Annotated in this window: 118 protein-coding genes, 1 tRNA gene and 5 pseudogenes (1 of these 124 cut by a window edge); 59 read left to right on the forward strand and 65 right to left on the reverse strand. The window is 61.4% G+C overall.

Annotation, left to right across the window (positions count from 1 at the left end; all coding sequences use genetic code 11):
- Positions 1-72: 72 nt before the first annotated feature.
- Entirely contained in the window at positions 73-1443 is a 1371-nt protein-coding gene (locus ACOERD_RS02115) for a class II 3-deoxy-7-phosphoheptulonate synthase (RefSeq protein ID WP_419737896.1), read from the reverse strand.
- A gap of 168 nt (positions 1444-1611) precedes the next feature.
- Here ACOERD_RS02115 and ACOERD_RS02120 point away from each other — a divergent pair, with 168 nt between their 5' ends.
- Positions 1612-2616, forward strand: a complete 1005-nt coding sequence (locus tag ACOERD_RS02120) for a GlxA family transcriptional regulator (RefSeq protein ID WP_419737897.1) — start codon at positions 1612-1614, stop codon at positions 2614-2616.
- A 6-nt stretch (positions 2617-2622) separates the two neighbouring features.
- Here ACOERD_RS02120 and ACOERD_RS02125 read toward each other — a convergent pair whose 3' ends face one another.
- Complete coding sequence (locus tag ACOERD_RS02125) at positions 2623-3099, reverse strand: GNAT family N-acetyltransferase (protein WP_419737898.1); 477 nt, start codon at positions 3097-3099, stop codon at positions 2623-2625.
- A 131-nt stretch (positions 3100-3230) separates the two neighbouring features.
- A complete protein-coding gene (locus ACOERD_RS02130; RefSeq protein ID WP_419737899.1) occupies positions 3231-4331 on the reverse strand; it encodes a PQQ-dependent sugar dehydrogenase in 1101 nt (366 codons plus the stop codon).
- 151 nt (positions 4332-4482) lie between these two features.
- Between ACOERD_RS02130 and ACOERD_RS02135 the strand changes: the two genes are divergently transcribed.
- From ACOERD_RS02135 to ACOERD_RS02185, 11 genes are all read left to right on the forward strand, one after another.
- Entirely contained in the window at positions 4483-5664 is a 1182-nt protein-coding gene (locus tag ACOERD_RS02135; protein WP_419737900.1) for an ABC transporter substrate-binding protein, read from the forward strand.
- Positions 5665-5791: 127 nt separating this feature from the next.
- Positions 5792-6580 carry an ABC transporter ATP-binding protein gene (locus ACOERD_RS02140; RefSeq protein ID WP_419737901.1) on the forward strand — a complete coding sequence of 263 codons (789 nt, stop codon included), beginning with the start codon at positions 5792-5794 and terminating at the stop codon, positions 6578-6580.
- Positions 6577-7407, forward strand: a complete 831-nt coding sequence (locus ACOERD_RS02145) for an ABC transporter ATP-binding protein (protein WP_419737902.1) — start codon at positions 6577-6579, stop codon at positions 7405-7407. Before ACOERD_RS02140 ends, ACOERD_RS02145 begins: the two co-directional genes overlap by 4 nt.
- 115 nt (positions 7408-7522) lie before the next feature.
- The gene (locus ACOERD_RS02150) at positions 7523-7843 is read left to right on the forward strand and encodes a hypothetical protein (RefSeq protein WP_419737903.1); all 321 of its coding nucleotides are present in this window, start codon (positions 7523-7525) and stop codon (positions 7841-7843) included.
- Entirely contained in the window at positions 7843-8853 is a 1011-nt protein-coding gene (locus ACOERD_RS02155) for a branched-chain amino acid ABC transporter permease (protein ID WP_170458185.1), read from the forward strand. The genes ACOERD_RS02150 and ACOERD_RS02155 overlap by 1 nt, the downstream gene beginning before the upstream one ends.
- Complete coding sequence (locus ACOERD_RS02160; RefSeq protein WP_170458184.1) at positions 8850-10163, forward strand: branched-chain amino acid ABC transporter permease; 1314 nt, start codon at positions 8850-8852, stop codon at positions 10161-10163. The genes ACOERD_RS02155 and ACOERD_RS02160 overlap by 4 nt, the downstream gene beginning before the upstream one ends.
- A 316-nt stretch (positions 10164-10479) precedes the next feature.
- Positions 10480-11412, forward strand: a complete 933-nt coding sequence (istA, locus tag ACOERD_RS02165) for an IS21 family transposase (RefSeq protein ID WP_419737904.1) — start codon at positions 10480-10482, stop codon at positions 11410-11412.
- A gap of 132 nt (positions 11413-11544) precedes the next feature.
- Entirely contained in the window at positions 11545-13287 is a 1743-nt protein-coding gene (locus ACOERD_RS02170) for an IS1634 family transposase (protein WP_419737624.1), read from the forward strand.
- Positions 13288-13510: 223 nt separating this feature from the next.
- Complete coding sequence (gene istA, locus ACOERD_RS02175; protein WP_419737605.1) at positions 13511-15019, forward strand: IS21 family transposase; 1509 nt, start codon at positions 13511-13513, stop codon at positions 15017-15019.
- Positions 15006-15737 carry an IS21-like element helper ATPase IstB gene (gene istB, locus ACOERD_RS02180; RefSeq protein ID WP_419737606.1) on the forward strand — a complete coding sequence of 244 codons (732 nt, stop codon included), beginning with the start codon at positions 15006-15008 and terminating at the stop codon, positions 15735-15737. Before istA (ACOERD_RS02175) ends, istB begins: the two co-directional genes overlap by 14 nt.
- Before the next feature lie 189 nt (positions 15738-15926).
- On the forward strand, positions 15927-16181 hold the full coding sequence (locus ACOERD_RS02185) for a hypothetical protein (protein WP_419737905.1): 255 nt from the start codon (positions 15927-15929) through the stop codon (positions 16179-16181).
- Positions 16182-16213: 32 nt separating this feature from the next.
- Here the strand turns inward: ACOERD_RS02185 and ACOERD_RS02190 are convergent.
- From ACOERD_RS02190 to ACOERD_RS02280, 19 genes and pseudogenes are all read right to left on the reverse strand, one after another.
- Positions 16214-17401, reverse strand: a pseudogene (locus ACOERD_RS02190) (helicase HerA-like domain-containing protein); the annotation flags it as partial.
- Positions 17402-17754: 353 nt separating this feature from the next.
- Complete coding sequence (locus ACOERD_RS02195) at positions 17755-18225, reverse strand: hypothetical protein (protein ID WP_419737906.1); 471 nt, start codon at positions 18223-18225, stop codon at positions 17755-17757.
- Complete coding sequence (locus tag ACOERD_RS02200) at positions 18210-19436, reverse strand: phage minor head protein (protein WP_419737907.1); 1227 nt, start codon at positions 19434-19436, stop codon at positions 18210-18212. The genes ACOERD_RS02195 and ACOERD_RS02200 overlap by 16 nt, the downstream gene beginning before the upstream one ends.
- 172 nt (positions 19437-19608) lie before the next feature.
- A complete protein-coding gene (locus ACOERD_RS02205) occupies positions 19609-21180 on the reverse strand; it encodes a phage portal protein family protein (RefSeq protein ID WP_419737908.1) in 1572 nt (523 codons plus the stop codon).
- Between the two features lie 3 nt (positions 21181-21183).
- Entirely contained in the window at positions 21184-22611 is a 1428-nt protein-coding gene (locus tag ACOERD_RS02210; protein WP_419737788.1) for a hypothetical protein, read from the reverse strand.
- Entirely contained in the window at positions 22608-23177 is a 570-nt protein-coding gene (locus tag ACOERD_RS02215) for a phage protein Gp27 family protein (protein WP_419737724.1), read from the reverse strand. The genes ACOERD_RS02210 and ACOERD_RS02215 overlap by 4 nt, the downstream gene beginning before the upstream one ends.
- A 1-nt stretch (position 23178) precedes the next feature.
- The gene (locus tag ACOERD_RS02220) at positions 23179-23478 is read right to left on the reverse strand and encodes a hypothetical protein (RefSeq protein ID WP_419737723.1); all 300 of its coding nucleotides are present in this window, start codon (positions 23476-23478) and stop codon (positions 23179-23181) included.
- Entirely contained in the window at positions 23475-23903 is a 429-nt protein-coding gene (locus tag ACOERD_RS02225) for a hypothetical protein (RefSeq protein ID WP_419737789.1), read from the reverse strand. The genes ACOERD_RS02220 and ACOERD_RS02225 overlap by 4 nt, the downstream gene beginning before the upstream one ends.
- Before the next feature lie 49 nt (positions 23904-23952).
- A complete protein-coding gene (locus tag ACOERD_RS02230; protein WP_419737909.1) occupies positions 23953-24207 on the reverse strand; it encodes a hypothetical protein in 255 nt (84 codons plus the stop codon).
- Positions 24197-24478, reverse strand: coding sequence for a hypothetical protein (locus ACOERD_RS02235; RefSeq protein WP_419737791.1), 282 nt, complete (start codon positions 24476-24478; stop codon positions 24197-24199). The genes ACOERD_RS02230 and ACOERD_RS02235 overlap by 11 nt, the downstream gene beginning before the upstream one ends.
- A 94-nt stretch (positions 24479-24572) precedes the next feature.
- Positions 24573-24944 (reverse strand): hypothetical protein, encoded by a 372-nt coding sequence (locus ACOERD_RS02240; protein ID WP_419737910.1) that lies wholly within the window; start codon positions 24942-24944, stop codon positions 24573-24575.
- A complete protein-coding gene (locus ACOERD_RS02245) occupies positions 24941-25258 on the reverse strand; it encodes a hypothetical protein (protein ID WP_419737793.1) in 318 nt (105 codons plus the stop codon). Before ACOERD_RS02245 ends, ACOERD_RS02240 begins: the two co-directional genes overlap by 4 nt.
- Positions 25258-25596 (reverse strand): hypothetical protein, encoded by a 339-nt coding sequence (locus ACOERD_RS02250; protein WP_419737794.1) that lies wholly within the window; start codon positions 25594-25596, stop codon positions 25258-25260. Before ACOERD_RS02250 ends, ACOERD_RS02245 begins: the two co-directional genes overlap by 1 nt.
- Positions 25593-26276, reverse strand: a complete 684-nt coding sequence (locus ACOERD_RS02255; protein ID WP_419737911.1) for a hypothetical protein — start codon at positions 26274-26276, stop codon at positions 25593-25595. Before ACOERD_RS02255 ends, ACOERD_RS02250 begins: the two co-directional genes overlap by 4 nt.
- Positions 26273-26494, reverse strand: a complete 222-nt coding sequence (locus ACOERD_RS02260; RefSeq protein ID WP_419737796.1) for a hypothetical protein — start codon at positions 26492-26494, stop codon at positions 26273-26275. Before ACOERD_RS02260 ends, ACOERD_RS02255 begins: the two co-directional genes overlap by 4 nt.
- Before the next feature lie 24 nt (positions 26495-26518).
- A complete protein-coding gene (locus ACOERD_RS02265) occupies positions 26519-27265 on the reverse strand; it encodes a DUF3164 family protein (RefSeq protein WP_419737797.1) in 747 nt (248 codons plus the stop codon).
- 73 nt (positions 27266-27338) lie between these two features.
- Entirely contained in the window at positions 27339-27506 is a 168-nt protein-coding gene (locus tag ACOERD_RS02270) for a hypothetical protein (RefSeq protein WP_419737912.1), read from the reverse strand.
- Positions 27503-28519: an AAA family ATPase gene (locus ACOERD_RS02275; RefSeq protein WP_419737913.1), complete on the reverse strand. Its 1017-nt coding sequence runs from the start codon at positions 28517-28519 to the stop codon at positions 27503-27505. The genes ACOERD_RS02270 and ACOERD_RS02275 overlap by 4 nt, the downstream gene beginning before the upstream one ends.
- 26 nt (positions 28520-28545) lie before the next feature.
- Positions 28546-28827 carry a hypothetical protein gene (locus ACOERD_RS02280; RefSeq protein WP_419737914.1) on the reverse strand — a complete coding sequence of 94 codons (282 nt, stop codon included), beginning with the start codon at positions 28825-28827 and terminating at the stop codon, positions 28546-28548.
- Here ACOERD_RS02280 and ACOERD_RS02285 point away from each other — a divergent pair.
- Complete coding sequence (locus tag ACOERD_RS02285; protein ID WP_419737624.1) at positions 28820-30562, forward strand: IS1634 family transposase; 1743 nt, start codon at positions 28820-28822, stop codon at positions 30560-30562. The genes ACOERD_RS02280 and ACOERD_RS02285 overlap by 8 nt on opposite strands.
- Before the next feature lie 85 nt (positions 30563-30647).
- On the opposite strand, the gene ACOERD_RS02290 is transcribed toward ACOERD_RS02285, so the two are convergent.
- The 4 genes from ACOERD_RS02290 to ACOERD_RS02305 all read right to left on the reverse strand — a co-directional run bounded on the left by ACOERD_RS02290 (position 30648) and on the right by ACOERD_RS02305 (position 34417).
- Positions 30648-32342: a Mu transposase C-terminal domain-containing protein gene (locus ACOERD_RS02290; protein ID WP_419737915.1), complete on the reverse strand. Its 1695-nt coding sequence runs from the start codon at positions 32340-32342 to the stop codon at positions 30648-30650.
- A gap of 212 nt (positions 32343-32554) precedes the next feature.
- Entirely contained in the window at positions 32555-33364 is an 810-nt protein-coding gene (locus tag ACOERD_RS02295) for a hypothetical protein (RefSeq protein WP_419737916.1), read from the reverse strand.
- Positions 33357-33683, reverse strand: a complete 327-nt coding sequence (locus tag ACOERD_RS02300; RefSeq protein WP_419737917.1) for a hypothetical protein — start codon at positions 33681-33683, stop codon at positions 33357-33359. Before ACOERD_RS02300 ends, ACOERD_RS02295 begins: the two co-directional genes overlap by 8 nt.
- Entirely contained in the window at positions 33680-34417 is a 738-nt protein-coding gene (locus ACOERD_RS02305; protein WP_419737918.1) for a helix-turn-helix domain-containing protein, read from the reverse strand. Before ACOERD_RS02305 ends, ACOERD_RS02300 begins: the two co-directional genes overlap by 4 nt.
- A 273-nt stretch (positions 34418-34690) precedes the next feature.
- On the opposite strand from ACOERD_RS02305, the gene ACOERD_RS02310 reads away from it, so the two are divergent.
- Together ACOERD_RS02310 and ACOERD_RS02315 are read left to right on the forward strand one after the other, a co-directional pair.
- Positions 34691-34960 carry a hypothetical protein gene (locus ACOERD_RS02310; RefSeq protein WP_419737805.1) on the forward strand — a complete coding sequence of 90 codons (270 nt, stop codon included), beginning with the start codon at positions 34691-34693 and terminating at the stop codon, positions 34958-34960.
- Between the two features lie 243 nt (positions 34961-35203).
- A complete protein-coding gene (locus ACOERD_RS02315; RefSeq protein ID WP_419737806.1) occupies positions 35204-35443 on the forward strand; it encodes a hypothetical protein in 240 nt (79 codons plus the stop codon).
- 280 nt (positions 35444-35723) lie between these two features.
- Here ACOERD_RS02315 and ACOERD_RS02320 read toward each other — a convergent pair whose 3' ends face one another.
- Positions 35724-36905: an ISNCY family transposase gene (locus tag ACOERD_RS02320; protein WP_419737631.1), complete on the reverse strand. Its 1182-nt coding sequence runs from the start codon at positions 36903-36905 to the stop codon at positions 35724-35726.
- A 149-nt stretch (positions 36906-37054) separates the two neighbouring features.
- A complete protein-coding gene (locus ACOERD_RS02325; protein WP_419737919.1) occupies positions 37055-37273 on the reverse strand; it encodes a hypothetical protein in 219 nt (72 codons plus the stop codon).
- Positions 37274-37723: 450 nt separating this feature from the next.
- On the opposite strand from ACOERD_RS02325, the gene ACOERD_RS02330 reads away from it, so the two are divergent.
- On the forward strand, positions 37724-39025 hold the full coding sequence (locus ACOERD_RS02330) for a S24 family peptidase (RefSeq protein WP_419737920.1): 1302 nt from the start codon (positions 37724-37726) through the stop codon (positions 39023-39025).
- A gap of 40 nt (positions 39026-39065) precedes the next feature.
- Positions 39066-39461 carry a hypothetical protein gene (locus ACOERD_RS02335; protein ID WP_419737810.1) on the forward strand — a complete coding sequence of 132 codons (396 nt, stop codon included), beginning with the start codon at positions 39066-39068 and terminating at the stop codon, positions 39459-39461.
- Between the two features lie 32 nt (positions 39462-39493).
- Here ACOERD_RS02335 and ACOERD_RS02340 read toward each other — a convergent pair whose 3' ends face one another.
- On the reverse strand, positions 39494-40249 hold the full coding sequence (locus ACOERD_RS02340) for a DNA adenine methylase (RefSeq protein WP_419737921.1): 756 nt from the start codon (positions 40247-40249) through the stop codon (positions 39494-39496).
- Between ACOERD_RS02340 and ACOERD_RS02345 the strand changes: the two genes are divergently transcribed.
- From ACOERD_RS02345 to ACOERD_RS02355, 3 genes are all read left to right on the forward strand, one after another.
- The gene (locus ACOERD_RS02345) at positions 40242-41432 is read left to right on the forward strand and encodes an IS1634 family transposase (protein WP_419737922.1); all 1191 of its coding nucleotides are present in this window, start codon (positions 40242-40244) and stop codon (positions 41430-41432) included. The two genes, ACOERD_RS02340 and ACOERD_RS02345, sit on opposite strands and share 8 nt — an antisense overlap.
- A gap of 132 nt (positions 41433-41564) precedes the next feature.
- Entirely contained in the window at positions 41565-43307 is a 1743-nt protein-coding gene (locus ACOERD_RS02350) for an IS1634 family transposase (RefSeq protein ID WP_419737923.1), read from the forward strand.
- A gap of 97 nt (positions 43308-43404) precedes the next feature.
- Positions 43405-43989 (forward strand): IS1634 family transposase, encoded by a 585-nt coding sequence (locus tag ACOERD_RS02355; RefSeq protein WP_419737924.1) that lies wholly within the window; start codon positions 43405-43407, stop codon positions 43987-43989.
- 113 nt (positions 43990-44102) lie between these two features.
- On the opposite strand, the pseudogene ACOERD_RS02360 reads toward ACOERD_RS02355, so the two are convergent.
- Positions 44103-44390 (reverse strand): annotated as a pseudogene (locus ACOERD_RS02360) (DNA adenine methylase); the annotation flags it as partial.
- Between ACOERD_RS02360 and ACOERD_RS02365 the strand changes: the two are divergent.
- Together ACOERD_RS02365 and ACOERD_RS02370 are read left to right on the forward strand one after the other, a co-directional pair.
- On the forward strand, positions 44344-44466 hold the full coding sequence (locus ACOERD_RS02365) for a hypothetical protein (RefSeq protein ID WP_419737925.1): 123 nt from the start codon (positions 44344-44346) through the stop codon (positions 44464-44466). The pseudogene ACOERD_RS02360 and the gene ACOERD_RS02365 overlap by 47 nt on opposite strands.
- 90 nt (positions 44467-44556) lie before the next feature.
- On the forward strand, positions 44557-45657 hold the full coding sequence (locus tag ACOERD_RS02370; protein WP_419737926.1) for an ISAs1 family transposase: 1101 nt from the start codon (positions 44557-44559) through the stop codon (positions 45655-45657).
- A 367-nt stretch (positions 45658-46024) separates the two neighbouring features.
- On the opposite strand, the gene ACOERD_RS02375 is transcribed toward ACOERD_RS02370, so the two are convergent.
- From ACOERD_RS02375 to ACOERD_RS02390, 4 genes are all read right to left on the reverse strand, one after another.
- Positions 46025-46711, reverse strand: a complete 687-nt coding sequence (locus tag ACOERD_RS02375) for a hypothetical protein (RefSeq protein WP_419737927.1) — start codon at positions 46709-46711, stop codon at positions 46025-46027.
- Between the two features lie 224 nt (positions 46712-46935).
- Complete coding sequence (locus tag ACOERD_RS02380) at positions 46936-47625, reverse strand: 3TM-type holin (protein WP_419737928.1); 690 nt, start codon at positions 47623-47625, stop codon at positions 46936-46938.
- Between the two features lie 22 nt (positions 47626-47647).
- The gene (locus tag ACOERD_RS02385) at positions 47648-48679 is read right to left on the reverse strand and encodes an IS110 family transposase (protein ID WP_419737929.1); all 1032 of its coding nucleotides are present in this window, start codon (positions 48677-48679) and stop codon (positions 47648-47650) included.
- A 246-nt stretch (positions 48680-48925) separates the two neighbouring features.
- A complete protein-coding gene (locus tag ACOERD_RS02390; RefSeq protein ID WP_419737930.1) occupies positions 48926-49570 on the reverse strand; it encodes a holin-associated N-acetylmuramidase in 645 nt (214 codons plus the stop codon).
- Between the two features lie 191 nt (positions 49571-49761).
- Between ACOERD_RS02390 and ACOERD_RS02395 the strand changes: the two genes are divergently transcribed.
- From ACOERD_RS02395 to ACOERD_RS02440, 10 genes are all read left to right on the forward strand, one after another.
- Positions 49762-51180, forward strand: a complete 1419-nt coding sequence (locus ACOERD_RS02395) for a hypothetical protein (protein ID WP_419737931.1) — start codon at positions 49762-49764, stop codon at positions 51178-51180.
- Positions 51177-51746: a hypothetical protein gene (locus ACOERD_RS02400; protein ID WP_419737932.1), complete on the forward strand. Its 570-nt coding sequence runs from the start codon at positions 51177-51179 to the stop codon at positions 51744-51746. The genes ACOERD_RS02395 and ACOERD_RS02400 overlap by 4 nt, the downstream gene beginning before the upstream one ends.
- A gap of 46 nt (positions 51747-51792) precedes the next feature.
- Positions 51793-52848, forward strand: coding sequence for a hypothetical protein (locus ACOERD_RS02405; protein WP_419737933.1), 1056 nt, complete (start codon positions 51793-51795; stop codon positions 52846-52848).
- Between the two features lie 12 nt (positions 52849-52860).
- Positions 52861-53385: a hypothetical protein gene (locus ACOERD_RS02410; protein ID WP_419737934.1), complete on the forward strand. Its 525-nt coding sequence runs from the start codon at positions 52861-52863 to the stop codon at positions 53383-53385.
- Positions 53382-53822, forward strand: a complete 441-nt coding sequence (locus ACOERD_RS02415) for a phage protein Gp36 family protein (protein WP_419737935.1) — start codon at positions 53382-53384, stop codon at positions 53820-53822. Before ACOERD_RS02410 ends, ACOERD_RS02415 begins: the two co-directional genes overlap by 4 nt.
- Positions 53819-54388: a phage virion morphogenesis protein gene (locus ACOERD_RS02420; protein ID WP_419737936.1), complete on the forward strand. Its 570-nt coding sequence runs from the start codon at positions 53819-53821 to the stop codon at positions 54386-54388. Before ACOERD_RS02415 ends, ACOERD_RS02420 begins: the two co-directional genes overlap by 4 nt.
- Positions 54385-54816, forward strand: a complete 432-nt coding sequence (locus ACOERD_RS02425) for a phage tail terminator protein (protein WP_419737937.1) — start codon at positions 54385-54387, stop codon at positions 54814-54816. Before ACOERD_RS02420 ends, ACOERD_RS02425 begins: the two co-directional genes overlap by 4 nt.
- A gap of 24 nt (positions 54817-54840) precedes the next feature.
- On the forward strand, positions 54841-55623 hold the full coding sequence (locus ACOERD_RS02430; protein WP_419737938.1) for a hypothetical protein: 783 nt from the start codon (positions 54841-54843) through the stop codon (positions 55621-55623).
- A 4-nt stretch (positions 55624-55627) separates the two neighbouring features.
- Positions 55628-56155, forward strand: a complete 528-nt coding sequence (locus ACOERD_RS02435; protein WP_419737939.1) for a DUF6631 family protein — start codon at positions 55628-55630, stop codon at positions 56153-56155.
- Positions 56156-56302: 147 nt separating this feature from the next.
- On the forward strand, positions 56303-57382 hold the full coding sequence (locus tag ACOERD_RS02440; RefSeq protein WP_419737940.1) for a hypothetical protein: 1080 nt from the start codon (positions 56303-56305) through the stop codon (positions 57380-57382).
- On the opposite strand, the gene ACOERD_RS02445 is transcribed toward ACOERD_RS02440, so the two are convergent.
- Positions 57377-57937, reverse strand: coding sequence for a recombinase family protein (locus ACOERD_RS02445; RefSeq protein ID WP_419737856.1), 561 nt, complete (start codon positions 57935-57937; stop codon positions 57377-57379). The genes ACOERD_RS02440 and ACOERD_RS02445 overlap by 6 nt on opposite strands.
- Positions 57938-58065: 128 nt before the next feature.
- On the opposite strand from ACOERD_RS02445, the gene ACOERD_RS02450 reads away from it, so the two are divergent.
- The 6 genes from ACOERD_RS02450 to ACOERD_RS02475 all read left to right on the forward strand — a co-directional run bounded on the left by ACOERD_RS02450 (position 58066) and on the right by ACOERD_RS02475 (position 67556).
- Complete coding sequence (locus ACOERD_RS02450) at positions 58066-61086, forward strand: Tn3 family transposase (RefSeq protein ID WP_419737941.1); 3021 nt, start codon at positions 58066-58068, stop codon at positions 61084-61086.
- 841 nt (positions 61087-61927) lie between these two features.
- Positions 61928-62740, forward strand: a complete 813-nt coding sequence (locus tag ACOERD_RS02455) for a phage tail tape measure C-terminal domain-containing protein (RefSeq protein ID WP_419737942.1) — start codon at positions 61928-61930, stop codon at positions 62738-62740.
- The gene (locus ACOERD_RS02460) at positions 62740-63144 is read left to right on the forward strand and encodes a hypothetical protein (protein WP_419737943.1); all 405 of its coding nucleotides are present in this window, start codon (positions 62740-62742) and stop codon (positions 63142-63144) included. The genes ACOERD_RS02455 and ACOERD_RS02460 overlap by 1 nt, the downstream gene beginning before the upstream one ends.
- A complete protein-coding gene (locus tag ACOERD_RS02465) occupies positions 63141-63644 on the forward strand; it encodes a DUF1833 family protein (RefSeq protein WP_419737944.1) in 504 nt (167 codons plus the stop codon). Before ACOERD_RS02460 ends, ACOERD_RS02465 begins: the two co-directional genes overlap by 4 nt.
- 13 nt (positions 63645-63657) lie before the next feature.
- Positions 63658-64122, forward strand: coding sequence for a hypothetical protein (locus tag ACOERD_RS02470; RefSeq protein ID WP_419737945.1), 465 nt, complete (start codon positions 63658-63660; stop codon positions 64120-64122).
- Entirely contained in the window at positions 64119-67556 is a 3438-nt protein-coding gene (locus ACOERD_RS02475) for a host specificity factor TipJ family phage tail protein (RefSeq protein WP_419737946.1), read from the forward strand. The genes ACOERD_RS02470 and ACOERD_RS02475 overlap by 4 nt, the downstream gene beginning before the upstream one ends.
- Before the next feature lie 6 nt (positions 67557-67562).
- On the opposite strand, the gene ACOERD_RS02480 is transcribed toward ACOERD_RS02475, so the two are convergent.
- The gene (locus tag ACOERD_RS02480) at positions 67563-68594 is read right to left on the reverse strand and encodes an IS110 family transposase (RefSeq protein WP_419737613.1); all 1032 of its coding nucleotides are present in this window, start codon (positions 68592-68594) and stop codon (positions 67563-67565) included.
- 338 nt (positions 68595-68932) lie between these two features.
- Here ACOERD_RS02480 and ACOERD_RS02485 point away from each other — a divergent pair, with 338 nt between their 5' ends.
- The gene (locus tag ACOERD_RS02485; protein WP_419737947.1) at positions 68933-70672 is read left to right on the forward strand and encodes a hypothetical protein; all 1740 of its coding nucleotides are present in this window, start codon (positions 68933-68935) and stop codon (positions 70670-70672) included.
- 107 nt (positions 70673-70779) lie between these two features.
- On the opposite strand, the gene ACOERD_RS02490 is transcribed toward ACOERD_RS02485, so the two are convergent.
- Complete coding sequence (locus ACOERD_RS02490; protein WP_419737624.1) at positions 70780-72522, reverse strand: IS1634 family transposase; 1743 nt, start codon at positions 72520-72522, stop codon at positions 70780-70782.
- 186 nt (positions 72523-72708) lie between these two features.
- On the opposite strand from ACOERD_RS02490, the gene ACOERD_RS02495 reads away from it, so the two are divergent.
- The 5 genes from ACOERD_RS02495 to ACOERD_RS02515 all read left to right on the forward strand — a co-directional run bounded on the left by ACOERD_RS02495 (position 72709) and on the right by ACOERD_RS02515 (position 75568).
- Positions 72709-73143 carry a hypothetical protein gene (locus ACOERD_RS02495; protein WP_419737948.1) on the forward strand — a complete coding sequence of 145 codons (435 nt, stop codon included), beginning with the start codon at positions 72709-72711 and terminating at the stop codon, positions 73141-73143.
- Positions 73144-73171: 28 nt separating this feature from the next.
- The gene (locus ACOERD_RS02500) at positions 73172-73882 is read left to right on the forward strand and encodes a DUF4376 domain-containing protein (RefSeq protein ID WP_419737949.1); all 711 of its coding nucleotides are present in this window, start codon (positions 73172-73174) and stop codon (positions 73880-73882) included.
- 45 nt (positions 73883-73927) lie between these two features.
- Positions 73928-74104, forward strand: coding sequence for a hypothetical protein (locus ACOERD_RS02505; RefSeq protein WP_419737950.1), 177 nt, complete (start codon positions 73928-73930; stop codon positions 74102-74104).
- A complete protein-coding gene (locus ACOERD_RS02510; protein ID WP_419737951.1) occupies positions 74094-74690 on the forward strand; it encodes a hypothetical protein in 597 nt (198 codons plus the stop codon). The genes ACOERD_RS02505 and ACOERD_RS02510 overlap by 11 nt, the downstream gene beginning before the upstream one ends.
- A 137-nt stretch (positions 74691-74827) precedes the next feature.
- Positions 74828-75568 carry a dCTP deaminase gene (locus tag ACOERD_RS02515; RefSeq protein WP_419737952.1) on the forward strand — a complete coding sequence of 247 codons (741 nt, stop codon included), beginning with the start codon at positions 74828-74830 and terminating at the stop codon, positions 75566-75568.
- 20 nt (positions 75569-75588) lie between these two features.
- Here ACOERD_RS02515 and ACOERD_RS02520 read toward each other — a convergent pair whose 3' ends face one another.
- From ACOERD_RS02520 to ACOERD_RS02545, 6 genes and pseudogenes are all read right to left on the reverse strand, one after another.
- Positions 75589-75909: a hypothetical protein gene (locus ACOERD_RS02520; protein ID WP_419737953.1), complete on the reverse strand. Its 321-nt coding sequence runs from the start codon at positions 75907-75909 to the stop codon at positions 75589-75591.
- A 123-nt stretch (positions 75910-76032) separates the two neighbouring features.
- On the reverse strand, positions 76033-77775 hold the full coding sequence (locus ACOERD_RS02525) for an IS1634 family transposase (protein ID WP_419737624.1): 1743 nt from the start codon (positions 77773-77775) through the stop codon (positions 76033-76035).
- 137 nt (positions 77776-77912) lie between these two features.
- Positions 77913-78419: pseudogene (locus ACOERD_RS02530) on the reverse strand (acyl-CoA thioesterase); the annotation flags it as partial.
- Positions 78420-78470: 51 nt separating this feature from the next.
- The gene (locus tag ACOERD_RS02535) at positions 78471-79682 is read right to left on the reverse strand and encodes a serine hydrolase domain-containing protein (protein WP_419738336.1); all 1212 of its coding nucleotides are present in this window, start codon (positions 79680-79682) and stop codon (positions 78471-78473) included.
- A gap of 30 nt (positions 79683-79712) precedes the next feature.
- Positions 79713-80738: a phosphotransferase gene (locus ACOERD_RS02540; RefSeq protein ID WP_419737954.1), complete on the reverse strand. Its 1026-nt coding sequence runs from the start codon at positions 80736-80738 to the stop codon at positions 79713-79715.
- A 2-nt stretch (positions 80739-80740) separates the two neighbouring features.
- Complete coding sequence (locus ACOERD_RS02545; RefSeq protein WP_419738337.1) at positions 80741-81559, reverse strand: SDR family NAD(P)-dependent oxidoreductase; 819 nt, start codon at positions 81557-81559, stop codon at positions 80741-80743.
- A gap of 105 nt (positions 81560-81664) precedes the next feature.
- Between ACOERD_RS02545 and ACOERD_RS02550 the strand changes: the two genes are divergently transcribed.
- From ACOERD_RS02550 to ACOERD_RS02570, 5 genes are all read left to right on the forward strand, one after another.
- Entirely contained in the window at positions 81665-82666 is a 1002-nt protein-coding gene (locus ACOERD_RS02550; RefSeq protein WP_419737955.1) for an NADPH:quinone oxidoreductase family protein, read from the forward strand.
- A 158-nt stretch (positions 82667-82824) separates the two neighbouring features.
- Entirely contained in the window at positions 82825-83556 is a 732-nt protein-coding gene (locus tag ACOERD_RS02555) for an ISAs1 family transposase (protein ID WP_419737869.1), read from the forward strand.
- Positions 83471-83953: an ISAs1 family transposase gene (locus ACOERD_RS02560; protein ID WP_419737870.1), complete on the forward strand. Its 483-nt coding sequence runs from the start codon at positions 83471-83473 to the stop codon at positions 83951-83953. The genes ACOERD_RS02555 and ACOERD_RS02560 overlap by 86 nt, the downstream gene beginning before the upstream one ends.
- A 66-nt stretch (positions 83954-84019) precedes the next feature.
- Complete coding sequence (gene aroQ / locus ACOERD_RS02565) at positions 84020-84469, forward strand: type II 3-dehydroquinate dehydratase (RefSeq protein WP_170466932.1); 450 nt, start codon at positions 84020-84022, stop codon at positions 84467-84469.
- Positions 84466-85221: a LuxR family transcriptional regulator gene (locus ACOERD_RS02570; RefSeq protein ID WP_419737956.1), complete on the forward strand. Its 756-nt coding sequence runs from the start codon at positions 84466-84468 to the stop codon at positions 85219-85221. The genes aroQ and ACOERD_RS02570 overlap by 4 nt, the downstream gene beginning before the upstream one ends.
- Positions 85222-85583: 362 nt before the next feature.
- Here ACOERD_RS02570 and tsf read toward each other — a convergent pair whose 3' ends face one another.
- From tsf to ACOERD_RS02595, 5 genes are all read right to left on the reverse strand, one after another.
- Positions 85584-86459: a translation elongation factor Ts gene (tsf, locus tag ACOERD_RS02575; protein ID WP_170373730.1), complete on the reverse strand. Its 876-nt coding sequence runs from the start codon at positions 86457-86459 to the stop codon at positions 85584-85586.
- 77 nt (positions 86460-86536) lie between these two features.
- Complete coding sequence (gene rpsB / locus ACOERD_RS02580) at positions 86537-87319, reverse strand: 30S ribosomal protein S2 (protein WP_170466928.1); 783 nt, start codon at positions 87317-87319, stop codon at positions 86537-86539.
- A 165-nt stretch (positions 87320-87484) separates the two neighbouring features.
- Positions 87485-88339: a lysophospholipid acyltransferase family protein gene (locus ACOERD_RS02585; RefSeq protein ID WP_419737957.1), complete on the reverse strand. Its 855-nt coding sequence runs from the start codon at positions 88337-88339 to the stop codon at positions 87485-87487.
- A complete protein-coding gene (locus ACOERD_RS02590; RefSeq protein WP_170548683.1) occupies positions 88326-89081 on the reverse strand; it encodes a GNAT family N-acyltransferase in 756 nt (251 codons plus the stop codon). The genes ACOERD_RS02585 and ACOERD_RS02590 overlap by 14 nt, the downstream gene beginning before the upstream one ends.
- Before the next feature lie 100 nt (positions 89082-89181).
- Positions 89182-89364 carry a DUF3553 domain-containing protein gene (locus ACOERD_RS02595; RefSeq protein ID WP_170373734.1) on the reverse strand — a complete coding sequence of 61 codons (183 nt, stop codon included), beginning with the start codon at positions 89362-89364 and terminating at the stop codon, positions 89182-89184.
- A gap of 40 nt (positions 89365-89404) precedes the next feature.
- Between ACOERD_RS02595 and ACOERD_RS02600 the strand changes: the two genes are divergently transcribed.
- Entirely contained in the window at positions 89405-90001 is a 597-nt protein-coding gene (locus tag ACOERD_RS02600; protein WP_419737958.1) for a histidine phosphotransferase family protein, read from the forward strand.
- Here ACOERD_RS02600 and ACOERD_RS02605 read toward each other — a convergent pair.
- The 10 genes and pseudogenes from ACOERD_RS02605 to ACOERD_RS02650 all read right to left on the reverse strand — a co-directional run bounded on the left by ACOERD_RS02605 (position 89998) and on the right by ACOERD_RS02650 (position 96598).
- The gene (locus tag ACOERD_RS02605) at positions 89998-91260 is read right to left on the reverse strand and encodes a glutamate-5-semialdehyde dehydrogenase (protein WP_419737959.1); all 1263 of its coding nucleotides are present in this window, start codon (positions 91258-91260) and stop codon (positions 89998-90000) included. The genes ACOERD_RS02600 and ACOERD_RS02605 overlap by 4 nt on opposite strands.
- A gap of 21 nt (positions 91261-91281) precedes the next feature.
- A complete protein-coding gene (gene proB, locus ACOERD_RS02610) occupies positions 91282-92388 on the reverse strand; it encodes a glutamate 5-kinase (RefSeq protein ID WP_170466919.1) in 1107 nt (368 codons plus the stop codon).
- A complete protein-coding gene (gene obgE, locus ACOERD_RS02615; protein ID WP_419737960.1) occupies positions 92376-93410 on the reverse strand; it encodes a GTPase ObgE in 1035 nt (344 codons plus the stop codon). Before obgE ends, proB begins: the two co-directional genes overlap by 13 nt.
- A 38-nt stretch (positions 93411-93448) precedes the next feature.
- A complete protein-coding gene (locus ACOERD_RS02620; RefSeq protein ID WP_419737961.1) occupies positions 93449-93985 on the reverse strand; it encodes a GNAT family N-acetyltransferase in 537 nt (178 codons plus the stop codon).
- Positions 93982-94590, reverse strand: a complete 609-nt coding sequence (locus ACOERD_RS02625; protein WP_170641631.1) for a LysE family translocator — start codon at positions 94588-94590, stop codon at positions 93982-93984. The genes ACOERD_RS02620 and ACOERD_RS02625 overlap by 4 nt, the downstream gene beginning before the upstream one ends.
- Before the next feature lie 96 nt (positions 94591-94686).
- Complete coding sequence (gene rpmA / locus ACOERD_RS02630) at positions 94687-94956, reverse strand: 50S ribosomal protein L27 (protein ID WP_039535512.1); 270 nt, start codon at positions 94954-94956, stop codon at positions 94687-94689.
- 11 nt (positions 94957-94967) lie between these two features.
- Complete coding sequence (locus tag ACOERD_RS02635) at positions 94968-95579, reverse strand: 50S ribosomal protein L21 (protein WP_170373741.1); 612 nt, start codon at positions 95577-95579, stop codon at positions 94968-94970.
- Positions 95580-95788: 209 nt separating this feature from the next.
- Positions 95789-95911 carry a hypothetical protein gene (locus ACOERD_RS02640; RefSeq protein ID WP_419737962.1) on the reverse strand — a complete coding sequence of 41 codons (123 nt, stop codon included), beginning with the start codon at positions 95909-95911 and terminating at the stop codon, positions 95789-95791.
- A 182-nt stretch (positions 95912-96093) separates the two neighbouring features.
- A pseudogene (locus ACOERD_RS02645) lies at positions 96094-96441 on the reverse strand (ATP-binding protein); the annotation flags it as partial.
- 7 nt (positions 96442-96448) lie between these two features.
- Positions 96449-96598 carry a hypothetical protein gene (locus ACOERD_RS02650; protein WP_419737963.1) on the reverse strand — a complete coding sequence of 50 codons (150 nt, stop codon included), beginning with the start codon at positions 96596-96598 and terminating at the stop codon, positions 96449-96451.
- Between ACOERD_RS02650 and ACOERD_RS02655 the strand changes: the two genes are divergently transcribed.
- On the forward strand, positions 96591-98333 hold the full coding sequence (locus tag ACOERD_RS02655; RefSeq protein ID WP_419737624.1) for an IS1634 family transposase: 1743 nt from the start codon (positions 96591-96593) through the stop codon (positions 98331-98333). The genes ACOERD_RS02650 and ACOERD_RS02655 overlap by 8 nt on opposite strands.
- Before the next feature lie 6 nt (positions 98334-98339).
- Here the strand turns inward: ACOERD_RS02655 and ACOERD_RS02660 are convergent, their stop codons facing one another.
- Together ACOERD_RS02660 and istA (ACOERD_RS02665) are read right to left on the reverse strand one after the other, a co-directional pair.
- A complete protein-coding gene (locus tag ACOERD_RS02660; protein ID WP_419737964.1) occupies positions 98340-98999 on the reverse strand; it encodes an ATP-binding protein in 660 nt (219 codons plus the stop codon).
- The gene (istA, locus tag ACOERD_RS02665) at positions 98986-100494 is read right to left on the reverse strand and encodes an IS21 family transposase (RefSeq protein ID WP_419737605.1); all 1509 of its coding nucleotides are present in this window, start codon (positions 100492-100494) and stop codon (positions 98986-98988) included. Before istA (ACOERD_RS02665) ends, ACOERD_RS02660 begins: the two co-directional genes overlap by 14 nt.
- A 232-nt stretch (positions 100495-100726) precedes the next feature.
- Here istA (ACOERD_RS02665) and ACOERD_RS02670 point away from each other — a divergent pair.
- From ACOERD_RS02670 to ACOERD_RS02680, 3 genes are all read left to right on the forward strand, one after another.
- Positions 100727-100816: transfer RNA gene (locus ACOERD_RS02670), tRNA-Ser, on the forward strand.
- A 582-nt stretch (positions 100817-101398) separates the two neighbouring features.
- Entirely contained in the window at positions 101399-101953 is a 555-nt protein-coding gene (locus tag ACOERD_RS02675) for a hypothetical protein (RefSeq protein WP_419737965.1), read from the forward strand.
- Positions 101954-102128: 175 nt separating this feature from the next.
- Entirely contained in the window at positions 102129-102986 is an 858-nt protein-coding gene (locus tag ACOERD_RS02680; protein WP_419737966.1) for an alcohol dehydrogenase catalytic domain-containing protein, read from the forward strand.
- Here the strand turns inward: ACOERD_RS02680 and ACOERD_RS02685 are convergent.
- Entirely contained in the window at positions 102887-103126 is a 240-nt protein-coding gene (locus ACOERD_RS02685) for a hypothetical protein (protein WP_419737967.1), read from the reverse strand. The two genes, ACOERD_RS02680 and ACOERD_RS02685, sit on opposite strands and share 100 nt — an antisense overlap.
- On the opposite strand from ACOERD_RS02685, the gene ACOERD_RS02690 reads away from it, so the two are divergent.
- Positions 103119-104861, forward strand: a complete 1743-nt coding sequence (locus tag ACOERD_RS02690) for an IS1634 family transposase (RefSeq protein ID WP_419737624.1) — start codon at positions 103119-103121, stop codon at positions 104859-104861. The genes ACOERD_RS02685 and ACOERD_RS02690 overlap by 8 nt on opposite strands.
- A 132-nt stretch (positions 104862-104993) precedes the next feature.
- Positions 104994-105206, forward strand: coding sequence for a hypothetical protein (locus ACOERD_RS02695; protein WP_419737968.1), 213 nt, complete (start codon positions 104994-104996; stop codon positions 105204-105206).
- A gap of 57 nt (positions 105207-105263) precedes the next feature.
- Here ACOERD_RS02695 and rpsI read toward each other — a convergent pair whose 3' ends face one another.
- From rpsI to ACOERD_RS02710, 3 genes are all read right to left on the reverse strand, one after another.
- Positions 105264-105749 carry a 30S ribosomal protein S9 gene (gene rpsI, locus ACOERD_RS02700; protein WP_039535473.1) on the reverse strand — a complete coding sequence of 162 codons (486 nt, stop codon included), beginning with the start codon at positions 105747-105749 and terminating at the stop codon, positions 105264-105266.
- Positions 105750-105755: 6 nt separating this feature from the next.
- Positions 105756-106214: a 50S ribosomal protein L13 gene (rplM, locus tag ACOERD_RS02705; protein ID WP_170373746.1), complete on the reverse strand. Its 459-nt coding sequence runs from the start codon at positions 106212-106214 to the stop codon at positions 105756-105758.
- A 162-nt stretch (positions 106215-106376) separates the two neighbouring features.
- Positions 106377-107780, reverse strand: coding sequence for a PLP-dependent aminotransferase family protein (locus ACOERD_RS02710; RefSeq protein WP_419737969.1), 1404 nt, complete (start codon positions 107778-107780; stop codon positions 106377-106379).
- A 99-nt stretch (positions 107781-107879) separates the two neighbouring features.
- Between ACOERD_RS02710 and ACOERD_RS02715 the strand changes: the two genes are divergently transcribed.
- Positions 107880-108107 carry a DUF1127 domain-containing protein gene (locus ACOERD_RS02715; protein WP_170659576.1) on the forward strand — a complete coding sequence of 76 codons (228 nt, stop codon included), beginning with the start codon at positions 107880-107882 and terminating at the stop codon, positions 108105-108107.
- Between the two features lie 63 nt (positions 108108-108170).
- Here ACOERD_RS02715 and ACOERD_RS02720 read toward each other — a convergent pair whose 3' ends face one another.
- Entirely contained in the window at positions 108171-108614 is a 444-nt protein-coding gene (locus ACOERD_RS02720) for a PaaI family thioesterase (protein WP_170665109.1), read from the reverse strand.
- Positions 108615-108663: 49 nt separating this feature from the next.
- On the opposite strand from ACOERD_RS02720, the pseudogene ACOERD_RS02725 reads away from it, so the two are divergent.
- A pseudogene (locus ACOERD_RS02725) lies at positions 108664-109458 on the forward strand (enoyl-CoA hydratase); the annotation flags it as partial.
- A gap of 257 nt (positions 109459-109715) precedes the next feature.
- On the forward strand, positions 109716-109867 hold the 5' portion of the coding sequence (trmFO, locus tag ACOERD_RS02730; protein WP_419737970.1) for a methylenetetrahydrofolate--tRNA-(uracil(54)-C(5))-methyltransferase (FADH(2)-oxidizing) TrmFO. 1189 nt of this gene lie beyond the right edge of the window; the window shows 152 of its 1341 coding nt (coding positions 1-152); it begins with the start codon at positions 109716-109718; its stop codon lies off the right edge, out of view.

The raw sequence follows: 109867 nt of genomic DNA on the forward strand, positions 1-109867 counted from the left end.
GCATCGCGAGACGATTGATCCAAAGAAAAACGGCGGGCCAAGGACCCGCCGTTTTCATTGATCGTTCAGACCTTAGCTTGCTTCGCGCTTGGTACGATCGCGGCGCAGGTTGGTCAGTTCTTCGGCGACCAGAAAGGCCAGCTCCAGCGATTGCGACGCGTTCAGGCGCGGGTCGCAAGCGGTGTGGTACCGGTCCGAGAGGTCCTCTTCGGTCACGGCACGCACGCCGCCGGTGCATTCAGTGACGTCCAGACCGGTCATCTCGAAATGCACACCGCCGGGTATGGTACCTTCGGCCTGATGCACGCCAAAGAAGTCGCGCACTTCGTGCAGGACCGAATCGAACGGGCGGGTTTTGTACCCAGTGGCCGATTTGATCGTGTTGCCGTGCATCGGGTCGCAGACCCAAGTGACCTTGGCACCCTCTTCCTTGACCGCTTTGACCAGACGCGGCAAATGCTCGCCCGCCTTGCCTGCGCCGAAGCGGGCGATCAGCGTCAGACGACCCTCTTCGTTTTCGGGGTTCAGCTTGGACATCAGAACCTTGAGGTCCTCGGCCGTTGTGGTCGGGCCACATTTCAGACCGATCGGGTTCTGCACGCCACGGCAGAATTCCACATGCGCGCCGTCAGGCTGACGGGTGCGGTCACCGATCCAGATCATATGACCCGAACCTGCCAGCCAGTTGCCAGAGGTCGAATCCAGACGGGTCAACGCCTCTTCATATTCCAGCAGCAGCCCTTCGTGGCTGGTGTAGAACTCAACGGTCGAGAACTCATGCGTTGTCTCAGCCGTGATGCCCGCGGCACCCATGAAGTCGATCGTGTCCTGAATGCGGTCGGCGATCTCGGAGTATTTCTGAACGTCCTGTTCATCCGTGAAGCCCAGCGTCCAGGAATGCACGCGGCTCATGTCGGCGAAACCACCGGTCGAGAACGCACGCAGCAGGTTCAGCGTGGCGGCGGCCTGCGTGTAGGCTTGCAGCATCTTGGGCGGATTCGGAATCCGCGCCTCGGGTGTGAAGTCCAGTTCGTTGATGATGTCACCGCGGTAGCTGGGCAGTTCGACGCCATCCACAACCTCGGTTGGCGCGCTGCGTGGTTTGGCAAACTGCCCTGCCATGCGGCCCACTTTGACCACCGGCACTTTGGCGCCATAGGTCAGAACCATCGCCATTTGCAGCATCACTTTGAACGTGTCACGGATCGCGTCCGCGCTGAATTGTTCAAAGCTTTCAGCACAATCCCCTCCCTGCAACAGGAAAGCCTCGCCGCGACCGGCGGCACCCAAATGTTGCTTGAGACGCCGCGCCTCACCGGCAAAGACCAGCGGGGGATACTGCGAAAGCTGCGCCTCGACTTTGGCCAGCGCGGCCGCGTCGGTATAGTCTGGCATCTGAACCCGGGGCTTGTTGCGCCAGTTCGATTTTTGCCATTCGGTCATAGCCTTGATCTCCGCTGATAGTATTCAGGTGGTCTCTATACAAAAAGCCGGGAAGAGAGACCATATCCGATTTGCGGCTCTTGACGTCGTAAACAAGCTTTGATCATGGTATCTGTCAAATCATGCGCGCCCAAGGCGCATCGGCCACCGAATCAAGGACAAAAACCCATGCAAGAACAACGCCAAGTTGTCAAAGTCGACGGTAACGTCGACAAGCCGATCAATTTTGTATTCGTCTTATTGGATGGATTTTCGCTTTTGTCCTTTGCGTCGGCTCTGGACAGCCTGCGCATTGCCAATCGGATGGCCGACAAACCAGTCTATGCATGGTCTTTGATCGGTGAAGGTGGCGATACAATTACCTGCTCGGCAGGCACGACTTTCAAGCTGGATCAGGACCTGATTGAGCTGCAGCGCGATGACATCGTTCTGATCTGTGGCGGGGTCGAGGTAAAAACCGCAACCACCAAGAAGATCTTGAACTGGATGCGGCGCGAGGCCCGCAAAGGGCTGCGGATCGGTGGCTTGTGTACGGCCGCCTATTCGCTTGCCAAGGCGGGGCTGCTGGAGGGTAAGCGAGCGACCATCCACTGGGAAAACTCGGACAGCTTCATTGAAGAGTTCGACAATGTGGAACTGACCAAATCCGTGTTTCAGGTCGACGGCAACCGGATGACCACCGCGGGTGGCACCTCATCCATTGATCTTATGCTGAAGCTGATCGCGAATGACTATGGCGAGGGTCTAGCCAGCGCCGTAGCCGATCAGATGATCTATTCTTCGATCCGCACAGATCAGGACACGCAGCGCTTGTCTACGCCCACCCGAATTGGGGTCCGGCATCCGAAGCTGAGCCAGGTTATTCTGATGATGGAAAAGAACATCGAAGAGCCAATCTCGCCTTCGATTCTGGCCAAGGATGTCGGCATGTCGACCCGACAGCTGGAGCGTCTGTTCCGCCGTTACCTAAGCCGTTCCCCCAAGCGCTATTATATGGAATTGCGACTGCACAAAGCCCGCAACCTGCTGATGCAAACGGATATGAGCGTAATCAACGTGGCTCTGGCCTGTGGCTTTGCCTCGCCCAGCCATTTTTCGAAATGCTACCGCGCGCACTACAACACGACGCCCTATCGAGAGCGTGGGGCACAGTCGGGGCGGCTGTCCGTCTGACGCGGACTAAAGGGTCTTTTCAAAATAGTGCAGATGGGGTCTCAGCATCGGCTGATCCAGATAAGTCGTCGTCTCAATGGGTTCGGACAGTTCGACAAATCCCAGTTTCGGATAGAGGTCCCGCATTTCGACATTTGGCGTAAGCGTATCGGCCACAAGGCGCTTTAACCCCAGTACGCGGGCCGCCTCCTCTCGGGCTTGTATCATGGCTCGCCCCGCACCCGTGCCGCGCGCGGCTTCGGTCACGAACACGCGTTTCAATTCGCCAGTGTCCTGATCCAGCCGTTTCATCATGCCACAGCCGATGATCTTAGCCGCGCTGTCTCGTGCCAGAACCAGGCACCCGTTTGGCGGCAGATAGTCTTCTGAGTGTGCCCAAAACTCAGCCAGCGCGCTTTGCGGCGCAGCCGGATCGATTTCAAACCCCATGGCCGTCATGCGCTCAACGATCAACGCATAATATTGGGACAGGATGCCGTTCAACTCATCCTGATCTGGCAGCGTGTCACACATTTCAATCGAAAAGTCGCGCAATGGACCGTACCCTCAGATGGTTTCTTGATACAGGATCAAGCTCGGTTACTCGGCAACAGTCAAGGAGGGCGAGCACTGATCTATCTATCCGGGGAAAGCCGGAAAACTGCCCCATTGCCTACGGAAATGAACCAGATCGACCCATCCGGGGCCTCAACGATATCCCGGACCCGCTCTGTTTCGGGGCCTCTGATCTGTTCGACCTCGCGCAGTGGGTTGCCGTCCAGCCGGGCGATGTAATCAAACTTGAGCGATCCCACGAAGATGTCGCCTTTCCATTCCGGCCAGAGCGCACCTGAATAGACCATCAACCCCGACGGCGCGATTGAAGGGTCCCAATAGTGGCGTGGCTGCTCCATCCCATCTTTGGAAGTGCCTTCGCCTATCGTCTTGCCCGAGTAGTGCTTGCCATAGGAAATGACGGGCCAGCCGTAGTTCAGCCCCGGTTGCACGAGGTTGACCTCATCCCCTCCGCGCGCGCCATGCTCGGATGTCCAAAGGCGCCCCTGAGCATCCAGATCGGCGCCCTGAGGGTTGCGGTGCCCGTAGGACCAGATCTCGGGCCGAATATTCGCCTGCCCGACAAAGGGGTTGTCGGCAGGAACCGAGCCATCCCGATTGATGCGGATAATCGACCCGATTGGGTTTGAGCGGTCCTGAGCCTGCGGCCGATCCCCCCGATCCCCGATGGTGACAAACAAACTGCCGTCTTCCGCCTCAACCACCCGGGAGCCAAAGTGACGCCCGCCCGAGCCTCCGGGCGTGGCCTCGAACAGGATACGCGTGTTGGTCAGGCGTTTGCCGTTCTCCGACAGGCGCGCGACGGCCAGCGCGGTGCCAGCCCCAGTGCTCTGAGGTTTCGAGAAGGTCAGGAAGACCTCACGCGTCTGTGGGAAATCCCTCGCGATGGTCACGTCCAGCAAGCCGCCCTGCCCTCTGGCGGCCACTTTCGGAACCCCCTTCACTTTTTGAGGTTTCCCGTCCGACACATAAAGCACATCGCCATCCCGTTCGGTCACCAAAAACGATCCATCGGGTAGGATGCCTACAGCCCAGGGCGCATCCAGTCCCTCAATCATCGGCTCGATCTGAACCGGACCTTGGGATGTCTCAAGCTCCTCAGCGCAGGCAAGACCTGCGCTGATCATCAAGGCAAGAATCGCAAAGGCTCTGTGCGTCATGGGTCTTCCTTTCGGACTGACAGCGTTATCACCATGAGAACAAATAGGATTATGGAGCGCAAAAACACGATTGCGTTAGGACTTTTCTTTTCCGGATTGCTTGCCTAGGGTCATGCGCAGAACGAATACGTTCACAATAGGGAGTAACCATATGAAAAAGCTGCTGACTGCAACTGCAGCCTCCGCTCTGCTGGCGGGTACCGCAATGGCCGAAGACGTCAAGCTGGGCGTTCTGTTCGGCTTTACAGGCCCGATTGAATCGCTGGCGCCTGCTATGGGTTCCGGCGCCGAGATGGCGATGGCCGAAGTCACCGAATCCGGCAAGCTGCTGGACGGAGCAACCGTGACCGCAACTCGCGCAGATACCGGCTGTATCGACAACGGTCTGTCCACGTCGAACGGCGAGCGCATGATCGCTGACGGCGTTGCTGGCATCATCGGCGGTGACTGTTCGGGCGTGACTGGCGCGATCCTGCAGAACGTCGCGATCCCGAACGGCATGGTGATGATCTCGCCATCGGCCACCTCGCCCGGTCTGTCAACCATGGAAGACAACGGCCTGTTCTTCCGCACCGCGCCGTCGGATGCGCGTGAAGGTCAGGTGATGGCGGACATCCTGAACGATCGCGGCATCAGCTCGATTGCTCTGACCTATACCAATAACGACTACGGCAAGGGTCTCGCGGACGCGATCCAGTCCTCGTTCGAGGCGTCGGGTGGCGAAGTGACCATCGTCGCAGCGCACGAAGACGGCAAAGCCGACTACTCGGCTGAAGTTGGCGCGTTGGCCTCGGCCGGTGGCGACATTCTGGTCGTTGCGGGTTATCTCGACCAAGGCGGTCTGGGCATTATCCAGTCGGCTCTAGACAGCGGTGCGTTTGACACGTTCGGTCTGCCCGGCGGCATGATCGGTGACTCGCTTCCTGCCAACGTCGGTCCGGACCTGAATGGTTCGTTCGGTCAGATCGCCGGTTCGGGTGGTGAAGGTGCTGAGAAGTACTTTGCCATGGCCGAAGCGGCGGGTTTCGACGGCTCGTCGCCCTACTCGCCTGAATCCTATGACGCTGCTGCCCTGTTCATGCTGGCCATGCAGGCCGCAGGTTCCACCAACCCGGCGGACTATGGTTCCAAGATCATGGACGTCGCCAACGAACCTGGTGAGAAGATTTATCCGGGTGAGCTGGCCAAGGGTCTGGAACTGCTCGCTGCCGGTCAGGAGATCGACTATGTCGGTGCCTCCGGTGTTGAGCTGATCGGCCCCGGCGAAAGCGCGGGTTCTTACCGTGAGATCGAAGTCACCGACGGCGAGAACACAACCGTCAACTTCCGTTGATCCTAGGTAAACAGTCATAAAAACAAGCAGCCCGGGCCTTGTGTCCGGGCTGTTTCAATGACAAAAGCCCGCACCATTCGCACAGGGATGTGGCAACAACGCCGGAAAACGGCGGCTAGGGGAAAAAATGATCGTCGTCGAAGACGTGCATAAGCATTTCGGCGGGTTTCATGCGGTGGACGGGGCATCGCTGGAAATCCAAAAGGGCTCGATCACCGGTCTGATCGGACCGAACGGGGCCGGAAAAACCACTTTGTTCAACGTGATCGCGGGTGTTTTGCCTCCAACCAGCGGCAAGGTGGTGATGGATGGTGAAGATATCACCGGCCTGCCCCCACATGAGCTGTTTCACAAGGGCCTGCTGCGTACCTTCCAGATCGCGCATGAGTTCTCGTCGATGACCTGCCGCGAGAACCTGATGATGGTGCCCGGTGCTCAATCCGGGGAATCGCTTTGGAACACATGGTTCGGTCGCAAACGGATTGCTGATGAGGAACGTGCGCTGCGGGCCAAGGCTGATGAGGTGCTGGAGTTCCTGACCATCGAGCATCTGGCCGATCACAAGGCGGGTCAGGTCTCGGGCGGGCAGAAGAAGCTGCTGGAACTTGGCCGCACCATGATGGTCGATGCCAAGATCGTGTTTCTGGACGAGGTCGGCGCGGGTGTGAACCGGACCCTGCTGATGACCATTGGCGACACGATCCTGCGTCTGAACAAGGAACGTGGCTATACTTTCGTCGTCATCGAGCATGACATGGATTTCATCGGCAAGATCTGTGACCCCGTCATTTGTATGGCCGAGGGCAAGGTGCTGGCCGAGGGAACCCTGGACGAGATCAAAGCCACTGAACACGTGATCGAGGCCTATCTGGGCACCGGCCTTAAAAACAAAGACAAGCTGGAGACCGGGGCGTGAGCGACAATCCTTATCACGACGACAAAGGCAACAAGGACGCGTCTATCACGAACACGCATGGCGTCGGCACCATGACCCCGGCCCATCGCAAGAGCGGCGCAACACTAAAGGTCGATGGTGGGCCGTTTCTGATCGGCGACACGATGACAGGTGGCTACGGCAAAGGGCCGGACATTCTGCACGACTGCACCATCGCCGTCGATCGGGGCGAGATCGCGGTCATCGTCGGGCCCAACGGCGCGGGCAAGTCCACTGCGATGAAGGCCGTTTTCGGAATGCTGGATGTGCGCTCGGGCGCCGTTCGGTTGGACGGCGAGGATATCACCGCGCTTACGCCGCAGGATCGGGTGATGCGTGGTATGGGTTTTGTCCCGCAGACCTCGAATATTTTTACCTCGATGACGGTGGAAGAGAACCTTGAGATGGGTGCCTTTATCCGCCGGGATGATTTCTCAGACACGATGGAGCAGGTCTATGAGTTGTTCCCCATCCTCCGCGACAAACGCCATCAGGCGGCCGGCGAACTTTCTGGTGGCCAGCGCCAGCAGGTGGCCGTGGGCCGCGCGTTGATGACTCAGCCGAAAGTGCTGATGCTGGATGAACCGACTGCCGGTGTATCGCCCATCGTTATGGATGAGTTGTTTGACCGGATCATCGAGGTCTCGCGCACCGGGTTGCCGATCCTGATGGTCGAACAGAACGCCCGTCAGGCCTTGGAGATCGCGGATAAGGGATATGTGCTAGTTCAGGGGCGGAACGCCTATACCGGCACGGGCAAGGAACTGCTGGCCGATCCCGAAGTGCGCAAGAGTTTCTTGGGGGGGTGAGGTGAGGTTCGCAATTACGATCGCATTTGCCTCAATGTGCAGTACGGCTTGGTCGGCGCCTTGCATCCTACAAGAGGCCTGCGCAGACGTGCAAAACTGTGAAGGTGGCGAACTCATGCTTGAGCTGTTAGGCACCCCGCCCGAGCGTATAGAAAGTAATTTTGGTGACTTTTCAGTCGATCAGGTCGCCAAGGCCGGTGATATCACCTCCAAAATTCGCTTGTCTGATGGGCAAGAGTGGACTGCCGTTTCAAAAAGCGACTTGTTGGTGGCGTCCCGAACCGAAGACGACAGACACGAGCATATGTATGTGACCAAGACTTCGACCACCGAACTAAGCGTGACATTGCTCACCCAACCATTGCGTTATGTCGATTATGCGAAAGCTAACAATGGACGACGCACTTTCTCTGGAAAATGCGAGCAGGAGTTTTAATGGACTTCCTCAACGCCCTTGTGGCGCTCTCCAACTTCGTTCTTGTTCCCGCAATCGCCTATGGCAGCCAGTTGGCGCTTGGTGCTTTGGGGGTAACGCTGATCTACGGCATCCTGCGGTTCTCGAACTTTGCGCATGGCGATACGATGGCCTTTGGCGCGATGATCGCGGTTCTTGTCACGTGGGGCTTGCAAGCCGCAGGGGTCAGTTTCGGGCCGTTGCCGACGGCTCTGCTTGCCCTGCCCTTTGCCATTCTGGGCTGTATCGTTCTGGTGCTGATCACCGACCGGCTGGTCTATCGCTTCTACCGGGAACAAAAGGCAAAACCGGTCATTCTGGTGATCGTGTCCATGGGCGTGATGTTCATCATGAACGGCATCGTCCGGTTTATCATCGGGCCGGATGATCAGAGGTTCTCGGACGGCGCGCGGTTTTTGATCAAGGCACGAGACTTCAAGGCCTGGACCGGACTGAACGAAGGGCTTGCGATCAAGACCTCTCAGGCCATCACGGTCGTTGTGGCGGTGATCGCCGTGGCCGCCCTGTTCTGGTTTTTGAACAAAACCCGCACCGGTAAGTCGATGCGCGCCTATTCGGATAACGAGGATCTGGCGCTGCTGTCTGGCATCAACCCCGAACGTGTGGTGATGATCACCTGGATCATCGTGGCCGCACTGGCGACCACTGCGGGCGTGCTTTATGGCCTCGACAAGAGCTTCAAGCCCTTCGTCTATTTCCAGCTTCTGCTGCCGATCTTTGCCTCGGCCATTGTCGGAGGTTTGGGCAACCCTCTGGGCGCCATCGCGGGTGGGTTCATCATCGCGTTTTCCGAGGTGACCATCACATACGCCTGGAAGAAGGTGCTGACATATCTGGCTCCGGAAAATCTGGAACCGTCGGGATTGGTTCAGTTCCTCTCTACCGATTACAAATTCGCCGTCAGCTTTGCCATCCTGCTGATCGTGCTTCTGTTTAAGCCCACGGGCCTGTTCAAAGGAAAATCGGTATGAGCGAGGTTACCAAGAACACCCTGCTTTTCGTCACAGTTGGCGCGCTGATCCTTTTGACCGGCTTCACGCAAAGTTGGAACGCCGCGATCCTGATCCTGAACATGGGGCTGATCTCGGCCATCATGTCGATCGGGGTAAACCTGCAATGGGGCTTTGCTGGTCTCTTCAACGTCGGCGTCATGGGCTTTGTGGCTTTAGGCGGGCTGGCAGTTGTCCTTGTGTCCACACCGCCAACTCCCGGAGCCTGGTCAGAGGGCGGCTATGGCGTCATTCTGGCGCTTCTTCTTGGGGCCGCGACCGTTGTTGCGACCGTCATGGTCGCGCAGAAGATGCCTAAAGGGCGCGCGCGGACGCTGGCCATCGTCGGAATCCTCATCGTTGGGTTCTTTGTCTACCGCGCGATCTTTGATCCGAACGTCGCCGCGATTGAAGCGATTGATCCGGCTGTTGCCGGCAATATTGGTGGTCTGAACCTGCCGGTCTTGCTCGCCTGGCCTGCCGGAGGGTTACTGGCCGCAGGGGCCGCGTGGCTGATCGGCAAGACGGCTCTGGGTTTGCGCTCGGATTATCTGGCGATTGCGACCCTTGGTATTGCCGAGATCATTATTGCCGTCATGAAGAACGAGGACTGGCTGGCCCGTGGCGTCAAGAACGTCTATGGCATCCCGCGCCCCTCGCCCGTGGTGGGCTATGAGGTTGAGCTGCAGCAAGACCCTTCGTTCCTTGCGCGGGCGGATTGGTTGGGGCTTGATCCGGTGATCGCCTCGACCCTTTCGGTCAAGCTGGGCTATTCGCTGCTGTTCCTGATCGTTCTGCTGGTGCTGCTGTGGATGGCGCAGATGGCGCTCAAAAGCCCTTGGGGCCGGATGATGCGCGCCATTCGCGACAATGAGGTCGCGGCTGAGGCGATGGGCAAGGACGTCACCCGCCGCCACCTGCAGATCTTTGTGCTTGGCTCTGCCATCTGCGGTATCGCGGGCGCGATGATGACTACGCTGGACGGTCAGCTGACGCCGGGTACCTACAACCCATTGCGGTTCACCTTCCTTGTCTGGGTGATGGTGATCGTCGGTGGGTCGGGCAATAATTTTGGCGCCGTGCTGGGGGCGTTCCTGATCTGGTTCCTGTGGGTGCAGGTCGAGCCGATGGGCCTGTGGCTGATGAACCTAATTACCTCGGGCATGCCGGATGGCAGCGCGCTGAAGGCGCATCTGATCGAAAGCGCGGCGCATATGCGGTTGTTCACCATGGGTCTGGTCTTGCTGATTGTTCTCAGATTCAGCCCCCGAGGGCTGATCCCCGAGAAATAGTCGCATCGCGATCACAATACGGAAGCCGCGCCCCTCAACCGGCGCGGCTTCTTGATTTTTAAAGAGGTTTCTGAGTACACGAGACTACCGCTCGTTGTTCGGACTTTTGGGGTCCGGCCTATGCTCAGAAGAAACCCGACCGATCTCTACGATCATTCGCACTCAATTGATGAGAGTATCAGACTTGACCAAGAAAACACTGTAGAAAAGCGTGCAATTTTGACCCCCTAAGCGGGGAAATCGGCGTCCAAATTTGACCCCTCCCTATGGTTGTAGACATCCTTTTCATTGAGCAGTCGATGGAGAGGCAAGCGGGATGATTTGCGTGGAAACTATTAGAAAAGTGCGTCGCTTACACCTGATCGAAAAAAAGAGCATCAAGGAAATTTGCCGTTCGCTCAATTTGAGCCGTGCAACGGTTCGAAAGATAATCCGATCGGGAGTGACGGAGTTCAAATATGAGCGCAAATCGCAGCCATACCCGGTGCTCGGGCCTTGGCGCGCGCGTCTGGATGAAACGCTTGAGGAGAACGAGGCGCTTCCGAAGAAACACCGCAAGCGGATGACCAAAATCTGGAAGGAACTCTCCGATGATGGTTTTGGCGGCGGGTATGACAGTGTTCGACGCTACACAAAGAATTGGCGCATTGCGCACGGCCGACAACAGGCGCAGGCGTTCATCCCGCTGATCTTTGATCCTGGGGAGGCGTACCAGTTCGACTGGAGTGTGGAGACGGTTTTGATGGACGGTGCACTCACGACCGTGAAGGTTGCCCATTTCAAACTTTGCCATAGCCGCATGCCATTCTCCATTGCCTATCCGCGCGAGACGCAGGAGATGGTCTTTGATGCCCACGACGAGGCCTTCAAATTCTTTGGTGGAGGCTGCATCAACGGGATCTACGATAACATGACGACCGCCGTCGATGCGATCCTGTCGGGCAAGGAAAGAAAGTTCAACAAGGCATTCTCCCGGATGTGTTCTCATCATCTGGTGAACCCGATCGCCTGTACGCGCGCGGCCGGTTGGGAGAAGGGTCAGGTTGAGAATCTGGTCAAGGAGAGCCGCGCCTATAGTTTTACACCGCGTCTGGAGGTGGCCGACTTCGATGAATTGAATGCCCGGCTGCAAAAAGACGCGATCAAACGCGCAAAAGAACTGCGGCATCCGGAAAACCTGGAGGTGACGGTCTGGGAGGAGTTCCAGCAGGAAAAGCCGCTGCTGACGCATCTGCAGAAGCCCTCCTGACTTCCGACCTTTTTGTTGATCTGACTGGGTTTTTGGTTTGTTTTCAGGTGTGGTTGCTCAGAGGCGCGTTGTAGTGCCCCATTATTATAAAAAGTATTGACATGGGCCTTCAGATGGCTAACCTCTTCGCCCATGTTCATCCGCACCAAACATGACGCAAAGCTCAACCGCACACGGATCCAGATCGTTGAATCCGTCCGCACCGGCTCCAAGGTACGCCAGAAGATCCTGCGCCATGTGGGTGTGGCCCATAACGACAGCGAGATTGAGGATATCAAGCGTCTGGCGGGCCGCTTGATGGAGCAATTACGCATTGATCGCTCGCCGCAAATGGAACTGTTCACGCCCACGGAATATGCCGATCTGCAGGCGCTGGTGCGCCGCGCTCCGCGGCCGGACAAGCTTGGCGTTGATCTTGCCGAGTGCCGTGAGGAGGCGCGGGTCTCTCTGGGTCTGCGGGATGTCATGGGGACGATGTATGACCAACTGGGTTGGGGGGCCCTTCTGGGGGCGGCGCGTAAAAGTGCCAATCGCATTGTGAAAGAGCTGGTTATGGCGCGGATCGCACAGCCCGAGAGCAAGCGCGCGACCGTGGAGGCGTTGGAGAACCAGGCAGGCATCACGCTCAATCTGGACGTGGTCTATCGGAGCATGGATTACATCAATACGCCGGTGATAGACGGGATTTGCAAAACCTCTCACGCGGCGGCAGAGAAGTTGCTGGGCGGGCCAGTGACCGTGCTGTTCTACGATTGCACGACCCTAGCCTTTGACACCGAGCGCGAGGACCCGGCCGAGGATGCGGACGGGGTCGAGCAGGATCATCTTCTGGCCAAGGGCTTCAGCAAGGATGGCAAGCATCACCGCGCTCAGGTCATGCTGGCGCTGATCGTCACCTCCGATGGGCTGCCTGTGGGCTATGAACTCTTCCCGGGAAACACCTGGGAAGGTCATACGCTGGAAGCTGCGCTGAAGGCGTTGGAGGGACGCTTCGACGTGGCCAGGGTCACGTTCGTGGCCGATGCCGCCATGCTCAGCAAGGACAACCAGCAGATGTTGCAGAACAAGGGTCTGCCCTACATCCTCGGCTATCGCATGAAGTCCGCCCCGGCCGCCGTGAAGGCGAACATTTTGAGCCCGGAGGGACGCCAGCCTTGGGCTGGACACGGTTCTGAAGAGGCAACCGAGAAGGGCTGGTACAAGGTGATCGACCAGGAGGGAGCGCGGGTCATTGTGACCTGGTCACCCACCCGGGCACGCAATGATGCCCACAAGCGCGACAAGGCAATCGAAAAGCTGCACAAGAAGCTCAAGCGCTCTCGCAAACCCGGCAGCTTCAGCAGCCGGGGATATGGCCGCTTCCTGGCCTTCCCCGACAGCGGGGACGTCACGCTGGATGATGCAAAGATCAAGGCAGCGGCACAATGGGACGGGCTGCATGCCATTGTTGTTCATGGTGCGGACGAACTGGAGGCACAGGACGTCATTGCCCGCTATCACCAGTTGTGGGAGATCGAAGCCTGCTTCCGCACCAACAAGCACGATCTGAAAATCCGGCCCATCTATCACTGGTCGCCGCGTCGGGTCCGGGCCCATATCGCCATCTGCTACATGGCCTTCTGCTGCCTGCAGCACCTGCGCAAGCATCTGGACCTGCTCGGACACCCGATGAGCCCGGCTCGTATCCGCAACGAGTTGAACGCATTGCAGCTCTCGATCCTGCGCCACAAAGGCACCCCTGACCGCTACGGCATGCCAAGCCATGCCACGGTCGATGCCAGACGCATCCTCACCTGCGTCGGCCTGACCTGGAACGAAGCCCCTTTCAAGATACCCCCCGGGCGCACCCGAAAAACTGGCCAGACCAAAGCCTGAGCTCCCTCAACACTCCGAAACAATCGCTGGCGAAAAAAGTCCGTGTAGTGCCTTTTGGCAACCAAGGCATAATAATATCAATGACTTATACGAAAAAATGTCGGAAGTCAGGAAAAGCGTGCAATTTTGACCCCCTAAGCGGGGAAATCGGCGTCCAAATTTGACCCCTCCCTATGGTTGTAGACATCCTTTTCATTGAGCAGTCGATGGAGAGGCAAGCGGGATGATTTGCGTGGAAACTATTAGAAAAGTGCGTCGCTTACACCTGATCGAAAAAAAGAGCATCAAGGAAATTTGCCGTTCGCTCAATTTGAGCCGTGCAACGGTTCGAAAGATAATCCGATCGGGAGTGACGGAGTTCAAATATGAGCGCAAATCGCAGCCATACCCGGTGCTCGGGCCTTGGCGCGCGCGTCTGGATGAAACGCTTGAGGAGAACGAGGCGCTTCCGAAGAAACACCGCAAGCGGATGACCAAAATCTGGAAGGAACTCTCCGATGATGGTTTTGGCGGCGGGTATGACAGTGTTCGACGCTACACAAAGAATTGGCGCATTGCGCACGGCCGACAACAGGCGCAGGCGTTCATCCCGCTGATCTTTGATCCTGGGGAGGCGTACCAGTTCGACTGGAGTGTGGAGACGGTTTTGATGGACGGTGCACTCACGACCGTGAAGGTTGCCCATTTCAAACTTTGCCATAGCCGCATGCCATTCTCCATTGCCTATCCGCGCGAGACGCAGGAGATGGTCTTTGATGCCCACGACGAGGCCTTCAAATTCTTTGGTGGAGGCTGCATCAACGGGATCTACGATAACATGACGACCGCCGTCGATGCGATCCTGTCGGGCAAGGAAAGAAAGTTCAACAAGGCATTCTCCCGGATGTGTTCTCATCATCTGGTGAACCCGATCGCCTGTACGCGCGCGGCCGGTTGGGAGAAGGGTCAGGTTGAGAATCTGGTCAAGGAGAGCCGCGCCTATAGTTTTACACCGCGTCTGGAGGTGGCCGACTTCGATGAATTGAATGCCCGGCTGCAAAAAGACGCGATCAAACGCGCAAAAGAACTGCGGCATCCGGAAAACCTGGAGGTGACGGTCTGGGAGGAGTTCCAGCAGGAAAAGCCGCTGCTGACGCATCTGCAGAAGCCCTTCGTCGGGTTCCGTGAAAAGACGGTCGCCGTGAGCCGAACCTGCCTGATCAACTTCGAAAGAAACAAATACAGCGTTGAGGCAAGAGCTGTTGGACGTCAGGTCCAGTTGCAGGTCTACGCCACGCGGATTGTCCTGCGCCAAGACGGTGAGATTGTCGGAGAGCACGAACGGTGCTTCGGCCGAGGAAAAACGATCTTCAACCCTTGGCACTATGTGCCCGTCCTCAAGCGCAAGCCTGGCGCTCTGCGCAATGGAGCACCGTTCCGTGACTGGGACCTACCACCGGCAATGACGCAGATCTGGACCCATCTGCGGGGCACATCCGACGGAGACCGGCAACTTGCCGATATTCTTTTCGCTGCTTACCAGCACGACATTGATGTGGTCGAGGCTGCCTGCGAAGAAGCTCTAAAATCTGGCCTGCGCAAGGCCGATGCGATCCTGAACATTGTCTCTCGGCGCACCAATCCCCCGCCGCCAAAGGCGATTGAGCCGCCTGCCCACCTGCAGCTGAAAATGGCACCGATCGCGGATTGCGCTCGCTATGACAGGCTTGGAGGCTCCCATGCAACTGCGTAAGGAAATTCTCGAACTTGCCCGTCAACTGAAGTTGCCAGGCATCGTCAACTGCTTTGACGAAGTGATGCAGGCCGCAGCCAAAAACAACTGGCGGCCCCAACAGGTCGTGGCCGAACTCCTCACGGCCGAACTGGCCGAAAAGACTGCGCGCTCGATCCGGTATCAGATGGGTGCCGCAAAGTTCCCGGTCTGCAAGTCCTTACCTGAGTTCGACTTCACGGTCAGCCCCGTCAACGAGGAAGTCGTGCGCAATCTTCATGACGGCGATTTTATGGACCAGGCCAGGAATGGCGTGCTGGTCGGTGGAACCGGATCGGGCAAAACGCATCTCGCAACAGCGATCGGGGGCCACGCGGTCAATAACCGCCGGCGGGTCAGGTTCTTCAGCGCTGTGGATCTCGCGAACAAGCTGGAGGCTGAACATCGCGAAGGCAACGCCGGGCGGCTCAGCGAGCAGCTGATCCGCGTCGACCTCGTGATTATAGACGAACTCGGTTATCTGCCGTTCGCAGAGTCTGGTGGACGATTACTCTTCCATCTCATCAGCAAACTGTACGAGCGAACGTCTATTCTGCTAACAACCAACCTCGCATTTGCTGAATGGCCGAGTGTGTTCACAGATGCCAAAATGACCACTGCTCTCCTGGATCGACTGACACACCATTGCGATATCATCGAAACCGGGAACGAAAGCTGGCGAATTAACCACCGCGACTAACCTCGAAATCGGGGAATAAATTCAAAACAGACAGCAGGTCAAACCTTCAGTCGAGCTACGCTCTCTTTTCGGTTTGACCTGCTGTCCACCCCCTCCTGAATCAACCTAAACACGACCCCCTCAACGCCCCTCTTAGCTCCAAGGGGGGTCAAATTTGGACGCCGATGGGGGGTCATTATTCAATGCCGATTGACAAAAACACTTATCACCAAAGCCGTTGTCATGCTGCCGGTTCTGGCCGCGCTGACGGCTTGTATACCGTCGCCCGAAGACCTTGAGACCACTCCTGTTCAGGTTAACACTCCGCAGGGCGTCGTAACCTGTCAGCTTTACCGACATGATCGTGTGACCTGGGACCGAGCAATTGATTTCCCGGCCACAAAGATGTCGGTCAAACAAGCTGATGCCTATTGCCGTCAGGAAGGACAGCGCCGCCTGAAGTAAGCCGGTTGGCGCCTTGTGCTGGGCGCCTCCGATCAGCGATTTCGGAACAACCCGCCTAGAATTCCCCGCACGATGCGACGGCCGGTTGTTCCCTTCAGCTCTTTGATGACGGCTTCACTCATAGCCGTCGCAAAAGTATCTTTCTTACGCACTACCCGAGACGTTGAACGCCCAACCCGGGCACCTGAATACCGGCGGGCCGAGCTGTATTCGCGCTCCATCGGGGATTGTTGTTCGATGATCTCTTCCGCCTCTGCGGCCTCGGCCTCTTTGGCGGCAGCCTCCGCACGGGCTTGCAGGATTTCAAAGGCCGATTTCCGATCGACGGGCGTGTCATATTTCGCCGCCATCGGTGAGGCTTGCAGGATACCCTGACGCTCAGATCCCGAAATCGGCCCAAGCTGCGATCCCGGTGGGCGAATCAAAGTCCGCTCGACAATCCCCGGCACGCCTTTCTTCTGCAGCATCGAGGTCACGGCCTCACCAACGCCCACCTCTCGGATCGCGGCCTCGGTATCGAAGGCGGGATTCTCGCGGTAGGTTTCCGCCGCCATACGAAGGTTCTTTCGGTCCCGCGCGGTAAAGGCGCGTAGCGCGTGTTGTACCCGGTTGCCCAACTGCCCCAGAATATCCTCGGGAATGTCAGCGGGGTTCTGCGTGATGAAATACACCCCAACACCCTTGGAGCGGATGAGGCGCGCGACCTGCTCGACCTTGTCGACCAGTACCTTGGGCGCATCATCAAACAACAGATGCGCTTCGTCGAAAAAGAACACCAGCTTCGGCTTCTCCGGATCTCCGACCTCGGGCAGTTCCTCGAACAGCTCACTCAGCAGCCACAACAGGAACGTGGCATAAAGCCGAGGCGCCCCCATCAGCTTGTCTGAGGCCAGTATGTTCACCATCCCCTGCCCGTTTTCATCCGTTCGCATCAGATCGGCCAGATCCAGAGCGGGTTCTCCAAACAATTTAGTGCCGCCTTGGTTTTCCAACACCAAAAGACGGCGTTGAATGGCTCCGATAGAGGCCGTTGAGACATTGCCATAGCGCAGAGACAGCTGCGCCCTGTTCTCACCAATCCACACCAGAAGCGCCTGAAGGTCCTTGAGATCCAGCAACGGCATACCCTCTTCATCGGCGACCCGGAACGCGATGTTGAGAATCCCCTCCTGCGCTTCGCTCAGTTCCATAAGGCGCGACAACAGTAGAGGTCCCATTTCTGTGCCCCGACAGAATTAATGCTCAATCGGGCCTATCCGGGCCTATCCGGGCCTATCTGGGATGAGGGGCGTTAAACCGCGCAGAATAAGGGGTTTTTCGGGTGCTTGAGGAGGCGTGACGATGAGGGCTCAAAATCGGGCTTGCGACAGTGATTTGCCCAATCTCGACCGCTCAGTGGTTCAGATCGCCGGAAAACGCTGGTTTTTTCTTCGCATTTCAGGGCCCGGAATCGGGCGGATTTTCCACGATCTGCGCAGGCCAGAACACCCGGATTGCGCCGATCGGTCAGAGCGCGTGGCATTGGCGTTTAACGGGGCTTTGAAGATGCGTTTAGGGCCTGTGTTGGGGCGGTTCAGGAACGGGCCCACCAGTTGGGTGGTTCGATCCCGAGGATGTCCCATTGCGGTGTCCAGGCCTTGCCCACGGCATCAGGCCATCCATGCCGGGCTGCGGCCTCTTCCTCAGGGGTATCAAGGCGGTCGATACCGTGACCCTCGACCCATGCGGTGATCTGCGCAATGGCCTCGCGCACGCAATCCCGCAATCGGTGAATCTCTGCGGGTTCGGGCAGGCCCGCACCCCAGGGGAACAGCAGGCCGTTTCTGACAGCCCCGATGGAGCATCTCAGTTCCACGGCGAATCCGGCGCCGCAGGTCGGTTTGCCGGATTTGAGTGTTTGACGGAGCCAGTCCACGGATTGCCCTGGCTCATGATCGTAGAGGAAATCACCGAACAGCCGATCATCGAGATCTTCGCGATCACGTGGATCGCACTCGGTGAGACCGTGCCTTTCGAGGTCTTCCCATGTCAGGAAACCAGCCATTCGAGAAGTCCTGCGATCAGTTGCTCCATGCGGTCTTCGCCAAAGCGCATCAGGTTGACGCGGCTGCCCCCGGCGATGGCGTGAGCATAGTTGACGTAGCCTGCGCGGTCCAGTGCGCTGGCGGCGGCATGGGAGGCCAGCCGCTGCATGGCGGGGGCGTTCATGTCGAGACCGGCCGCTTGCTCGTTGATGCGCAGCGTGGCCAGTTGCCAGAGGCGATTGGCGGTGTGGCCAAGCCCGGGGCGGGGATCGGTGGCGCGGAAGAGCGAGCCATCATGGCCCACGGCGACGACGCGCACGAGGCCGGGTCGCTTTTCCAGCTGCTCAAGATCAACAGATGACAGGGCTGCGGAATCGGGATGATTGTGCACGACGCCGATACGGCGGGCCGGGTCTCTCAATATGTCGAGCATCTCCGGAGACAAGTCGACCCGGTCTCGCGCGCCCTCCACCCATTCCACGGGTGCGGCATTGCCGCCACGCACGGGGGTGTCGGCGTCGAGATCGATGGCGGCGAGATGTTCATTGCCGGTTCTGAGGCCGCGTGCGCGGGCTTCGTGGATCAGCCCCAGTTCGATGCCGCGCGCCACCGGGTCCAGGCCCTCGGCGATGGCATCATGGCGGCCCTGCTCGGCGAGGAATGTGGCCCCGGGGTTGGTCTCAAAGCCCGGCGTGATGCCCTTGGGAACCTCAAGGCTGCGCCCGGTGCGGGGATCGGTCAGGCTGCGGGTTTCCATTGGTGGCTCGGTGGCGACGGTCAGGCCCCGGCGTTCCAGCGCGCGGGCGGAGAGCTGGCGGGTGGTACAGGCGCAGAAATAGCCGTTGGGCGGGAAATGCATGGCCCACCAGATATGATCGACCGGCACAACCAGCCCGTGGAAAGGCTGATGCGCCGCGCGGCGGCTGGCGCGCTGGAGCTGGATATATTCGAGATAGGGAAAGACCTCTTTGGTGCGCTGGATGCGCATCCAGCGTCCGGCGGCATATGCGGTGCGCAGGTTGGTGTCGAATATGACGGCAAGGCGGCGTTTCGAGCCAAGCTGTACGATGCGGGTCTCGCCGGTGAGCGGATCGGTCATGCTCTTGCGGCCCCACCATCCGGCGGCCTTGAGCTTTGGCTCCAGCGCCGCGCGGAACTGCTCCATGGTCCAGCCCCCGGCGATGGCCTCGTCCACGGCTTCGCGGATCGTGGCCAGCAGATCGTCCTGCATCGCCTTGGCGACCACGAAGCCGCGCGCATGGGAGGCGCCCCACCAGTCGCGCCAGGAATAGCGCCCTTCAGGCGGGGCGTAGCCCTTGGCGCGAAAGAACTCTATGGCTTCCCGGGGCTGAAGCGCTGTGGCGGTGGCCAGTGGCGTGAGATCGATCGGGTCAGCCATGGGGTCACGCCTCCGGATCGCTTTCGGGCATCACCGGCGCATCGGCGGTGCCTGCGAGCTGGGCTGCAAAATCAGCGCGCGCGTAAAGCCCGGCCAGCGCTTCGGCGGCTGGGTGGGTGGCCAGTTCCGCCAGCCGGTCGCGCAACGCTTGAAGCGTTTCCGCCTCATCCAGTGCGCCCTGAACGGGAATGAGCGTGGCAGCGGCGGCCTCTGCGGCAATATCGGGGCCGATGAGATGGCCGACCAGCCCGGTGATGGCATCACCCGGGGCGCCGCCGGGCGGCGCGGCAAACTCTGCGGTGGGATCAGACATGTCGGGCGGCCTGTCGGGCCGGGGGGCCGGCTCTTCCCAGACCCCACCATAGGTCTCTTCGATATAGCTGCGCGCGGGGCGCAGGCCGGAGGCCTGGGTGATGTAATAATCGCGTTTTGCGCGGATCTCGAGGTCCTCGGGTGGCGCGGTATCGCGGTAAAGCCGGGGCACGGCAGCCCCGGGAAAGTTCCAGTGGGTGAGCCATGTGGCCACGCTGGCGTGCAGGCATTCGGAAAGCCGATGTTCGTCACTGGCGATGAGGGCCTGAAGGGTTTCATTCTGGACCCTGGCTGTGCCCACATGCTGGCCGATCTCGGAGGTGGCGTGCTGGCCCACCACCGCTTCGGCGATCATGCGATCCAGAGCGGACAGCATGGAGCGGAAGTCTCCGCCCCCCGAGCCTCTACCACCGGCTCCACCGCCGGAACCGGCGGCGGCCAGCGTTTCCACCGACTGGCCCTCGGGCAGCGCGATGCAGCTGGCTGTCACCGCCTGTCCCATGATTGCCAGCAGCGCATCGATCTCCGGTTGCAGCGCATCCTGTCTGTATTTGCCCACCAGCACCGGCGCCCCGAACTTCTCCAGCGCCACCGACCACATGCGCAGCACCTGCCGCTTGAGCCAGACCGGCCAGATGCACCAATGCGCGGCCCCCAGCCCGAAGGGTTGCCCGCCATGGCGCGGCGGGGTGCGGTGCAGGATGTATTTTGCTGGCGGCAGCGGGATCCCGGCCGGATGGCTCCGGGTGATCAGCAGCGGCTCGAGCGTGGTCCGGTCATGGCGGATGAGGCGCGGATCGCGACTGCGGATATCGACCAGCCGGACGCGGTGCCCCTCCACCGCCCAAAGGCATTCGGAGATCGCATAGCCATACCAGATCGCGTGCAGAAGCGCCCGGCTGACCCGGTTCATGTCGAGGCCGCCCAACTGCAAGCGCAGATCGTCGGCGGCCGCCACGTCCCGCGCGCGCGTCCCGCCGGGCTCGATTGTCAGGGGGGCCGCCAGCAACCCGTCGATGCGCTGGCCCAGCACGGCGGTGGCCTTGCTGTCGGTCAGGGCGATCTCGGCGGCGTCCAGTCCGGCGTCATCGCCCGGGACAGCGCCAAAGCCGCCCGGCCCGCCGGCCAGCGCGCTGCCCAGACCTTCCAGCCAGCCTGCGGTCTGACCCCAGATGCCGGTTCCGCCCAGCCGGGCGGTCTGGGCCGGTGCGGCCCGCTCTGCGGTATCGGGGCGCTTGGGCACATCGCTGTCACGGGGATCCATGGCTTACCTCCAGCCAACAGGGCCCGCCAGCGGCGAGCGGATGATGTCAAGATCGGGATCGGCGCGGTAGCCCGCGCCCGCGCCTGGCCCGCCGCCCAGCCCGGCGGAGCTGAGTTGCGGACCCGGCCGCATCTCGAAGGGCCCTGCCACCGAGGCGGCTCCGAAGGCCGCGAGCGCCAGGGCCCAGAAGCGATCGGCATGCCCGTCACTGTCCTTGCGGTCGGCAACAAGGCGCGGCGCCCCGGAGACCGAGGGTTCGGCGCGCACGGAATGCAGATCATCCCAGAGCGCGGGATCGGCGGGAATGCGAATGCGGCGATCCTCGAAGGCCTCGCGCAGGGCGCCGGCCACATCGAGCTTGCGGGCCGCCGACAGGAGCACCCCTTCCACGGTGAGCGCGCCATGGTCTTCCTGGTACTGCTCGACCACCGCCTCGCCCATGCCGGTCTGATCGACCAGGATGCGCAAGGGGCGGTGCGCGCGCGCAAGACGGCGCATTTCGGCGCGCTGTTCGGCAAAGGTTTTGTTGTCCAGTGTGACAATCTCGCGCAGCCAGAGCGTGCCCCCATCATCTTCCAGCACGGCGGCCACCCAGAGGTCGCGACGGCGCGCCACATCAACACCGATATAGCAGGGACCGGAGCCGCGATGGTCGGGGTTTCCGGCGCGCGCGTCGCGTGAGGCGGCGCGGATGAGATCATAAAGCAGCCAGGCCCCGCCGCCCGCCGAAGGCACGCAGTCGAGCTCTTCCGGCCCGTGGCGGCCATATTGGGCGCGGATGGCGGCCTCCCAGGCGGTTTCGGCCGGCTGCGTGAGCGGTTGATCGGTAAGCTGTGCAATCCGCCCATAGAGCCCCTGAGCGAGCGCGTCACGCAGTGTCACCCGGTGGAGCGTGCCCGGCTGGCGAGCCTCCCGGATATCGCGCACCAGCGTGTTGAACGGGTTGGCCTCGCCGTTATGGGTGGAGATGATCCGCACCCGGCCGCCCCAGGTCAGAAACGCAAGCGCCGCTTTCAGCACCGCGTCGAGCGTGTCGACAAAGGCGGCCTCATCGATCACCGCCACATCGCCCGGACGGCCCTTGCCCCGAAACCCGCGTGGGGAAGAGGTCATGGCGAGGATCTGTTTGCCCGAGGCCAGCGCGATCCGGAAGGCCTGGATGTCGCGGCCCTCATCATGGATCAGAACCTCGCCGGCCGCCCCGGCCGCGATGCCGAGGTCCTCGGCCCAGCCCGCGCAATCGTCGATGAAGCCGCGCGTCATGTCGCGTGCGTAGCTCTGATAGTAGATATCGCCCCGGCCCGTGCCTGCATGCATCACCGCGTGATAGGCCTCGGCCCAGCTGATCCCGATGCGGCGGGACTTCTCGATCACGGCCAGCGGGGCGGGGTCCCCCACCCAGGCCGATTGATAGGGCAGAAGGGTCCTCATGCATCACCACCCTCGACCGCCTGCCGGATCAGGGCGGCAACATCCGGGCTGAGACCGGCCCCGCGCGCGGCCGCCCCGGCCCGTTCTCCCCCGGCGCGGCGCTCGGCCTCGGCCAGGCGTTTGCGTTCCTTGTCGGCCATTGCCTCGCGCAAGCCCGATGAGCTCATGACATCCTTCATCATCCGGCCCAGGAAATGCAGATCACGCGGATCGATCTCCCCGGCCTCCCGGGTCATCTGCGCTTTCATCACCTTGAAGGCCACGGTGGTGATCATCTCGAAGAGCACCGATTGGCGGCGGGCTTCCTCTTCCAGCCCGATCTCGTCCAGCCACCCCGCCGCCCAGCCGGTGGCCTCCTGCTGAAGGCGCGAGAACTCCCGGTGTTCCTGGCCGAACCGCTGCACCGTTGAGCGCCCGATCGTGACCAGCAGCCCCTTCTCGGCCAGGCGGTCATTGAGCGCGTCGGTGATCGTGTCATAGTCGGCAAACCCCTGCGCGGCGAGCTCTTCGCGCAGCCAGTCACGGATGGCCGAGGGCAGAAGATCGATCTTGCGCCGTCGCGGCATGTCACGGCCCCTTTGGTGCGGGCCGCCTCACGCCGGGATGGAGGGCCCGGCCTTGCGCGATATCCACGCCGCGCGCGGTGGCCGAGGCCAGAACGAAGCCCTCATGGTCCTCCAGCGTCACAAGCTCCTGTTCGCTGAGCCAGGCCAGCGTCGAGACCAGCCGGTCGCGCGAGGTGGTAATGCCCAGCCCATTGCAGACATCCATGAGGATCTCCGAGTTGGAGGCATATTCGAGACAGGCCGAAAGATGGGTGAGGATGGCCAGGCGGCGGTGGGCGTCCAGTGTTGCGGCATAGCTCATCTGCGGCTCTCTCCCAGAAGATGGTCCTCGATCCGGGTGATGGCGGCCGAGAGGGTGCCCACGGCCCTGGCATCGCGCTCCATGGCGGTGCGCAACTCCGAGACCGCGCCCGCCTGGCGTTCGATGGCAAGCTGCAGCGCGTGAATGTCCTCGCGGCTGGCCAGCCCCGCCACCGCGCCTTCCAGCCGCGTCAGCCGTTCGGCGTGGCGATCGAGCCGGTCGGTGACATCTGCCCCGGGCCCGGACCGGGATGGGTGCGGGGAGGCGCTGCGCCGCAAAAGACCCAGCCGCTGCAGGGCCACCACGGCGCCGCCCAGAAGGCCCAGGATCGCAAGGAGCGCGGCAAAGCTCTGCCAGTCTTCAGGGGTGGGCGTCATCAGCAGGCCTCCGGGAAAGATATGCGGGCAAAAGGGTCCTGCCCACATTAGCGGCTTTGCGCCACATCAGTCAGCGGACCATGGTCCGCTGCTCTGGTTATACCCGGGGGCGGTGCGGGATCGTTGCAGACCGGACAGGGCACACCGCGCCGCACTTCACGTTGCAGACCGGACAGGGCACACCGCGCCGCACTTCACTGTCGGTCATGTCAAAAAGCCAGCCCTTTGCGGTGCGCCAGCCGGGCATCAGGCCCGGAGCCTGCCCCCGGTCATCGGCATGCATCATCACGCGGCGCATCCGGGGTGGGGGCGTCAAACCCGGAAGCCAGGGCTGGCGGCGTTCAGTCTTCACTGTGAACCGCCCGCGCCGCCTCCAGCCAGGCCAGACAGGCGGCGCTCAGATCACCCCCGTGGGCGACGAGGCCGTGAAGCTGTATTTCCACGATGCCGCAGGCGAGCTGGGGGATTTCCACCTTTGCCCCGGTCTCGATGAGCGCCGTGGTTACCGCCTCGGTGATCGTCTCCACATCCTCCATTCTCGAAAGCCGCTCCAGAAGGGCGGCGCGGGCTGTGGTGCCGGGATCGGCGTTTTTGTCCTGTTCTTCCATATCCATATCCTTCATCTAGGTACATTCTCCCGCTTCCGCCTGGTACAGCGCCCGCCGGAAAAGGCGATCTGCGCCCGCCCCCCGGGCCGGCGGAAGGCACCCTGCCGGCTCATGGCTTGCGCGCCTCGCGCCGGTAGCGCCGCACGGTGCCGGTTGCAATACGCAAGGCGCGGGCGATCTCGCCTGTTCCCATGCCGCGCCCTGCCAGCCACAGCACCACCGCGCGGCGCGCCAGCGGCACCTCCAGCACATGACCGCCACAGCCCTGCATGAGCGCCTGTGCAGGCGCGTGACCCAGAAGGGCGATCAGGGCCTGGCCGTCGGGGCTTTGATCGCGCTGGAACATGGCGGGCACCCGCCAGCTCTGCCCGCCATGTTCCAGCGCGATGGCAAGTGCTGCCTCGCGCCCGGCGTGATCGGCAATCTCGGCCAGGGAGGCCGGCAGGGGCGCGGATGCGCAAGTCTGATGCGGGCGGGTCAATGCTCAGGTCTCCGGCGGGCACCCCTTTGGTGCCGCAGGCTCAGCCGTTCGGCGCGGTTCGAGATCGGCCCGGCCTGGGCGTTGGTTATGGTGACGAGTGCGACCGTGCCATCTGCCGTGCGCCGCAGATGAAACCGCAGGCCGCCCCGGATCACCGCGCCCTCGCCAAAGGTGCGCATGGCGGCCTCCGCGCCCGGCACCTGCGCCGCAATCCGCGCCCTCAGCCCCTCCACATCCACACCCCAGCTGCGCTCGAGCCAGCGCAGCACCGCGTGTTCGGTGACATGCAGCGAAAAGTGGCTTGACCTATCCATTACGCAGCCCCCCGGTCTGGCGTCTCGCGCGACATGCGCCGCGCGGCCATCTTCCGGCGTCCGTATTCGGCAGGGGTGAGGCGAAGCCGCTTTGCCTCGATCCGCGTCTGCGCGCGCCGCTGCTGGCGGGTGAGGCGGGAGGCAGGCGGGATGGCCCTGTTGGCCTTCAGCTTTGCAACCCACCGCCTCTGCGCGCGCCCGACCCCTGCGCCCGGTGCGGCGCGCGTATACTGGCGCGTGTGCTGACCCGGGGGTGCGGGTGTGGCACGTCCGGCCTGAAGCGGCATGGAGGTCAGCCCCGCAAGCAGGGCGCCATAAAGCATCTGTGCCATCTTCATGGGGAGACCTCCGCATCTGCATCTGCCTGCGCCTCTGCGCGGGCCAGCATCGCGCGCAGCGACCGGATCACATCGGTGATGCAGCCCGTATCGGTCAGCGCATCCACATCGATGGGCACAAAGGCCCAATGCGCCCCGAAGCGCGCGCGGATGAAGGCGTTGAGCCCGGCGCGGCCCGGGCGTTTCAGCGCGCCCCGGCGCCCCAGTTCGCCCCAGAGCGCGTGAATGAGGCGCACGTCGCCCCTTTTGGCTTTGGGGCGGGGGTTTGCGCCGCTGTGGCTGTCCCGGTGGGCCGCGCTGGCGCCCTTCTGACCGCCCCTGTGGCCGCCCCCTGTGCCATCCGGGGCTCCGCCCCTGTGGCCGCCCCCTGTGCCATCCGGGGCTCCGCCCCTGTGGCCGCCCCCTGTGCCATCCGGGGCTCCGCCCGTTCGGCGCTTCATCCGTCCACTGGACGGATGACCGGTTGCACCGGACCGCGCCTCACCCTGCAGCGTGTTGAGATGGGCCAGTAGTCGGGCCAGGTCGCGGGCGGACATGTCCCGCATCGACGCCTTGCCGGTCACAGCCAGTTGCACATCATGGCGTGCGTCCGCATCGAGCCCGAGGGCGCGGCAGGCCCCGTGCGCCGCGCGCATCAGCCGGGCGCGGTCCCCTTCGGCATATCGGCGGGTGCGGGTCATGTCACCGCCGCCCCGCCCTGCGCTTTGCGCGCCGCGCGTTCGAACCTCTTCTGCCGCCGCGCGATCCGCATCCGCTGCGCTTTATGTTCGGGCGCCTTCATCGGCAGGCGCGTGACGGGCAGACCGGAGACCCCCTCGGGGATATGCCTGATCCGCCCGGCCGCCACCGCCGCGTCGATGAGCCTGCGCGCCTCGGCGGAGAGCGGGGCGCGCGTCATGCGGGTGCCAAAGACCGCCACCGCTCAGCCCGCCTTGGCCAGATCGATGCTGATCGGCTCCCAGGCCGCATCGGGGGTGGCGCGGCGATAACAGCGCATATAGGTTTTCGAGCCCACCACCCGCATCGCATCGCGGATCGCTTCCATCGCCCTGCGCCAGCGCCCGTCGGCGATATCGAGCCGCAGCAGGCTGTAGATGCCGGCGCGCGCGATCTCGCCCTCCTTGTCGACCTGGAAGGCGTGGGAGACGATGGTGCGGATCTCGGCGCGGCTGCCCTCGGCCCATTCGGCCAGGCATTCCTCCACCAGGTCGCGCGCCACCTGCAATTCGGGGCCGAAGGCGATGCGATCTGCGATCTGCACCTGCACCTTCATGGTGCCGTCATAGGACATATAGGTGCGGTTGCCCTTGACCGAGCGGCGGCTATGGCCGCCATATTCGGCCTCCAGGATCGCATCAAACCCGCCGATCTCGTCAAAGCAATGGGACCGGAACCGCCCGATCTGCCCCGAGAGATCACCGGCAAAATGAATGACCCGGCGCACCATCTCGTCCTGCAACTGGTCCTGCGGGCGCACCATCTCGAGCGGTGTCAGGCGCCCTTGTGCATCGCGCATGTAGCGCGCACCATCAATGTCCACCGTGGCCGCATCGATCCAGTTCAGCGGCGGCAGGCCCAGAGATACGGGACCGGCTTCGCTCTCCGGGTCACAGCCCTGGTCGATCCGGGCCTCGGGGCCCCTGTCGGGATGCGGGTTTGTCTGTGCCATAACATGTCCTTTCGATGTGTGAACTGTTGCAGGGGGTCTTTTGCAGCGGGGGTGCGGTCCCGGATCGGGGTCCTCAGCCCTCGGCCGCGTCCTCAAAATCCACATGCGCGAAGATCGCCGGCACCCCGTCTTCCAGCCCGACGTCATCGATCTCATGCAAGCCGCCCAGGATGTCGGCGATCCAGACCTCCTCATGGGCCGACAGCTCCGAGAGCCGTTCGATCAGCTCCTCTACGCTCATGACAGCTCTCCCGCCGCCGCTTCGATATCGGCCTCCGTAATGGTCTCACGCCCGGCGCCGCGCGCGATCATCCAGGCCCGCGCCAGATGGCGGCGCAACCCGTGCAGCCCGCCGGGCCCTGCAGCGGCGGCGATCAGATGCTTCATCTCGCGGGCGCCCGGTTTGCGTCCCAGCGGTCCTGCGGCAATGGCGGCCACATCGTCGCGGGCCAGCGCCTTGAGATCGACCCGCATGCCGATCCGCCCCGTCACCTGCGGACAGCGCGCCAGCGTCATGCGGATGGTGTCATCGCCGATGAGCGCCAGCCCGCAGCCGGCCATGTCGCGAATGCAGCGGAGCTCATCAAGCAGGGGTGCGCGCAGATGATGCGCCTCATCGACCACGATGAGCGCGCCGCGCCCCTCAAGGCCGGCCACAATCGCCTGCTCGGCCTCCATGGAATGGGTCGGGCGTGCCCCCGCGCCAAGGGCTGTGCCGAGCCGCGAAAGCAGCCGGGGCAGGGTCGTGAGCGTCGGCGAGGCGCGCAGCCAGATCGCCTGGGCGCGGCCGGCGCAATGGGTCTCGGCCGCCCAGGTCTTGCCGCGCCCCGAGGGGCCATGGATCAGCGCCAGATCGCCGGCGGCCTGGGCATAGGCCAGCGCCGCGCTGACCGCCCGCGTGGCACAGGTCTCGGCATGGGCATCGAGCCGGGCCCCGCCAAAGGCATGGGCGGCGCGCTCGGCGCGGGTATCAAGCCAGCGCCCGATCCGCGCCTCCACGGCGTCATTGTCGCCGCCATAGCTGCCGTTCAGCCAGCTTGAGAGCGTGGGGGCGCTGACCCCGGGACCGATCTCGGCAGCAGCCCTGGCGCGCGACAGGCCAAAGGCGGCCATTTCCGCCTCCACCCGGGCGCGCAGCTCCGCCGGGGCGGGGGCCGCAGAGGCGGGATCGAGGACGCCAGAGGCGGGATCGGGGTTCGCAGACGGGCCGCGCGCCTCACGCGCAAGGGGTGTGATGTTTTCTGCCGGTTCCATCGGGGGTTCTCCTCTCTCAGATGCCTTCATCCAGAAACAGTTTCGCGGCCGCCTCCAGCGCAGGGCTGGCGCCCCCGGCCCCGCCAGCGGTGCGGCGGGAGGCTTTGGGTGCGGCGCTGGACGCAGACCCGCCTGCGCCCGCACGCGCCTCGGCCGCCTTGCCCCTGACTTCCGACCTTTTTGTTGATCTGACTGGGTTTTTGGTTTGTTTTCAGGTGTGGTTGCTCAGAGGCGCGTTGTAGTGCCCCATTATTATAAAAAGTATTGACATGGGCCTTCAGATGGCTAACCTCTTCGCCCATGTTCATCCGCACCAAACATGACGCAAAGCTCAACCGCACACGGATCCAGATCGTTGAATCCGTCCGCACCGGCTCCAAGGTACGCCAGAAGATCCTGCGCCATGTGGGTGTGGCCCATAACGACAGCGAGATTGAGGATATCAAGCGTCTGGCGGGCCGCTTGATGGAGCAATTACGCATTGATCGCTCGCCGCAAATGGAACTGTTCACGCCCACGGAATATGCCGATCTGCAGGCGCTGGTGCGCCGCGCTCCGCGGCCGGACAAGCTTGGCGTTGATCTTGCCGAGTGCCGTGAGGAGGCGCGGGTCTCTCTGGGTCTGCGGGATGTCATGGGGACGATGTATGACCAACTGGGTTGGGGGGCCCTTCTGGGGGCGGCGCGTAAAAGTGCCAATCGCATTGTGAAAGAGCTGGTTATGGCGCGGATCGCACAGCCCGAGAGCAAGCGCGCGACCGTGGAGGCGTTGGAGAACCAGGCAGGCATCACGCTCAATCTGGACGTGGTCTATCGGAGCATGGATTACATCAATACGCCGGTGATAGACGGGATTTGCAAAACCTCTCACGCGGCGGCAGAGAAGTTGCTGGGCGGGCCAGTGACCGTGCTGTTCTACGATTGCACGACCCTGGCCTTTGACACCGAGCGCGAGGACCCGGCCGAGGATGCGGACGGGGTCGAGCAGGATCATCTTCTGGCCAAGGGCTTCAGCAAGGATGGCAAGCATCACCGCGCTCAGGTCATGCTGGCGCTGATCGTCACCTCCGATGGGCTGCCTGTGGGCTATGAACTCTTCCCGGGAAACACCTGGGAAGGTCATACGCTGGAAGCTGCGCTGAAGGCGTTGGAGGGACGCTTCGACGTGGCCAGGGTCACGTTCGTGGCCGATGCCGCCATGCTCAGCAAGGACAACCAGCAGATGTTGCAGAACAAGGGTCTGCCCTACATCCTCGGCTATCGCATGAAGTCCGCCCCGGCCGCCGTGAAGGCGAACATTTTGAGCCCGGAGGGACGCCAGCCTTGGGCTGGACACGGTTCTGAAGAGGCAACCGAGAAGGGCTGGTACAAGGTGATCGACCAGGAGGGAGCGCGGGTCATTGTGACCTGGTCACCCACCCGGGCACGCAATGATGCCCACAAGCGCGACAAGGCAATCGAAAAGCTGCACAAGAAGCTCAAGCGCTCTCGCAAACCCGGCAGCTTCAGCAGCCGGGGATATGGCCGCTTCCTGGCCTTCCCCGACAGCGGGGACGTCACGCTGGATGATGCAAAGATCAAGGCAGCGGCACAATGGGACGGGCTGCATGCCATTGTTGTTCATGGTGCGGACGAACTGGAGGCACAGGACGTCATTGCCCGCTATCACCAGTTGTGGGAGATCGAAGCCTGCTTCCGCACCAACAAGCACGATCTGAAAATCCGGCCCATCTATCACTGGTCGCCGCGTCGGGTCCGGGCCCATATCGCCATCTGCTACATGGCCTTCTGCTGCCTGCAGCACCTGCGCAAGCATCTGGACCTGCTCGGACACCCGATGAGCCCGGCTCGTATCCGCAACGAGTTGAACGCATTGCAGCTCTCGATCCTGCGCCACAAAGGCACCCCTGACCGCTACGGCATGCCAAGCCATGCCACGGTCGATGCCAGACGCATCCTCACCTGCGTCGGCCTGACCTGGAACGAAGCCCCTTTCAAGATACCCCCCGGGCGCACCCGAAAAACTGGCCAGACCAAAGCCTGAGCTCCCTCAACACTCCGAAACAATCGCTGGCGAAAAAAGTCCGTGTAGTGCCTTTTGGCAACCAAGGCATAATAATATCAATGACTTATACGAAAAAATGTCGGAAGTCAGGAAACAGTTTCGCGGCCGCCTCCAGCGCAGGGCTGGCGCCCCCGGCCCCGCCAGCGGTGCGGCGGGAGGCTTTGGGTGCGGCGCTGGACGCAGACCCGCCTGCGCCCGCACGCGCCTCGGCCGCCTTGCCGGCCTCCTTGAGTGCCGGCGTCTCATGGGGTTGATCCGCCCGTGCCCCGCTGCGCGGCCCGACGCTGGAAAAGGCGATCACCTTGCCCGCCGCCTCCTCAGACGCGCTGAGCACATCCTCCATCGCCCCCTTGGGATTGTGGGCGCGGGCCAGATCGCGGGCGTCCTTGCGGGCGGCACTGTCGGCCTTGCGGGCCCGGGTTTTCGCCTGCGCCGCGATCCGGGTCAGATCAGCCCCGGTGCGCGCGGGGTCCTCGGCCATGAAGAGAAACCGCCCCTCAGGCGAAAACACGAAAAGACGCGCGGGATCAGCAGGGTCATAGCGCAGCTCCACCCGCTCACCCACGCGGGTGCCCATCTCCGGGGCGATGTACCAGATACCCCCCACCGAGAGGCCCTGCTTGGAGATGGTGCGGCGCGGCCCGTCTCCCGAGCGGCTCACCGGCTCGGCCAGGAGCGGATCAAGCGCGCGCGGATCACCGATCCGGCGCAGGGGCCTGTCCGGGTCTCCCGGCCAGGCCGCCATGCGCTGAAAAGGGCTCTCGCCGGTGCCGCCATGGGCGCGGCGCCCATAGATGGCCTCGACCCAGATGTCGCATTTGCGCTGCAGCTCCGCCCCGGAAAGCGCGATGTCAAAGGTCTCGGCCGCGTCCGTGCCGCGTCTCCGGGACATGGACTTTTTTGCCTCAAGCTTCTTGCGGTCCATCACGTCATGGCCGGTAAAGCCCGGCAGGAAGGCAAAGAGATCGCGCGTCATCGTGCCGAAGAAGCGCTCGATATAAGGTTTTGCCTCGGGCGTATAGGGCGGGCAGATGTCATGCTGGATGCCCAGGTCCGAGAGCACCCGGGTGAGATGGCGCGAGGTGTAGTCCCGGCCCTCATCGGTGCGCGCCACCTCCGGCACGCCCCAGTCGACAAGGCAGCGCCGCAGGAGCGCGCAGATCGCCGTTGCCCGGCTGGTGGGTACCACCAGAACCTTCGCCCGGCGCGCCCAGACATCAATGGCCCCCACGATCGTATGCCGCCCGTCGGTGCAGATCACATCCGCAGGCGTCGAATCCAGTTCCCAGAGCGCGTTGGGCGCGCGCACTTCCGCCGCCGCGCACCCAAGCGCAGGGGCCAGCCGCGCGCGATGCCCGTCAGGATCAGAGACGGCCGAGAGCGCACGGGCGTTCTCCGCATCGCCCCGCCAGGTCTTCAGCCAGCGCTGTGTCGCGCGCAAGGACGGCGTCTTGCCATAGCGCGCCTTCAGCACCCGCACCACATGGGAGGCGGTCAGGTGTCCCCCGTGCTCATGGATCAGCGCAAGGGCGCAGTCGCGCATCTGCGCGTCACTGAGCGGCCCGCAGCGCCCGCGCCCGGGCCGGTCGGTCAGCACCACCAGCCGCGCCTCGGGTGCCAGGCCCTGGCAGGTCAGACGCCAGCGGCGCACGGTGTCACCTGTCACCCCGGCGCCTTTTGCGGCCCGGGCATCCGCATCCGCCCGCGCTATCCCTGTGGCTATCAATCGCTCGGAGGCCGCCACCGCATCCAGCCGCATCCGCGCCTGCGCCAGTGCGGCAGACGAGCGGGGTGCGCTCGGGGGTGCGTCTGAACGAGACGGAAGACCGGCGGAAGGCGTTGCGCCTGAACGGGTCTTTGAGGGGGCCTTGAGGGGGTTTGCATTTGACAGGCCTGGGGGCGTGGAGGGGCCTTGCAGGGGCGCTGCAGGGGGCGGGCTTGGCGATATGGCGGGTTTGGGTGGTGCGAATGTCATGGGCTATGGCCTGAAATCCCTGCCGGCAAGGGGCCGGTTTGTTCCGGGGTGGCGTCATCAATCGTCATGGCGTCGTGACGGTTTGCATCCGTCGCTAGGCGGGTGAGCGACGCGCTGACTTTTCCGGCCAGCTTCGTAACCCTCTCCTCCAGCGCCCGTCCGATCAGGGCCTCCAGTGACGGGGCCAGGCGGCGGCGTGCATTGCCGTGCAGACTTGCAACCGCGACCGCAAGATCCTCCGATTCCGTCGCAGCGAGAATGCGGCGATAACCCTCCTCCACCATATCAAGGCCTGCCTCGATATCGGCGCGCACACCATCAACCACGCGCCGCGCCGCATCGGGCCCCGCCCGCTCGGCCTTCAGCGCCTCGATCTCCGCCTTCAGTCGCGCGTTTTCACGCTCGGCACGGCCCCTTGCGGAGCGCTCCGCCATCACGCCGCGCAGCCGGTCCACGGACCAGTTGTAAAGCGAGGCCTCGGCCAGAACCGCGTCGCCCTCTTCCGGCTCCAGCCCCGCCACTTCGGCATGATGCGACCAGCTCAGTTCGTCCCGGCGTCGGGACGGTTCGATCCGCCGCGCCACCGAGGCGCGGTTCTTCAATGTGCCCAAAGGCACGTCCAGCTTTTCCGCCAGCCGCGTCATGTCGCCATAGGCCGTCGGGCGCTCGGCAACCCAGTCACCCATCTCCCAGGCAATGCCGTCAAGGCCACGGTCGAACGCCCTTTCGCGCGCCACAATCGAAAGACCCTTCTCTTCCCATTCGGCATCAAGGCGCGCCTCTATCTGTTCGCGGGGCTCAATCATTGCGCGTCCTCTTTTCCAGTGTGGCCTTGCTGATCTTCGGGTTCCGGCGACACGGGGCGCGTTCGGCCGCCCCTTGAGCCGGTGACGGGACCGGCCGCACAAGCCGGTAGAGAAAGATGCGCTCCATCGTCATCGGATCGATACCCTGGCGGCAGGCAATCTCCGCGCCGTTGGCCCTGAGCTCCGCCACGGCCGCATTGACCGCGCAGACATCCGCCCCCGTCACGATCTCGCGCGTCGAGTGTTCCCGCCCGTCGCGCAAAAACGCGTGCAGGCGCTGCAGGCGCGGGGAGCGGGAGAGGCGCGCTGCATGCATCATGCGCGCCCTCCCCCACAGGGCGCACCGCCACCCGCAGGGGTCTCGTTGAGATGCGCGAGCACCTCCGCCACCATCAGCGCCGCCCCATCACAGGCCTCGATCCGTGCCACCGCCCGGGCGATGCCACGGGTCACCGCCTTATGATCGCGCCCGCCAAGGGCGGCCCCGATGCGCCCATACGTGGCTTGCGTGAGGGCAGCGCACAGGCACATGGCCATCTGCCGCGCCTGTGCAACCTCCCGATCCTTGAAACCCCCGCGCAGCGCATCCGCCTCCAGCCCGGCCACATGGGCGCTCACCAGGACAATCCGCGCCAGCGCGCGGTCCTGCCCGCCCGGCAGATGCGGCAGCGGCGCAAGCTCGCTGAGCAGGGCGCGCAGCTCCGCGCGCGAAAGGGGCGGTGTGTCGCTTTGCGGGACGGGTGCGCGCCCCGTCGCAGGGGATGTTTCCGGGGTTATCTCGGGGGGTGTTTCGGGGGCGGTCTTGTCGTCCGCCTCGCGCCCGATCCTGTCGCCCGTCTCAAACGCCATCACGCCGGTGAGCGCCGCCTCTGCGCGGGCCATCGCGCCGCAGGCTTCAAGCTCTGCGCCAAGGGCCGCCGCCTTGCGCAGTTCGCCCAAGGTGGCTTTGGCGGTGCGGGCATCCATGCGGCCGCAGGGTTCGGCCGGGCCGATCGACCGGCCCGCCTCCGCAAGGGCGCGGCGCAATTGCCGGAAATCGGAGGCGGCGCTCATGGGCTCACCGCCCAGGCAAGCACCAGCAGAACCCAGAGTGCCCCGAACAGCGAGACCGCGCCAATGAGATCGCTCAGCCAGTGATCGTCCAGGGCGCGGACGAGCCGGGCAAGAAGGCCCCCACGGACAGGGCCGTGGGGGCAGGTGCTGCGCGCTACAGGCGGGCGCGCAGAGCCAGGGAGTAACCGGTCAGGGGTGGCGGCCGGGTCAGGCGTGACGCCCTCCCCCGCCGCCGGTACCATCGGAGATGCAAACCAACCGATGGAGGAAAAGATGGATCCAGATAACGCCGAAATAATCGCCAAGGTCGCAAGCCGCTCAGCCCGAAGCACACACCATTTACTGATCGCGCTGATTGCCTCCCTGATCGACAGCGGCGCGCTATCAGCGGAGGTATTTGCGGAAAAACTCAACGATATGGAGCGCACCATTCGGAGCGTCAGCCCCGAAGACGCCTGGGATGAACTGGAGATGAGGGTCACGATCAGCCTCATTGATCAAATTCGTGATCTTGTTTCTGGCGGCGAGAAAACGTCACCCTGAGCGCGGCGGCGATCGGCCCCCTGCAATCCATCTCGTCGACGAGCACATTGATCAGCCGATCAGCCGGATCGGCAATCTCGTCAAGATTCGGAGTAGGATGGTTATGCATGGCCGTTACCTCGTTGCTGCAGGGGTGTCGGGCGGGCGGATCATGACAGACCCTCCGCTTTGGCAGGACCGGGCGTAACGCCTGGTCCCGCCGCCGGTTCCATCGGAGATGCAAACCAACCGATGGAGAGATAAATGGATGCGGAAAAATACATGTTAATGACGGAGATCGACCGGCGTATAAGTGAGGCCGGCAATCGGGATTTTGAAACGATCATGAGCATTATGCGCCCCCTCATGGCTGTGGTCAGGGCAGGCCTGCTTTCGGGCGCGATTTCTGTTGATGACGCCATTAAGCTGCTGCCCCCGGGCCGGAATGAGGATCAGGATCGCGGGACGATTGAGCAGTGGGCAAACCCGCGATCCGGCGAATGAACGCACGATCATAGTCGTTTATCTCGATACCCGCCCCGGAGAGATCGTACTCAATCCAGAACACGCCAAGGTCCGAAGATGCGGTGGCAAAGGCGGCGATGACCTTGCGGGTCGCAAGGCGTTCCACCGGGTCTTTCCGGGTGTCGAGAACATTCTGAATTGTCCGGTGTAGGTAACATGCCAATTGTCCGCTTCAGTTGATTGCGCGGTGGCCCAATTCGGAGGGAGCCGTAGGCGACCGTAGATTTGGGCCACCGCGTTCGCGCCACGTCGAAGCGGGTCACGCGACTTTGTGTTTGCTATCCTCCTGTGTGATGGGTGATCCGTCAGGCTGGTAGCGGCCAATGCATCTCGGGCCGTGGAAGATGACCAGTTGACCATCGGGGTATTCGTGGACCCTGACCTTCGCCTTGACGAAATGATGACGGTGCCTGTCTGCCGCGATCTGCATGACCAGGCCCTTGTAGCGCACCGTATTGTCGTTGCCGACGACGCGGTCTTCCTGCACACACAGGGTGTCGCGCACATTGCCTGTAAACGGCACGAAGGCCGAGGTCGTATCCTCCGGCTCCTTTGCAAACAGGGCATTGTGTTCGGGAAGATAGACCTCTTTCAGGAACTGATTGGCCTCTTCAATGGTTGTGATCCCATGGGACCGCAGTTCCTGCGGCAATCGGTTCTGGAACGTGCCAAACATGCGTTCAGACCGTCCACGGGCCTGCGGTGAATAGGCCGGGATCAGCTCAATGCCGAGTTGCTGCAAGGCGCGCCCGACCTGGGTCAGATTGTCCTTGTCCACTTTGCCGCCCGCTTCGGGCGTATGCCAGTAATGAGAGCCCCGATCGGCATAGAGCGAGCAAAACAGACCTTGCGCCTCGATCACCTCTGTCAGCCCCTGAAAACTGCTCATCGTCCCTTCTTCCTCGACAAAGAATGCCGAATAAACCCGGTTGGTGGCATCGTCCATGGTGACGATCAGATCCCACCACTGACCCGGAACCCATTCATGGCTGGAGCCGTCCTGATGCAACATCATGCCAACCATCGGACGGCGGGGCCGCTTGCGCCGATGGGCACCTCGTCGGGGTGCTGCCTGAACCCGGCCGTGGCGCTGCAGTGTAAGCCGCACCCAGTTGTAGCTCTGTGTGAAACCATGGTGGGCCACCAGCTTCTCGTGGAAATGCTTCGGCGTGTAATCCCAGTACTTGGTATCAAACAGTTCAAGCATCTCCATGACCTTATCCGTGGCAACACGATTGTTGGCCAGTTTGCCAAGCCGACGGTCGTACAGACCTTCTGCACCATCCGCCTCAAATCGATCCTCCCAACGCCTGACGGTGCGCACGGATACACCCAGTATCTCAGCCGCCTGTTCTTGCGTCAGCTTGTTCGCGCTTCGCCGCGAATACACATCTTCAAACTTCATCAGTCGAACTTCCTGTAACACTTCTGCTCGGTTCATAACGCCTCCTCTCAGAGACAGAATAGAACCGGACAGATCGCATGTTACATACACCGGACATATCGCGTGTTAGCGACACACCGGGTCTTTCCGGGTTGCCAGAACATCCACGCCACAGATGTATTGTTGCCTGTCGAAGAGTGTGGTGATCATGCAGTCCGGTCCTTGTTCATAGCGGGATCGCCCTCCCAGACCGGCAAGAGGCCCGCCACGCGGGTGGCCAGCGCATCGCGGCAGGGTGCGCAAAGTGCTGTCATGCGTGCGCAGGCCACGGCGTCCGGCTCCATCAGGTGATCATCCACCCGGATCAGCGCCAGCTCGTAGACGCCCGCATCGCGGCCGCCGCAGTGATCGCAGCGCCCGCTCATGCAGCCGCCTCCGCAGCAGGCGAGCCCGGCGTCGGGGTCGGGCGCGGGATGTCAGAAGGCCAGGCAAGGTCCAAAGGCCAGTGGTCGGAAAACCATTGCAGCGCGCGACTGTAAGTTCGATCCGTAAACCCGAGCCCTTGTCGAATGCGGCTGAAAAGCCGGGCATGGCCGACAGCCCAACCGGAAATTGTCGCTTCGCTACGGTCAACTCTGGTTCGGAAAGTGTCTACAAGGGCTATGAGTTCAGATCGCTGCATAAAAGCAGCATTGCATAATTGCAGTAATCATTCAATGTATATTTGCAACGCGCATAACTTGTGTAATTTTACAGCAATGCAAACCGCAGAATTACACAAGTTATTTGATAACAGACGTATTGACCTCGGCATTTCGCAAGCGCGCGTCAGCGAATTAGCCTTTGGGAGCCGAAAAAAAACACCAATCCAAGCAATGCGACGGGGAAGTTCGCCTACGGCTGAAACGCTTAGCGCTCTCTGCCGCGCCCTTGGTCTCGAGTTCTACATCGGCCCGCCGCGCGATGGTGCGCCTGTCGGCCTGCCGCGCGCGCCGAACTGGAGCGCCTTCACCGAGGCGACCCTGCCGCACCGGGGGCTGGCCACCTGCTCGGTGCAGGGCTGGTCGAAGAGCCAGCCCTTGCGCGACCCCCTGCCCAGACCGGAGGATATCATGGACGATGACGCTTTCTGGGTTTCGGCCACGGGGCAGTCGATGATCCCCGAAGGCATCGACGGGGGCTGCGTGTGTCTTGTTTCGCCGGGCCGTGAGGTGCGGGACGGGGACCGGGTCTGGATACTGGATTTTCAGGGGCGCGCGGCAATCAAACGCCTGGTGGAAAAGACAGAAACCGGCTCCCTCAAGCTCCGGGGGTGGCTTCCCAAACGCGATGGCGAGCAGCAGAGCTTTGACGAGGAACGGCTGCCGGCGGGCATCCGCGAGGTCTACCCGGTGGTGGCGGTGTTCCGGGGCAAGCCGGGTGCGGAAGGGGCCGAATATATCCCCGACCCGAAAGCGCCTGCCCCCGCCGCGCAGCCCGAATCCTCAAACGTCGCCCCTGTCGAGCGGGTGCCGAAGGCGATCACCGACATGCTGGGCCTGCCCGAGGGCGCAAGCGCGGATGCGGTGCTGAAAGCGATGGAGGCAAAGATTGCCACCCGGGGCACGGCCCATGCCACGCCGGTGGCGGCGCTGGAGCGGAAGGTGGCGCGCACGCTCAAGTCCGAGACGCGGTCCCTGAAGGATGATCTGGAAGCCAAGCTGGACGCGCTTGCCGCCCGCCTGCCGCCCGCAGCGGACGAGGACGAGACCCGAATCAGTCTGCCCTTTGCGGGCGATCTGCGCGCGGACCCGCGTGCGGGCGAAGAGGTGTTCGAGGAAACGGAAATGAACTTAAGCATTCCGAGCGAGGCCCTGCCACCGGGCCTGAAGCCCGAGCGGGCCATTGCGCTGCGCGCCGAGGGCACATCAATGCACCCCACGATTCGCTCGGGCGATATCCTGGTGATCGATCACGGCGACCGGGAGGCGCGCGAGGGCACGGCTTTCGTAATCCGCACCGGGACCGGTCTTGTGGTCAAGCGGCTCAGACAGAAGGGGCACGGGGGCACGGGGGAATGGATCATGACCAGCGACAACCCTGAGGGCTACCCGCCGCGCCCGGTCGGGCCGGGGGATCACATCCTGGGCCGGGTGATCTGGTTCGGGCCGGAGAAGGCCGTTGTGGTGGGGGGGTGATGATAGGATCAAACGGCGAATCAGTGATGAGGATGGGGATATGGACAGCAACCGAATTATTAACGGCGCTATTAACGGCGCGATAAGTGCAGTATTGGCAACGGTGTTTTTTGGGCTGCTCACCGCCGCCGCAAATTTATTGTCCAACGGCAAAATGGCTGAAGCCCTGGGCGCGGTATCTGATCGAGAGATGAAACAGGTCATCAGCGATTTCGACAAAAAGATCGCACCGAAGCTTGAGGCTTGCAGGGTGTGTTTTCGGGAGGTGGCTAAATCACCAAATCAGTGCAAGCCTCAATATCCGGAAGCGGAAACTTGTAGCGGGTGGAGCACATCGTCTGCAAAAGGCCCGTGGACGCAGATATTTCTCGACGACACAGACGATGGTGCGGGCGGTTGCAAGTATCAATGGCGTCTTGAGTGCCGCGCGAATTAGCCTTCATCAATGGCTTGAACTCCAGCAGTGCCTCACCCGCCGCCTGAGATCAGCAACTCGCTGACCCGCTTGCTGGCCTTTGCATTGGCCGAATAGCGCGTCTCGACCTCTTCGCAATCGGCCCATGCGAAGATCTCGCGAATCTCTGCCCGGTCATTGATCGACAGGATGAACCTTCCCTTGATGCCTTTCAGGATCTGAGCCATGCGCGCAAAATCGGCGCGTGCGAACATGTGCGGGCCATAATCGCCCTCATGGCCCAGGTAGGGCGGGTCGAGATAGAACAGCGTACCCGGCGCGTCATAGCGGGCAATGAAGGCCTCCCAGCCCAGGCATTCGATCACGACCCCTGCCAGGCGGGTGTGCAGGTCTTCCAGCAGCGGCTCGAGCGTTGTGAGGTTGAAGCGCGCAGGCCGCGCCTTGCTGACCCCGAAGCTGCGCCCGGTGACCTTGCCGCCAAAGCTTGTGCGCTGCAGGTAAAGAAAGCGCGCGGCGCGTTCGAGGTCCGTGAGCGTGTCGGGGTCCGTTGCACCCAGGCGCTCGAACTCGGGCCGCGTGGTCAGCTGGAAGCGCAGGGTTTCGATGAATTGCGGGTAATGGCGCTGCAGGATGCGAAAAAGCGTGCTGACATCGCGGCTGAGATCCTGACTTCCGACCTTTTTGTTGATCTGACTGGGTTTTTGGTTTGTTTTCAGGTGTGGTTGCTCAGAGGTGCGTTGTAGTGCCCCATTATTATAAAAAGTATTGACATGGGCCTTCAGATGGCTAACCTCTTCGCCCATGTTCATCCGCACCAAACATGACGCAAAGCTCAACCGCACACGGATCCAGATCGTTGAATCCGTCCGCACCGGCTCCAAGGTACGCCAGAAGATCCTGCGCCATGTGGGTGTGGCCCATAACGACAGCGAGATTGAGGATATCAAGCGTCTGGCGGGCCGCTTGATGGAGCAATTACGCATTGATCGCTCGCCGCAAATGGAACTGTTCACGCCCACGGAATATGCCGATCTGCAGGCGCTGGTGCGCCGCGCTCCGCGGCCGGACAAGCTTGGCGTTGATCTTGCCGAGTGCCGTGAGGAGGCGCGGGTCTCTCTGGGTCTGCGGGATGTCATGGGGACGATGTATGACCAACTGGGTTGGGGGGCCCTTCTGGGGGCGGCGCGTAAAAGTGCCAATCGCATTGTGAAAGAGCTGGTTATGGCGCGGATCGCACAGCCCGAGAGCAAGCGCGCGACCGTGGAGGCGTTGGAGAACCAGGCAGGCATCACGCTCAATCTGGACGTGGTCTATCGGAGCATGGATTACATCAATACGCCGGTGATAGACGGGATTTGCAAAACCTCTCACGCGGCGGCAGAGAAGTTGCTGGGCGGGCCAGTGACCGTGCTGTTCTACGATTGCACGACCCTGGCCTTTGACACCGAGCGCGAGGACCCGGCCGAGGATGCGGACGGGGTCGAGCAGGATCATCTTCTGGCCAAGGGCTTCAGCAAGGATGGCAAGCATCACCGCGCTCAGGTCATGCTGGCGCTGATCGTCACCTCCGATGGGCTGCCTGTGGGCTATGAACTCTTCCCGGGAAACACCTGGGAAGGTCATACGCTGGAAGCTGCGCTGAAGGCGTTGGAGGGACGCTTCGACGTGGCCAGGGTCACGTTCGTGGCCGATGCCGCCATGCTCAGCAAGGACAACCAGCAGATGTTGCAGAACAAGGGTCTGCCCTACATCCTCGGCTATCGCATGAAGTCCGCCCCGGCCGCCGTGAAGGCGAACATTTTGAGCCCGGAGGGACGCCAGCCTTGGGCTGGACACGGTTCTGAAGAGGCAACCGAGAAGGGCTGGTACAAGGTGATCGACCAGGAGGGAGCGCGGGTCATTGTGACCTGGTTACCCACCCGGGCACGCAATGATGCCCACAAGCGCGACAAGGCAATCGAAAAGCTGCACAAGAAGCTCAAGCGCTCCTGACTTCCGACCTTTTTGTTGATCTGACTGGGTTTTTGGTTTGTTTTCAGGTGTGGTTGCTCAGAGGCGCGTTGTAGTGCCCCATTATTATAAAAAGTATTGACATGGGCCTTCAGATGGCTAACCTCTTCGCCCATGTTCATCCGCACCAAACATGACGCAAAGCTCAACCGCACACGGATCCAGATCGTTGAATCCGTCCGCACCGGCTCCAAGGTACGCCAGAAGATCCTGCGCCATGTGGGTGTGGCCCATAACGACAGCGAGATTGAGGATATCAAGCGTCTGGCGGGCCGCTTGATGGAGCAATTACGCATTGATCGCTCGCCGCAAATGGAACTGTTCACGCCCACGGAATATGCCGATCTGCAGGCGCTGGTGCGCCGCGCTCCGCGGCCGGACAAGCTTGGCGTTGATCTTGCCGAGTGCCGTGAGGAGGCGCGGGTCTCTCTGGGTCTGCGGGATGTCATGGGGACGATGTATGACCAACTGGGTTGGGGGGCCCTTCTGGGGGCGGCGCGTAAAAGTGCCAATCGCATTGTGAAAGAGCTGGTTATGGCGCGGATCGCACAGCCCGAGAGCAAGCGCGCGACCGTGGAGGCGTTGGAGAACCAGGCAGGCATCACGCTCAATCTGGACGTGGTCTATCGGAGCATGGATTACATCAATACGCCGGTGATAGACGGGATTTGCAAAACCTCTCACGCGGCGGCAGAGAAGTTGCTGGGCGGGCCAGTGACCGTGCTGTTCTACGATTGCACGACCCTGGCCTTTGACACCGAGCGCGAGGACCCGGCCGAGGATGCGGACGGGGTCGAGCAGGATCATCTTCTGGCCAAGGGCTTCAGCAAGGATGGCAAGCATCACCGCGCTCAGGTCATGCTGGCGCTGATCGTCACCTCCGATGGGCTGCCTGTGGGCTATGAACTCTTCCCGGGAAACACCTGGGAAGGTCATACGCTGGAAGCTGCGCTGAAGGCGTTGGAGGGACGCTTCGACGTGGCCAGGGTCACGTTCGTGGCCGATGCCGCCATGCTCAGCAAGGACAACCAGCAGATGTTGCAGAACAAGGGTCTGCCCTACATCCTCGGCTATCGCATGAAGTCCGCCCCGGCCGCCGTGAAGGCGAACATTTTGAGCCCGGAGGGACGCCAGCCTTGGGCTGGACACGGTTCTGAAGAGGCAACCGAGAAGGGCTGGTACAAGGTGATCGACCAGGAGGGAGCGCGGGTCATTGTGACCTGGTCACCCACCCGGGCACGCAATGATGCCCACAAGCGCGACAAGGCAATCGAAAAGCTGCACAAGAAGCTCAAGCGCTCTCGCAAACCCGGCAGCTTCAGCAGCCGGGGATATGGCCGCTTCCTGGCCTTCCCCGACAGCGGGGACGTCACGATGGATGATGCAAAGATCAAGGCAGCGGCACAATGGGACGGGCTGCATGCCATTGTTGTTCATGGTGCGGACGAACTGGAGGCACAGGACGTCATTGCCCGCTATCACCAGTTGTGGGAGATCGAAGCCTGCTTCCGCACCAACAAGCACGATCTGAAAATCCGGCCCATCTATCACTGGTCGCCGCGTCGGGTCCGGGCCCATATCGCCATCTGCTACATGGCCTTCTGCTGCCTGCAGCACCTGCGCAAGCATCTGGACCTGCTCGGACACCCGATGAGCCCGGCTCGTATCCGCAACGAGTTGAACGCATTGCAGCTCTCGATCCTGCGCCACAAAGGCACCCCTGACCGCTACGGCATGCCAAGCCATGCCACGGTCGATGCCAGACGCATCCTCACCTGCGTCGGCCTGACCTGGAACGAAGCCCCTTTCAAGATACCCCCCGGGCGCACCCGAAAAACTGGCCAGACCAAAGCCTGAGCTCCCTCAACACTCCGAAACAATCGCTGGCGAAAAAAGTCCGTGTAGTGCCTTTTGGCAACCAAGGCATAATAATATCAATGACTTATACGAAAAAATGTCGGAAGTCAGGAAGCTCAAGCGCTCTCGCAAACCCGGCAGCTTCAGCAGCCGGGGATATGGCCGCTTCCTGGCCTTCCCCGACAGCGGGGACGTCACGCTGGATGATGCAAAGATCAAGGCAGCGGCACAATGGGACGGGCTGCATGCCATTGTTGTTCATGGTGCGGACGAACTGGAGGCACAGGACGTCATTGCCCGCTATCACCAGTTGTGGGAGATCGAAGCCTGCTTCCGCACCAACAAGCACGATCTGAAAATCCGGCCCATCTATCACTGGTCGCCGCGTCGGGTCCGGGCCCATATCGCCATCTGCTACATGGCCTTCTGCTGCCTGCAGCACCTGCGCAAGCATCTGGACCTGCTCGGACACCCGATGAGCCCGGCTCGTATCCGCAACGAGTTGAACGCATTGCAGCTCTCGATCCTGCGCCACAAAGGCACCCCTGACCGCTACGGCATGCCAAGCCATGCCACGGTCGATGCCAGACGCATCCTCACCTGCGTCGGCCTGACCTGGAACGAAGCCCCTTTCAAGATACCCCCCGGGCGCACCCGAAAAACTGGCCAGACCAAAGCCTGAGCTCCCTCAACACTCCGAAACAATCGCTGGCGAAAAAAGTCCGTGTAGTGCCTTTTGGCAACCAAGGCATAATAATATCAATGACTTATACGAAAAAATGTCGGAAGTCAGGAAAGAAAGCGCGCGGCGCGTTCGAGGTCCGTGAGCGTGTCGGGGTCCGTTGCACCCAGGCGCTCGAACTCGGGCCGCGTGGTCAGCTGGAAGCGCAGGGTTTCGATGAATTGCGGGTAATGGCGCTGCAGGATGCGAAAAAGCGTGCTGACATCGCGGCTGAGATCATTGATCACCTCCGCGCGCGGGCGCATCTCGCGGCGCAGGAACACCCCGCCCATGCCCACGAAGGGCTCGGCATAGGTGACATGCGGGATGGCGGCGATCCGCGCGGCGATGCGCGCGGCCAGACAGCGCTTGCCGCCCAGTCAGGGGGCCACGGGCGCGGCCGGCTCCACCGGCGCCATTCCGGTCTTGGGCGTGTAGCGATCGGGTGTGGCAGGGGAATCGCACTTAAGCTTTGACAGTTGAGTCGAATTGGATTCTTGAGGTTTCATCATGCGATGGAGTTTCGAGATGCCGACATTATCCAGCTATTTCAATGAAGAAGACGATCCACGTGGAGGTAACGCGCCGCGGCATAAGTTCTGTGACCTGATGACGATCAGCCTGTTGTGTGCGCTGTCTGGCGGGGAGACTGCGGTCGATATGGAGCATTTTGGGCAGATGAAGGAGGAATTCCTTCGTGAATTTCTCGATTTGCCCCACGGCATCCCCTGCCATGATGCCTACTCGCGGCTCTTTCGCTTGATGAAGCCAACCAGCCTACAGGCCTTTTTCGACAAGTTCAGAAGCGACTTTGCTGCGGCCCATGCCGAGCATCCAGCGATCGCCATAGACGGCAAGGAGATGCGGCGCAGCTTTGACAGAGCGGCCTCCCAATCGAACCTGAACGTCGTCACTGCCTTTGCTCATGGCGCACGTCTGAGCCTTGGAGTGACGCAAAGTGCCAAGGGCGGCGGCGAGATTCTGGCTCTGCGCGAGCTGATTGAGATGCTGGACATTCGTGGCATCACCATCACGGCCGATGCCTTGCACTGCCAGCGGGAAACCTGTGACCTGATCGTGCAGGAAGGCGGTGACTATTGCATGCAGCTCAAGGGCAATCAGGGCGACATGCAAGCCGACGTGCGGGCTTTCGTGGCTGACCAGAATATTGAATACATTGATGAATACATCTCTGTAGAGGGTGACCATGGCCGGGTTGAGGAGCGGTCATATCGCGTCTACGACGTGCCAAACTATCTCGTCGACACCCATCAATGGCCGCACCTTGGCGCATTCGTTCATGTCGTTTCCAGGCGCACAGCAGGCGACACGACCAAGCAGTCCGAGCGGGTGTACCTCCTGTCAAAATGCTTCACCGCTCAGGCAGCCGCCACGCTGATCCGTGGCCACTGGGAAATCGAGAACAGCTTGCATTGGTCACTGGATGTTGTGATGAACGACGATCATCACCGCGCGCGGAAAGACAACGCGCCCGCAAACTTCGCCGCGTTACGACGGATCGCATTGGGCATCATCAAGACAAATACCGCGAAAGGCTCAAACCGCGTGAAGTTCAAAAAGGCAGGCTGGAGTAACGACTTTCTGCGCACTCTAATCGCAGGGCTTTGAAGCGCGATTGCCCTGTCGGGTGTGGACAAGGGCATGGACATGGGAAAGGACTTCCACGATCATGATCCCGCCCTGTGCAGGGTGGCGGGATGGCCAGTGCTGGCCTGTTCTGGTCGTGGGAGGCCTCGTTCTCCCGGTTCGGGATGTTTGCGCATCCCGGCCCCCGTCCCGGCCTTTTGGATGGCGCGATGCGGGCGGCGTCGGGGGGTCCATAGCATGGGCAGCGGGTGCCGTGCAGCGGACCATGGTCCGTGCGGGGCTTTGTCCGGTTTTTAATCACATAGTGTGCAGCCTGGATGTGTTGAGGAGGTGGCTCGACATCCGCACTCTGCCCAAAACTCAGAGAGCGGGCGCAACGCCGACAGGCTCAATAATTACCTGCTTCCACATCTTTCAAAACCGGGATCAGGCGCCAAAATTCCCGGGCGATACAGGTGGCGTATTCAATCTTGTCAGGATAAGGGTCAACTTTCTGGTCCCACAAATAGCGAAGCTGACCAACCAAACTAGCGGTTCCTTCGGCAAATCGCAGGAGATCATCATACGTCGCACCGTCAACATTCAGGTCAGCTTTTTCGGCATTTACCCTATCGCGGCTCCCGATAATCCTGTGTGCGAGCCATTCTGATCGCAACACCCTAAATGCCGCTCTCTCGGGGCAGGCACTTATGGCGACGTATTTGGCTTTCAGGCATTCGAGAGATGACGACAGGCACTGTTTATCTTCGGCGTCCAGCGCGCGATCAAGCCGATCCCTTTTGCGAGCCTCCAGAACCTCTAATCCAGGCAGGATTTTCATCACCTTCGGTAAGGAGATTACGTCATGGCCCTCATCCCATGCACGATTGCAGTAGAGAATGACCGAGTTTTTTGCGCCTGCGCGCGCGACCACACCCGCATGCCCGCAGATTGACCCATTCAGACGATCGCAAACGTCCGGATTATCAACCGTGGCTTTAAGGAAGCCGATATACCAACTTGCCTGATCAGCGTCGCTTTCCAGTTCTTTCAACTGCGCACTGAATTCACATTCATTTTCTTTTTCTGCTTCCAATTGTCCCTGCCTTGACTTGCTGTCAAATTCAATGGGTTCCGGCTGATGGAACCCCGCTCCGGCTCAAGCGCTTTAATGCCCGGGCAGGCAATTTCCGTGTTGCCGGGGCCATGGCGATCTCAACTGCACTTTTCTCAACATTGTACAGAATCGGCCCTCTGTCAAAATGATCCCGATATCTGTCCGGGATGGCAAAACCGGTCGGCCACCTCAATCGTGTCTTCTCACGCCGTTCCGGCCAGCCATTCATCAAGGGCGGCATTGCCTGTGGTTTTGCGGGGCTGTCGGGCCTCGCGCCTGGCGGTGCCTGCCCCGGTGCCGGGTACGCGCGGTTCGGCGGCCGCGCCCGCTGACATGTCGTGGCCTTCGGGCTCTGCCGGGGTGCCGTGATGCGCGCCTGTTTCCCCTGCCACTTCCCCTGATGCCACTTCCTTTGGTGCCGTTTCGCCCGATGGACGATCCTGAGCCGGTCTCAGCCCTTCGATGGCGGCCATGGTCTTGAGGGTGCGGGCGACGTCTTTTGGCGGGCGGGACCTGCGCATTTTCTCAAAAGTGCGTGCCCCGAAATAAAAGCTCATGATCATGCCCAGGATGATCCAGAGATTGTCGGGAACAAGCTCGAGCGCGGTCATGCGGATGGCAAAGCCCTGGGGGTCCCACATGGCGAAGGCAAAAAGCGCGATGGTGCCGAGCGCCATGACCGGGCGTGGCAGGCGGTTGAGCGCGTTGACGACGCGGTCGAAGGCTCCGGCGGGCGGGCTTGCGAACTCGGCGGCAAACTGCGCCAGGGCGGCGGCTTTGGCATCGGCGGCGCGCTGTGCGGAACTTTCCGCATTGGGGCGGAAGGTTTCGATCACCTCGGTGGCGACATTGCGGGTGCCGCCGAAGAGGCCGGAGAGGATGCGCAGGAACATGTGGGGCCTCCTATGATGATTGTCAAGCAGGGCATTGATTTTGTTTGATTTTAAATTCGGCAAAATCGTCGAAGACCCAGCCGTTCTTGAGCGTGTCATAGATGATCTTGAGCAGCTTGCGGGCCGTGGCTATGATCGCCTTGCCCGCGCCACGGCGTTCCTTGATGCGCCGATAATAACTGTTGAGATATCCCGAATAGCGGATCGCGATGAGCGTACATTGCACCAGCGTGGTGCGCATGAGCTTGTTGCCGCGCTTCGTGATCCGCCCGTGATGTTCGGTTTCGTTCGAGTTACTCACCTTGGGCACGATGCCGACATAGGCGGCCAGCTTGTCCGCGTCGGAGAAGTCTTCAACCCTGCCGATCCCCGCCAGCAGGACCGCGGCAGATCGCGCACCGATCCCCTTGATGCTGGTGAGCCACTCAAAGCCTTTCATGGCCGAGGCGGCCTCCTCGATGGCCTTGTCGATACGGTTCAGGGTCTCGGTCAGGCCGAGCGCCTGGTCCCGCAATGCCGCCAGTTCGACCTGCTCAAGCGGTGTGAAGCGGCTGAGATCCAGGTCGCGCAGGCGCTTCTTGCTGGACAACCCTTCCTTCTTCAGCTTCATGCCGTGACGGACAAACATCGCGTGGATGCCGTTCAGCAGCATGGTGCGCTGTTTGACCAGCATGTCACGCGTCCGGGTCAGCGAGGCCAGTTCGCTTTCCTGAGTGGACTTGAGCCGGGTTTCCGGCAGCATGTCCTTCGACAGGAAGAAGGCCAAAGCGCGCGCATCGTTCTTGTCGGTCTTTTTCACCGATGTGCGGATCACTTTAAACTGGCGCGGGTTGACCACAACGATCCGGCCGACACAGGGTTCCACCTCACCGCAGAACCAGGCCGTGTTGCCGGTGGCCTCGACCGCCAGTTCGTCATCCGCATCAAGGCTCTGACAGAACCGCTCAAGCGCCTGCGCGGACAGATGAAAGGTTTGGAATGTTTCCGATCCGTCCGTCTCACGCCGACAGATCGTGAAGGAATTCGTATGAAGATCGACACCTATGTAAGCCATGGCTATACTCCCTGCTCAAGGAGGCGGAGCCCCCAATGGGGCGTGAACGGCCAAACCAAGCTCCTATGCAGGATCACCGGCCAAAACCGGGCCCTATGGGGGCTGTTCGGAAACAGGCGAAAGCTAAGCTCCTCAACAGGGTCACAATGCCCTAAGACACAATTCAGCCTGAGACCTATCCGCCTCCCCGAATCCTCTAACAGATTCAGGGCGTTTGGCCGATCACAAATCATTCATACCCCCTCCTCAGGTCCAGGTGGCAATGCGGGTTTCGAACTGGCGCTGCGAGAGATGGAAGCGCGGGGCGATGAAGTCTTCCGCGCGGCGGATCCAGCCGCCCTTGCCGCCATCGCGGCGGCGCACGTATTTGCGGAACTGCGCCCGGCGCTCGGCGAGGCGGAAGTAATAATCGCGCCGGGCGATGCCATAGGCGTCCGCGAGCGGCGCGCCCTGTGCGGCCAGCGCGTCTGCTGCCCGCGCGGTCTGGGGTCCGATGGCGCCATCGACGCTGACGTCCTGGCCGCAGAGCCGCAGCAGGCGCTGGAGGATCTTGATGGCGTTTGAGCCCGCGTTGACCTGCATGTCGAAGACGCTGGCGTGCAGCGCCTGCGGCAGCCAGTCGATGCGGGGCGCGCGAAAATAGTGCCGCAGGAAGATATCGACGGCCATCTCCTGGGTGAGGCACCTGACATCTTCGCCATCCACATCGCCGTCGCCGTCAAGATCAAGCATGAGGGTGCGCATGGTGTGGATCGTCACGCCCCATTTGGTGGGCCCGCCGGGATCGTCCGGGTCATCCACATAGCCGCCCTCGCGGGCCACGATCTCGCGGGCGATGGCCTCCGGGGTCTGCTCTGTGGTCTGCTCCGGGTGTTGCTCCGGGTGTTGCATGGCGCGCTTTCGTCACATGGGAGGGAGGGGCCGCCCCGCCGCGAGCGGCCCCCCCCCCGATATGGTCGCGCCTGTCGGCGGGCGCGCTCGGGGTATATGTGTCTGCGCTTCAGGGTAGCGCGGTTTGGGCTCTTGCGTCAGCGGACCATGGTCCGCTGACGCGCAGGGCTGTGGCTGATAGCCTGGGCCTCATGAGAGTTTCCGCCGCCCCTGCCGCAGCCCCATCCGCTGCCTCTGCCGCCTTTTCCGCGCTGGACGGGTGGATCGATATTTTCCGGGCGGGCACCCATACCGATGCCCATGGGCGGCGCGCGACCTGGACGCAAGGCGATCTGGCCGCGATCGTGGGTGATTATGCCGGGGCCGACCCGGCCCCTGTGGTGCTGGGCCATCCGGACACGGACGGGCCTGCCATGGGCTGGGTCAGCGGGTTGCGGGTGACAGGCGATCGTCTGCAGGCGCGTCTGAGCCGCCTGGATGCGGGGTTTCGGGCGGCGGTGGAGGCGGGGCGTTATGGGCCGCGCTCGGTGGCGCTTGCGCCCCTGTCCACGGGCTGGCGCCTGCGGCATCTGGGCTTTCTGGGCGCATCGCGCCCGGCCATTGAAGGTCTGTCACCTTCGCAGTTTTCCGCGCGCGCCGATGGCGTGCTTGTCTTTTCCTGTCCCCAACCGGAGGGTGTGATGAACCAACCCGTTTTCACCAGCGTAAGGGTGCCGCCGCAGGCTGCGGCCCTGCCGCTTGACGCGCAACCCAGCCCCGTGATGCAGCCCGTGATGGACCCGGGGGCGGCCCGGTTCACGGCCCAGCCTGCAGAACAGATGCAAGTACAGCCCGCAGGACAGATGCCAGCACAGCCGGGTGGTGCGCTTGAGGCCCATCCCCTTTCACAGGATGTGGCGCCGCAATTTGCGGTGCAGGCGGCCCAGCTCCCCCAACAAACCCCTCAGCAAGCCCGGCAGCCGGCTCTACAGTTTGTGCCTGTCTCACAGCCGCAGGGTGCGGTCCAGCCGCTTTTTGCGGCCGCGCCGCCCGCCGGGGCGCTGCCGCCGGGGGCCAGTGGTGTGACGGGGCCCCAGACCCGGGATGCGGCGGAAGTGGCCGAGCTGGCCTCGGAACGCCAGCTGCTTTTTGCCGAGCGCCAGCAGATCGCGGCCGAACGCCTGGCGCGCGAAGGCATGGATCGCGAGCGGGGCGCAAGCGCGCGTGTGGCGGCGCATGTGCAGGCCGGGCGTGTATTGCCGGCGGAAGCGCAGGCCTATGCGGCGCTGTTCTGCGCGCTCGATCAGGGCGGCGGCCAGATCACTATGGCGGGTGTGGACGGGCGGCCGATGGCGCTCAGCCCGTCCCAGGTGCTGGATGGGCTGATCTCGGCCCTGCCGCAACGGGTGCCGCTGGGGCAGGGCACAGCCCTGCACCCCGCGCATGTCCCTGCCCCCGCATTCGCGCAGGTGGGCGGGCCGGGTGCACAGGTTTCACCGGAGGCACAGTTCACGGCGGCCACCCAGGATCTGGCCAACCGGGCGCGGGCGCTGATGGCGGCGGACAAGAGCGGTGCGCTTGATCTGCCCACAGCGATCCACCGGGCCGCAAACGGGGAGACGGCGCAATGATGGAGTATCTGCTCACAAAGAGCTTCAAGGCCGGTGCCGGTGTTGCCGCGCGCCGGGTCTGCCGGATCACCGATCCCGACGCGGAAGCGGTTCAGGCGGCAGGTCCGGGCTTCCTGCCGCTCGGGATCAGCGCCGATCTTGGCGCCAGGACCGGCGGGGCGGTGGACATTCATCTTGCGGGCATTGCGATGCTGGAGGCGGGGGGCGCGTTCAGCGCCGGCACCCTGGTGAGCGGCGATGCGAAAGGCCGGGGCATTCGCGCCCCGCGCGGCGGTCTGCATCAGCGTGTCGTGGACGGGGGTGCGGCGAATGCAGCCCTTGCGGTCCCGGGTCTGGGGGCCTCTGACAGGCTTGTCGGTGTGATCGAACTGGCAGACGGCTATGCCGACCGCCTGGGCCAGGCCACCCTCACGGATGATGCGGGCCTGACCCTATCGGTGGCGACCACCGGGGACCGGCTTCTGGTGAGCTGGCAGGCCCGCGCGCATGCGGTGGGCATCGCCCTGCAAGCCGCGCACGCGCCGGGGGACCTGATCCGGGTTCTGATCGTGCCGCAACAGATCTGAGGAGGCAGTCATGTTCCAGTTTCAACATCCCGATCCGGCGTAGCTGATGCCGGTTGCGGCCGGGGGCGCGCAGGGGCAGCCCATTCAGGGCGGGGGCCTTCCGGGCCCCGCGCTCTTTGCGACCCCGCCCGGTCAGGGCAACCTGCCGCCCGGCGCGCGCTTTGCCGCCGGTCCCGCGCCCAGCCCCTATCCGGTGGATTTTCATCGCTCGGGCATTGCCGTGGGCTATGCCAATGATGAATATATCGCCGATCTGATCCTGCCGCGCCTCGCGGCCCTGATGCGCCGCGAATACCGGTTCAACCGCTATCCCATTGAGGAGCATTTCACGGTGCCGCCCACCCGGGTGGGGCGCCGCTCCGCGCCTGCCATGGTGCATCTGAGCTCGGCCGAGGACACCCGGTCCGTGGAGGATTACGGGCTGGATGACGCGATCCCGGCCGATGACGTGACCAACACAGCCCCCACCGCGATGAACCCGATCGACCGCGCGTCGATGGTGCTGACCGATCTTCTGATGATCGCGCGCGAATTGCGCGTGGCGGAACTGGTGTTCAATCCGGCCCATTACCCCGACACCAACAAGATCACCCTGTCGGGCAGCTCGCAATGGACCCATGCCGACAGCAACCCGCTCAGGGATATCGTTGCGGCGCAGACCGGCATGATCGTCAAGCCCACCGATATCGCCATGGGCGAGGAGGTCTTTGCCGCCCTGCGCACCCATCCGCGCATGCTCAAGGCCACCCATGCCAATGACGGGGATTCCGGCATTGCCAGCCGCGAGGCGATGGAGCGGGTGTTGATGCTGCGCATCCATGTCGGCTCAGCCCGGGTCAACACCGCCCGGCCCGGCCAGGCGGCCAACCTGGCCCGCTGCTGGGGCAAGCACGCGCTGCTTTATCGCCGCGATCCCAACACCGACTATAAAGGCCCGCCCAGCCTGGGCTTCACCGCCCCCTATCTGGGCCGCCAGGTGATGGTGGGGTTCGATCCGCGCATCGGGGTGCGCGGCACCTATGTGGTGCGCGTGGTCGACAGTTGCGACGAGGCGATGGTTGCGAAACTGGCGGGGTATTTCTTCCGCAACGCGGTGGCGTGAGAGGAGGGGCGCATGACACAGACCAAACACGCAGGCGCACATCCCACCCCGGCCGTTCAGAAAGGTGATCTCGAGATCCGGCTTTTGAGCGCGGTCAAACATGACGGGCTGCATTACCCGGCGGGCGCGGTCGTGACCTGGCCGCGCGCGGCCGCAGAGCTGCTCATCGCGGGCGGGGATGCGGTGGAGCCCGGCGCGGGGGCCGACACCGACCTGCCTGACCCGGATGCCCCGCCCGGCCCGCCCGGCCCGGATGCCCCTGCTCCCCCTGCCGACCCGGAGCGCACGGAGCGCACAGAGCCCGCGCAGCGCAGGGCGGCCCTGATCCGCGCGATGGCCGCCCTGGAGCCGGGCCATCCCGATCACTGGACGCGGGGCGGCAAGCCCGAGGTCCGCGCGCTGGCTCAGATCACCGGGCTGCGCGACATCCGCGCGGCGGAGCGCGATGCGGCCTGGGAGGCCGCGCAGGCCGCAGAAGGCGGCAGGGCGGAGACGGGGGCAGAGACAGGGCGAGAGACGGGGCGAGACACCACATGAGCTACGCGGCGGCAGCGGATCTGCGCGCCCGCTTTGGCGCGGACGAGATCGACCAGCTTCTGGATCAGGACGCTGACGGCCGGCCCGATGACGGCCGGCTTGAGGCGGTGCTGGCGGATGCGGCGGCGGCGATCGATGCGCGCCTTGCCCGCCTCTATGATCTGCCCCTGCCGGAGGGCGATTACCCGCTTTTGCGCGCCATCGCCTGTGATCTGGCCCGCGCGCGTCTTTATGACGACGAGATGTCCGATACGGTCAAACACGCCGCCCGGCGGGCGCGGGCGCAGCTTGGCGCCCTGGCCGGGGGCCAGGCCGTTCTGGTGCGCGCGGACGGCAAAGCGGTGAGACGGCGGGCGCAAACCCCGCGCATCGCGGCCCCGCAGGGCCCGGTCGCGGACGGCTTTGGCGACACATCCTGCCCGGAGCGCGGGCGATGAGCGGGGCGCGGATCGAGATCGCGCTGGAAGGCAGCGCGCTGCGCGCCACGCTGGGCACTCTGGCCGGACGGCTTGGAGAGCCTGCCGAGCGCGCCGATCTCCATGACGCAATCGGGGCGCTGCTGGCCGACGGGGTGCAGCGGCGCTTCATTGCCGCGCAAGACCCCGACGGCACCCCCTGGGTCGAAAGCGAACGGGCAAAAGCCGGGGCGCGCGGCGGCAGGACACTGACCGATACCGGGCGTTTGCAGCACTCGATCACCTGGTCGGTTGAGGCCGATGGCGTGCTGGTGGGCACCAATGTGGAATACGCCGCCATTCACCAGTTCGGCGGCGAGATCGAACAGAGCGCGCGGACCCAGGTTCTGGCCTTCGATGGGCAGGGGCGGTTTGCCGCGCGCAAGAGCACGCGCCGGCGCAAGACGGGCAGTGTGCCCATTGCGATCGCGCAGATCGGCGCGCGGCGCATCACACTGCCCGCGCGCCCCTTTCTCGGGATCGACGCGGAGGATCGCCTGGGCCTTGCCGGGGTGATGCAGGACTGGCTTGAGGCCGCGCTGCCATGAGCCGGGTGACGGGACATGAGGCGCCCCGGGCCATCGTGGAGCGGCTTTCCGAGGTGGGCGGGCTTGAGGGTGTCGAGATCTGCGAGAGCCTGCGCGGAGTGCCGCAGATGAAGGGCAAACCCGTGATCGCGGTGCTGACCTTGCGCGAAAGCGGCGCCGATCCGGTGAACCGGCAGAGCGCTGCCGCCCGGATCATCACCCGCCTGGCCGTGGTTGTGGCCATCCCGCTGCGCAACGATCCCGGAGGATCAAGGGCCAGATTGCAGCTGACACCGATCCTGGAGACGATCCGCACACATCTTGCGGCGTTTCGCCCGCCCGGCGCCAAAGAGCCGCTCATCTGGCGCGAGGGACGCCTGGCGGAACTGACCCCGTCGCGCGCGGTCTGGGAGGAGGGGTTTGATCTGCTCTGGTGGGTGAAGACCTGAACAGCACATGGAAGGAAAGACGCGATGCGCGAGGAGCACCATAAAAACCAGATCGTGGTGGGGGCCGGCTGGCTCTACCTGATCGAGCCGGAAGGCGGTGAGCGGTACCTGGGCGAACTGCCCTCCTGTTCCGTCACCGTGACAAGCGAGTATATCACCGTGGAAAGCAGCAACGGGCCTGTGCGCCGCCGCCTGGTGCACAAGCCCCGCAGCGTGACGCGGCGGATGGATATCGAACTGGAGGATATGAGCGCAAAAAACCTCGCGCTCTTCATCCTCGGCGAAACCGGCCGTGATGCGCAATCCGCGCAGGTGGTGGAAGGCGAGCTGCTCTCCGCCTTGCGCGAAGATGTCTGGTACCAGCTGGGCGTGAGCCGCGCGCGCCCCGAAGGGGTCTCGGCCATCGCCGCCACCCCGGCGGTGACGGTCAGGAAAGGCGCGAGCGGCAACACCGCCCTGGACGCGGCGCATTACAGGATCGATCATGGCAGGGCCCGGATCCTCTTCACCGATCTCGAGCCCATCAGCGGCGCCTCCAAGGCGGTGCGCGTGAGCTACACCCCGGTGGCACAGACCCTGGCCCGCGCGACCTCCTCGGAGGCACAGCTGCGCGAGTTCGGCCTGCGCTATATCGAGGATGCGGTGGAGGGCGTGGGCAAGCGCCTTTTTGCGCCGCGCTGCACGGTGTCGCCCAACGGGCAGATGGCCCTGAAAAACCCGACCCAGGCGCAGCGCATCCCGCTGCAGGTGGAAATTCTCGAACCAGATGCGGGCGCGGCGCTGGTGATCTACGGACCGGAGGGCTGATCCGATGCGCAAAACCCGCAAACATACCGCAGAGACAGATCCCGGGACAGCGGAACCCGGGACCCCCGATCCGCGCCAGTGTGAGGCGGCGGTTCTGCTCCCGGACATGGATCTGATGCTGCAGGACCCCGAAACCGGCGCGGAGGTGAGCGTAACCGTGCGCGAGTTCCGCTTTATGGACGGGCTGAACGTGCAGGCCCGCGCGCGGGGGCTCATCGAGGACCTGGCCGCGCTTCTGGGGGAGCCCGAGGGCATGACGCCGGCGCGGGTGGCGGAAGTTCTGGGCACACATGCCGATCTCTGGGCGGATATCTGTGCGATCTCGACGGGTCGCGAGACGGGCTGGATCGCGGCGCTGCGCGAGCCCTGGGCGGGGATGCTCACGATGGCGGTCTGGCAGGTCAACACCGATTTTTTTACCGCGCGTCTTCTGGGCCAGCACCTGGGCCGGGAGACGATGAGCGCATATTGGGCCTCGCTGAGCTCCTCAGCCTTCTTGCCAGCGCAGGACATGGACGCCCCGACGAGCTGATGGCGACCCTCACCTGGCGGCAGATGGTGCTTTACGGGCGCGCCGCCGAGCGGCAGCGGATGCGCGGGCTTGAGAGGATGATGGCGGCGGCGCTCATGGGCGGGGGCGGAGGAGAGAGCGGAGGAGAGAGCGGAGGAGAGAGCGGAGATGGCGGATAACACGCTTGAGCTGGCCCTGCGCATCACGGCGGATACAAAAGCGGCCGCGACAGAAGTGCAACGGCTGGGCGGGGTGATCAAACGCTCAAGCCGGGAGGTGGCGCGCGCCAATGCGGTCGCTGCGCAATCGGCGGGTGAGGCGGCGCGCGCCGCGCATGAACTGGAACGCGCCCAGGCAGAAGTTGGACGCGAACACTCCGACGCCGCGCGCACAGCGCTGGAGGACGCGCGCGCAAAGGACCGGCTGGCCCGCGCCGCCCTGCGCACAGCCCGCGCGAATGTTCAGGCCGCAGGTGCCACGCTCGCGGCGGCGCGCGCCGCGGCCCGTGCGGCGGGCGCGATGGACATGCAGGCCGCATCTGCCAGCCGCGCGGCCAATGCCAACCGCGCGCTTGCGGGCGCAGGCCGCTCCAGCCGCGCGGCGATACAGAACCTGGCTTTCCAGGTACAGGATTTCGCGGTGCAGACCGCCGCCGGGACAGCCGCCAGCGTGGCGCTGGCGCAGAACCTGCCGCAGCTTTTGGGCGGCTTTGGCGCCCTGGGGGCGGTTCTGGGGGCCGTGGTCGCGGTGGGCCTGCCGCTGGCGGGAGCGCTTTTTGACCTGGGCGAAGAGGCGGGTGAGGCGGGTGAGGCCTCCGAGCGGCTGGCGGAGGCCGCCGAGCGGCTGCGGTCCCTGCGCGCCCTGGCGCGCGACGTCGAGGCGCTGGCGGAAAGATACGGGGCCGCCGCCGACCAGGCGCGCGGATTGATTGCCGCCCAGGAGGCACTGGCGCGGCGCGATGCGGCGCGGGCCGTTGCGGAGGTGATCGGAGAGCTGGAGGATGCGGCTGGCCCGGCCTCTCTTGCGGCCACGCGCCGGACACGAGCCGATGAAGAGACGCTGCTGGCAGATCTGGCCGCCCGGGCCCGGGCGGCGTTTTCCGGCCCGCTTGAGGACCTGGTTAGCCAGGTCACCGAGACAAGGGAGGCGGCGCAGGCGGAACTGGCGCAGATCTTTGAGGGAGACGAGCTCAACGCGGCGGCGCGGCGCTTGGCCTGTACGCATGAATGGAACGGTGAGGGGTCATAAGGCATTTTTTTCGTTGAGACATCGGTAAATGGTTGCAGGATGGACTTTGAATGCTCTGGCGACCTCTTTGACGGATTTTCCATTTTCGAGAAGTTGACGGACTGTGTCGCGTTGTTCACTCCCCAATTTAGGAGGGCGTCCAAATATGACGCCACGTTGCAATGCAGCCTTTCGACCGTTTTCGGTTCGACCTCGTATAAGTTCACGTTCGAACTCTGCAATGCCAGCAAACACGGTCAGGATCATGCGGCCTGAGGGCGAGGATGTATTGGCCCAGGGTTCGGCAAGCGATTGAAGTCCCGCGTCTTTTTCTCCGATAACTTCTGCGACGCGTAAAAGTTCAGACGTTGAACGCGCCAAGCGATCAAGACGCGTCACGACAACCGTATCCCCTTTTCTGAGTTGGTTTAGCAACCTTTGCAGTTCAGGCCTCTTTATGCGTGCACCGGAACCCTTTTCCTCGAGCACCGTCTCGCATCCGGTCGCTTCCAGTTCGGCCCGTTGCAAATCAAGTTCCTGGGCGTTCGTTGAGACGCGCGCGTAACCAAATTTCATGCCGCCCCTTCCGAAGTGTCGCAAAAGTTGTCGCAAAAACCGTTTCTTTCGCATCTGTATTTTGCGATAGATAAACCATTGATTCTTCGTGGCCGGATTCGGTCTCGCGAAACTTGAGAGATTTGCGAATGCCGACGCGGTTTTTGAGTGACGCGCAGCGGGCGCGATACGGACGCTTCGACGGGGTTCCCAGTCGAACGCAGATCGCGCGATATTTCCACCTTGATGCGACTGATCGGGACATTATCAATCAGTTGCGTGGCAGCCATAATCGTCTGGGCTTTGCGCTTCAACTCGGTATCGCTCGGTTCCTTGGCGTACTTCCGACAAGGTTCGAGGATATTCCCGATGTCGTGGTTGAAGCGGTGGTCGCACAGCTCGGACTGACCACGATGCCGTCTTTGACCGCCTATGCTGTTGGGCGCCCAAAGAAGCGCCATGCGGCCTTGATCCGGAAAACCTACGGCTTCCGAGACCTGGCCGATGATGCCAGCGCTCGCTTTCGTTTGACGCGCTGGCTTTACACTCTGTGTTGGTCTGGCGATGATCGGCCGAGCCTGCTGATTGACCGGGCCACGGCGTGGATGTTGGCGCGCAAGATACTGCTGCCTGGTATCAGCACTTTGGAGCGCCTTGTTGCCCGCATTCGGGATCGTGCGCATCGGCAGTTGTGGATGCATCTGTCCGATGCGTTGTCGGATATGCAGCGGCAGAAGATCACCGCCTTGCTTGAGGGCGAAGGCGGGTCGCTGCGCAGGCTGGATTCGTTGCGGGCGGCTCCCACAAGACGGTCTATGACAGAACTGCTGCGCCACTTTCATCGCCTTGATGACATTCGCGCCTACGAACTGGCCCCGCATTCGCCTGAAACGGTTCCGAATGCACTCATCCAGCGCCTGGCCAAGATAGCTAGAACCATGCGGCCATCTGCAATCGCGGTTGCCAAGGAGCCGCGCCGAACCGCGATTATCGCCGCGCTGTTTCACACGTTGGAGGCCGTTGCCATCGACGATGCGGTCGAGCTTTTTAGTGCCTTGCTGGCGGATACGTTTCGAGAAGCCAAGGCAGCTCGCAAGCGAAAGAGATTGCGAAGCTTGGGCGATCTGGACGCTGCTGCTCTGACCTTGCGTGACCTGGCCCGGCGCGTCATGACCGATGGCGACGATGATACAGATATGACTTTCCGGTCCTGGCGCGATGCCATCTACGACGAATTGAATTATGCCGCCCTCGTTGAAGCCACTGACCGTGTCGATGTCTTGGCCAAACCACCAGAAGACAAGCCGCTGGAAGAACTGATCGTAAAGTGGCGCACGACGCACACACTGTTTCGCAACCTCCTCGAACGAATAGAATTTGAAGCTTCGCCCAAGGGCCAGCCTATCAAAGCGGCGATCGATTTTCTTCGCGGCATCGAGAACTGGGCAAAAGCTGATATGAACGATGCGCCGACTGAAATCCTGCGTGGAGTCTGGCGCAAATACGCGCTCGATACCAATGGAAAAGTCTCCGACAATAAAGCTTATGTTTTTGCTGTATGCGAGGCTTGGCAGGGGGCACTTAAGACCCGAGACATCTTCGTGCCCGCTGGCATGAGGTTTGATGATCCCAGACGTGGCTTGCTGAGCGGCGAAGCGTGGCAGGCGGTGAAGCCAACTATATGCCGCACACTTGAACGTTCGCCAAATGGAGAAACGGAACTCGCCGTTCTTGCTGACCAACTTGACCAAGCCTATCGGCGGGCGGCGGAAACCTTCGAAGTAAATCCGGCAATTCGAACTGAAATCAAGAAGGGCAAGCCACAGCTCGTCATCACGCCACTCGACCGCATCGAAGAATCCGACAGCCTGAAGAAACTGAAGTTCGCGATGCGGACCAGATTGCCAAAAGTCGATCTCTCGGATGTGCTTCTCGAAGTCGCCAACCGAACCGGTTTTGCGCAGGATTTCACCCATGTCACTGAGCGGCGCGCGCGCGTCGATGGCTTCCAGACAAGCCTGTGTGCCGTATTGCTCGCCGAGGCCTGCAACATTGGCTTCGAGCCGATCACGCAGGCGAGCTTTCCGCCACTTCGGCGCGACAGGCTTTCCTGGATCAGCCAGAACTTCATCCGCTCCGAGACAATCACGGCAGCAAACGCTCGCATCGTTGCCGCCCACAATGAACTGCCGATCGTCCAACATTGGGGTTCTGGTGATGTTGCCTCCGCAGACGGAATTCGCTTTTCCGCTCCACCCACGGTCATCCATGCCGGCCCTAACCCGAAATACTTCAAGACTGGCCGCGGTATCACGCTTTATAACCTTGTCTCCGACCAGTTCACTGGCCTCAATGCCCTTGTTGTGCCCGGAACACTGCGCGACAGCATGTTCATCCTTGCGCTTTTGCTCGACCAGGAAACCGATCTCGAACCCGTAGAAATCATGACCGACACGGCGGCCTACTCCGATATCGTCTTTGGACTCTTTTGGTTGCTTGGCTATCAGTTCAGTCCTCGGCTCGCGGATATCGGTCAGACCCGACTTTGGCGCATCGACCGCAAAGCAGACTATGGTCCGCTTGATTCGCTCACGCGCAACAAGATCAATGTCCGCCTCATTATAGAAAATTGGGAAGACGGTGGGCTGTTGCGTCTGACCGGATCGCTGAAGCTTGGACACATCAATGCAGGCGCAGTCATGCGTACACTTCAGGTGCGCGAACGCACCACGGCACTCGCCAAAGCCCTTGGAGAATTGGGCAAGATCATCAAGTCGCTGCATATCCTCAGATTCATCACTGACGAGGAAACGCGGCGGCGTATTCTGATCCAACTTAACCGTCAGGAGCTTCGCCACAGCCTGGCCAGGCGCGTCTGTTACGGTGAAAGGGGGGAAATTCGCAAACCCTATAGGCAAGGGCAGGAAGAACAACTTGGAGCGCTCGGGTTCACCCTCAATGCTATCGCTTACTGGAACGCAACCTACATGCAGCGCGTACTCGACCAACTCGAAACAGAAGGCTGGAATGTCAGCCCCAATGACATTGCCAGAATATCGCCCCTTGGACACAAACATATCAATTTCCTCGGCAGGCACGCATTCGACCTGCCGGACAACATTGCCACCGGAGAATTGCGCCCTCTCAGAAACCCTAATTCCGAACGGTAGTTTTGCAAAGTCTTATGACCCCTCACCGTTCCATTCATGCGTACAGGCGCCGCTTTGGCGTCACGGTGGAGGCGTTGCTGGAGGAGATTGCCCTTCAGGCGCAACCGGAGGCGTTTGCGCGGGCCTCGCGCGACATTGACGATCTGGGCGCGCGGGCGCGCGCGGCACAGACAGAGCTGGCCCGGGCCTTCGGTCTCACCGAAGAGGCCGCCGCCCGGGTGATCGAGGCCTTCCGGGGCTTGCGGGCGGGTGAGGGGGAAGAGGCGCGGCGCGCGGGTCTTGAGGCGCTGCGCGCAGCGCTCGTCACCACGGGGGCGACAGTGCGGAGCCAGAGCGAGACCCAGCGCGCCGCCCTTGAGGCCTTTATCCGCAAGGTGCTGGAGGCCGAGGACCAGGTGCTCGCGCTGGCCGGTGCCGGCGCGCAGATCGCGCCGGGGCTGGAAAGCGGGGTTCTCGTGGCCGACCGCCTGGCCGAGCGGTTGCGGCAGGCGGCAAGCGAGATGGAGCGCTTTGGCAGATCGGCCGATGCGCGCCTGGACGAGGCCAGGCTGCGACGCGCGCACGCGCACGATCCGGTGGCGCTGGCGCGCGCGCTCAGCCTGCAAAGATCAGAACGCGAGATCGCGCCTGTTGAACAGGGCTATGTGGCAGGTGGCCTCACGGCCGAGGAAGCACGCGCCCGCACAAGGGGCCTGCGCGAGACGGCGGCGGCCACGGCGGAGGCGGCAGCCGAGACCGCGCGGCTGGGCGCAGAGTTGCGTGCGCTCGACCAATCCGCCCAGAGAGGGCGGGGGCGGGCGCCGCCGGAGCGGGTCGCAAAGCGGCAAGACTGCGCCGCGAGATGGAAAAGGCGCGGCAAGAGGCGCGCAAGCTGGAAACCGCGCTGGCGCGGACGCTGGGCACTTATGCGCGCGATGCCATCGAGAGCCGCGACGAGGTGGCGCAGGCCTGGGGTGCGGGGTTTAAGGGGCTGGAAGACGCCCTCACCCGCTTTGTCACCACCGGCAAGGCGTCTTTTGGCGATCTGGCCAATTCCATCATCGCCGATCTGGCGCGGATCGCCATTCGCCAGAATATCACCGGGCCGCTGGCCGATGCCCTGGGCGGGGTGTTCGGGTCAGGTGCAGCCCCCCGCAGCTCCCCGCGCCCCCGCGCGCGCCCGTTTCATGACGGCGGTGTCCCGAAAGTGGAGCGTAATCCTGCCCCGGTCGCTTTTGCCCCTGCACTCAAGCCGGGCGAGGTCCATACCGTGCTGATGGAAGGCGAGGCGGTGCTGACCTCGGCGCAATCGCGGGCCCTGCTGGCGGGGCGCGCGGACAGCCCCGATCAGGCCCGGGCCCAGGCGATCCTGCGCGAGGCGGCGCGCTATCATGCCGGCGGCGTGGCCGGTGTGCCGGGCGTGCCGGGGCTGCGCGGCCACGATATCCCCAGCCTGCGCCTGCCGGGGCGCAGCGGTTCAGAGGCATCAGGGGCCGGGCCGGGACCGCGCGTTGATATCTCGATCGACAATCGCGGCACCGCGCAGCGGGCGGTGGAGGCGCACGCCAGTTTCAGCCCCGATCGCTGGGTGATCGGCCTCGTCGTCGAGGACATCCTCACAAACGGCCCCATCGGCCAGGCCGTCCGCACCACCACCGGGGAGAGCCCCTACTGATGTCCGCCCCCCTCTCTCCCACAAGGCCCGCATGGCCCGCCTATGCACGGATCGACCCGGCCCGGCAGATCCTGCCCGTCACCGTGGTCGAGCGCACCGGGTTCGACGATGGCGCGATACGCCAGGTGCGCCGCTTTACCGCCACCCCCGCCCGCCGCCGGATCCGCGCCTGGCTCCTGGGCAGCCGGGAGGCAGGTATCACGCGCAGCCCCGATGAAGACCTCATCCGGTTCCGCGCCTGGGCCGGGGCCAATGCCCATCGCCCGTTTCGCTTTCCCGACGAGACCGGGGCGCGGGTCATGATGCGCGTGGTGGGCGGGGATGGCGGCATCAGCTACCGCGCGCATGTCGCGCCCGCCGGGCGGCGCAGCTGGGAACTTGAGATGGAGCTGGAAACCACATGAGCAAAGCCGAAAACGCCGCGCGCGCCCGCGCGCGCATTGCCGCAAGCCCGAAAGACAGCCAGTTGGCGGCGCTGGAGATTGCCCACCCGGAGCTTTCCGCCCGGGTGCGCATCATCAATGACGGCCAGAGCCGCGACCGGGTGGTCGGGGGGCGCAAATATATCGCCCTGGGCTTTGAGGCCCGCATCGCCACGGACGCACCCGACCGGGTGCCGGCGGCGGAACTGGCGATTGACAATGTGGGCCGCGAGCTCACCGCCTGGATCGATGGGGCGCGCGCCACCGCCAGCGGCATCCATGGCATCACCGTGCGGGTCATGATCGTCACCGCGCGCGCGGATACCCCCGTTGCCACCCCCGATTATGACGTCACCATGGATGTGCTGCAGATCACCGCCACCAGCCGCACGGTGACCGCCCGGCTGGGCTTTGATCCGCTCCTGGGCCGCGCGGGTGTAACCCTGCGCCACGATCCCGCCACCTCTCCCGGCCTGTTCTGATGGGGCTGTTCTGATGGAAGCTCAGCTGATGGAGACGCACTGGACAGAGCGCTGGATCGGGCATCGGGCGGAAGATTGCGCCGCGCTGGTCTCGCATGTGCTGCGCGTCGAGTTCGGGTCCGACATCGCCCTGCCCGCCGCGCCGGGCGGCATCCGCGCCAATGACGCGGCCATCCGGGACGCGCTCATGTGTGAAGCCGGGCGCAAAACCGGATGCGCAACCGGGCGCGCAACCGAAGGCGGGATCGCCCGGCGCCTGGGTGCGCGCGAGAGGGCGTGCGACGGGGACGGGGTGCTGATGCGGGCGCGCGGACGCCGCGCGGGGCTGGGCCATCACATCGGGCTTTATGCCGACATGACCGAGCCGGCCTGCCTGCACTGGCAACCGGGGCTGGGCACGGTGCTGCACCGGTTGCGCATATTGCCCGCACGCGGGCTTGTGGTGGTCGGGCTCTATCGCTGGGAGACAGGATCATGACCTCAAAAACACCCTCAAAAACACCCTCAAAAACACCCTCGCAAACGCCCTTCAAACCCCCTGTGACGGCCTCTCAGGTCGGCTTTGCAAGCGCCGATCTGTGGCCGCACCCGCTGACCGCGCAGGCCCGGGTGCCGGAGATCATCCTGCCCCTGCCCGCGCGCACCCATGACGCCCCACCTGAACCCTTGAGCGTGGCCCAGGCGCTGGATCTCGCCTGGCCCGCGCGGGGGTCCCTGCCGGTAAACGTAAGCCTTGACGGGATCGCCCTGCCGCCCGGGGCCTGGGCGCACACGGCCCTGCGCCCCGGCCAGCGCCTCACATTGCGCGCAGCCCTTCAGGGCGATGATTCCAACCCGCTTGCGGCCATCCTGACCATCGCCACCATCGCCATCGGCGGCTGGGCCGCCTCCGCCATCGCCTCAAGCGGCGCGCTTGGTTTTGGGGCCGGCAGCCTGGGGGCACAGGTTGCCGGCGCCCTGGCCGGGGCCGCCATCTCCACCGCCGGCGGGCTGATCATCAACGCGCTGGTGCCCGTGCGCGACGCGGACGGGCTGGACCAGGACGCGCCCGCCCGCCGCGATTATTCGCTGAGCGGCGGTGCCAACCGGGCCCGGCCCTACGCGCCGCTCCTGCTCACCTTCGGACGCCACCGCGTCTTTCCCGATCTCGGCGCAAAACCCTGGACCGAGTTCGAGGATGACGCGCAGTTCCTTAATCTCAGCCTCACATTCGGCCTGGGCAACCTGCATCTGGAGCGCGCCGACCTGCGCATCGGCAACCAGCCGCTGTCGGACTTTCCAGGCGCACAGGCGCAGATCCTGCGCGGGCCCGATCCCACATGGCCTGCCAATGTCGACACCATCCAGGGCGCAGAGCTCGAAGGCCGCCGCCTGATCTCGCGCCGTACAAGCCCCGGCACCAACCGCTTCGATCTCGACATCACCGGGCAGCTCTTCGGTCTGCGCAAACGCTCCGGCAAACCCTACGCTCTCTCCCGCGAGATCGTGATCAGCTATCGCAGGGTGGGCGTGCGCGAGGGCTGGACCCGCCGCCGCGTCACGCTGCGCGCAAATGGCGACAGCCCCCGCGACGGGCTGCGCCGCACCATCCGCATCCACCCCGGGGCGACCGCGCAGTGGGAGGTCCGCGTGCGCCGCCGCACCGCGCCCTCGGGCGCGGATAACGAGATCGACGCGCTGGCCTGGGCCGCGCTGCGCTCCTTCCAGCCCGATACCGCCGACTATAGCGGCCAGACCCGGCTGCGGCTGCGCCTGCCCGCCTCGGCCCAGGCCTCCGGCCAATTGCCCGCCATCCACGCCATCACCCGGCATCTACTGCCCCGCTCGGTCTCGCGCCGCGCCAAACCCCGCGCCACCTCCAACCCGGCCTGGATCCTGCTCGCCTTCCTGCGCGGCGGCTTTGTCTCGGGCCGCCTTGCCTGGGGGCTGGGACTGGCTGACCGGCGCATCGACCTGCCCTCCTTCACCGCCTGGGCCGCCTGGTGCGAGAGGCAGAACCTCACCTGCAATCTCAGCCTCGACCGCCCCGTTCCCTCGGCCCGGATCATCCGCACCATCTGCCAATGCGGGCGGGCCAGCCCCACATGGGCCAGCGGCAAGCTGGGCGTGGTGTGGGACGACCCCGCAACCCCCGCCACCGCGCTCATCACCCCCGGCAATATCATAGCGGGCAGCCTCGAGATCACCTGGTCCGGCGAAAAACCCGCCGATGAGATCGCCGTGCGCTATCTCGACCCGGACGCCGACTGGCAATTCCAGACCCTGCGCCGCACCATGCCGGGCGTCACCACGCCCAAACGCACCGCAACCCTCACGCTGCCGGGCGTCACCACGCCCGCTCAGGCCGCCACCGAAGCCAATCTGCAGGCCGCCCGCCAGCTCTATCACCGCCGCCGTCTCACATGGGAGATGGCCGCCGAAGGGCTCTCCATCGCCCGGGGCGACGTGGTGCGCCTCACCCATTCCCTCATCGATGGCGGCCAGACCGGACGGCTCGTCACGGTCCTGCCGGCTGACGCCGCCAGAAACCTTCCCGAACGCTGGGACCTGGGCCAGAGCTTCGAGATCGCGCAAGACGAGAGCTGGTATGCGATGCTGCGCCTGGGCGATGGTCGCCTCATCACCCGCGCGATCACCGCCGACGGAGCCCTGGTGCGCCCCGCCAGCGCCCTGCCCGATGACTGGCAGCACGAAGAGACGGAGGTGTCGGATGTGCTCTGGCGCGTCTATCCCGGTGACGCCCCGCCCGCGCCCCTGCGCATCGTGGGCTTTGAACCGGTCTCGGCCACGCGCATCCGGCTCGAGGCCATCGACGAGGTGGCCGCCTATCACAACGCCGCCACCGCCGATCTCAGCGCGCCCCTGCCGCTGCCCGCTCCCCAAAGCCCGGCCGTGCTCGATGCCGCGATCACCGATCGGGCGCGCGCCGACGGAACCACCGAAGTGACCCTGCGGCTCACCACATCCGGCCCCTGGCAGGGCGCGACCATCCGCGCCCGCGACAGCCATGGCTGGCGCGTCGTGGCAGACGACCGGCAGGCCGTCACCACATATATCTTCTCAACCGATGATGCCTCCGGCCGCGAGATCGACATCGAGATCACCCCCGGCTCCCGCGCCGCCCCCCTCGGGCCCGTCTTCACCACCACCCATACCCTCATCGGCGACAAAACCGTCCCCATCGCCGCCCCCGAAGGCTTCGGGGTCGAGATGCTGGGCGATGGCGCCCGCCGCTTTACCGCCACCCCGCCCCCTGACGGGCGCGTCGCCGGCTACGCCCTGCGCTACGGGCCCGCGCGCGCTGCGGCCACATGGGAGGCGCTCACCCCGCTCCTGCATGGCCGGATCACCGCCCTGCCGCTCGAGACACGCCTGCCACCCGCCGGGCGCTGGCGCTTTGCGCTCGCCGCCCTGAACAGGGATGGCGTGCCCGGAGAGGCCGCCTTCACCGGCCCCGTCGATCTGGCGGATGCGGTCAAACTGCCCGTCACCCAATATGCGTTCCGCGCCAGCGCCACGCAGAACGCGCCACCCGCCCGCCCGGGGCCTGGCGGCAGCGACAGCGATACCCATCTGCCCGCAGGATGGCAGCGCATACCGGTCAGCCTCACATCCAAGGCCCCCTTCCAGTGGATCACCGAACGCAAGGGCCGCACCGGCGGCGGGCCCTGGACCCGCTGGAGCAGCCCCGCGCTCTGGTCCTCCCTGGGCGCGCAGGGCCGGCCCGGACAGGACGGACAGGACGGGCAGGATGGACAGGACGGCGCCAGCGTCGAGCGGCTCTTCACCCGCACCGCCCATGCCACCGCGCCACCGCCGCCGGGACTGACCGGCTCAGGCACGCAAGAGGACCCCCATGTCCTGACCACCCCGCTCGGCATCCGCGCGCTCGATATCTTCCCCCTCCTATGATGATTGTCAAGCAGGGCATTGATTTTGTTTGATTTTAAATTCGGCAAAATCGTCGAAGACCCAGCCGTTCTTGAGCGTGTCATAGATGATCTTGAGCAGCTTGCGGGCCGTGGCTATGATCGCCTTGCCCGCGCCACGGCGTTCCTTGATGCGCCGATAATAACTGTTGAGATATCCCGAATAGCGGATCGCGATGAGCGTACATTGCACCAGCGTGGTGCGCATGAGCTTGTTGCCGCGCTTCGTGATCCGCCCGTGATGTTCGGTTTCGTTCGAGTTACTCACCTTGGGCACGATGCCGACATAGGCGGCCAGCTTGTCCGCGTCGGAGAAGTCTTCAACCCTGCCGATCCCCGCCAGCAGGACCGCGGCAGATCGCGCACCGATCCCCTTGATGCTGGTGAGCCCCTCAAAGCCTTTCATGGCCGAGGCGGCCTCCTCGATGGCCTTGTCGATACGGTTCAGGGTCTCGGTCAGGCCGAGCGCCTGGTCCCGCAATGCCGCCAGTTCGACCTGCTCAAGCGGTGTGAAGCGGCTGAGATCCAGGTCGCGCAGGCGCTTCTTGCTGGACAACCCTTCCTTCTTCAGCTTCATGCCGTGACGGACAAACATCGCGTGGATGCCGTTCAGCAGCATGGTGCGCTGTTTGACCAGCATGTCACGCGTCCGGGTCAGCGAGGCCAGTTCGCTTTCCTGAGTGGACTTGAGCCGGGTTTCCGGCAGCATGTCCTTCGACAGGAAGAAGGCCAAAGCGCGCGCATCGTTCTTGTCGGTCTTTTTCACCGATGTGCGGATCACTTTAAACTGGCGCGGGTTGACCACAACGATCCGGCCGACACAGGGTTCCACCTCACCGCAGAACCAGGCCGTGTTGCCGGTGGCCTCGACCGCCAGTTCGTCATCCGCATCAAGGCTCTGACAGAACCGCTCAAGCGCCTGCGCGGACAGATGAAAGGTTTGGAATGTTTCCGATCCGTCCGTCTCACGCCGACAGATCGTGAAGGAATTCGTATGAAGATCGACACCTATGTAAGCCATGGCTATACTCCCTGCTCAAGGAGGCGGAGCCCCCAATGGGGCGTGAACGGCCAAACCAAGCTCCTATGCAGGATCACCGGCCAAAACCGGGCCCTATGGGGGCTGTTCGGAAACAGGCGAAAGCTAAGCTCCTCAACAGGGTCACAATGCCCTAAGACACAATTCAGCCTGAGACCTATCCGCCTCCCCGAATCCTCTAACAGATTCAGGGCGTTTGGCCGATCACAAATCATTCATACCCCCTCCTCAAGGGCCTCGACCCGCCGGGCCCGGCCTGGACCGCCACATGGTTCCGCTTCACCGCACCCCGGGGACGCGCCGGCACCTGGCGCATCACCATGGACGGCGCCCCCGACCAGGGCACCGACTGGGCCATCTTCAGCGCCAAGGGCAATGCCGCGCGCCGCGGTGCAGATGATCATCTCGACATCACGCTGAGGGCCGGCGAGCGCTTCACCTTCCGGCTGCTTTTCTACAATCTGCGCTCCCGCGACACCGTCACCGCCATGACCCTCAGCCTCACCCCGCCCGCGCAAACGGGTGAGGCGGCAACAGGGGCGGCAACAGATCCGGCCCAGATGCCCGGCTACACGCCCCCGCCCTGGTCCGCCACGCCCCTGGGTGTCACCGTGGAGCAGCCATATGAATGGATCAGCGAGCGGCGCGGGCGCGCGGGGCTCTGGGGGGCGTTTTCGCGCCCCGCGCTCCTGGGCAGATATGCACGCGACGGCATCCCGGGGGCCGCCGGTCAGCCGGGACGCGACGGCACCGACGGGGACCCGGGCCAGGACGGGCAGCCGGGACGCGACGGGCAGGATGGGCGTGACGGGCAGGATGGCGCTGGGGTCGAGATGATCTTCCGGCGCACCGCCACCCGCCGGGCGCCCGCAAGACCGCAGACAACGCCCGCGCAGTCCAGGGCAAATGATCATGTGCCCCCCGGCTGGTCCGATGATCCCGTCGGGATCACGCGCGACGCGCCCTATCTCTGGGCCAGTCGCCGCACCGGCTCTTCGGGCAACTGGGGCGCGTTTTCGCCACCCGAGCTTTGGGCCCGCTATGCACGCGACGGCGCCCCGGGGCGACCGGGCAGGAAGGGCGATACCGGCGATACCGGCCGGCAGGGGCGACCGGGCCTTGATGGTCCGGGTGTCGAGTTCATCTTTCGCGCCACCAGCACCCCGATCCGCCCCGCCACCCCGCGCACAACAGCCACCCAGCGGCGCCTCGACGATCATGTGCCCGAGGGCTGGGTTGATGATGCCCCTGACGTCAGCGCCGCCAGACCCTATCTCTGGGCCAGCCAGCGCAAAGGCTCCTCCGGCAACTGGGGGGCGTTTTCCCGACCGGTGCAATGGACCAGATATGCACGCGACGGCGCCCCGGGGCGGCCGGGCAGGAAAGGCGATACCGGCGGCAAGGGGGACAGGGGGTACAAGGGAGACAGGGGGGACAAGGGAGACAGGGGGGACAAGGGAGACCCCGGCCGCAACGGGCGTGACGGGCGCAACGGCATCAACGGGCGTGATGGCAGCAATGGCGCGCGCGGGGCGGGCAGCTATGCCCGGCGCGTCAGCGCGCGCGGCTGGGTGAACAGCATCGCCGATCGCGCAACCCCCGGCGCCAATGTCACCGGCGATGTGGTCACCCTCACCGACAGCGCCGGAGGCTGGGCCGAAACCCGCGCCTGGACCGGCACCGCATGGCTCCCCGTCACCCATGTCATCAACGGCAATACCGTCATCCCCGGCACGCTGCTGGCCGAGGCCCTCGCCGCCGGCCAGATCGACGGCACCCATCTGCGCGCCGACACCGCGCTCATCACCGGCGGCGTCCAGATCGGCCCCGGCCTCATCACCCTCACCCATCTCGATGACAGCCTCATCGGCGATGTGGCCCGGGGCGCGCGCTGGCGATTGGACGCGTCGGGCAGGGCGCGCACAAGAAAAAACCAGCGCTTCTCCACGCGCCGCAGTGATGGCGGCTCCGATATCGTGGTGCGCAGGGACAGTGCCGACGAGATCATCCGCTACGCGGTCGAGGTCTCGGGCGGCGGGTTCACCCCGCCTTCCTCCTGACTTCCGACATTTTTTCGTATAAGTCATTGATATTATTATGCCTTGGTTGCCAAAAGGCACTACACGGACTTTTTTCGCCAGCGATTGTTTCGGAGTGTTGAGGGAGCTCAGGCTTTGGTCTGGCCAGTTTTTCGGGTGCGCCCGGGGGGTATCTTGAAAGGGGCTTCGTTCCAGGTCAGGCCGACGCAGGTGAGGATGCGTCTGGCATCGACCGTGGCATGGCTTGGCATGCCGTAGCGGTCAGGGGTGCCTTTGTGGCGCAGGATCGAGAGCTGCAATGCGTTCAACTCGTTGCGGATACGAGCCGGGCTCATCGGGTGTCCGAGCAGGTCCAGATGCTTGCGCAGGTGCTGCAGGCAGCAGAAGGCCATGTAGCAGATGGCGATATGGGCCCGGACCCGACGCGGCGACCAGTGATAGATGGGCCGGATTTTCAGATCGTGCTTGTTGGTGCGGAAGCAGGCTTCGATCTCCCACAACTGGTGATAGCGGGCAATGACGTCCTGTGCCTCCAGTTCGTCCGCACCATGAACAACAATGGCATGCAGCCCGTCCCATTGTGCCGCTGCCTTGATCTTTGCATCATCCAGCGTGACGTCCCCGCTGTCGGGGAAGGCCAGGAAGCGGCCATATCCCCGGCTGCTGAAGCTGCCGGGTTTGCGAGAGCGCTTGAGCTTCTTGTGCAGCTTTTCGATTGCCTTGTCGCGCTTGTGGGCATCATTGCGTGCCCGGGTGGGTGACCAGGTCACAATGACCCGCGCTCCCTCCTGGTCGATCACCTTGTACCAGCCCTTCTCGGTTGCCTCTTCAGAACCGTGTCCAGCCCAAGGCTGGCGTCCCTCCGGGCTCAAAATGTTCGCCTTCACGGCGGCCGGGGCGGACTTCATGCGATAGCCGAGGATGTAGGGCAGACCCTTGTTCTGCAACATCTGCTGGTTGTCCTTGCTGAGCATGGCGGCATCGGCCACGAACGTGACCCTGGCCACGTCGAAGCGTCCCTCCAACGCCTTCAGCGCAGCTTCCAGCGTATGACCTTCCCAGGTGTTTCCCGGGAAGAGTTCATAGCCCACAGGCAGCCCATCGGAGGTGACGATCAGCGCCAGCATGACCTGAGCGCGGTGATGCTTGCCATCCTTGCTGAAGCCCTTGGCCAGAAGATGATCCTGCTCGACCCCGTCCGCATCCTCGGCCGGGTCCTCGCGCTCGGTGTCAAAGGCCAGGGTCGTGCAATCGTAGAACAGCACGGTCACTGGCCCGCCCAGCAACTTCTCTGCCGCCGCGTGAGAGGTTTTGCAAATCCCGTCTATCACCGGCGTATTGATGTAATCCATGCTCCGATAGACCACGTCCAGATTGAGCGTGATGCCTGCCTGGTTCTCCAACGCCTCCACGGTCGCGCGCTTGCTCTCGGGCTGTGCGATCCGCGCCATAACCAGCTCTTTCACAATGCGATTGGCACTTTTACGCGCCGCCCCCAGAAGGGCCCCCCAACCCAGTTGGTCATACATCGTCCCCATGACATCCCGCAGACCCAGAGAGACCCGCGCCTCCTCACGGCACTCGGCAAGATCAACGCCAAGCTTGTCCGGCCGCGGAGCGCGGCGCACCAGCGCCTGCAGATCGGCATATTCCGTGGGCGTGAACAGTTCCATTTGCGGCGAGCGATCAATGCGTAATTGCTCCATCAAGCGGCCCGCCAGACGCTTGATATCCTCAATCTCGCTGTCGTTATGGGCCACACCCACATGGCGCAGGATCTTCTGGCGTACCTTGGAGCCGGTGCGGACGGATTCAACGATCTGGATCCGTGTGCGGTTGAGCTTTGCGTCATGTTTGGTGCGGATGAACATGGGCGAAGAGGTTAGCCATCTGAAGGCCCATGTCAATACTTTTTATAATAATGGGGCACTACAACGCGCCTCTGAGCAACCACACCTGAAAACAAACCAAAAACCCAGTCAGATCAACAAAAAGGTCGGAAGTCAGGAAAAAACCAGCGCTTCTCCACGCGCCGCAGTGATGGCGGCTCCGATATCGTGGTGCGCAGGGACAGTGCCGACGAGATCATCCGCTACGCGGTCGAGGTCTCGGGCGGCGGGTTCACCCCGCCTTCCTCGTCCTATTGGTACGAACATAGCCGCAACAGCGAGGGTTCAGAATCGGCCGTGGGCACAAGATACAACAGCGCAACCTTCAACGTCCGGCTCGAGGTCCGGCTCGACAATGTCGTCATCCGGACCCTCAGCATCAGCGTCACCACCGGCGCCGCAGGCCGTGCCGTTCTCAGCGGGGTGCTGCCCGCCCGGCTCACCCCGGTCGGCCGGCAGAAAAGGCTCACCCTGCGCGCAACAGGAACCGTACGCACCGGGGGCGCGAGCGTCGCGGGTATCAGAGGCGGCAGCACACGGGTCGCATGGAGTGCTGCCGCATATCTCACCCTCACCGCACGAGAAACCCGCCCCTTCGCCTGATCCCGTCGCCTGACCCAGGATATGACCCATGACACAAAGCCCAGTGACACAAAGCCCAGTGACACAAGACCCCACCGCACAAGACCCCGCGCCACAAACGCTCTCCTACGACGCCTTCGCACAGGCGCTCCTGGCCCTCACCGAGACAGGTCTTGCCCTGCCTCACGACATCCTGCCATGGACCGCTTTCCCCGAAGAGGCCGAGCCCCCGGAGACCATCACCAAAACCATGTGGGACCGCTACACATGGAACCCGCCGCAATTCGCCGCCGCCACACAGCCCGACCCCTATGGCCGCGAAGATGCAAAGGCCGGCGACAAGCCCGCATGGGACAGCCTCACCCGGCACGCCGTGCACCAGGCCTGCGAAGAGGCCCGGCAGCACAAGCACGCCCAACTGGCCGCAGAGCTTGCACGCCGCACCACCTTCACCCACAACGCCCGCACCTGGCAGGGCGATACCAAAAGCGCCGCAGCCATCACCGCCGCCGCCCTGCGCGCCGCCGCAGAACCCAACTGGCCCAAAGACTTCGTCTGGATCGATGCCGCAAACACCCGCGTCCCCATGCGCGCAGAGGACATCACAGCCCTCGCCAAAGCCCTCTCGGCCTGGCAGAGCGCCCGCCGCATCCACGCCCGCACACTCAAGGATGCCATCACCGCCGCCACAACCGCAGAGGCAATCCTTGCCATAAACGTCGCACAAGGATGGCCGGAGCACGCCACCCAGCCCCAATGACGCGCCCGCGCGGATATGCTAAAACACGTACAACGGAGATCGGACATGAGCCAGTACACACCGTCCTCAATGGAATATCTCGCCGCCAGAATCGACGACAAGCGCAAGGAACTCGAGGCGCTCGAGGCGCTCCACAAGACCCTGCTTGAGGCTTTCGGCCGTCGCCTGCCAAATGAAGCCGCCGATCTGGCCCTTTCAGAGATCCTCCTCAATGGCCGCTGACGGGCAGTTCGTCACACGGCTTGTCATGCAGGAGGGCGCGACCAGCAGATTTGAGCCCCGCACCTTCACGCGATGGCTCGGCGTGTTCCTGTCCGACATCGAAGCCATGCTGGGGCCCAGAGATCCCGCCTTCACTGTCCTCGGCATCGAGTTTGTCGATACATGCCATGAAATGCCCAAGACATGGTTCCCGGACACCCATCCTCATGGCAAGCATGTCATTGTGCACTTGAACCGGTCCGCAATGCAGGACGGGGCAAGGGCGCGCTGGCAGCTTGCTCACGAATGCGTCCACCTCATTGATCCCGCACAGGGCGTTGCCAGTGTCATGGAGGAAGGCATCGCGACATGGTTCCAGAATACCGCAACCACACGCAGCTTTCACAACGGCAGCGGGCCATATGCAGAAGCCGAACGCCTTGTATCACCCGTGATCAGGGAACTCTGCGAGACCATCAGGTTCCTCAGAACGCAAAACCGCCTGCACCTTGATGATATCGCGCCAGCACACCTTCAGAACCACAACCCGAACTGGTCCGGCGACTTCTGCCGCGCTCTCACCGAGCCGTTTTCTGCGCTGAAGTAATGAGGCTGATCAAAAGCAAAAATGGCAAAACAACAACCCGATTGGGCGCGAAACTGTCGCGGCGAAAATCAACGCGCGGGATTCCATTGTGCGGTCGGGAATGTTAATCTTTCTGCAAGGCAGGAAAAGGCGCAGGCATGGCAATCCTTGGACGAAAAGATATCGGTGACAGAATCGCAACGGGCGCGATCAAAATCGAGCCGTTTGACAAGACTAAAATCGAGCCCGCGAGCTACGATTGTCGAATAGGCGATGTTCTTGCCGCCGGTGCCGGTCGTCATGTCTGGGGAGAGGGCGATGAGTTCATTCTCGAAAGCAACTCTTGGGCGTCTGTATCCTCGGAAGAGTTTTTTGAACTGCCCAACAGCATTTGCGCGTCATACGGCATCCGCTCTGGTCTTGCGAGGAGGGGTGTCATCGCGTTTGGGGGTCCTCAAATCGATCCCGGCTATAAGGGAAAAATTTTTGTTTCCCTATATAATCCGACGCTGGAGCCGATTATTTTGCAATACGGCCAGGTGATCATGTCGGTCATTTTCTATGAGCTATCATCAGAGGACGAGCACGGATATACCGGGCCATATCAAGGGCAAAAGGACTTTCCGTCACAAGATGTCGAATTTATGATGAGAATGCGCAGCCGGAACCTTGCTGATGTTATTGACAACGTTGAAACGCTTGATCACTCGGTCAAAAACCTTGCCAGTAACCTGAAAATCCTGACCTCCGATGTACATGAAATTCGGCAGATTGTGAATGATGCCAAGCCTTGGCTAAAGGTCATCGGCTGGATTTTGGGTGCCGCTGGAGTTGCCGCCGTCGGGTGGATTGTTATGTCACTCCTGCAGAGTTTCTTTGGAACACCCCCCGCGCCCTAGAGTCCTGCTGTACTGCACTGTCAGCAGTGCGCATCCGGTGTGTGACAACAATACTGCCGCACAAAATCCCGATTGAGCACGAAACTGTCGCACCGGAAATCAACGCGAAAATCACATCGATTGGGCGCGAAACTGTCGCGGATTGAGCAATAATTCTGTCGCGCTACAGAACTCATCAGGCTCATGTCCGAGGCATAAGCCAGTATCAGATGCTGTGTACGGGCATCCGTTGACGCCGCTCCGGGCATTCGGAACCAGATCTTGTTCTGATCACCGGAAATCTTAGGTCGAAATGGGTCCAGATGATCCACTTCGCGCACTTCGATTGGCCGCTCGCGCAACAGCTCTTTCTCCTGACTTCCGACATTTTTTCGTATAAGTCATTGATATTATTATGCCTTGGTTGCCAAAAGGCACTACACGGACTTTTTTCGCCAGCGATTGTTTCGGAGTGTTGAGGGAGCTCAGGCTTTGGTCTGGCCAGTTTTTCGGGTGCGCCCGGGGGGTATCTTGAAAGGGGCTTCGTTCCAGGTCAGGCCGACGCAGGTGAGGATGCGTCTGGCATCGACCGTGGCATGGCTTGGCATGCCGTAGCGGTCAGGGGTGCCTTTGTGGCGCAGGATCGAGAGCTGCAATGCGTTCAACTCGTTGCGGATACGAGCCGGGCTCATCGGGTGTCCGAGCAGGTCCAGATGCTTGCGCAGGTGCTGCAGGCAGCAGAAGGCCATGTAGCAGATGGCGATATGGGCCCGGACCCGACGCGGCGACCAGTGATAGATGGGCCGGATTTTCAGATCGTGCTTGTTGGTGCGGAAGCAGGCTTCGATCTCCCACAACTGGTGATAGCGGGCAATGACGTCCTGTGCCTCCAGTTCGTCCGCACCATGAACAACAATGGCATGCAGCCCGTCCCATTGTGCCGCTGCCTTGATCTTTGCATCATCCAGCGTGACGTCCCCGCTGTCGGGGAAGGCCAGGAAGCGGCCATATCCCCGGCTGCTGAAGCTGCCGGGTTTGCGAGAGCGCTTGAGCTTCTTGTGCAGCTTTTCGATTGCCTTGTCGCGCTTGTGGGCATCATTGCGTGCCCGGGTGGGTGACCAGGTCACAATGACCCGCGCTCCCTCCTGGTCGATCACCTTGTACCAGCCCTTCTCGGTTGCCTCTTCAGAACCGTGTCCAGCCCAAGGCTGGCGTCCCTCCGGGCTCAAAATGTTCGCCTTCACGGCGGCCGGGGCGGACTTCATGCGATAGCCGAGGATGTAGGGCAGACCCTTGTTCTGCAACATCTGCTGGTTGTCCTTGCTGAGCATGGCGGCATCGGCCACGAACGTGACCCTGGCCACGTCGAAGCGTCCCTCCAACGCCTTCAGCGCAGCTTCCAGCGTATGACCTTCCCAGGTGTTTCCCGGGAAGAGTTCATAGCCCACAGGCAGCCCATCGGAGGTGACGATCAGCGCCAGCATGACCTGAGCGCGGTGATGCTTGCCATCCTTGCTGAAGCCCTTGGCCAGAAGATGATCCTGCTCGACCCCGTCCGCATCCTCGGCCGGGTCCTCGCGCTCGGTGTCAAAGGCCAGGGTCGTGCAATCGTAGAACAGCACGGTCACTGGCCCGCCCAGCAACTTCTCTGCCGCCGCGTGAGAGGTTTTGCAAATCCCGTCTATCACCGGCGTATTGATGTAATCCATGCTCCGATAGACCACGTCCAGATTGAGCGTGATGCCTGCCTGGTTCTCCAACGCCTCCACGGTCGCGCGCTTGCTCTCGGGCTGTGCGATCCGCGCCATAACCAGCTCTTTCACAATGCGATTGGCACTTTTACGCGCCGCCCCCAGAAGGGCCCCCCAACCCAGTTGGTCATACATCGTCCCCATGACATCCCGCAGACCCAGAGAGACCCGCGCCTCCTCACGGCACTCGGCAAGATCAACGCCAAGCTTGTCCGGCCGCGGAGCGCGGCGCACCAGCGCCTGCAGATCGGCATATTCCGTGGGCGTGAACAGTTCCATTTGCGGCGAGCGATCAATGCGTAATTGCTCCATCAAGCGGCCCGCCAGACGCTTGATATCCTCAATCTCGCTGTCGTTATGGGCCACACCCACATGGCGCAGGATCTTCTGGCGTACCTTGGAGCCGGTGCGGACGGATTCAACGATCTGGATCCGTGTGCGGTTGAGCTTTGCGTCATGTTTGGTGCGGATGAACATGGGCGAAGAGGTTAGCCATCTGAAGGCCCATGTCAATACTTTTTATAATAATGGGGCACTACAACGCGCCTCTGAGCAACCACACCTGAAAACAAACCAAAAACCCAGTCAGATCAACAAAAAGGTCGGAAGTCAGGAAATGGGTCCAGATGATCCACTTCGCGCACTTCGATTGGCCGCTCGCGCAACAGCTCTTTCTTCATCTTTTCAGGAACTTGGTCCACATACTTGTGGCGTAGTTCGCTGCGCGATGGATGGGTTTCTGGGCTCTCAGAAGACGGCATTGGATGCTGATGAGACCACCCCTCATCCTCAACATGAAAGGATGCAGACATATTGAGGATCTGCTTGCCATGCTGGATCGCAACAACGCGCCGCGTGGTAAAAGACCCTCCGTCTCTGGCCCGATCCACTTGATAAACAACGGGAATACTGGGGTCACCCGGACGGATGAAATAAGCATGCAAGGAATGGCAGAGCCTGTCATCGACCGTTCTGTAAGCCGCTGCCAGTGCCTGCGCGATGACCTGGCCACCGAAAATACGTGTCGGTGTCTCACCACCGGATCCAGTGCCCCGAAACAGGTCAACCTCAAGCCGTTCGATGTTTAGAAGGTCCAGGAGAATGTGCTCAGCTTCGGTCATGGGTTGCTCGATCTTGTTCATTTTGGGGATGAGGTACCAACACCCGCGACATCAATCAATCACCGCACCCAAGACCAGAGCCTTGAGTTCGGCGCGCGATGGATAAGAGCTGGACGGCGACAATTGAGTGAAGAACACAGCCGTCAAATCCAAGGACCAGTCAATCCAGAAATAGGTCGAGGCCATACCGCCCCAACTGAAATCTCCGACAGATCCCGGCACTCCGGTACGACCCGGATTCAGCACGACAGAGCCGCCCAATCCGAACCCCATACCTTCCATCGGTTGTTCCGCAAAACTACTGGGGCCCATTGAGGCAATATCGCCGGGTAAGTGATTGATCATCATGAAATCTACTGTCTTCGGACCCAACAGCCGTTCGCCCGCAGCCTGCCCTCGGTTCCGCAGCATTTCAGCAAACCGGCTATAGTCATCTATTGTTCCGACTAAGCCGCCACCGCCCGAGAAAGTGGTGGTGGCTTCAAAAGGGGAAGATTCCGCTTGATCCACTAGCCTGAGCGTATCCTCAGACTGTTCGGCCGAGTTGAGATCCATCGCGTCACCGGCCAGAGGCGTATAGAGCGACGCAAATCTATCACCAGCGCCTTTGGGAACCACAAAGCCAGTCTCTTGCATGCCGAGCGGCTCAAAGATCTCCTGTTGGAAGAACTGGTCCAACGTCTTTCCTGAGACGACCTCAACAACGCGACCTAGGACGTCGGTGCTGACCGAATACTCCCACCGGCTGCCCGGTTGAAACGCCAGAGGCAGCGCGGCGAGATCGCTTACTCTATCCTTCAGAAGCCCTTGATTAGGCTTGAAGATCATATCCCGCTCTTCCATCGCCGATGGCAGAAGACCAGGATTGAATGGGTAGCTGAACCCGCTCGTGTGGGTCAGAAGCTGGTGCAGAGCCGGCGGCGGCGCGGCTTCGGTCTGATCCAACCGCTCGGCATTGGGAACCAACGCCTGAGGCGCGGCAAATTCGGGCAGATACGCGGACAAAGGTGCGCCAAGGTGGATCAATCCGCGCTCGACCAGCATCATCACCGCAACTGATGTGATCGGTTTGGTCATCGAATAGATACGGACCAGCGTGTCACGCTCGAACGGCAGTTCGGCTTCGATATTGCGCTGGCCGCAGGCGTGGAAAAAGACCTCCTGCCCTTTTTGTTTCAAAAGAACCGAACTACCGGGATATTTTCGTTGATCTACATAGCGTTGCATCCACGGGCGAATGCGATTCAACCTGTCTTGATCCAACATTACCGGCATTCCAAAGATCCCTCCGCCCTAAGCGTCCAATGCCGACAAACCATGCTGTGCAAAGAGCGGCACGTAGTCACCGAACAATTTCGCCCGGCCCGGGTCCGAGGCGTTGCCGTCCAGCGCGCGTTTGTAGACGCCCTGCAGAATGGCGGCCATTCGAAAGAAGTTAAAGGCCAGATAGAAGCCAAAACCCTTTATTTCCGGCAGCCCGCGCCGCGCGCAATATTGGTCGATATAGACTCTATCACTGGGCAATCCGATGGTTTTGCGGTCAATCCCGGCCAGCCCCCGCCCTTCTGGCCCCGGAGGCAGCTGCCACTGCATGATCACCGCAGCAAGGTCGGCATAAGGGTGGCCGATCGTCGACAACTCCCAATCCAGCACGCCGATACACCGGGTGCCGTTGCGTTCAAACATCAAGTTGTCGATCCGATAGTCGCCATGCACAAGACTGCGCTGACCATCGTCTTCCGGCAAAGCATCCTCCAACCCTGTGATCAGCGCATCCATTTGAGCAATCTTGTTTGTCTCGGACGCGTGGTACTGCTTCGTCCAGCGCGCGATCTGACGTTCGAAGTAATTGCCGCTCGGGCCATAGTCGGCGAGGCCTACTGCATCGATATCGACGGAATGCAGCGCGGCCAGCACCCGGTTCATTTCATCCATGATGGCGGTGCGCGTCTCATTGCTTTCACCGGTCAGGGTTGGTTCCAAGAAGACACGACCCTTTAGGTGTTCCATCACGTAGAAAGAGGACCCTATGACTGAAGTGTCTTCGCATAGAAGAAACATCTCGGGCACAGGGACATCACTGCCTGCAAGCGCCTGTTGCACACGAAACTCTCGCTCCACTGCATGCGCAGATTTAAGAAGCTTTCCCATAGGTTTACGGCGTAAAACGTAAGTCCGATCCGGTGTCTCAAGTGCGAAAGTCGGGTTGGATTGCCCGATATCGAACTTGTGGGCCTTCAGAGGGCCGCGATACCCTGAGAGGTTTGCGGCAAGGTAGGTATCGACCGCGTCCAGATCCAATGGGTTGTTCGTATTCATCGTCAAAACGCTTCGGCAAAGATGTTGCCTGCTGTAACTACGTTGATGCCTCCAGACACGGGGATGACGGCTCCGGTCACGTAGCTGCCCCCTCGCCCGCAGAGAAACAGCATACAGCCTGCGATGTCATCGTCACGCCCAACTCGGCCCAGAGGAACCGATTTGCCCACCTTCTCGCGCGTTGTCTCATCCGCAGTTGCAAAAGCGGTCATGCGCGAGACGAACGGGCCGGGTGCCAGAGCGTTGACGGTGACGTGGCAAGGCGACAATTCCTTGGCCAGGATTTTGGTCAGATGCAGGACGGCTGCCTTGGAGGCCGAATAGCTGTATGCCCCGTCGCCCATCGGAACCTCACCCATGACCGGGCCCACGTTGACCACCCGCGCCGGGTCCTCGGCAGTGCCGGATTTCATGAGCAATGGCAGTAATTTCTGCGTCAGCTCAAACACGCCCGCGACGTTGACGGACATCACTTTGTCCCACGCATCATGAGGAAATTGACCTAAAGGCGCACCCCAAGACACGCCCGAATTATTCATCAAAATATCAAGGCGTTCCGTCCGTTTATTGATCTCAGTAACGACCTCGTCGATTCCGTCTTTGCTGCCCAGATCCCCAGCAAACCCCTCGGCGCTACCGGGGGCATCCAGCGCGTTCAGTTCCGCGGCGACGGCCTCACAGGCGTCACCTTTACGGGAGGCGATCAGCACATGCGCTCCGGCCCGAACAAGCGCTTCGGCGGCCATGCGGCCAATTCCGGTGGCACCGCCCGTGACCAGAGCCACCTTTCCATCCAAAGAAAACAGGGTTTCCGGGGTCATGCCGCACTCCTCGCTTGTCGTAGGGGAAAGGGGGTGCGCCGTTGACAGCGCGCGATCCCGCCCCAAAATTCTATCTGCAAGAATAACAGGAACAATGAGGGCAACATGCAAGCATTACTCAGCGTCGCAGCGGGTGGACCGGAGACTCTGGAACTGACCACCCTGCCCGATCCGACCCCGGGCCGCGGAGAGATACTGGTTGGAATAAAAGCCGCCGGGGTGAACTTTCCCGATACGCTGATGATCCGCGACCTCTATCAGATGAAGCCACCGCGGCCCTTTGCCCCTGGCGGCGAAATCGCAGGTGAGGTGCTTGCGCTTGGCGACGGTGTCAAAGGGTTCGAGATCGGAGATCGCGTTCTGGCGCTGACCGGTCATGGCGGCTTTGCCACGCATCTTGCGACAAAAGCCAAGGACGTAATCAAGTTTCCCGATACCATGCCCTTTGATGAGGCGGCGTGTTTTATCTTCACCTATGGCACCTCTTACCACGCTCTCAAGGATCGGGCGGCCCTCCAACCGGGTGAGACGCTGTTGGTTCTGGGAGCTGCAGGTGGTGTCGGATCGGCGGCGATCGAGTTGGGCAAAGCCATCGGCGCGCGAGTCATTGCAGCGGTTTCCGCGCCGGACAAAGCTGAATTCTGCCGCTCGATCGGTGCGGATGAGACGATCCTGTACCCCAAGGATCCTGACAAAGACGCTCAAAAGGCGTTCTCGAAAGATATCAAGGCACTGGCGGGCGCCGAGGGTGTCGATGTCATCTATGATGCAGTGGGCGGAGCCTATGCGGAACCCGCGTTGCGAAGCATTGCATGGAAGGGGCGATATCTGGTTGTCGGGTTTCCGGCTGGCATCCCCAGCGTACCGCTCAATCTCGCGCTGCTGAAAGGGTGCCAGATCGTTGGCGTCTTCTGGGGGGCCTCCGTTTTTCGGGAGCCTGACGCTCACGCCGAAAATCTAAGCGAATTGTTTGACTTATACGCCGCAGGTAAAGTCAAACCCCGCATCACGGCGCGCTTCCCCCTTTCCGAGGGCGCGGCGGCAATCGAGCTGCTTTCTCAGCGCTTCGTTCTCGGAAAGGTTGTGGTCACAATGGACGATACCTAACTGGAGCGGGTTGCATCAAAGGCATCTTTGTCAGCCCACTCGCCTCATTGGAGCATTGTCCGGTAGACAGGGCTATTTACCAGACGTCAAAAAGCGCTTGCAAATCATTTGATTGAGTGAATCTATTCTATGGATGTGAGGTACAGGAGGTTTCAGCGATGGTATCGGTTCGTTCAGTATTGCGTCAAATTCCCGACCCGCGCGGTAAAAAGGGCCGTCAACACCCACTTGAAGCGCTGGTCGGGTTGATGCTTCTCTCCATGCTCAGTGGGCGCAAGGGTATGATGGCGGCGTTCCGCCTTGGTCGTACGCTCACGCCGCGTCAACTCATGCGCTTGGGGTTCCGTCGCGGGCGCGCGTCACCCTGCCATGCAACGCTAACGGAAACGCTACGTATCCTCGACCCGGCTACCCTGGCGCAGGCGTTTGGGCGGCTTACGGCACCAGCACAAGATGATGAAGCTCACCATCAGATCGCCATTGATGGCAAAACTCTACGCGGCAGCAAGGACGCGGCAGGCAAGGCGGAACATGTGTTGTCGGGGTTCTGCGCGACGCTTGAACAATCCGTCGGACACACATCATCGCGTGGCAAGGGCATGGAAATACCTGATGCCCTGCGGCTGCTGAACCAGATTGACCTTGCGGGACAGATCGTCACCGGGGATGCCATTTTCTGCCAAAAAACAGTCACTTCCAAAGTTGTGGAGAGGGGTGGCGATTACGTGTTCCCTGTAAAGAACAATCAGAAAGACCTGCGGGGAGAAATCGAAACGGCGTTCAAGACGCCGGTTTTTCCCCCTGTTGGAATGGCGGGAGACGCCGCAATCGGGGCACGGCAGAATCGACCAGCGTTGCATCGAACTCCTTCCCGTCGAGGCATTGAGTGAGCACATGCGCAAGCAGTGGCCAACGATCCGCAGTATCGCCTGCATCAGCCGAACCCGCGAGCATATCCGCGCCGGGCAGATTACCAGAACACAGGCCGAGACAGTGTATCTCATCACCAGCCTGACGCGGCCCAAACCCAAAGACATCCTGCGCCTGAACCGTAACCATTGGCGCATCGAGACCATGCACCGCGACAAGGATGTCACTCTGGGAGAGGATCGCTACACCAACCGATCTGACAACGCGCCACGCAATATCTTTACCCTTGTCAGCGCGACCAGAACCTTGCTCAAGCGCATATCGAAATCACCAACAAAGGCTATCGAAATGATGCAGGACAACCGCGCAAGGGCTATCAGAATCGTCACAGATCAACCCAAAAACACCTTTCTCTGAATCGCCCTGTCCGGTAGACATCCCCACCAAATGCCGTTTAAGAAACGAATATGGGGACGGAGATTTATGAATAAAATTCTTGTGTTGAATGGCCCGAACCTCAATCTTTTGGGCACCCGACAGCCTGAGGTTTACGGCAGCACCACCTTGAAAATGGTGGAGGAACAATGCGTTGCTCATGGCACGTCTATCGGGCTTGAGGTTTCGACATTTCAGTCCAATCACGAAGGTGCGCTGATAGACGCCATCCATCAGGCCCGTGGCACGCAGAACGGTTTGGTTCTGAACGCAGGCGCCTATACCCATACGTCGATTGCCCTGATGGATGCGATTGCCTCGGTAGAGCTGCCTTTGGTCGAGGTTCACCTGTCCAACATCCACGCGCGGGAAAGCTTCCGCCACAAGTCCTACATCGCGTCGGTTGCCCTTGGGCAGATCTGCGGTTTTGGTGCGCAGAGCTATGTCTTGGCGCTGGATGCCTTGGCGGCTCATCTGAAATCAGGGGACGTTGCATGAAGCTGAAGGAATATCTTCGCTTTGTCAGCTATTCCAGAACCTTGGAAGAGCTTTGGGATGCCCATTGCCGACAGATGGCTATATACGGTTTTGACCGGCTAATTTATGGCTACACTCAATATCGTACTGCCACGTCCTTGGGCGACTCTGAGGATTTTGTCATCCTCAGCAATCATCGGCGTGAATATGTTGACGGCTTTCTCGATGACAGCAGGTATTCCAACGCTCCGATGCTGCAATGGGCTTTGAACAACGATGGCGCGGCAAGCTGGGGGTTGATTCAGGATTTGGCCTCGAATGGGGAACTCACGCCCGAGCAGCAGAAAGTTGTGGATTTCAACAAGTCGCACAACGTGCTTGCTGGATATACTGTCAGCTTCAACTCGGTCTCGGTGCGGTCCAAGGGAGCGATCTCGCTATCGGCCGAAGAAAACCGCAACCAGGACGAGATTGACGCCATGTGGGAAGAGCATGGCGAGGATATTCTTCTGATGAACAACATCGCTCATCTCAAGATCCTGACGCTTCCCTACACACCTCCGAATCGTTCGCTCACCAAACGCCAGCGAGAGGCGCTGCAATGGGTCGGTGATGGCAAAACGACTCAGGATATAGCCCTGCTGATGGGGCTGACGGCGGCGACAGTAGAAAAACACCTGAGGCTGGCACGCGAATCGCTTTCGGTCGAGACGACGGCCCAGGCCGTTCTGAAAGCCGCCCTACACAACCAGATGTATGTTATGGAAGCCTGACCACAAGAGATTGACGCCAAACCGCGTCAATTTACCTTAGGTAAGGAAATCATGACTTCCCATCTTCACGGGAAAATTGCAGATTGATACCGTTCCGTGAGTGGTGGCTTTAGCCAAGGAACATTCGATTGGATCTTTGCAATACCAGAGCTCTCCAATCACTCTGACTTTTGGAGCGCCTATTCGTCCGCGTACCGACGTCGGAATTTTGGAGGGTCCCGACCATCCCCATCATGCGGGGCCCTCCATTCACCTTCTGCTTGAACAGACAAATCTATCCCTGACACGAAAAAACCGGCCACGTTCGACGTGACCGGTTCTGAATGTCGTCAGGCCCCGCAACCGGGGCCTAGAGCAAAGACTCAGCCTTGTGCCGCTTTGGCAACTTCCGCAGCAAAGTCTTCTTTTTCGACCACGATGCCTTCGCCAACTTCCAGACGGATGAAGCCGGTGATGGTTGCGCCTGCTTCTTTGGCCGCTGCTTCAACAGTCAGGTCAGGGTTCACAACGAAGGACTGGTTGAGCAGAGTCGACTCAGCCACGAATTTCTTCATGCGGCCTTCGATCATCTTCTCGATCACCTGTTCCGGCTTGCCGGATTCGCGGGCGATGTCCATCTGAACCTGCTTTTCTTTCTCGACAACAGCCGGATCCATGTCGGCCTCGGACAGAGCTGCCGGGTTCACAGCTGCGATGTGCATCGCAACCTGCTTGCCGATCGCTTCGTCGCCACCGGTCAGAGCAACCAGAACACCGATTTTGCCCATGCCGTTTGTGGCTGCGTTGTGCACGTAAGACACAACGGTGTCGCCCGACAGTTTCGACATGCGGCGCACCGACATGTTTTCACCGATGGTGGCGATCTTGTCAGTGATCGTGTCTGCAACGGACTTTCCGCCCAGATCAGCAGCCAACAGAGCTTCGACATTGTCGACGCCTTCAGCAGCGTAGGTGATCTTGCCGACCATTTCCTGGAACTCAGCGTTCTTCGCAACGAAGTCGGTTTCCGAGTTCACTTCGACAGCAACACCGTTGCCACCGTTGACGTGAACAGCAACCAGACCTTCTGCTGCGGTACGGCCCGATTTCTTAGCCGCTTTGGCCAGGCCTTTGGTGCGCAACCAGTCAACGGCCTCGTCCATGTTGCCGCCGGTTTCGGTCAGGGCTTTTTTCGCGTCCATCATGCCTGCGCCGGTTGCGTCGCGCAGTTCTTTAACCATTGCTGCTGTGATTGCCATCTTTTGGCTCTCCTCAATTCAAACGGAATTGGGGCAGGTCATACCCTGCCCCATGTGTCAATTACGTGACGGGCAGCTTACGCTTCGGCTGGAGCTTCAGCGGCTTCTTCTGCAACGACTTCTTCAACCGGTGCTTCTTCGAAGGCACCCAGGTCAACGCCTGCAGCGCCCATCTGAGCAGTCATACCGTCCAGAGCGGCACGTGCGGCCAGGTCACAGTACAGCGAGATCGCGCGGGCTGCGTCGTCGTTGCCAGGGATGATGTAGTCAACGCCGTCGGGCGAGCAGTTGGTGTCGACAACAGCCACAACCGGGATACCCAGCTTGTTGGCTTCTGCGATGGCCAGTGCTTCTTTTTTGACGTCGATGACGAACAGCAGGTCAGGAACACCGCCCATCTCGCGGATACCGCCCAGCGAAGCCTGCAGCTTCTGCTGGTCACGCTCCATGCCCAAACGCTCTTTCTTGGTCAGACCTTCTGCGCCCGCTTCCATGGCTTCGTCGATCTGGTTCAGACGGTTGATCGACTGGGAAACGGTTTTCCAGTTGGTCAGAGTGCCGCCCAGCCAGCGGTGGTTCATGTAGTACTGAGCCGACTTTTCAGCCGCTTCAGCGATCGGGCCAGCAGCCTGACGCTTTGTACCAACGAACAGAACGCGGCCACCTTTTGCGACGGTGTCACGAACAGCCTGCAGAGCCTGGTCCAGCATCGGAACGGTCTGGGTCAGGTCCATGATGTGGATGCCATTGCGCGAGCCGTAGATGAACGGGCCCATGCGGGGATTCCAACGCTGTGTCTGATGACCAAAGTGAACGCCAGCTTCCAGCAGCTGACGCATGGAGAACTCGGGAAGAGCCATGCTATTTTCCTTTTCCGGTTTGCGCCTTGGCGGGGGTGAAAGAAGCGGATGCTCCAACCGGCGGTCTTTATGAGGATGTCTCCCTCAAAAAGCCCAAACCCCGCCTGCGGGTTTGAATGGCGCGCGTATACGGCAGGTTTGGATGCAGCGCAAGTGCCAATCGCCCTATTTTTCAAGCCGCGCCAAGCTATGCGCATGACGGACGGCCTCTTCGCAATGCGCCGCCAGCGCTTTGCGGTTTTCAAAGTCACTGACCTTGGCTGGCGCATGATAAATCAGCTCGACCGCCCCCTGCCTGCGCGCGCCGAGTGTCTTCAGCAGATGCGGGCCGAACTCCATGTCACCCCACCAACCGTAAAACCGGTCCGGTTCACCCACAGGTGCATGAAACACCACCGAGACCGGCTGAACATACATGAAATCTCGCAGCTCATCTGCGAAGAACGCGGCAAAGAGCGTTGTTTTAAATGACAAAACCCTGAGGCCATCGGTCGAGGTTCCCTCCGGGAAAAACAGCAGCTTATGCCCCGCTTTCAGGCGAGTTTCGAACACAAGCGTTTGTTCTTTTGCCTTCTTCCTGTCGCGCTCGATAAAGACAGTTCCGGTCGCACGCGCCAACCAACCAATACCTGGCCATTTCGCCACCTCGGCCTTGGATACGAAATACACCCGTTTGCGGGCGTTCAGCGCAAAGATATCCAACCAAGAGGTGTGGTTGGCCACCACTGCACCACGCTCAGCCATCAGATCTCCGGAAGTTCGGAAACCTATACCCAGAATGCGAAAGGCGTTGCGGCAAACAAATTGGGTGATGAACGGAGTTATTGGTCGGGGAATACCGAATAAGGGGAGCTCGATCAGGCGTATCGCTAGCAAGATGATCAAGCCTCCAAAGACCAACAGCGCCAAAGGTACGCCGCGCAAGAAAACCAGTACCCACCCCAGAGGGCCAAGGTGAACCGCATCGGGCGCGTCGTCACTGTTCCAAAGCGGATCACTCACGGGTTTAGGCTCCGCCATAGATACGCTTTTGCCGCTCGTTCATGCGCGCGGTATCTAGGATCAAACAGACATCGGTGGTGTTAAAGCTGTGATCGATAAAGGCCCCCTCGCCCACAAACCCGCCCAAACGCAGATAGGCTTTGATCAGCGCGGGAACCTGCACCATGGCTGCCCGGCGGTCGAGGTCTTCAGGTGCCACGAGGTTCATGGATTGATACACATCCGGCTGCGCACGCACCCGCAGATCTTCGGGCGCTAGATGGTTGTGATACAGCATCGACAAGGGTTGGGCGAGCGCGGTGACATCGGTGCCGTGAAAGCTGGCAACACCGAACAGAACCTCGATCTCACGCTCGGTGACATAGGCCGCCAAACCATTCCACAGGTGATACATGGCCGTGCCGCCGCGATAGTCCGGATGCAGGCAGGATCGGCCAAGCTCCAGCAGCTTGCGACCGCTCTGCTTCAGAACGGTCAGATCGTATTCGTCTTCGGAGTAAAACTGGCCCAACTCTGCTGCACGTTCGCCCGGTAACAGCCTGTAAACGCCCACAGTCTCCCCGGTTTGATCGTCGATCGCCAGCATGTGATCGAAATACGGATCGAACTTGTCCTGCTCCAGTCCAGCATCGTGATCGACCATCTCTCCGCCACCACCTAGTTCGCGTACAAACACGTCGTAGCGCAGGCGCTGCGCGGCGCGCAGGTCCTGTTCGGTTTCAGCGAGTCGGATGGTGAAAGAAGGGCCTGAATCCGGCATGTCGTTCCTTGAAGTTGCCTCCGGCTGATAGCGCAGCTGTTCCCCCAAAGGCAATACAGGTCCCATCTGGCGTCTGGCGTTAACCTTTCCTAAACCAGTTTCACGGATCAAAGACCGGCATCAAGGCGATACGCGATCCGTCGATTACCACTTTCCCCTGCTCGCGGAAGTTCACGGTAATCTTGCCCCCGATATTGGACTGCACCTGTCCAACGCCCCAATCGGGGAAATCGGGGTGGCGGACGAACATGCCCGGTGCAAGAATGGCATTGAGGTCTGTCATGGGGGCTCCGGTCCGGTGGCAGATACAGCAGGAGGTACGCATGGGCGCCACAGACGTCAACCTGGCCGAGCTGATTGGCTCGCGCATTTGTCACGATCTGATCAGCCCGATCGGGGCCATCACCAACGGGCTAGAGCTGTTGGATATGGTTGGCGCGGTGCAAGGCCCCGAGATGGAGCTGATCTCGGGCAGTGTCGGCAGTGCTGGCGCGCGCATTCGGTTTTTTCGCGTGGCCTTTGGCTCGGCCAGCGACCAGCCATTGGGGCGCAGCGAGGTCGCCGAGTTGCTAAAAGACGTGGAACGAGCAGGTCGTGTGCGGGTCAACTGGAACCTGACCGAGGCTGTGCCACGCAATCAGGTCAAACTGGCCTTTCTGGCCCTTATGTGCTGCGAGAGCGCGATGCCGTTTGGTGGGCAGGTCGATATCTCGACCTCTGACACCAGTTGGCAGGTGACTGGGACGGCCGATAAACTGAACATTGACAATGACTTGTGGAAGAATTCTGCCACGGGCAACTTCGCCAACAAACTCACCCCTGCGCAGGTTCAGTTTGCCTTGCTGCCGGAAACGGCGGCGGCCATGGGGCGGCGGGTTGCGGTCGAGACCGGCACAACCCGCGTCACCCTGAGGTTCTAGGCTCGGGTCGTACCGTTCCCGCGCACCAGATATTGAAAACTGGTCAGTTGTGCTGCACCGACAGGACCACGTGCATGCATTTTGCCCGTGGCAATCCCAATCTCAGCGCCCATTCCGAACTCACCTCCATCAGCAAACTGGGTTGAGGCGTTGTGCATCAGGATGGCGCTGTCCAGCCGCTCAAAGAAGCGGGTCGCAGCCGTGTCATCCTCGGTCATGATGCAATCTGTGTGGTTCGAGCCATATTGCTGGATATGCGCAATGGCGGCGTCAATGTCGGCAACAGGTTTGGCGGCAATGATGCTGTCCAGAAACTCTTTGCCCCAATCCTCAGAGGTGGCTGAGGTGGTTCCATCAATTGCCAGAACACCTTCGGCATGAACCTCGACCCCGGCGGCCATGAGCGCGGTAATGACGTCGCGCCCGAGGGTTTCGGCCACGTCCTGATGGATCAGCAAACACTCTGCCGCGCCGCAAATACCAGTACGACGGGTCTTGGCGTTCAGCACAACATCCAGCGTTTTCTGCGGGTCGGCGGCCTTGTCGATGTAGATATGCACGATGCCTTCAAGATGGGCGAAGACCGGCACGCGCGCCTCACGCTGAACCAGTCCGACCAGTCCTTTACCGCCACGGGGAACGATGACGTCAACATAGTCGGTCATGGTCAGCAATTCCTGCACCGCCGCGCGGTCACGTGTCGGCACGAGTTGAACAGAATCCTCGGGTAGGTTCGCGGCCTTCAAACCCTCGACCAGACAGGCGTGGATGGCGGTTGAGGAGTGAAAACTCTCGGAGCCACCGCGCAAGATGACGGCGTTGCCGGACTTCAGGCACAAAGCGCCAGCATCGGCGGTCACGTTGGGGCGGCTTTCGTAAATCACCCCGATGACACCCAACGGCGTGCGCACGCGCTGGATATTCAGGCCCGAGGGCATATCCCACTCGGTCATCACCTCGCCCACCGGATCGGTCTGATCAGCCACCGTGCGCAACCCATCAACCATGCCCTGAATGCGGCCCTCATCCAGCATCAGACGGTCCATCATCGCAGGGCTCAGGCCCTTTTCGCGTCCGAACTCCAGATCCTTCTTGTTGGCTTCGATGATCTGAGCGCGATTGGCCCAGACGGCCTCAGCCGCTGCGATCAGGGCTGCATGTTTGCGCTCGGCCGTTGCAAAGGCCAGCTCGCGCGCGGCATCTTTGGCGCGTTTACCCAGATCGGCCATCAGAGCGGGAATATTGTCGAGATCCTTCATAACCTTAGCCTTTCTGCGCCTTTATAGCGCCAAATCGTCCCTGTGGATTAACGCTGCGCGACCAGGATAGCCCAGCGTTGCCTCAATCTCTGAGGATTTTCGTCCTTTGATTGCGTCAGCCTCTTGCGCGGTATAGCGGCTGATGCCCTGCGCCAGTCGACGCTCTTGCAGATCAAGAATGGCAACCGGATCGCCGCGTCCGAAATCACCGGTCACTTCGACGATACCTGCAGGCAACAGGCTTTTGCCATTCGAAAGCGCCTTTGCGGCGCCATCGTCGATCGTAATCTCTCCGCGCGGTTTCATAGCCGATATCCAGCGCTTGCGCGCTGCATGCGGATCAAGCGTTGCCGTGAACCACGTGCTGTTTGCGCCATTCTCAAGCGATTGCAAAGGATTGAGCGTCGAACCTTCTGTGATCGCCATATCGCAACCTGCAGCCGTGGCCATTTTGGCAGCCATTAGCTTGGTCTTCATGCCGCCCTTGGAGAGGCCTGAACCGGCGTCTCCGGCCATCGCCTCAATCTCGGGCGTGATCTGGTCGATCGTGTCGTAGCGCGTGGCCGAAGCATCCTCGTTCGGATTGCCGGTATAGAACCCGTCCACATCCGACAGAAGGATCAACTGGTCCGCACCCACGGTCACTGCGATCTGCGCGGCCAGCCGGTCATTGTCGCCATAGCGGATTTCATCCGTAGCGACTGTATCGTTTTCGTTGACAATGGGAACAACGCCAAGGCCCAAAAGCGTCTCAAGTGTCGCGCGTGAGTTCAAATAACGGCGACGATCTTCGCTATCCTCAAGCGTCACCAGCACTTGGGCCGTGGTGATCTGGTGCGGGGTCAGCGCCTCTTCATAAGCACGCGCCAGACGGATCTGACCAACAGCAGCTGCGGCTTGAGATTGCTCCAGAGCCAACGCCGCCGCAGGCAGGCCCAAAACACCCCGACCCAAAGCGATTGAGCCAGAAGACACCAGAATCACATCCGTGCCCTGCCCTTTCAGCCAGGCCACGTCCTGAGCCAGTGATTTCAGCCAATCAGAGCGTAGCTGTCCCGTGTTCCGATCCACCAGCAAAGCGGACCCGATCTTGACCACCAGCCGACGGGCTGCGGTCAGGGTTGCCACGGCGCGGCCTCCTCGGCGGGTTTCTGGCGCAGGCGGTTTTCGTCGATCTGAGCACGCAGGGCGCGCAGCACCTCGGTTACGCCCAGATGCGCCACGCCGGACATGGTCATGACGGGGCCTCCAACGGCCTCCTCCAGTTCGGCCTTAACCAATTCGCGTTCCTCATCGTCCAGCGCATCGATCTTGTTCAGGACCGTGATCCGAGGTTTCTCGGCCAGTTCTCCGCCATAAGCCTCAAGCTCATGGATGATGGTGCGGTAGTCGTCTGCCACGGTTTCCGAAGTGCCATCGACCAAATGCAGCAACACCGCGCAGCGTTCAACGTGGCCGAGGAACCGATCTCCGATCCCGCGCCCTTCATGAGCCCCTTCGATCAGGCCGGGAATGTCGGCCACCACAAACTCCACATTGTCTACACCGACCACGCCCAGATTGGGGTGCAGAGTGGTAAACGGATAGTCGGCGATTTTAGGCCGCGCGTTCGAAGTTGCGGCCAGAAAGGTCGACTTGCCTGCATTGGGCATACCCAAGAGGCCGACATCCGCGATCAGTTTCAGCCGCAGCCAGATGGTGCGATCAATGCCCGCCTGCCCCGGATTGGCCCGACGCGGCGCCTGGTTGGTTGCAGATTTGAAGTGGAGGTTACCAAAACCGCCATTGCCGCCTTTGGCCAGCAGAACCCGCTGCCCAACCTCGGTCAGGTCGCAGATCACGGTCTCTTCGTCCTCATCCAGAATCTCAGTCCCGACGGGAACGCGCAGGATGATGTCGTCACCATCCTTGCCGGTGCGTTGCTGACCGCGACCCGGTTGGCCGTTCTTGGCAAAGAAGTGCTGCTGATAGCGGAAGTCGATCAGGGTGTTCAGTCCGTCCACGACCTCGGCCCAGACGGACCCGCCCTTGCCGCCGTCCCCGCCATCAGGGCCGCCGTATTCAATGTACTTTTCGCGTCGGAAGCTGACGCAGCCGCTACCTCCGGCCCCGGACCGGATGTAGACCTTTGCTAGATCGAGAAATTTCATGGTCTGTCCCCTACTGCAAAGGCCCCATCGGCCACAAGTCAGAGTTTCTTTGTATAGGTCCAGGTGGGCACATTCGCGTCGCGCGCCACCGAATAGCTTTCTGCATCGCCCAGATACTGGAACCCGCAATGGGTCAGTACCCGCGCCGAGGCTGTGTTGTCCTGAAACACGCTGGCGAACATATTGGCGTTCTCAAGGGGGTTGGCACCGACCAGGGCCTCAACAGCCATCGAGGCAATGCCCGTGTTCCAATAGACAGGCGCGACCCAATAGCCAACCTCGGACTGGTTGCGATCAAGCCGCTGTAATGAGATCAGGCCGATCAGCTCGGGCCCGCCGTCCTTGGTGGCGTCCATCGCCCAGACGTCCTCGTCCCGGTCTTCCGCCATTGAGCGGGTCACGAAGGCCTCAATCGATCCTGGCGGCAACGGGTGCGGGATCGACGTGGTCATCCGCGCCACACGCTCATCACCTGCGTAATGTTCGATAAGCCCCATATCCGACCGACGCAGAGGGCGCAGATCGAACCGCTCGGTTTCGATGACCGGCTGATTTATGATTGCTTCAAGTTTCATGAGTGCGTTCCTCCTCCGAACAACACAAAAAGTACGGACGCAACAGTCAGACTGGCGAGCGTCCACATCAGATATTTTTCCGCAGGCCGACCTTCAACCACATGGGCGATCCGGTCCCCTGCAAATGTCCAGATCGGGTGCAAAACGACCTGGCAGAACAACAAACAAAGAGCGATCGTGAGCGTCGCCTCAAAACTGGACGTCCCCGCCGCAACAAACCCCGTGAACCCTGCAATGATCATTGCCCAGGCCTTGGGGTTCAGCGGATGAACTATGAGCCCAGACAAAAAGCCCGGTGCTTTCCCATCTGCAGTTGCACGAGACAGCCTTAGATTGGCGATCTTCCAGGCCAGCCAGCAAATGTAGGCGGCAGACGCGTATTTCAGCACCTCAAACGCCAGCGGAGCCTGATCGGCAACCTGCATCAGGCCAAAGCCTACGGGCCAGATGATCAATTGCTTGCCCAAAACGACCCCGGCCACAAAGGGCAATGCGGCGCGAAAGCCGTAGCGCGCACCTGTTCCCATCAGGACCATATTGGCCGGTCCCGGCGTGCCAACCTGTGAGGCGGCAAAGATAAGAAAGCTGGTGGTTGCGACGGGCATTGCTGTTCTGGATCACGACTGCGTTAAAACGAAAAAGGGACCGGCATTTTCTGCCGGTCCCCCATGAATTTTTTATTAAACCTTCTGGGTTTCGGCTTACTCTGCGGCCTCCGCCACTGGCAGGACCGAAATGAAGGTGCGGTTTTTGAGTCCCTTGTGGAACTTTACGGCGCCATCGGTTGTTGCAAAGATTGTGTGGTCTTTGCCCATGCCTACGCCTTCGCCCGGCCAGAACTTGGTGCCGCGCTGACGTACGATGATGTTGCCTGCGATGGCCGCCTGGCCACCATACAGTTTCACGCCAAGGCGGCGACCAGCTGAGTCGCGACCGTTACGGGAGGAACCGCCAGCTTTTTTATGTGCCATTCTCTCTCTCCTTAGCCTTGAGCCAGCTCTTTGGCTTGCTCAACCCATTCGGGCTTCACTTTGATGGTGTCGATAGCAGCAATCTGCTCGTCCGACAAGGCGGCCAGAGCGGCAAAGCTTTCGATACCGGCTTCAACCAGCTTTTTGGCAGCGGCAGGGCCAACACCGTTCAGCTTGGTCAGATCGTCAGCGGCAGCAGCGGCGGGTGCCTCCGCTTTGGCTTCTGCTTTCTTGGCAGGCTTTGCAGCGGGCGCCGCTTCGCCAGCCGGAGCAGATCCGGTTGCAGCCTTGATGCCCGACTTGTCAGCGCCCGACGACAGGATGTCGGTGATTTTGACCAGAGTCAGCTTCTGACGGTGGCCAACGGTACGCTTCGAGCTGTGCTTACGACGGCGCTTGACGAATTTGATGACCTTGTCACCTTTGATCTGTTCGATCACTTCGGCCTGTACGCCTGCGCCTTCAACGAAAGGTGCGCCAACAACCGGAGCGTCGCCGCCCAGCATCAGAACATCGTTGAATTGAACTTTTTCACCTGCGTCGGCAGCCAGTTTTTCAACGCGGAGCACGTCGCCCGCCTGAACCTTGTACTGCTTGCCGCCAGTCTTGAGGACCGCAAACATGCGTCTTTCCTTTTCTAACCCGCGTTCTGTGGTCCCCTACCGGGCGTTTTTGGCTTGAAAGCCACCTCGAACAGCGCGCCCTGTTTGGGCTGTGTGGAAGACCCCGTGAGGTATCATAGGGTCATATAATAACGACACCCGGCGCGGAGAACCGGCCGGGATGCGCGCTTATCCACATAATGAAAGGCAAAGTCAACACCCAAGACTGGTCAGAGATCAGAGGATTGCCACACCTGCGCCACTGCCGCGCCCAGACGGTACGAGATCCCGTCAAACATCTCGTCAAACCCTTTGAACAGGGCCGCGTTCAGGGCCTGCCTGTCAATCGGCATTGAATAATGACCCCCCATCGGCGTCCAAATTTGACCCCCCTTGGAGCTAAGAGGGGCGTTGAGGGGGTCGTGTTTAGGTTGATTCAGGAGGGGGTGGACAGCAGGTCAAACCGAAAAGAGAGCGTAGCTCGACTGAAGGTTTGACCTGCTGTCTGTTTTGAATTTATTCCCCGATTTCGAGGTTAGTCGCGGTGGTTAATTCGCCAGCTTTCGTTCCCGGTTTCGATGATATCGCAATGGTGTGTCAGTCGATCCAGGAGAGCAGTGGTCATTTTGGCATCTGTGAACACACTCGGCCATTCAGCAAATGCGAGGTTGGTTGTTAGCAGAATAGACGTTCGCTCGTACAGTTTGCTGATGAGATGGAAGAGTAATCGTCCACCAGACTCTGCGAACGGCAGATAACCGAGTTCGTCTATAATCACGAGGTCGACGCGGATCAGCTGCTCGCTGAGCCGCCCGGCGTTGCCTTCGCGATGTTCAGCCTCCAGCTTGTTCGCGAGATCCACAGCGCTGAAGAACCTGACCCGCCGGCGGTTATTCCTGACTTCCGACCTTTTTGTTGATCTGACTGGGTTTTTGGTTTGTTTTCAGGTGTGGTTGCTCAGAGGCGCGTTGTAGTGCCCCATTATTATAAAAAGTATTGACATGGGCCTTCAGATGGCTAACCTCTTCGCCCATGTTCATCCGCACCAAACATGACGCAAAGCTCAACCGCACACGGATCCAGATCGTTGAATCCGTCCGCACCGGCTCCAAGGTACGCCAGAAGATCCTGCGCCATGTGGGTGTGGCCCATAACGACAGCGAGATTGAGGATATCAAGCGTCTGGCGGGCCGCTTGATGGAGCAATTACGCATTGATCGCTCGCCGCAAATGGAACTGTTCACGCCCACGGAATATGCCGATCTGCAGGCGCTGGTGCGCCGCGCTCCGCGGCCGGACAAGCTTGGCGTTGATCTTGCCGAGTGCCGTGAGGAGGCGCGGGTCTCTCTGGGTCTGCGGGATGTCATGGGGACGATGTATGACCAACTGGGTTGGGGGGCCCTTCTGGGGGCGGCGCGTAAAAGTGCCAATCGCATTGTGAAAGAGCTGGTTATGGCGCGGATCGCACAGCCCGAGAGCAAGCGCGCGACCGTGGAGGCGTTGGAGAACCAGGCAGGCATCACGCTCAATCTGGACGTGGTCTATCGGAGCATGGATTACATCAATACGCCGGTGATAGACGGGATTTGCAAAACCTCTCACGCGGCGGCAGAGAAGTTGCTGGGCGGGCCAGTGACCGTGCTGTTCTACGATTGCACGACCCTGGCCTTTGACACCGAGCGCGAGGACCCGGCCGAGGATGCGGACGGGGTCGAGCAGGATCATCTTCTGGCCAAGGGCTTCAGCAAGGATGGCAAGCATCACCGCGCTCAGGTCATGCTGGCGCTGATCGTCACCTCCGATGGGCTGCCTGTGGGCTATGAACTCTTCCCGGGAAACACCTGGGAAGGTCATACGCTGGAAGCTGCGCTGAAGGCGTTGGAGGGACGCTTCGACGTGGCCAGGGTCACGTTCGTGGCCGATGCCGCCATGCTCAGCAAGGACAACCAGCAGATGTTGCAGAACAAGGGTCTGCCCTACATCCTCGGCTATCGCATGAAGTCCGCCCCGGCCGCCGTGAAGGCGAACATTTTGAGCCCGGAGGGACGCCAGCCTTGGGCTGGACACGGTTCTGAAGAGGCAACCGAGAAGGGCTGGTACAAGGTGATCGACCAGGAGGGAGCGCGGGTCATTGTGACCTGGTCACCCACCCGGGCACGCAATGATGCCCACAAGCGCGACAAGGCAATCGAAAAGCTGCACAAGAAGCTCAAGCGCTCTCGCAAACCCGGCAGCTTCAGCAGCCGGGGATATGGCCGCTTCCTGGCCTTCCCCGACAGCGGGGACGTCACGCTGGATGATGCAAAGATCAAGGCAGCGGCACAATGGGACGGGCTGCATGCCATTGTTGTTCATGGTGCGGACGAACTGGAGGCACAGGACGTCATTGCCCGCTATCACCAGTTGTGGGAGATCGAAGCCTGCTTCCGCACCAACAAGCACGATCTGAAAATCCGGCCCATCTATCACTGGTCGCCGCGTCGGGTCCGGGCCCATATCGCCATCTGCTACATGGCCTTCTGCTGCCTGCAGCACCTGCGCAAGCATCTGGACCTGCTCGGACACCCGATGAGCCCGGCTCGTATCCGCAACGAGTTGAACGCATTGCAGCTCTCGATCCTGCGCCACAAAGGCACCCCTGACCGCTACGGCATGCCAAGCCATGCCACGGTCGATGCCAGACGCATCCTCACCTGCGTCGGCCTGACCTGGAACGAAGCCCCTTTCAAGATACCCCCCGGGCGCACCCGAAAAACTGGCCAGACCAAAGCCTGAGCTCCCTCAACACTCCGAAACAATCGCTGGCGAAAAAAGTCCGTGTAGTGCCTTTTGGCAACCAAGGCATAATAATATCAATGACTTATACGAAAAAATGTCGGAAGTCAGGAGATGGAAGAGTAATCGTCCACCAGACTCTGCGAACGGCAGATAACCGAGTTCGTCTATAATCACGAGGTCGACGCGGATCAGCTGCTCGCTGAGCCGCCCGGCGTTGCCTTCGCGATGTTCAGCCTCCAGCTTGTTCGCGAGATCCACAGCGCTGAAGAACCTGACCCGCCGGCGGTTATTGACCGCGTGGCCCCCGATCGCTGTTGCGAGATGCGTTTTGCCCGATCCGGTTCCACCGACCAGCACGCCATTCCTGGCCTGGTCCATAAAATCGCCGTCATGAAGATTGCGCACGACTTCCTCGTTGACGGGGCTGACCGTGAAGTCGAACTCAGGTAAGGACTTGCAGACCGGGAACTTTGCGGCACCCATCTGATACCGGATCGAGCGCGCAGTCTTTTCGGCCAGTTCGGCCGTGAGGAGTTCGGCCACGACCTGTTGGGGCCGCCAGTTGTTTTTGGCTGCGGCCTGCATCACTTCGTCAAAGCAGTTGACGATGCCTGGCAACTTCAGTTGACGGGCAAGTTCGAGAATTTCCTTACGCAGTTGCATGGGAGCCTCCAAGCCTGTCATAGCGAGCGCAATCCGCGATCGGTGCCATTTTCAGCTGCAGGTGGGCAGGCGGCTCAATCGCCTTTGGCGGCGGGGGATTGGTGCGCCGAGAGACAATGTTCAGGATCGCATCGGCCTTGCGCAGGCCAGATTTTAGAGCTTCTTCGCAGGCAGCCTCGACCACATCAATGTCGTGCTGGTAAGCAGCGAAAAGAATATCGGCAAGTTGCCGGTCTCCGTCGGATGTGCCCCGCAGATGGGTCCAGATCTGCGTCATTGCCGGTGGTAGGTCCCAGTCACGGAACGGTGCTCCATTGCGCAGAGCGCCAGGCTTGCGCTTGAGGACGGGCACATAGTGCCAAGGGTTGAAGATCGTTTTTCCTCGGCCGAAGCACCGTTCGTGCTCTCCGACAATCTCACCGTCTTGGCGCAGGACAATCCGCGTGGCGTAGACCTGCAACTGGACCTGACGTCCAACAGCTCTTGCCTCAACGCTGTATTTGTTTCTTTCGAAGTTGATCAGGCAGGTTCGGCTCACGGCGACCGTCTTTTCACGGAACCCGACGAAGGGCTTCTGCAGATGCGTCAGCAGCGGCTTTTCCTGCTGGAACTCCTCCCAGACCGTCACCTCCAGGTTTTCCGGATGCCGCAGTTCTTTTGCGCGTTTGATCGCGTCTTTTTGCAGCCGGGCATTCAATTCATCGAAGTCGGCCACCTCCAGACGCGGTGTAAAACTATAGGCGCGGCTCTCCTTGACCAGATTCTCAACCTGACCCTTCTCCCAACCGGCCGCGCGCGTACAGGCGATCGGGTTCACCAGATGATGAGAACACATCCGGGAGAATGCCTTGTTGAACTTTCTTTCCTTGCCCGACAGGATCGCATCGACGGCGGTCGTCATGTTATCGTAGATCCCGTTGATGCAGCCTCCACCAAAGAATTTGAAGGCCTCGTCGTGGGCATCAAAGACCATCTCCTGCGTCTCGCGCGGATAGGCAATGGAGAATGGCATGCGGCTATGGCAAAGTTTGAAATGGGCAACCTTCACGGTCGTGAGTGCACCGTCCATCAAAACCGTCTCCACACTCCAGTCGAACTGGTACGCCTCCCCAGGATCAAAGATCAGCGGGATGAACGCCTGCGCCTGTTGTCGGCCGTGCGCAATGCGCCAATTCTTTGTGTAGCGTCGAACACTGTCATACCCGCCGCCAAAACCATCATCGGAGAGTTCCTTCCAGATTTTGGTCATCCGCTTGCGGTGTTTCTTCGGAAGCGCCTCGTTCTCCTCAAGCGTTTCATCCAGACGCGCGCGCCAAGGCCCGAGCACCGGGTATGGCTGCGATTTGCGCTCATATTTGAACTCCGTCACTCCCGATCGGATTATCTTTCGAACCGTTGCACGGCTCAAATTGAGCGAACGGCAAATTTCCTTGATGCTCTTTTTTTCGATCAGGTGTAAGCGACGCACTTTTCTAATAGTTTCCACGCAAATCATCCCGCTTGCCTCTCCATCGACTGCTCAATGAAAAGGATGTCTACAACCATAGGGAGGGGTCAAATTTGGACGCCGATTTCCCCGCTTAGGGGGTCAAAATTGCACGCTTTTCTACAAGCCTAGGTGTTTTGTTGCGGCAGGCAATGGAAAATCCAAGGAATGTGAATTCTGGGAATTTTCTGCTTGCACCCCTGCGCGTTCCTCACTAAATCCCCCCCTCACAGACCCCCGCGGAGAGGTGCCGGAGTGGTCGAACGGGGCGGTCTCGAAAACCGTTGTGGGTGCAAGCCCACCCAGGGTTCGAATCCCTGTCTCTCCGCCATAATTTCCAAATGGTTTCTTTGCTTTCACAGACCGACAGGTCTGTCCTGATGCGCAAAGAGAGGGGCTGGCCAAGACCCCCTCATCCAGCCCCCCTCACACCGCCCCTCACATTCAACCACAAAGTGAGAGATCAGTGCCCCTATTGGCCCAATAGGCCTATTCAAACAAAAGACGTTACTCGTTAACTTGGGAAACGTACCCGAGCGCGACCCCCACAATGTCTCTTTTACCCCGTCTGACTGCAGTGTCGGTCATTTTTGGGTCAAAGGCAGTGAAGTCCTTCACATAAGACCAAAAATTCGACCGAGCAGTAAAGTGCGAGCATCGTCGCAGGTTTCGCTCGGCACCACGTTCTCGTGCAACGCCTATTCCTCAACCGTCGGGCTCAACGCGGTCCTGCGATATCATCGAAATTCAATGCAAAGCGCAAAGCGGTGGGCGCTTTGTCGCCGGATCAAGCCGCCCAATCAGCGTAGCTTGGCCCAAACCCGTATTCTGCTGAGAAATCACAAGAATTCCCCTTTGAGTCGTCCTAGATTTGGATCATCCCAGCGGCACAAATTTCCAAAGGAGACACATAATGTCGCGTACTCTTCTTATCATCATCGTCCTCGTCGGTCTTGGCGCAGGCGGGTATTTCTATCTCAACCAACCTGAACCGACGCCGGCCGAAAGACTTGAAGCCGCAGCCGAGGATGCGAGCGATGCGGTTAGCGAAGCGGCCTCAGCCGTGCAGGACGCCGCAAGCGAAGCACTGGAATCGGCCACAGAACAAGCCAGCGAAGCGGCGTCATCTCTGACCGAACAGGCCTCTGAGGCCGCGTCATCTGTTGCGGATCAGGCCACTGAGGCAGCCAATTCGATCGCGGATCAGGCGTCCGAGGCGGCAGATCAAGCCGGTGATCAGGTTGCATCTCTGGCAGATCAAGGTCAGGAGCTGTTCAACTCCTGGGTTGAAGAGGGCATGCTGACAGCTCAGAACTTCGACTATGACGCCATGGTCGCCTCAGTCCAAAACAGCGAGATGGCACAGGGTGTCAAAGATCAGGTGATCAAGATCCTGGATGAGATCAAAGCCTCGCCCGAGGCGGTTCTGACCAAGCTTCAGGACCTGCAAAAAGCGATGAGCCAATAAGTGCCAGGCCGTCCACCGGCGGCCTTTTCCACATGCCGTGACGTTAGAGCACGGCAGAATTGACGCGGCGCGGGGCTTTTGTTTGGCTTGACCCAACAAGAACCCCGCGCCGTTTTTCTTTGCCGTCAGGCTGACGCCTGATCCGGTGGGCCCGGCGCAACTGAAGGACTGACCAATGACCGACTTGCCCTCTACGATGCGCACCGTTGTCCTGAAACATGACGGCTATTCCGGCACCATGACAGGCCCCACGATCGAAGACGCGTCTGAATGGTTGGCAGACGCCGAATTGCCCGTCCCTACCCCCGGCCCCGGACAGGTTCTGATCCGGCTGCGCACCGCTTCGGTCAATCCGTCGGACATTCACTTCATCAAAGGCGAATACGGCCAACCCCGTGTCAAAGGCGCTGCTGCGGGCTTTGAAGGGTGCGGAGATGTTGTGGCAACGGGCAAGGGTGCGGAAGGTCTACAAGGCCTGCGCGTCGCCTTTGTCGCCGCCGGATCGGGGGCTTGGGCGGAATATGTCGTGACCCAGATGCAAATGTGCATCCCTCTGCGCCCCGACATCTCGGACGATGACGGGGCTGCGCAGATCGTCAATCCGCTGACCGCGATGGCCATGGTCGATATGGCTAAGGAAGACGGCGATGCGTTTGTTGTTTCAGCCGCAACCAGCCAATTGGGCAAGCTGATGTGCAGCCTTGGGCGGGATCAGGGCTTGAAGCCCATCGCCATGGTGCGGCGCGCTGAGGCTGCTCCGATGCTGAAAGAGCTTGGTGCTGCGGAAGTTCTGGTCACAACGGACCCTGACGTTGCGCACCAATTTGCCGAACTGAGCGCCAGGCTGAAGCCCCGCGTCTTTCTCGACGCTGTCATGGACCCTCTGTCCGAGCAGATTTTCTGCGCCATGCCCAATCGTGCGCGCTGGATTTGCTATGGCAAACTCGGCAGCGACGCCCCGACCCTGACCCAAACCGGGCAACTGATCTTTATGGGCAAACGGATCGAGGGGTTCTGGCTGACCAACTCCTGACTTCCGACCTTTTTGTTGATCTGACTGGGTTTTTGGTTTGTTTTCAGGTGTGGTTGCTCAGAGGCGCGTTGTAGTGCCCCATTATTATAAAAAGTATTGACATGGGCCTTCAGATGGCTAACCTCTTCGCCCATGTTCATCCGCACCAAACATGACGCAAAGCTCAACCGCACACGGATCCAGATCGTTGAATCCGTCCGCACCGGCTCCAAGGTACGCCAGAAGATCCTGCGCCATGTGGGTGTGGCCCATAACGACAGCGAGATTGAGGATATCAAGCGTCTGGCGGGCCGCTTGATGGAGCAATTACGCATTGATCGCTCGCCGCAAATGGAACTGTTCACGCCCACGGAATATGCCGATCTGCAGGCGCTGGTGCGCCGCGCTCCGCGGCCGGACAAGCTTGGCGTTGATCTTGCCGAGTGCCGTGAGGAGGCGCGGGTCTCTCTGGGTCTGCGGGATGTCATGGGGACGATGTATGACCAACTGGGTTGGGGGGCCCTTCTGGGGGCGGCGCGTAAAAGTGCCAATCGCATTGTGAAAGAGCTGGTTATGGCGCGGATCGCACAGCCCGAGAGCAAGCGCGCGACCGTGGAGGCGTTGGAGAACCAGGCAGGCATCACGCTCAATCTGGACGTGGTCTATCGGAGCATGGATTACATCAATACGCCGGTGATAGACGGGATTTGCAAAACCTCTCACGCGGCGGCAGAGAAGTTGCTGGGCGGGCCAGTGACCGTGCTGTTCTACGATTGCACGACCCTGGCCTTTGACACCGAGCGCGAGGACCCGGCCGAGGATGCGGACGGGGTCGAGCAGGATCATCTTCTGGCCAAGGGCTTCAGCAAGGATGGCAAGCATCACCGCGCTCAGGTCATGCTGGCGCTGATCGTCACCTCCGATGGGCTGCCTGTGGGCTATGAACTCTTCCCGGGAAACACCTGGGAAGGTCATACGCTGGAAGCTGCGCTGAAGGCGTTGGAGGGACGCTTCGACGTGGCCAGGGTCACGTTCGTGGCCGATGCCGCCATGCTCAGCAAGGACAACCAGCAGATGTTGCAGAACAAGGGTCTGCCCTACATCCTCGGCTATCGCATGAAGTCCGCCCCGGCCGCCGTGAAGGCGAACATTTTGAGCCCGGAGGGACGCCAGCCTTGGGCTGGACACGGTTCTGAAGAGGCAACCGAGAAGGGCTGGTACAAGGTGATCGACCAGGAGGGAGCGCGGGTCATTGTGACCTGGTCACCCACCCGGGCACGCAATGATGCCCACAAGCGCGACAAGGCAATCGAAAAGCTGCACAAGAAGCTCAAGCGCTCTCGCAAACCCGGCAGCTTCAGCAGCCGGGGATATGGCCGCTTCCTGGCCTTCCCCGACAGCGGGGACGTCACGCTGGATGATGCAAAGATCAAGGCAGCGGCACAATGGGACGGGCTGCATGCCATTGTTGTTCATGGTGCGGACGAACTGGAGGCACAGGACGTCATTGCCCGCTATCACCAGTTGTGGGAGATCGAAGCCTGCTTCCGCACCAACAAGCACGATCTGAAAATCCGGCCCATCTATCACTGGTCGCCGCGTCGGGTCCGGGCCCATATCGCCATCTGCTACATGGCCTTCTGCTGCCTGCAGCACCTGCGCAAGCATCTGGACCTGCTCGGACACCCGATGAGCCCGGCTCGTATCCGCAACGAGTTGAACGCATTGCAGCTCTCGATCCTGCGCCACAAAGGCACCCCTGACCGCTACGGCATGCCAAGCCATGCCACGGTCGATGCCAGACGCATCCTCACCTGCGTCGGCCTGACCTGGAACGAAGCCCCTTTCAAGATACCCCCCGGGCGCACCCGAAAAACTGGCCAGACCAAAGCCTGAGCTCCCTCAACACTCCGAAACAATCGCTGGCGAAAAAAGTCCGTGTAGTGCCTTTTGGCAACCAAGGCATAATAATATCAATGACTTATACGAAAAAATGTCGGAAGTCAGGAAACCGGGCAACTGATCTTTATGGGCAAACGGATCGAGGGGTTCTGGCTGACCAACTGGATGATGACCACACCTCCGGCCGATCAGATGCGCGTTGTGACCGAGGTTCAGGCGCGTTTCGCAGACGGGCGCTGGAAAACGGATGTGTCCAAGCGTCTGGCACTGGGCAACCTGATCTCTAACCTGGCGGACGCTTTGAAAACAAACGACGGGAAGGTGATCATCACGCCCTGACCCCATGAAAAAAGGGCCCGCACATGCGAGCCCTTTCAAATTCGGTGTCCGCAGCGATTAACGCTTCGAGAACTGGAACGAACGACGCGCTTTGCGCTTACCGTATTTCTTACGTTCCACAACGCGGCTGTCGCGGGTCAGGAACCCAGCGGCTTTCAGAGCACCACGCAGCGACGGATCGTACAGCTGCAGCGCTTTCGAGATGCCGTGCTTAACCGCACCGGCCTGACCGGTCAGGCCACCGCCCTTGACGGTTGCAACAACGTCGAATTCACCTTCCACACCGGCAACCTGGAACGGCTGGCGCAGGATCAGCTGCAGAACCGGACGCGCGAAGTACTTGTCCTGGTCTTTGCCGTTCACGGTGACCTTGCCGGAACCCGGCTTGATCCAAACACGCGCAACAGCGTCTTTACGCTTGCCGGTAGCGTAGGAGCGGCCCAGCTCGTCGCGTACGGGTTCACGTACGATGACTTCTTCGGCCACGGTTTCAACGCCTGCGACGGCGCTCAGCTCTTCGAGAGTATTGATCTGATCAGCCATCGGTCATTAGCTCCGGGTGTTTTTCTTGTTCATGGACTTAACGTCCAGAACTTCGGGGGCCTGGGCCTCATGCGGGTGCTCGGCACCGGCATAAACGCGCAGGTTGGTCATTTGCTGACGCGCCAGACGGTTGCCCGGCAGCATGCGCTTGACGGCCTGAACGACAACGCGCTCAGGATGCGCACCTTCCAAGATCTGCTGTTTGGTGCGCGACTTGATGCCGCCCGGGTGGCCAGTGTGCCAGTAGAAGTTCTCTTCGCGCTTCTTGCCGGTCATCTGGATTTTGTCAGCGTTGATCACAATGACGTTGTCGCCCATGTCCATGTTCGGGGTGAACGACGCTTTGTGCTTGCCACGCAGGCGCATGGCGACGATCGAAGCAAGACGGCCCAGAACAACGCCCTCGGCGTCGATCAGGATCCATTTCTTGTCGATGTCTGCAGGTGTTGCAGAAAAGGTTTTCATGGCAGGATAGTCCTGTTTGATGTGAAAGACCGCCCCAAGACAGAGCGGTCCGAATTCGATGGAGGGGGTTTAGACCTGCTAAGAATGCACGTCAACACACGCAATCAAGTTTTTATGTAGCTTTTTCATGTGCTTATAAAATAGGTATTATTTTACCCCACTCTAAACGCTGATTTGTTCAGGCGGATTGTCCAGCAAAGCCCGAAGGCGGAGCATCGCGTCCTCGAACCTCTGCAGGGACACATGCCCGTTCATAGCAATGCGCACCGCATTCGGTGCGCGCCCGTCGCGTAGCGCGAACTCATCTGCAGACCGCAGCTGAATCCCTTCTCGCTCTGCCGCACGGCTGAACGCAGCAGCCCGCCAACCCGACGGCAAATGCAGCCAAACAAACGGCACATCAGGCGCCCAGTTCAGATCGAACCCGCCCAAGGCATTCACGGTCACCCGCACATACTCTCCCATCCGCGAGCGCACATCCTGCGCGATTTGACGCGTCCGAGGGTCAGAGAGCAACAGCCGGGTCAGCTCGGCCAATGGCTGTGCCAGGCCAAAATACCCATATTCAGCTGAACGGCGCAGATCCACGCTTCGGTCCCTGGGCGCAATGGCAAAGCCGACACGTAGGGACGGTGTCAGCACTTTCGAGATCGAAGACACGTGCCATCCCCGCTCAGGTGCCAACGCGCGGAAACTGGGTTCTTTTGCGTCTCCCATCCGGTAACAGTCATCCTCGACAATCTGCACATCGTATTTCCGTGCGATTTCAACGATTTCCTTGCGCCGCTCCAAAGGGGTGTGCAGCCCGGTCGGGTTCTGAACCTCGGGCGAAACACAGACTGCCTGCGCTGGCGTCTGTCGCAAGACATACTCCATCGCTGCCGGGTCGATGCCCCACTTATCCATTCTAATGCCAACCACATCGGCCCGCATCAACTCTGCCGCGCGACGGAACCCGGCATAGGAGAGGTCTTCGACCATCACGATTGGTTTGGGACCCTGCAGAATGGTCTGGAACACAAGGCAAAGGCCGTTCTGACCGCCGTGTGTCAGTACAATGTCATCGTCGCTCAATTTGCCAAGCGGCAGGTCCGACAACCATTCAACCACCGCCTGACGCATAGGTTTATACGCATCGCGTGTCGGGTAGTTCATGAACAAGGCCGGATCCGACTGCGCGACTTTCTGCAGACACTCGCGGATCAGAGACACCTGCCCCATATCCGCAAGCCGCGGGCTGAACAGGCTGACGTGATTGTCATTCTGAGCCTCAGCCAGATGAAGCTGCCGGGACCAGACATCGTCCAGAATCGGAGATTTCGGAGGGGCGACAAATGTACCACGCCCGACCTCAGCTTGTAGCAAACCCTCTTCGGTCAGAATCGTATAGGCCCGCGCAACGGTTCCCGGAGTGATCTGCAGGCGATACGCGAGTTCACGCACTGGGGGCAGTTTGACCCCGATATCTAACGCCTTACTTTCAATTGCTTTTCGTATTGTATCAGCCACCAGGGTGTACTTGGGCCCTTTGGATTTTGGCAACGTCTCCGGCCAAATTGTATCCATTACAATTCTTCCTTTGCTTTTGACACAATTGCGAATGTATCAAACACAAGTACCGAACATTGCTACTTTGTGTCAATACAATTTGAAAGGAATACTGAGATGACACGCACAATGCACACTCCCGCCCTTACACTGCTGAACGCCAGCCCCCGGCTGCCGCTGATCGCTGTGCTGGCCGTGCAGTTTGCGGCGGCGGTCACTCAATGGGAACGCCGTCGTCGCAGTCGCGTCAATCTGGGAAAGCTGGATGACAGGTTGCTCAAGGACGTAGGCCTGACCCGTCTGCAAGCCGACCGCGAAATCAAGCGCTATTTCTGGCAGTTTTAACCCATCCCCAGTCCCAAATTCATTTGGGACCTCTTCCCTGGCCGGGGTTCGCCCCGGCCCTTTTTATCCGAATTTTGCGGCCGAAGACCCGGCAGGTGGGATGGAATAGGTCATACTGGCCCGCGCAACCGGCTGATCTGACCCGACCGAGTAAATCAACACGTCCCCAACCGCCAAAGTGCGCCCCAATTTCAGTAGGCGACATTCAGCTATCAGATCTTTGCCACCTCCAGGTTTGCGCAAAAAGTCCAGAGAGCTGTTGGTCGTCACCGCCAAGGACTGACGCCCCTTGCGCGCCAACACCATGGCATAGACACAAACATCCGCCAGACCGAACATCGACGGGCCTGAGACCGTACCGCCGGGGCGTAAATGACGGTCCTCGACCACGAGGCGCATGGTGATCGTCTCCTCGGTCAGGTCCTCAACCACGAAATCGCGATGAACCTGCGGGAATACCTCTTTAAGGTACTGCGACAGCTCGTCTTTGCTTAACGCCAATCCCATGCTTCCCCTCCTTAACGTCTCGCCCTAGAGTTGGCCCAACAGCCAGCGGGAGAGCAAGATGGCAATTTTGGAACGTAACGACACAGGTGCCATCGCGCGGCTGCACATGAACGCACCCGAAAGGCTGAACGCGCTGAGCGATGAGATGCTGGCCGCCCTGCAGGCCGAGTTCGATACGCTGCGCGATGACCGCTCGATCCGTGCCGTTGTGCTGTCGGGCGAAGGCAAGGCCTTCTGCGCCGGGCATGACCTGAAGCAGATGACAGCCGGTCGCCAATCTGAGGATGGCGGCAAGGCCTATTTTCAGGACCTCTTTAACCGTTGTGCGCGGATGATGATGTCAATCCAGTCCCTGCCCCAGCCCGTTATTGCTCAGGTCCACGGCATTGCCACAGCTGCGGGTTGCCAATTGGTTGCCACCTGTGATCTGGCCGTCGCCGCCGAAGGCACGCGCTTTGGGGTGAACGGAGTGAATATCGGCCTGTTCTGCTCAACCCCCATGGTCGCGCTCAGCCGCAACATCCCCAGAAAACAGGCATTTGAGATGTTGACCACTGGAGGTTTCATCTCAGCCGAGCGTGCGCAGGAACTAGGGTTGATCAATCGGGTTGTCCCTGAAACTCAACTCAACGACCAAGCCCTCGCTTTGGCCGAACAGATCGCAGGCAAGCTGGGCGTCGCCGTCAAAATCGGGAAAGAGGCGTTTTATCAACAGCTTCAGATGCCGCTGGATCAAGCCTATGCCTATACCGGAGAGGTAATGGTGCAGAATATGCTGCATCGCGATACCGAAGAAGGCATTTCTGCGTTTATCGAAAAACGCCCCCCGAATTGGTCTGAATAAGACAATTATTCCGAACATTTTTCATCACTGTCATCATTTTTGCACTTTTCAAAAGGGCAACACTGTGGCAATGCTGGGACGAGGCTAAGGCCTCAGCTACACTTTTGGGTCGCCGTGGGCGGAAGGTCCCTCCAAGCTGGTTTCTCTCACTGGCGTTGACATTCCCGCAGCGGCGACCCCAAGACCTCCCCTAAAATCTGAATCATTTGACGGTTGCTCAGTTGCGCCTGCTTGGGCTCTGCCCTATGTGGCAGCGCATGACACAAGCATTGCATATCGTGGGCGGCGGCATGGCCGGGTCGGAGGCCGCATGGCAAGCGGCGGAAATGGGCGTGGATGTTGTGATCCACGAAATGCGCCCCACAGTAGGTACCTTTGCGCACCAGACCGGTAATCTGGCCGAGATGGT

Origin of the sequence: Ruegeria sp. (assembly GCF_965199275.1) — a bacterium.
Taxonomy (GTDB): Bacteria; Pseudomonadota; Alphaproteobacteria; order Rhodobacterales; family Rhodobacteraceae; genus Ruegeria.

What these genes read in the sequence shown, in the direction of transcription:
- ACOERD_RS02115 (WP_419737896.1), bottom strand. Translation starts at nt 1,443, where the DNA reads ATGACCGAATGGCAAAAATCGAACTGGCGCAACAAGCCCCGGGTTCAG.
- ACOERD_RS02120 (WP_419737897.1), top strand. Translation starts at nt 1,612, where the DNA reads ATGCAAGAACAACGCCAAGTTGTCAAAGTCGACGGTAACGTCGACAAG.
- ACOERD_RS02130 (WP_419737899.1), bottom strand. Translation starts at nt 4,331, where the DNA reads ATGACGCACAGAGCCTTTGCGATTCTTGCCTTGATGATCAGCGCAGGT.
- ACOERD_RS02135 (WP_419737900.1), top strand. Translation starts at nt 4,483, where the DNA reads ATGAAAAAGCTGCTGACTGCAACTGCAGCCTCCGCTCTGCTGGCGGGT.
- ACOERD_RS02140 (WP_419737901.1), top strand. Translation starts at nt 5,792, where the DNA reads ATGATCGTCGTCGAAGACGTGCATAAGCATTTCGGCGGGTTTCATGCG.
- ACOERD_RS02150 (WP_419737903.1), top strand. Translation starts at nt 7,523, where the DNA reads ATGCTTGAGCTGTTAGGCACCCCGCCCGAGCGTATAGAAAGTAATTTT.
- ACOERD_RS02155 (WP_170458185.1), top strand. Translation starts at nt 7,843, where the DNA reads ATGGACTTCCTCAACGCCCTTGTGGCGCTCTCCAACTTCGTTCTTGTT.
- ACOERD_RS02160 (WP_170458184.1), top strand. Translation starts at nt 8,850, where the DNA reads ATGAGCGAGGTTACCAAGAACACCCTGCTTTTCGTCACAGTTGGCGCG.
- istA (WP_419737904.1), top strand. Translation starts at nt 10,480, where the DNA reads ATGATTTGCGTGGAAACTATTAGAAAAGTGCGTCGCTTACACCTGATC.
- ACOERD_RS02170 (WP_419737624.1), top strand. Translation starts at nt 11,545, where the DNA reads ATGTTCATCCGCACCAAACATGACGCAAAGCTCAACCGCACACGGATC.
- istA (WP_419737605.1), top strand. Translation starts at nt 13,511, where the DNA reads ATGATTTGCGTGGAAACTATTAGAAAAGTGCGTCGCTTACACCTGATC.
- istB (WP_419737606.1), top strand. Translation starts at nt 15,006, where the DNA reads ATGCAACTGCGTAAGGAAATTCTCGAACTTGCCCGTCAACTGAAGTTG.
- ACOERD_RS02195 (WP_419737906.1), bottom strand. Translation starts at nt 18,225, where the DNA reads ATGGCTGGTTTCCTGACATGGGAAGACCTCGAAAGGCACGGTCTCACC.
- ACOERD_RS02200 (WP_419737907.1), bottom strand. Translation starts at nt 19,436, where the DNA reads ATGCAGGACGATCTGCTGGCCACGATCCGCGAAGCCGTGGACGAGGCC.
- ACOERD_RS02205 (WP_419737908.1), bottom strand. Translation starts at nt 21,180, where the DNA reads ATGGATCCCCGTGACAGCGATGTGCCCAAGCGCCCCGATACCGCAGAG.
- ACOERD_RS02210 (WP_419737788.1), bottom strand. Translation starts at nt 22,611, where the DNA reads ATGAGGACCCTTCTGCCCTATCAATCGGCCTGGGTGGGGGACCCCGCC.
- ACOERD_RS02215 (WP_419737724.1), bottom strand. Translation starts at nt 23,177, where the DNA reads ATGCCGCGACGGCGCAAGATCGATCTTCTGCCCTCGGCCATCCGTGAC.
- ACOERD_RS02220 (WP_419737723.1), bottom strand. Translation starts at nt 23,478, where the DNA reads ATGAGCTATGCCGCAACACTGGACGCCCACCGCCGCCTGGCCATCCTC.
- ACOERD_RS02225 (WP_419737789.1), bottom strand. Translation starts at nt 23,903, where the DNA reads ATGTGGGCAGGACCCTTTTGCCCGCATATCTTTCCCGGAGGCCTGCTG.
- ACOERD_RS02235 (WP_419737791.1), bottom strand. Translation starts at nt 24,478, where the DNA reads ATGAAGGATATGGATATGGAAGAACAGGACAAAAACGCCGATCCCGGC.
- ACOERD_RS02245 (WP_419737793.1), bottom strand. Translation starts at nt 25,258, where the DNA reads ATGGATAGGTCAAGCCACTTTTCGCTGCATGTCACCGAACACGCGGTG.
- ACOERD_RS02250 (WP_419737794.1), bottom strand. Translation starts at nt 25,596, where the DNA reads ATGAAGATGGCACAGATGCTTTATGGCGCCCTGCTTGCGGGGCTGACC.
- ACOERD_RS02255 (WP_419737911.1), bottom strand. Translation starts at nt 26,276, where the DNA reads ATGACCCGCACCCGCCGATATGCCGAAGGGGACCGCGCCCGGCTGATG.
- ACOERD_RS02260 (WP_419737796.1), bottom strand. Translation starts at nt 26,494, where the DNA reads ATGACGCGCGCCCCGCTCTCCGCCGAGGCGCGCAGGCTCATCGACGCG.
- ACOERD_RS02265 (WP_419737797.1), bottom strand. Translation starts at nt 27,265, where the DNA reads ATGGCACAGACAAACCCGCATCCCGACAGGGGCCCCGAGGCCCGGATC.
- ACOERD_RS02270 (WP_419737912.1), bottom strand. Translation starts at nt 27,506, where the DNA reads ATGAGCGTAGAGGAGCTGATCGAACGGCTCTCGGAGCTGTCGGCCCAT.
- ACOERD_RS02275 (WP_419737913.1), bottom strand. Translation starts at nt 28,519, where the DNA reads ATGGAACCGGCAGAAAACATCACACCCCTTGCGCGTGAGGCGCGCGGC.
- ACOERD_RS02285 (WP_419737624.1), top strand. Translation starts at nt 28,820, where the DNA reads ATGTTCATCCGCACCAAACATGACGCAAAGCTCAACCGCACACGGATC.
- ACOERD_RS02280 (WP_419737914.1), bottom strand. Translation starts at nt 28,827, where the DNA reads ATGAACATGGGCGAAGAGGTTAGCCATCTGAAGGCCCATGTCAATACT.
- ACOERD_RS02290 (WP_419737915.1), bottom strand. Translation starts at nt 32,342, where the DNA reads ATGCGGCTGGATGCGGTGGCGGCCTCCGAGCGATTGATAGCCACAGGG.
- ACOERD_RS02295 (WP_419737916.1), bottom strand. Translation starts at nt 33,364, where the DNA reads ATGATTGAGCCCCGCGAACAGATAGAGGCGCGCCTTGATGCCGAATGG.
- ACOERD_RS02300 (WP_419737917.1), bottom strand. Translation starts at nt 33,683, where the DNA reads ATGATGCATGCAGCGCGCCTCTCCCGCTCCCCGCGCCTGCAGCGCCTG.
- ACOERD_RS02305 (WP_419737918.1), bottom strand. Translation starts at nt 34,417, where the DNA reads ATGAGCGCCGCCTCCGATTTCCGGCAATTGCGCCGCGCCCTTGCGGAG.
- ACOERD_RS02310 (WP_419737805.1), top strand. Translation starts at nt 34,691, where the DNA reads ATGGATCCAGATAACGCCGAAATAATCGCCAAGGTCGCAAGCCGCTCA.
- ACOERD_RS02315 (WP_419737806.1), top strand. Translation starts at nt 35,204, where the DNA reads ATGGATGCGGAAAAATACATGTTAATGACGGAGATCGACCGGCGTATA.
- ACOERD_RS02320 (WP_419737631.1), bottom strand. Translation starts at nt 36,905, where the DNA reads ATGAACCGAGCAGAAGTGTTACAGGAAGTTCGACTGATGAAGTTTGAA.
- ACOERD_RS02325 (WP_419737919.1), bottom strand. Translation starts at nt 37,273, where the DNA reads ATGAGCGGGCGCTGCGATCACTGCGGCGGCCGCGATGCGGGCGTCTAC.
- ACOERD_RS02330 (WP_419737920.1), top strand. Translation starts at nt 37,724, where the DNA reads ATGCGACGGGGAAGTTCGCCTACGGCTGAAACGCTTAGCGCTCTCTGC.
- ACOERD_RS02335 (WP_419737810.1), top strand. Translation starts at nt 39,066, where the DNA reads ATGGACAGCAACCGAATTATTAACGGCGCTATTAACGGCGCGATAAGT.
- ACOERD_RS02345 (WP_419737922.1), top strand. Translation starts at nt 40,242, where the DNA reads ATGTTCATCCGCACCAAACATGACGCAAAGCTCAACCGCACACGGATC.
- ACOERD_RS02340 (WP_419737921.1), bottom strand. Translation starts at nt 40,249, where the DNA reads ATGAACATGGGCGAAGAGGTTAGCCATCTGAAGGCCCATGTCAATACT.
- ACOERD_RS02350 (WP_419737923.1), top strand. Translation starts at nt 41,565, where the DNA reads ATGTTCATCCGCACCAAACATGACGCAAAGCTCAACCGCACACGGATC.
- ACOERD_RS02355 (WP_419737924.1), top strand. Translation starts at nt 43,405, where the DNA reads ATGTCGGAAGTCAGGAAGCTCAAGCGCTCTCGCAAACCCGGCAGCTTC.
- ACOERD_RS02370 (WP_419737926.1), top strand. Translation starts at nt 44,557, where the DNA reads ATGCCGACATTATCCAGCTATTTCAATGAAGAAGACGATCCACGTGGA.
- ACOERD_RS02380 (WP_419737928.1), bottom strand. Translation starts at nt 47,625, where the DNA reads ATGTTCCTGCGCATCCTCTCCGGCCTCTTCGGCGGCACCCGCAATGTC.
- ACOERD_RS02385 (WP_419737929.1), bottom strand. Translation starts at nt 48,679, where the DNA reads ATGGCTTACATAGGTGTCGATCTTCATACGAATTCCTTCACGATCTGT.
- ACOERD_RS02390 (WP_419737930.1), bottom strand. Translation starts at nt 49,570, where the DNA reads ATGCAACACCCGGAGCAACACCCGGAGCAGACCACAGAGCAGACCCCG.
- ACOERD_RS02395 (WP_419737931.1), top strand. Translation starts at nt 49,762, where the DNA reads ATGAGAGTTTCCGCCGCCCCTGCCGCAGCCCCATCCGCTGCCTCTGCC.
- ACOERD_RS02400 (WP_419737932.1), top strand. Translation starts at nt 51,177, where the DNA reads ATGATGGAGTATCTGCTCACAAAGAGCTTCAAGGCCGGTGCCGGTGTT.
- ACOERD_RS02405 (WP_419737933.1), top strand. Translation starts at nt 51,793, where the DNA reads ATGCCGGTTGCGGCCGGGGGCGCGCAGGGGCAGCCCATTCAGGGCGGG.
- ACOERD_RS02410 (WP_419737934.1), top strand. Translation starts at nt 52,861, where the DNA reads ATGACACAGACCAAACACGCAGGCGCACATCCCACCCCGGCCGTTCAG.
- ACOERD_RS02415 (WP_419737935.1), top strand. Translation starts at nt 53,382, where the DNA reads ATGAGCTACGCGGCGGCAGCGGATCTGCGCGCCCGCTTTGGCGCGGAC.
- ACOERD_RS02420 (WP_419737936.1), top strand. Translation starts at nt 53,819, where the DNA reads ATGAGCGGGGCGCGGATCGAGATCGCGCTGGAAGGCAGCGCGCTGCGC.
- ACOERD_RS02425 (WP_419737937.1), top strand. Translation starts at nt 54,385, where the DNA reads ATGAGCCGGGTGACGGGACATGAGGCGCCCCGGGCCATCGTGGAGCGG.
- ACOERD_RS02430 (WP_419737938.1), top strand. Translation starts at nt 54,841, where the DNA reads ATGCGCGAGGAGCACCATAAAAACCAGATCGTGGTGGGGGCCGGCTGG.
- ACOERD_RS02435 (WP_419737939.1), top strand. Translation starts at nt 55,628, where the DNA reads ATGCGCAAAACCCGCAAACATACCGCAGAGACAGATCCCGGGACAGCG.
- ACOERD_RS02440 (WP_419737940.1), top strand. Translation starts at nt 56,303, where the DNA reads ATGGCGGATAACACGCTTGAGCTGGCCCTGCGCATCACGGCGGATACA.
- ACOERD_RS02445 (WP_419737856.1), bottom strand. Translation starts at nt 57,937, where the DNA reads ATGAAATTTGGTTACGCGCGCGTCTCAACGAACGCCCAGGAACTTGAT.
- ACOERD_RS02450 (WP_419737941.1), top strand. Translation starts at nt 58,066, where the DNA reads ATGCCGACGCGGTTTTTGAGTGACGCGCAGCGGGCGCGATACGGACGC.
- ACOERD_RS02455 (WP_419737942.1), top strand. Translation starts at nt 61,928, where the DNA reads ATGGAAAAGGCGCGGCAAGAGGCGCGCAAGCTGGAAACCGCGCTGGCG.
- ACOERD_RS02460 (WP_419737943.1), top strand. Translation starts at nt 62,740, where the DNA reads ATGTCCGCCCCCCTCTCTCCCACAAGGCCCGCATGGCCCGCCTATGCA.
- ACOERD_RS02465 (WP_419737944.1), top strand. Translation starts at nt 63,141, where the DNA reads ATGAGCAAAGCCGAAAACGCCGCGCGCGCCCGCGCGCGCATTGCCGCA.
- ACOERD_RS02470 (WP_419737945.1), top strand. Translation starts at nt 63,658, where the DNA reads ATGGAAGCTCAGCTGATGGAGACGCACTGGACAGAGCGCTGGATCGGG.
- ACOERD_RS02475 (WP_419737946.1), top strand. Translation starts at nt 64,119, where the DNA reads ATGACCTCAAAAACACCCTCAAAAACACCCTCAAAAACACCCTCGCAA.
- ACOERD_RS02480 (WP_419737613.1), bottom strand. Translation starts at nt 68,594, where the DNA reads ATGGCTTACATAGGTGTCGATCTTCATACGAATTCCTTCACGATCTGT.
- ACOERD_RS02485 (WP_419737947.1), top strand. Translation starts at nt 68,933, where the DNA reads ATGGACGGCGCCCCCGACCAGGGCACCGACTGGGCCATCTTCAGCGCC.
- ACOERD_RS02490 (WP_419737624.1), bottom strand. Translation starts at nt 72,522, where the DNA reads ATGTTCATCCGCACCAAACATGACGCAAAGCTCAACCGCACACGGATC.
- ACOERD_RS02500 (WP_419737949.1), top strand. Translation starts at nt 73,172, where the DNA reads ATGACACAAAGCCCAGTGACACAAAGCCCAGTGACACAAGACCCCACC.
- ACOERD_RS02505 (WP_419737950.1), top strand. Translation starts at nt 73,928, where the DNA reads ATGAGCCAGTACACACCGTCCTCAATGGAATATCTCGCCGCCAGAATC.
- ACOERD_RS02510 (WP_419737951.1), top strand. Translation starts at nt 74,094, where the DNA reads ATGGCCGCTGACGGGCAGTTCGTCACACGGCTTGTCATGCAGGAGGGC.
- ACOERD_RS02515 (WP_419737952.1), top strand. Translation starts at nt 74,828, where the DNA reads ATGGCAATCCTTGGACGAAAAGATATCGGTGACAGAATCGCAACGGGC.
- ACOERD_RS02525 (WP_419737624.1), bottom strand. Translation starts at nt 77,775, where the DNA reads ATGTTCATCCGCACCAAACATGACGCAAAGCTCAACCGCACACGGATC.
- ACOERD_RS02540 (WP_419737954.1), bottom strand. Translation starts at nt 80,738, where the DNA reads ATGAATACGAACAACCCATTGGATCTGGACGCGGTCGATACCTACCTT.
- ACOERD_RS02545 (WP_419738337.1), bottom strand. Translation starts at nt 81,559, where the DNA reads ATGACCCCGGAAACCCTGTTTTCTTTGGATGGAAAGGTGGCTCTGGTC.
- ACOERD_RS02550 (WP_419737955.1), top strand. Translation starts at nt 81,665, where the DNA reads ATGCAAGCATTACTCAGCGTCGCAGCGGGTGGACCGGAGACTCTGGAA.
- ACOERD_RS02555 (WP_419737869.1), top strand. Translation starts at nt 82,825, where the DNA reads ATGGTATCGGTTCGTTCAGTATTGCGTCAAATTCCCGACCCGCGCGGT.
- aroQ (WP_170466932.1), top strand. Translation starts at nt 84,020, where the DNA reads ATGAATAAAATTCTTGTGTTGAATGGCCCGAACCTCAATCTTTTGGGC.
- ACOERD_RS02570 (WP_419737956.1), top strand. Translation starts at nt 84,466, where the DNA reads ATGAAGCTGAAGGAATATCTTCGCTTTGTCAGCTATTCCAGAACCTTG.
- tsf (WP_170373730.1), bottom strand. Translation starts at nt 86,459, where the DNA reads ATGGCAATCACAGCAGCAATGGTTAAAGAACTGCGCGACGCAACCGGC.
- rpsB (WP_170466928.1), bottom strand. Translation starts at nt 87,319, where the DNA reads ATGGCTCTTCCCGAGTTCTCCATGCGTCAGCTGCTGGAAGCTGGCGTT.
- ACOERD_RS02585 (WP_419737957.1), bottom strand. Translation starts at nt 88,339, where the DNA reads ATGGCGGAGCCTAAACCCGTGAGTGATCCGCTTTGGAACAGTGACGAC.
- ACOERD_RS02590 (WP_170548683.1), bottom strand. Translation starts at nt 89,081, where the DNA reads ATGCCGGATTCAGGCCCTTCTTTCACCATCCGACTCGCTGAAACCGAA.
- ACOERD_RS02595 (WP_170373734.1), bottom strand. Translation starts at nt 89,364, where the DNA reads ATGACAGACCTCAATGCCATTCTTGCACCGGGCATGTTCGTCCGCCAC.
- ACOERD_RS02600 (WP_419737958.1), top strand. Translation starts at nt 89,405, where the DNA reads ATGGGCGCCACAGACGTCAACCTGGCCGAGCTGATTGGCTCGCGCATT.
- ACOERD_RS02605 (WP_419737959.1), bottom strand. Translation starts at nt 91,260, where the DNA reads ATGAAGGATCTCGACAATATTCCCGCTCTGATGGCCGATCTGGGTAAA.
- obgE (WP_419737960.1), bottom strand. Translation starts at nt 93,410, where the DNA reads ATGAAATTTCTCGATCTAGCAAAGGTCTACATCCGGTCCGGGGCCGGA.
- ACOERD_RS02620 (WP_419737961.1), bottom strand. Translation starts at nt 93,985, where the DNA reads ATGAAACTTGAAGCAATCATAAATCAGCCGGTCATCGAAACCGAGCGG.
- ACOERD_RS02625 (WP_170641631.1), bottom strand. Translation starts at nt 94,590, where the DNA reads ATGCCCGTCGCAACCACCAGCTTTCTTATCTTTGCCGCCTCACAGGTT.
- rpmA (WP_039535512.1), bottom strand. Translation starts at nt 94,956, where the DNA reads ATGGCACATAAAAAAGCTGGCGGTTCCTCCCGTAACGGTCGCGACTCA.
- ACOERD_RS02635 (WP_170373741.1), bottom strand. Translation starts at nt 95,579, where the DNA reads ATGTTTGCGGTCCTCAAGACTGGCGGCAAGCAGTACAAGGTTCAGGCG.
- ACOERD_RS02640 (WP_419737962.1), bottom strand. Translation starts at nt 95,911, where the DNA reads ATGCCGATTGACAGGCAGGCCCTGAACGCGGCCCTGTTCAAAGGGTTT.
- ACOERD_RS02655 (WP_419737624.1), top strand. Translation starts at nt 96,591, where the DNA reads ATGTTCATCCGCACCAAACATGACGCAAAGCTCAACCGCACACGGATC.
- ACOERD_RS02650 (WP_419737963.1), bottom strand. Translation starts at nt 96,598, where the DNA reads ATGAACATGGGCGAAGAGGTTAGCCATCTGAAGGCCCATGTCAATACT.
- ACOERD_RS02660 (WP_419737964.1), bottom strand. Translation starts at nt 98,999, where the DNA reads ATGCAACTGCGTAAGGAAATTCTCGAACTTGCCCGTCAACTGAAGTTG.
- istA (WP_419737605.1), bottom strand. Translation starts at nt 100,494, where the DNA reads ATGATTTGCGTGGAAACTATTAGAAAAGTGCGTCGCTTACACCTGATC.
- ACOERD_RS02675 (WP_419737965.1), top strand. Translation starts at nt 101,399, where the DNA reads ATGTCGCGTACTCTTCTTATCATCATCGTCCTCGTCGGTCTTGGCGCA.
- ACOERD_RS02680 (WP_419737966.1), top strand. Translation starts at nt 102,129, where the DNA reads ATGACCGACTTGCCCTCTACGATGCGCACCGTTGTCCTGAAACATGAC.
- ACOERD_RS02690 (WP_419737624.1), top strand. Translation starts at nt 103,119, where the DNA reads ATGTTCATCCGCACCAAACATGACGCAAAGCTCAACCGCACACGGATC.
- ACOERD_RS02685 (WP_419737967.1), bottom strand. Translation starts at nt 103,126, where the DNA reads ATGAACATGGGCGAAGAGGTTAGCCATCTGAAGGCCCATGTCAATACT.
- ACOERD_RS02695 (WP_419737968.1), top strand. Translation starts at nt 104,994, where the DNA reads ATGGGCAAACGGATCGAGGGGTTCTGGCTGACCAACTGGATGATGACC.
- rpsI (WP_039535473.1), bottom strand. Translation starts at nt 105,749, where the DNA reads ATGGCTGATCAGATCAATACTCTCGAAGAGCTGAGCGCCGTCGCAGGC.
- rplM (WP_170373746.1), bottom strand. Translation starts at nt 106,214, where the DNA reads ATGAAAACCTTTTCTGCAACACCTGCAGACATCGACAAGAAATGGATC.
- ACOERD_RS02710 (WP_419737969.1), bottom strand. Translation starts at nt 107,780, where the DNA reads ATGGATACAATTTGGCCGGAGACGTTGCCAAAATCCAAAGGGCCCAAG.
- ACOERD_RS02715 (WP_170659576.1), top strand. Translation starts at nt 107,880, where the DNA reads ATGACACGCACAATGCACACTCCCGCCCTTACACTGCTGAACGCCAGC.
- ACOERD_RS02720 (WP_170665109.1), bottom strand. Translation starts at nt 108,614, where the DNA reads ATGGGATTGGCGTTAAGCAAAGACGAGCTGTCGCAGTACCTTAAAGAG.